The sequence below is a fragment of the Olleya sp. KJ81-1 genome, assembly GCF_055808135.1.
The window spans coordinates 2,257,680-2,373,022 of sequence record NZ_CM147854.1 but is presented as its reverse complement, the minus strand read 5'-3'; the positions used below and the strand labels follow the sequence as shown (position 1 = coordinate 2,373,022).

Sequence of the window (115,343 nt, the reverse complement as noted above, 5' to 3'; positions counted from 1 at the left end):
GTCTGTTGAGCGTACGTTATTTATGAAGCAGCAAGACGATTTACCTGCTCCATTAGGTACCGATATTGCACCTTTATTGGGAATTAATATTATATATTTTGACCTGGATAAATCTTTTATTAGAAAAGACGCTGAAGTTGAATTACGTAAAGTTATTGACTTTATGAATGTGTATTCTAAGGTGAATATAGATGTTAGATCACACACAGATAGTCGTAACACAAATCAATATAATATTGAATTATCAGACCGCAGAGCTAAATCTACAATAGAATACTTAGTAAATGTTGGAGGTATAAGTAGATCCAGATTAACTGGTCAGGGTTATGGTGAGACTCAATTAAGAAACAAGTGTAGTGATGGAGTGCCTTGTAGTGAATCAGAACATCAATTAAATAGAAGAAGCGAGTTTATAATTGTAAAATAATTATAAATCAATTAATAAAAAAAGCCTTCCTGTAAACAGGGAGGCTTTTTTTATACACTAAAACTAATTTAGTTTTTAGGTTGATTCTGCTGTGCTGTTAATGCGTTTTTTGCTATCAATGCCATATTAAATTCAGGCTCAATAGCTAAAGCTTTTTCTAATATTAATAAGGCAGCACTAATATTTGTGTCTTTATTTTTATTTAATAATACTAAAGCATCTAAGTAATATAAACCTGCTTTTAAAGATACAGCATAGGGTTGCTGTGTTTCGTAAAATGTTTTTCCTTGGGTGTCTTTTACAGTCGCTAAACCTAAATCAATATATTTTTTAGCTTCCGTAAGGTTGTTTAAGTTTAAATAAATTTCTGCAATCTCATAAGCTACAGGAGCGTTTGGAGATTTGTCATGCATAGTTTTAAAAAAAGGAATAGCTTTATTTAAATCACCTAAAGATTTTAACGCAACAGCTTTAACTTCTAAAGCGATATCAGAGTCTGTAGACTTTTGCTCAATACCAATAGTGTTTAGAGCTTGAGTGAATTTTCCTTCGTTTAAATACACATAAGCTAACGTGTCTTTTCTTGCTTCTGATGGCTTTAAAAGGTTAAGGTGTGTTAAGGCATTTATAATACCTTGTACATCACCTTGCGTCTTCATTTGTTTGTAATAGGCTTCATAATGTTTTGATAATGCGTCATTGGTTTGTGCATTTGCTGTTAGACCAAAGCATAAAATTACTAGATAAAGTATGTTTTTCATTTTAAATATTTTAATTGTTTCAAAACTATAATTTTTTTTGAAGTATTTTTCTTAAATAACTAATTATTAATAGGTTGATTTTAGTAGTTGTGTAACCCTAGTTTTACGTTAAGCTTATTCAATATTAGCTATTTAGTTTGTTAATGGTTTAGGTTAAAAGATTAAAATTCAGTAACTTTAAGTGAATAACAAATTTAAAATTATGGGAATTAAAAGTTTTGAAGGTCCAAGAAAAGGACAGCAGTTAGATACTAATCAATCGTTAAGAGTTAGTGATTATATGACTAGAGATTTGATAACTTTTAAATCCACGCAAAGTGTGGAAGACGTTATTGATACTTTAATTAAATATAAAATTTCTGGAGGACCAGTAGTAAATGATAAAAATGAATTGATAGGTATAATATCTGAAGGCGATTGTATTAAGCAGATTAGCGATAGTCGTTATTATAATATGCCTACTGAAAATAATAGCGTAGAAAAGCATATGGTTAAAAATGTCGAAACCATTGATGGTAATTTAGATGTTTTTGATGCTGCAGCTAAATTTTTAGAGTCTAAGCGTAGACGTTTTCCAATAGTAGAAGACGGAAAATTAGTTGGACAAATTAGCCAAAAGGATATTTTAAAAGCAGCAATGCAATTAAAAGGTCATAACTGGAAATAGATTTAGTATGCTTATTGACGTTTTACTAAAGCATAAAAATCATTATCCAAAGGTAGGTAACCTTGGTCGTAAACAAAGTAATATATAGTACCAGCTTTGGTTGTGTATGTGCTTGTAAAATAATTAAAATCAAAACCTTTAGCTTCTAATTTAGTTTTTGTGGTTTTGGTTTTTTGTTCTGGATTAAGACTTTCTAAAATGCGCCAATTTTTACGTAATCGATTGTTAATGTTGCGGATTAAGTTTTTACCATCTTTATTAACCTTGTTGTTGTACGCATTCCTACAACCATCGCTACAAAATTTTTTATCTATGCGTCCAACTATTTTGTCTCCACATTCAGGACAGATTTTAGCCATAATTTATTTGTTTTCAATTTTATACCAACGTAAATTTAATTTTTCATGTTCAAAATAAAAATCATTAACGTAGTGTAATCCTATTTTTAAAAGTGCATTATGTGAGGCTTGGTTACCAGCTTCAGTGGTTGCATAAAGTTCGGGTAGATTCATGACTTTAAAGGCATAATCTACAGTGGCTTTACCAGACTCGGTAGCATATCCTTTTCCCCAATAACGTTCAATTAATCTATAGCCAACATCATAGTATTTTGTAAATCCATTCATGTTGTACTCTGTGTTTAATCTAATACCAGACCAACCAATAAAATCACCTGTTGCTTTTTCAATAACAGCAAATCTACCAATGCCACGATCTGCATATTGCTGCTTAACACTGTCTAATATTTTTTTAGCTTCGGCTTTAGTTTTAATAGGTTTGTTTCCTAAATACCTATGAACATTTGGATTAGAGTCTAGCTCAAACATACCCTCTAAATCAGTTGCTCTTAATTCACGCAGTAGTAATCTTTTGGTTTCAATGTTGACAATCATTAGATTTTAGTGTCTTTAAAGTTTTTTACTTGTATTTTTTAATTTGGCAAAACTTTTTTTAATTGCTTGTTTATTAGTTAGCTAAGATACATTTTTTCCGTTTACAAACGACAACAAACGTTTACAACCGACATTAAATGCGTAACTACCGAATAAAATTAGGGTGTTGTTTCATCTTTGCAGTGTCAAATAGAACTAATGAAGTTTGGCTTTTTAAAAACCTTATCTTATGAATACGTTAAGAAACAAAGTACAGTTAATTGGAAACCTTGGTCAAGATCCAGAAATTATTAATTTAGAATCTGGTAAAAAGTTGGCAAGATTTACGTTAGCTACTAATGAAAGTTATAAAAATACAAAGGGCGAAAAAATTACTGATACGCAGTGGCACCAAATAGTCGCTTGGGGAAAAACTGCTGATATAATTGAAAAGTATGTAGTAAAAGGAAAAGAAGTTGCTATTGATGGTAAACTAACGACTAGAACTTGGGAAGATAAAGATGGTATGAAACGTTATACAACAGAGGTGGTTTGTAATGAACTTTTGATGTTAGGTAAGTAATTATAGTACTTATTTGTAAAAAAAAGGAGGCTAATTAGCCTCCTTTTTAAATTTAAATTTATTTTTCTTCTTCACTATTTTTCTTCTCTTTCTCTTTTTGTTGTTCTTGTTTTTTTAATGCTCTTTTTTCTTTTCTAGTTAAATCTTGATCAGTAAATGCGTCTTTAAATTCTATGTCATCATCAATTTCGCCTTTAAAGGCACTAATCCAACCATTTTTAAATATACCTCCTATTGTTGGTAATATTCCAGATTGTATATTACTTAAATCACCTTCCATTGGTATTTTGGTTGCTATAGTATCTGTGCTTTGGTTTTTTAAAACAAATTTGAAAAAGCCTACAAAACCTTCCCAAATAACACCAAGAACACCATCGTCTTTTCCTATTAATTTAGAGTCTTTTAAAAGCGGTTTCATATAACCTTTAAAATAACCGTCTGCTATTGCAATTTCGCTGTAAAGCCCAAATTTTCCTTCCTCAAAATCAATACCACTATAGTGTCTTGTAAATGGGTTTAGACTTGTAACATCTGCATCTTCCAAAGCAAAGGAAATATCCATGTCTGGTATTTCTTTTATAATATTAATATTACCATTTAATTTTACTTTACCTTCTCCAATTGAGGTTGCTGTGGCAGTAATAGGCGAGGGAAGTATGCGATTGTTTTCTTTAACGTTTCTTAAATTGTCTGCTTGAAGATTAATATTGTTAAATTGTAGATCTATGTTAGGCTCTGTGTTAAGCTCTACGTAAGCTAATTTACCGTTATTAACCGTTAGGTGGTTAATATTAATAGGGACTAAGTCTGTTAGTGCTTTTGTCCAATCCTCCACGTCTGCATCATTAGCGGTATTGGTTTGATCTTCTTTTACATATATTATTTCAGGACTATACATTACAATCTCACTCACAATGTGACCAGTGAATAATGATTTCCACTCGATGGAAATATCTGTTTTAGGAAATTTTAAATAAGGGACTTGCGTTTTAGCGCTTACTTTATTTAAATACATGCCATTAATTACATAAGCACCTCTAATTAAAGCGATATCAATATCCTCTACCTGACCATAATAACCAGGTATATCTGCTAATACTTTATTGACGTTATTTTTTACTAGTATTGGTAAGTATAACCTAAATGCAATTAATATGACAAGGATAGTTATTGGTATTATATACCGTTTCTTTTTTATACCTCTTCCTTTATTTTGTGTTGTCATTTGCTATTAGTTTATAAAAAAGGCTCACGATTTGCGAGCCTTATATTTGTATTATTTGAATTTTGAGAATTAGTCTACTGCATCTTCTACATCATCTGCTGCACTCTCAACAGCGTCTTCAACTTTTTCTCCTGTGGTCTCTTCTCTACATCCTGATAGCGTTATGGCTAAACAAAACATGACTAGAAAGGTATATGATAATTTTTTCATGGCTATATGTTTTATGATTTTTCTTTGGTTTTAATTTCGTCATCAGTAATTTTCACCTTTTTATCTTCGGTTTCCATCTTGATTTTATCGTCTTTGACTTTCATCTTTGCGTCGTCGTCTTTCATCTCCTGTATAACTTCTTCTTTTTCTGATTGCTCTCTACAAGCCATAAAAGAAGTGGTTAATACAGCTAAAGTCAATACTGTATAAATTAGTTTTTTCATAATTTTTGGTTTTAATGATGGGTTATATAAAGCTAGATTATCCTATGATATCTTCTAGTCTTTTTACTGTGGTTAAGGCAGATTTTACAGTTGTTAATTGTGATTGCACGATAGTTTTGATTTCTGTATCCGAATCAAAGTTTTCTAACTGATCTTCGTATTCTTTAACACTAGCTTTTTCACCTCTAATACATTCTTCCATTAAGGCTTCATCAGTATCTGTGGTTAGGGTAGATTTTACATTAATCCATCCTCTATGTAAATCTCCTTTGATTGTCCCAGAAGCTTTAGGCTCTGCATTATGCTTTCTAATTTGAAAATCTAATTCTGTTGCAAATGTATTACGTTGCAACGCTTTTTGTTGTAACCAATTTTTTAAAGGTTCGCTTTGCGCTTTGGTCATTACTTGTTTGTAACCAGCTTCTGCATCGTAATTTTTTTGTAATAATTCTTGTAATGAATTTACTAAGTCTTGATTATTTTTTGTCGTTTTCATAATGTTTTGTTTTTGTTGTGTTATTTAATTTTTTTAGAATCTATATCTTACTCCTAATGCGATATCAAAGTCTACATCATCGCTATAGTTGTCATCAAATCCTAGTTCTGGTCTAAAGTCTAATGATAGTTGTAAAGGGATATTAAAATTATACTCGATACCAATATCTCCTGCAACTAAAGCAAAAGTTCCGTCGTTGTTACCAGAGTCGTAAGATCCAACTCCTGCACCAGCACCTACGTACCAATTAAAGCTTTCGTCTAGAGGCATTACCCATTGGTATAAACCTACTAACTTAAAAACATCTAAGTTGTCTGAGTCTCTCCAACCCAAGTCAAATTCCAGTCTATTATTATCGTTTAAGTGTCTTTGGTAAGAGATTTCTGCACCTAAGCCATCATTATCTCCTAATCTTAAACCTAAAGCATTTTTTGAAATGTCTTGAGCATTTACTGTAAAGGCTGTGATGGTTACTACTATTGCTGATAATATTAATTTTTTCATTCTATTATTGTTAATTTATATATTATTTTTTATTGATTAATTAAGCTTTGGTTATACACCTCGTCCACCAATTAGCCTTAGTAATATTGCAATTACTGCGATTACTAGTAATATGTGTATTAATCCACTTGCACTATAGATAAAAAAGCCTAAAGCCCAACCTATTACAAGTATTACTGCTATGATATAAAGTAGTCCTCTCATGATATAAAAATTTAGTTGTTATTATTTAGTTGATTTGAATGATTCGATTATTTTTGATTTAGAAACCTCAGTCTCACCCATAAGTTGTACCATTTGGTGAGCTTGATCTAAAGATGTTGCTACTCCAGTTGCAAACCCACGATCAGTTACAACTCCCCAAGTATAAATACGGTCTGCGTTTTTGGCACTATTTAGATAAATACTAGAAATCTCTTTTTCCAAAATTTTTGAAGCTTGTGTTAACGTGGCTATTTGGCTATTAGCGTCTTCTAGACTATCTGCTGTACCTGTAAATACGTCTGAGGATGTTTTTACTGTCCATTGGTAAATTTTAGTTTTTGCAACCTTTTTCTTTTCTGGATCTTTATTTATAATTGACGTATTGTTGTCAAATAATTGTGTGTCTAATACATCTAACTCTGCTGCGTTTACAGAAAATAGTGTTGATGTTATTATGGCTAGGGTAAGTATTAATTTTTTCATAGTTTTTTAAATTAGCTGTTAGTATTTAAAACATTTAAAATATTTTTTGTCTTATTTAAGCTGTCATTTATTTTAGAATCAGCTTTAACAATTAATGTTTTAAAGTCTTTACTGTTTGATGTTTCTGATAGTTTATTTAATATAAATAATTGATTGTCAATTATAGATTTAAGTTTATTTAGCGCTTTAAACTTGTCTTTTTCTGTTAGGCTTACTGTAGTTTTGTTTAATGGTGACTCAGCGTAATTTGGTATTGATATTAATTTGTCTGTAGCCACTTCTTGTAAATCCTCTGCAAACTCTACATGTGTTTGCTCTATTTTTTTTGCTAAATCTATAATGCTGTCTTTATTTATTACTTCTTGTAAAGCTTTGCTAAGGTTTATTACATCTTGATTGTCCTTAGATAGCATTAGTAATAATTTAGCTTCATTTTTGTTTTTATTAATTGCTTGATTTGTTAATTCTGATTTTTGATTTTCTGAATTTTTATTTTTTATTAATTCATCGCAAGAATTAAAGCTTATCCCGATCATGATTACAACAAACATAAATAGTACTGTAATCTTTCTGTTTTTAAAATATTTCATTTTTCATTTCTTCAATTTGATATTACAAAGATGCAACCGAGTTCAAAATTTTATGTTACATCATTTTTTGTTTTGTTTATAGAATTATCATTTTAAAATAATTTGGTCTATAATTACATTGCAAAGATGAGATATAACAAAGCATTTGGTGTTACATCATTTTAGTGGATGGTTATATGATTTCAATTTTTAGCTAGAAATTTGACATAAAAAAAACCTTACGTTGGTAAGGTTTTAATATTATACAGATTGTTTCTGGCTATTCCATGGGTAAGTATACTGTAAATACAGATCCTTTTTTTGGTTGTCCACTAGCAGTAATATATCCTTTGTGGTTTTCTATTATTTTTTTACAAATAGATAAGCCTATTCCAGTACCAGAATATTGATCCTTATTATGTAGTCTGCTAAATAGTACAAATATTTGCTCTGCATATTGATTGTCAAAACCTATCCCATTATCTGTAAATGTTATTTTATGGTAGTGAGAGTATTTAGGTTTTACAATACTGTCTTCTCCATCTGCTTCTACAATTTGATGCGTAATATTAATTTTTGGTATTTTACCATCTAATTTATATTTGATTGCATTACCTAATAGGTTTACAAATAATTGCTGAATTTGAAAAGGTATTACCTTTATTGAAGGGAATGTGTCTGAGGTTATAACAGCATTTTCAGCTGAAATAACTTCTGCTAAATCTTGTTTTGCAGCTTCTAATAGTAGGTTAATATTGGACTCTTCAAATACCTTATCTGCTTTATTTGATCTTGAAAATTGCAATAAATCATCAATTAACAAGCGCATTCTAGTAGCAGCGTTTTGTATACGATCAATATATTTGTTTCCTTTTTCAGAAAGCTTATCTCTTTCTTCGTCTTCTAATCTAGATAAAAACGTTTGTATTTTTCTAAGTGGTTCTTGTAAATCATGACTAGCTACATAGTTAAAAGACGATAATTCTTTATTATTACGTTCTAACTCAGCATTACGTTCTTCTAATATTCTAAGATTATTAATTTCATCTGTAATATCTGCAGTAGTACCTAGCAATACCGTTTCATCATCTTCATTTACAACAGACTTTCCGTAGGCTTTTAAATGTTTAATATTACCATTTTTGTGGACTACACGATAGTAAATGTAAGGTAGCTCTACATTTTCTTTCATCTCTTTGACTTGCATGTTTAGCTTTTCGATGTCATCGGGATGGACGTAGGTCAAAAAGTTTTCGTTGGTAGGCTCAAAAGATTGCGGTTGCTCACCTAATAATCGGTATAAATTGTCGGAATATGTAAATTCATCTTTTTTAACATTGTAAGTCCAGCTACCATGTTTACTAACAATTTCTGATTGATTAGTAGATTCTTTAAAAATCTCTAATTCTTCGTTAGTTGCTTTTAGGCGTTTTATATTTTTATAAATACTATTATAAGCAAGATACATTAAGATTAATGAACATAGTAATAATGAAAACAATAGTAATGGAGTTGCCATTAAGTCGGTTTCATATTCGCTACGACGTTGTTTAAGCAAATTGTTTTGCAACTTTATAATGCCTTTAATATTGTCTCTAATAGAGTCCATTAAAGCTCTACCATTTCTAAAATTTTCAATAAAATTAGGGTCTTCAATATCTCCTTTTGGCAATGATCTGTAAGACGTTTGAAAGGCTAATAACCGTTTATTAATTAACGTGTTTACTTCAATTAGGCTTTCTTTAAGTATAGTGTCGTCTTTAGTTAAAACCTTTAGCTCTGCAAAGCTGTTATTTATTTTGCTTCTTCCAGAAATATAAGGTTCTAAAAAAACAGAGTCTTTGGTAATAATATAGCCACGCTGTCCAGTTTCTGCATCTTTAAGGTTTGATAAAATCTGTTCAAGCTCCACATTTACCTTGTAGGTGTGCGTGATTAACTCGGAAGATTTTGTTACTTCCGTAATACTTCTGTAGGTTAATGCACCAACAACCAAGATTACAAATGCACTTATGTAAAGCGTTGTTCTTAAAAACGAAATATTATTTGAAAGTGTTTTAATCATATATTAAAAACGAAGTAAAAAGTTGTCTTTATTCATGCTATTAGTATGGTATTGCCAATTAATTGTCACCACTTCTGACAACACTTTTTTTAATGTTTTAAAATCACTTGGCTTTTTTATATAAATATTTGCACCTTGTATAAACGTGTTTTCTATATCCTCTTCGGAAGCTGAGGTGGAATAGATTGCAATTGCAATGTCTTTAAACTTAGTATTTTGTTTGATTTCTTTCAAACATTCTAGTCCAGATTTTCTTGGCATGTTTAAATCTAAAAATAGGACATTAGGTAAAGTAGCATCATCGCTATTTAAGTAATCCATTAAATAGACACCATCGTTAAATGTTTTAACTCTAGTTGTTATTTTAATTTCATCAAAGGCATCTGTAAAAAACAATCTGTCATCTTCATCATCATCTGCTAATGTTATATTTATATAATCCTCTTGCATACTATTCTTGGTTGTTTTGTTGGTTAAATTCTCTTCTTTTAGCAATTATCCTTTGGAATGCAGAAGGTGTAATTCCTGTTGTATTTTTAAACTGAGTACTTAAATGTGCAACGCTAGAATAGTTTAACCTAAAAGCAATTTCGGTTAAACTTAAATCTTGTTTAATTACAAGTTGTTTGGCGTATTCTATTTTTTGAAGAATTATAAAGTTTTCAATAGAAGTATAAGTTACTTCTGAGAATAAGTTAGACAAATAGCCATAACTATGACCTAAGGTATCTGCTAAATAAACTGAGCTTTTAACATTTACTACAGTGTCTTCATTAAAAACCATATCAATAATAGTATCCTTAATTTTTTGTACTAAAATGCTTTTCTGGTTTTCAACAATTTCTATTTGGTACTTATCTAAAGCAGATTGTAATGTGGCTTGTTTGTCAGTGGTTAGTTTTTCTAACACTTCGATTTCTCCAAATCCAACGTGCTTATATTTTATGTCATTGTCCTTTAAAGTTTGTTCTAAAACAATTTGACAAATGGCATTAAAATCGAATTTAAAAAACAAGGTCATATTAAAAATTTAGTTGCAAAATAAAGATAATACTTATTAATAAACTAATCTATGCAATTTACTTTTTAATAATAATGTTAGTAATTTTAGCAACATTAGACACAGTATATTTAGTGGTGTTTTTGGTTGCTTTTTGGTCCAAAACAAAGCTGTGGTTGTTAGTATTAATAACTACATTTTGATTAGCGTTTGAAGCTACTTTAAAATGTGGTACTTTTATTTTTATGTCAAAATATTGGTCACCAATTTCTAAATCTAAAGTGTTGTTTTTAGTTGTTTTTGTATTTTTTACGGGTTCTAAATGACTCACAATTTCTACCTCATTATTAGTAGACATTATTAATAATGGTGTAATACAAATTATTGTAACTATTAAAAGGAGTTTATTAGGTTTCATGTGTATTGGTTTAAAATAAATACTACTCTACTAACTATTTTTATAACCAACCAAGATCAGAATATGAAAATATTCTTAAAGAAGCTTTCAAGTAGTATTAATATTATAATACAAAGGTAAATTAGGACTCTAGTTTAACTGTTACATAATTTTGCCAAGTTGTTATATGATTTCCAAAATGCATGATTTTTATATTCATTAATGGATTACCTTTGTGCGCTAAGTGTTATTTACAGAATACTTTACGTACACATGAAAGACGATATTAATTTTTATAAAAGTATTTTTAAAAACAAATTGCCTTTAACCGAGCTTTTAAAGGATGAAAGTTTGTTTTCAAGTGTGCCTAAAAATTGGACTATTGTAGTAACAGATATAAAAAACTCCACAGAGGCAGTTGCTAATGGTTTGCATAACGATGTTAATTTATGTGCAACAGGAAGTATTATTACTGTTTTAAATACAATAAAAGGTATTGATAATAAAATCCAAATTCCGTACTTTTTTGGAGGTGATGGTTCTACTTTTATTATTCCTGATGTTTTATTAACACCAGTTATGACTGCTTTAAATAATTACAGTCAGCATATAACTAATACCTTAAAATTAAATCTTAGAGTTGGACACCTTCAGGTAGAAGAGGTATATAATAACAAGGTTACATTAAGGATTACTAAATTAAGACATAACAAGTACCTTACAACACCTGTAGTTTTAGGTAACGGAATAAAATTTGCTGAAAATTATATTAAACAAACCTTTGATAATACAGCAAACATTAAAGATAAAAACATTGCGTTAAATTTGGAAGGTATGGAGTGCAGATGGGACGAGATCTATCCAAATGAACAACATAAAAAAGTAATTTGCCTTCTTGTTAATTGCGATGACGAAAAAAAGCAAGCTGAGATTTATGGCACAATAATGAATGAGATTAACTACATTTTTGGTGATTTAGACAATCGAAATCCAATTACTACCTTAAAATTAAAATTAAACACTACGCTAGAAAAGATCCGTAAAGAGATGTATGTTAAAGTTGGTAAAAACCAATCAAAGTATCTAATTAATAATTGGTTAATTACAGTGTTTGGTAAATACTACTTTAAGTTTTTTAAAGCTGGAAAATTATACATTTATCGCGTTAGTCAATTATCAGATACAATAATGTTAGACGGATCAATTAATACAGTAATATCAGGTAATGACAAGCAAATTAAGCGTTTGCAAATACTCTTGGATGATCTGGAGTCTAATAAAAAAATTATTTATGGTTTACATACTACACATGCATCCATAATGTCTTGTTATATTGAAGATAGAGAAGAAAAGCACATCCATTTTGTGGATGGTACAGAAGGTGGTTATACAAGCGCTGCAATAATGTTTAAAAATAAATTAAAGCAACTTAGATTTAGCTAAGTTTTAATTTAGAGATGTAAAACTCTTGTTTAGTTGTTAACAGTTCGTTTTTTAACGTGTTTAATAAAATGTAAGCAGGTTTAGATAAGATTCCTGATTTAATTTCCTTGTTAACTTCACTTAAAAAATAAGCGTTAAGTTTCAAACACTCATTAATAATAAGCTGACTATCGTTTTTATAAAACTTACGTTTTATTTTAAACCATAACATATTAAGCTTTAACAATACACTAGGCTTGTTTGATTGTTGGATATTTACTGTGTTTAATATGGATAAAGACTGCTGTTTAAAAGCTTTTAGATAGCTAAGTTTATTATCTATCCAAGATTTAACCATTTCATTTTTGGTCTCAGATTTTAAATACTGATAGGATAATTCAATTGTAGTACTTACAGTAAGTAAGTGTTGTATTGCATTGCTACCAACCTCATATCTTATTATATTATCCATCTTGTATCGTTTATTTTTCTCAAAGTTAAATACATAGTGCATTTTTAACCTTACAAGATTTTTGCCAAACGTTACATAATTCTATTTTTTATTTAAAATCATGTATACCGGAAAATGATCACTATAACCACCTTTGTAGCGTTTGCCAACGTAAGTCCTATAAGGTGTGCCTTTGTATTTACCATCCATTTGTTTTAAAAAGTCGGCATCATATATATCTGCTTTTACAAATCTTAAGGTATTAGATTGACGCTCTAAAAAGTTATGCGTTATTATAATTTGATCAAATAAATTCCATTCAAAGTTATGGCTTGTAGTCCCTCTGTCAATAGATAGTAACGTTTCCATTGGATTAAATAAACCTTGATTAGCCACTAGTTGTTCAATACTATTACTTGCAGGATCATCATTAAAATCTCCCATAATAATAATTTTGGCATCAGTTATATTTTCCTTTAAAGTACTAACAATGGCTTGAAGATTGGAAGATGCTGTAATACGTTTGTATTCCGTTTCTATATCTCCAGTACGTCTAGAAGGCCAATGGTTAACTAAAAAATGTACAGGCTCATTTAAAAATAGTCCAGATACTAATAAAATATCTCTTGTATAATCTTGCGACCCATCAGTTTCGGTAAAACTAAACGTAAAGCTTTCAGAGTTTGTAACTTTAAATTTAGTCGTATCGTAAATAAAGGCAACGTCAATACCGCGTTCATCTTTACTATTGTAGTGTACAAATTGGTATGGATATTCCTTTAAATGTTTAGAGGTTATTAAATCTTTTAATACAGCTTCGTTTTCAATTTCGGCTAGACCAATAATTGCTGGATGAGAGTTGGTTTCTTTTCTGCCAATATTAGATATAGCATAACCAATTTTTCTTAATTTATTATTGTATCTTTTAATGGTCCAACGCTTTTCGGATGTTGGATTAAAATCAGTATCACGTGTTAAGTCATCTTTATAAATATCAAATAAATTTTCGATATTATAAAAAGCTATGGTCTGTTTATTTGCTTTTGATTTAAAAAAATTAAAATTCAATGTTGTAAATTTAGAGAGCTAAAAATAGCGATTTTATTATGGATACAATTATGTAACTTTGTAGTATAAATTATTATATGTTAGAAAAAAAGATATAGAGCTTGAAAAAGCAGTATTAATTGGTGTCGTTACTAAAGAGCAAAACGAAGAGAAATCGAAAGAGTATCTTGACGAGCTTGAATTTTTGACGTTCACTGCAGGTGGAGAAGTTAAAAAACGCTTCACCCAAAAAATGGAAATGCCTAATCCAAAAACATACATTGGAACAGGTAAAATGGAAGAAGTTAGGTTATATATAGAAGACAATAATATAACCACAGCAATTTTTGATGACGAGTTATCCTCATCTCAAGAGCGTAATATAAGCAAGATTTTAAATGTAAAAGTTTTAGATCGTACCAATTTAATATTAGACATTTTTGCACAACGTGCACAAACAAGTTATGCCAGAACACAAGTCGAGTTGGCACAATGCGAGTACCTATTACCAAGGCTTAGAGGTATGTGGACACACCTTGAGCGCCAAAAAGGTGGTATTGGTATGCGTGGACCTGGAGAAACCGAAATCGAAACAGATAGACGTATCGTACGTGACAGGATATCCTTATTAAAAGACAAAATTAAAACTATAGATAAGCAAATGTCTGTCCAACGTGGTAATCGTGGACAAATGGTACGCGTTGCACTAGTTGGATACACCAACGTTGGTAAATCTACTTTAATGAATACCGTTAGTAAGTCAGAGGTCTTTGCCGAAAATAAACTTTTTGCAACCCTAGACACAACCGTTAGAAAAGTAGTCATCCAAAACCTACCATTTTTATTAACAGATACCGTTGGATTTATCCGCAAGTTACCAACCCAATTAGTAGACAGTTTTAAAAGTACATTGGATGAGGTAAGAGAGGCAGATTTACTATTGCACGTAGTCGATATCTCTCATCCAAATTTTGAAGACCATATCGAATCTGTAAATAAAGTTTTAGGCGAAATTAAAAGTGCAGACAAACCAATAATCATGGTCTTTAATAAGATTGATGCTTACCAAGCAAAACCTTTTGACGAGACCGATTTAATTGCCCAACGCACAGAAGAGCATTACAGTCTTGCCGAGTGGAAAAAGACTTGGATGAATCGTGTAGGAGAGGACAACGCATTATTTATCTCAGCATTAAACAAACGTAATCTAGAAGACTTTAAAAAGCGCGTATATGATGAGGTTAGAGACATACACGTCACACGTTTTCCTTACAATCACTTCCTTTATCCAGATTATGATTACGATAATCTAGGCGAAGAAGAATAAAATATATCACTTAAACCCAAACCTCTCGTTTGGGTTTTTTTCTCAAAATAGTTAACAAAGCTTTGGGCAATTTGCTTTTGGCAAAAAAATCCAAAAGCAACCAGGCTTTACACTAAATCTTTTTTTCGTGCCTCAAAAAAGGATACCGTTTCAATCCTTATCGCAATAATCCGCAAAGTTTAGTCCGCTTTCCAATGTTATTTAACTTTTTAAAATAGCTAGTAAGTAATACCAGTAAAACAATTAAATAATAAAAAAACAGAATTATTTAAATAATTTTGTAAACAAATAAAACCAACACTTTAGCGTTATAACAGCTCATGATACAACAAAAACTACACGTGTTATTTAAAAATAAATGGGTTAAAACAGCTTCAATAGTAATGGTTGCAGCTGTACTTTTTGCTGTCGTTTTTTACATTAGTATCTATTTGGGTGCATTTGGTAAACTACCAAACACCTCTCAATTAACAAATTTAAGACAAGCAGAAGCGACCCAAATATTAGATAAAGACAGGAAGTTAATAGGTAAATATTATATCTACGATAGGCAACCCTTAACCTATAATCAGTTTCCTAAACACCTTTTAGACGCACTAATAGCTACAGAAGATGTTAGATTTTATGATCACAACGGAGTCGATAATATAAGTCTAATGCGTGTGTTTTTTAAAACCATTTTATTTCAGGACCAATCCTCAGGAGGTGGTAGTACCATAACCTTACAACTAGCAAAAAACTTATTTGGAAGAGATAAACATATTGCTTTTAGCACAATAATAAACAAAGTAAAAGAAGCAATAGTCGCAAAACGTATAGAAAAAATATACTCTAAACAAGAAATCCTTACGCTATACCTAAACACAGTACCTTTTCCTGATAATACGTATGGTATAGAAAGCGCAGCACGTAAATTTTTTAATGTATCTGCAACACAATTATCGTTACCACAAGCAGCAACTTTAGTAGGTACACTAAAAGCAAATAATTATTACAACCCAAGACGAAATTTACAAAGCAGTACAACTAGACGCAATGTAGTCTTACAACAAATGCTTAAGTATAATTATATAGATCAAAATCAATTTACACAAGCCAAACAAAAACCAGTCAAATTAGACTACCAATCCTTTAATCACGATTTAGGATTAGCACCTTATTTTAGGGCTCAATTAAAAAAAGAATTAGCTACCACCTTACAAGGCTATAAAAAGCCAAATGGAGAGGCTTACGACTTGTATAAGGACGGTTTAGTGGTTTATACAACCTTAGACTCTCAAATGCAAAAATATGCAGAGCAAGCCATGCAAATGCATTTAACCAAATTGCAGCAAGATTATGAAGTATCTTATGGTAAAAACGCACCTTGGACAACCAACAAGAAGTTAATTGACAAGGCTATAAAAGCATTACCAGCTTACAAAAAATTTAAAGCTTCTGGTTTAGATCATGCACAAATTATGGATTCATTGTCTATAAAGCATGAGGTAGAGTTGTTTGATTGGACAGAAACTAAAAGTCAAAATATATCTACAATAGATAGTTTGCAACACTACTTAAAATTTTTAAATACAGGTATGATTGCTTTAGACCCAAAGTCTGGTGCTATTAGGTCTTATATTGGAGGTATAGATTATCGCTTTTTTAAATATGATCATGTATCACAAAGTCAACGTCAAGTAGGATCTACATTTAAACCTTTTGTGTATACAGCAGCAATAGATAATGGTATGGAGCCTTGTACCTATTTTTCTCCAGAAGCAGTAACTTACACGGATTATAAAAACTGGACACCAACCAATTCTGGTGTTTCAGACGTAGATCCACATATTAATTATAATCTAGAAAAAGCGCTAAGTCAATCGCTAAACACAATTGCTGTTAAGGTTTTAAATCAAGTTGGTATTGATAAGGTTTTAAAACAAGCAGAAAAATTAGGCATAACTAGTACACTTCCAAACCAACCGTCTTTAGCCTTAGGTGTTGCTCAAATTAATATAAAAGAATTAGCAGGAGCATACGCTAGTTATGTTAACAATAGCCAATCTGTAAAACCATATTTTATTACTAAAATTGAAGATAAAAATGGTGTAGAAATTGTATCGTTTAAACCAGAAGTAAATCCCGATAAAGCTTATAACGATTATACTAGACAGGTTATGTTACAAATAATGCAATCCACAGTTAACTCTGGGACTGCAGCTAGATTACGATCTACTTATGGACTTAGCAATAGTATAGCAGGTAAAACAGGGACAACTCAGGATAATAAAGATGGATGGTTTGTTGGTATTACACCAAACTTGGTAACAATAAATTGGGTTGGTAATGATAATTATAATATAGGTTTTAAAACCACAGGAATGGGACAAGGTGCAAACTCGGCATTGCCAATTTTTGCGAAATTTTATCGAAAACTAAACGCAGATTCAAACTATAATTCAATTACAAAAAGTCGTTTTGAAGCACCTTCAAGCGATGTTTTGGAGGCATTGGATTGCGAAGAAGAAAAACGCGATGGGTTTTTTAAACGATTGTTTAGCAAAAAAGATAACGAGCGTCAATTCAACAAAGACAAATAGATTAGTTAGTTCTAGTTAGCTTTTTTGTAATAAAAATCCATAGTTCTAGGTTGATTATCAATTTGACCTTCTATCCAAGCATGAATAGAATCTCTAACAGGATTTGAATACGTTATTTTAGAAGGAAAGTCATGCTTATCATTGCTTACAGTAAACAGGCTGTCATTTAACTTTTGAAGCATGAATGTTACAGGTTTATCATCGTTTTGTTTATAGGCAACAACGGTAAATGCAATTGTAGTATCAATTTGTTGTAAAGTCACACGTTCTGCAAACACTGTGTCATTTTGCTTTAATGTATAGCTATGTGCTTTTAAAGTGCTATCGTTAATTTTGAACCAGTTTTCGTAAGATTGCTCTTGCTCTGTGATATTACTCCAACGTCCAACTAACCACTGTAGTTGTTCTATTTTATCAAAACTATTGCTTAAAGTTGTTTCAGTCTTTGGTGTTTTTTCTTTACAAGCAGTAAATATTAAAACTAGTCCTAATAGATATATAAGTTTCATTGGTAATTGGTTTGTAAACAGAAAGATACAAAAAAACGCGTTTCTATTAGAAACGCGTTTTTTAAATTATAGTGTTTGTAGATTATAAGTTGTAGCTTAAACCTAATAACCAATAAGATTGTAATTTGTTATCAACGTTTCCAAAAGTTGGAACCGCTTGTAATGGTAATGCTAAAGGATCATACTGACCTAACTCATAGTTTAAAGCTTCTTGTTTGTTGCTTCTTAAACCAAAGTCAAAACCAACACCAATCATTTTCCATAAAGTATAGCTAAATGAGTTTGTCCAAGTTACGTTAGATAAATCTCCGCTTTTGTAGCTTTGGAAAGTAGATAAGTTAGATTTAAAACTAACAGCACCAATTTGTCTTGTGTAATCTGCAACTATTTTTGCACCTAATGACGATTGAAAAACTGCATCATTTTCTGCAAATACAAAGTTGTAGTTTAAAGGGTGTACAACAACAATTAGATTTTCTAAAGGAGTCCAAGTTCCACCGACTCCAACGTCTAAATATCCTGGATCGTTAAAATTGTCTAATAACGTAGTTCTGTATTCTGCTAAACCAGAAACAGCAAAGTTTTTAGTTATGTTTCTTCCGTATAATGAAGAGATGTTAAATACATCTGTCGTTGGGTTAAAACTGTCATCATCATTTGGATTGTCTTTATTATCTAATTTTACCCAGTTAAGGTTAGATGTTAAAGAGTTTCTCCAGAAAAATTTATCTTCAATTAAGTTAGCATATGCATTTAATGAGATTCCGATGTTTCCTGAAGCGTTGTTTGGTGTTCCTTGAGAATACCAATTGCTAAAGTTAGAAATACTTCCACCAATAGTTCCAAAAAGACCTTTTCTCCAACCTGGAAGTGCATCAATTTGAGCTTGTAAAGCATCAGCTTCACTTTGTAAAGCATCAGCTGCTGCTTGCTTTTCTGCTTTTTGAGTGTGTAACTCTTCTTTTGTTTGGGCATTCATAGAGACTAATCCTAAAAAGAATGCTCCTACTAATAATATTTTTTTCATAAATCTTAAGTTTTAAATAAAACGGTTGCAAATATACGCTTTAGTTATATTTTTTCTAAAATAGATAAATTATGTAATATATTAATTGTCAGTGTTTTAAATAATAAACAGAGTTATTAACGTTTGTATAAAGGGACAAAAGAACACGCCTCTCCATACATGATAGATTTAGCATATGGTTTAAGCTTGTTAGTTATCATAACATAAGCGTTTATAGGCACTGGCTTGTTACTACAACCTTTAATTATTACAGGTTTATCTTGGTATATTGTACCATCAATAGCACTGATTAAGTCTTGATAAATGGAAGTCTCTAAATCCTCTAGTGTTCCAATATGGCACTTTTCGACAAAAGGTTCTAAATTTACGACCAATAACATAAAAGCCCAATCCGGAATGATAGCATCTGCACTACAAGTGATAGCTACGTATTGATTTTGGTACTGACTCCAATCGTGATTTTTGATATATTCTCTAAAATCTTTTTCTTTTAAAACCAATTCCTGGAACAACCAATCTTTAATATCTAATAAAACACGTTGTCCTTTTGGATAGTAATCTTCAAGGTCTAGTGTAATTAATTTACTATTTGCTACGCGATTAATAATTTCTTCAGCCATAATTTAAAAATGTTCTAATTATTGGTATCCTTCTGCTTGTAGTTTAAATAAGTCAGCATATAATGACTTATTAGCCATTAGATCCTCATGTGTACCCATTTCTAGTACGCGACCTTCATCTAATACTAAAATTTTATTTGCTTGTCTTACAGTACTAAATCTGTGAGATATTATAATACTGGTTTTGTCTTCGGTTAGACCTATAAATCTTTCAAAAACATCGCTTTCAGCTTTAGCATCTAACGCAGATGTTGGTTCGTCCAAAATCATCACTTTAGCATCTTTCATATAAGCTCTGGCTAATGCCACTTTTTGCCACTGTCCACCAGATAATTCTTGTCCTTTTGCAAAACGTTTACCAAGTTGTTGGTCGTATCCTTTTTTAAGTTCTGACACGACTTGATTGGCTAAGCTTAGTTCGGCTGCGTTTTCAATTTTTTCTTGATTTTCAATTTGACTGATGTCTCCTATTGCAATGTTTTCTCTAACTGTAAACTCGTACCTAAAAAATCTTGAAAAATCACCCCAAAAAAGCTTGATACTTTGCTTTATCAAAGCGGTTAATATTAACACCATCTAAAAGTATTTGTCCTGAAGTGGGTTCGTAAAAACGTAATAATAATTTGGTTAATGTGGTTTTTCCTGCTCCATTTTGACCAACAAATGCTAGTTTTTCGCCAGCTTTAATTTTAAAGCTGATGCCTTTTAAAATTTCATTGTCGGATTCTGGGTAAGAAAATTTAACATTAACAAACTCAAAGCCTTCCTTAATTTTTTCAGGAAGAGGCATATCCTCGTTATGTTTTGGTTGAATTGAAATATCTATAAATTCGAAATAATCTTTTAAATATAAAGCGCTTTCTGAAATACGTGTAAATTTAGAAAAGAAGTCCTGTAAATTTCTTGTTAATCTATTAAAAGCACCTGATAAGAAGGTTAATTCTCCTAGAGTTATCACACCAGATATTACACGATATATTATAAAAACGTAAGCACCATAATAACTTAAAGTCCCTAGAACATTAAATACAAACCCTAAAGCGGATCGTTTAATGGCTAGTTTTTTATTTAAATCATAATACTCTTGAGATAGGTTTTTAAAACGGTCTACAACAAAGTCTGTTAACCCAAACAACTTAATTTCTTTAGCTGTTTTGTCATTGGCTCCAATAAACCTTAAGTAGTCTAATTCTCTTCTTTCTGCTGTCCAACCTCTTGCTAAAGAGTATTGTTGTTGACTAAACCAGATTTCATTAATAAATGCTGGTATAATACTTAGGATAAGCAGAATTATTAAATAGGGTTCAAAATAGATTAGACCAGCTACTAAAGTAGCTATGGATATTAAACTTTGTACTTCGCCAAGTGCGTTAGACATTAATCCAACACGACTTGTAGTTTGCGTTCTAGCACGTTCTAGTTTATCATAAAACTCTGAGTCTTCTAATAAGCTAATATCAATCTGATTGGTTTTTTTAATAATTCTTACGGAAGTGTCAATAGAGTAGGCGTCGCCTAATAAGCTATCTGTTAATTGTATCGCACGACTAACTAGGTCTGATAATACAATTAACCCAAACTCAATACCAACATAAGTCCAAAGTTGGGTTAAATCTGTAATTTCTAATTTAGTTTGAAGTATAATTTCATCTATAATTATTTTACCAATCCATAAAATAATTACAGGTAATACTGCACCAATTAGTCTACAAAATGCCGAACTTAAAAATAATGTTTTATTAGTATTCCAGATTTCTTTAAAAAATCGAGGAATATATATTAAAGCACTAAAAGATTTTTTTAAACTGGTTTTGTTTTTTTCTTTTAACGATTTTGGTGCATGTCTAGCCATATTGATTTGGCATTAAAGCATACCAAGCTCTAGTTTAGCTTCTTCGCTCATTAAGTCTTGAGTCCAAGGTGGATCAAAAGTAATTTCTACTTCTGCATCTTTTACATCGTTTAAAGATTTTACTTTTTCTTCAACTTCTAAAGGAAGCGTTTCGGCAACAGGACAGTTAGGTGTTGTTAGTGTCATTAGGATTTTTACATCATAATCTTCGTTAACAAAAACATCATATATTAATCCTAGTTCGTAAATATCAACTGGAATTTCTGGGTCATAAATTGTTTTTAAAACCTTTACTATTTTTTCTCCTAATTCTGCTGTATCTATAGTTGTATCACTCATAATTATTGTAGTTGCGTTTGATATGCTATGGCATATAATTTTATTTGTTTTATCATACTAACTAAACCATTGGCTCTAGTTGGCGATAAATGTTCTTTTAACCCTATTTGATCAATAAAATCTGTATTGGCATCCAATATATCTTTAGGATGTTGATTGGAGAATGTTCTAATCAATATGGCTATAATTCCTTTGGTAATAATAGCATCACTGTCTGCAGTAAATGCTATTTTATTATCATCCATTTCTGCATGTACCCAAACTTTACTTTGACAGCCTTTAATAATATTGTCTTCAGTTTTATATTCAGGTGCAATAAGCGGTAACGTTTTTCCTAAATCAATCATGTATTGATAACGTTCTTCCCAATCTTCAAACATTGAAAATTCGTCTACAATTTCGTCTTGTATTTCTTTTATCGTCTGCATTTATCAAAATAATTTAGAGTACAAAATTAATCAATATTCATTGATTAGTTGCTAAATAACTCTTAAAGATAGATTTGAATTTATTGATCTATTTTTTGGTGTCAGGTTTAGCTATTTCTAATAGTTTAGACACTAAATCTGCAATTTCTTTAGGTGGATTTCCAGCATCAAAAGTAGGTGTGCTATATTGTTCTCCATTTAAAGTTATCGTTAAGTTAGATGAAGCAGCTCCATCGTATTGGTGTGCTGTACTTGGAGGCTCTAACGTGTTTAAAGATTTAATAGCTATAGCATCTGATAAGGATTTAATAGCATTCCAATCTTCTTTACTGCATGGTGTAACGTTTTCTTTTTCAGATCTACTAAATTGCGAGGAAACCGTATTTTGATCTATACTTATCATTGTATAAGTACCTCTTGAAAATGCAGTATACTTAAATGTTAGACTATTATCTTGCTTTTGACTTGTATTGTTTATTACAGGTGAAGCATTTAATAGGACAGTTTCTTTATTGAAAAGGGTAATGATATTGTCTTCTATTTTAAAGTTTGTAGTGTTTTCTAATACTTTTAAATAATTTTGCTCAGTTACATTAGCGTCTTCTTGACAGAATTTTTTTGTGGATGCTAAGTTGCTAAAGGATATATTGTCATTATTGATTTCATAGCTTCCAAAAAAATTATTGCATCCTGAAAAGCCTGAAACGCGTTTAGTTGTACTGTCAAATAATAGGGTTAACTCTTGGGCTACTATTGATTGATTGTCTAGAAGAGTGACTTTGTAATCGCCATTTAATGTTTGAGTTGCTTTTTGCATATCTGGATTTAAATTGCTTGTTGAATCTTGAGTAGCACCACAACTATTAAGAAGTATAGAGAATAAAATTATAGTAAATGTTTTCATAGAAGTAATATTTTGAATTTGATTATAATATTACAAAAAAGAAGCCAAACTATTATGAAAGCATCATTTTTGCTTTTTTAACTCCAGCAACTAACGCATCAATTTCTTGTTTGGTATTATAAAATGCGAATGACGCCCTAATAGTACCAGGTATATTAAAAAAGGTCATTATTGGTTGCGCGCAATGGTGTCCTGTACGAACAGCGATTCCCATTTTATCTAGTAATGTGCCAACGTCATAAGGGTGAATACCTTCCAAGTTAAAAGATATCACAGAAGTTTTATTTTTTGAAGTACCATAAATTTTTAGACCTTCAATTTCTAACAATTTTTCTGTTCCATAATCTAATAGCTCTTTTTCATAAGAAGCTATTTTGTCAAAACCAATAGCATTCATATAATCCAATGCTGCTCCAAAAGCAATACCACCACAAATGTTAGGTGTACCAGCTTCAAATTTATGAGGTAAGCCTGCATAAGTTGTTTTTTCAAAAGTAACTTGGTCAATCATTTCTCCACCACCTTGATAAGGTTCCATTTTATTAAGCCACTCTTCTTTTCCGTATAACATACCAACACCAGTTGGTCCACAAATTTTGTGGGCAGATGTTACATAAAAATCTACATCTAATGCTTGTACATCAGGTTTGATATGTGGACAAGCTTGTGCACCATCTATCAAAACTGCAGCGCCAAATTTATGTGCTTGGTCGATTATGGTTTTTATAGGATTTATGGTTCCTAAAGCGTTTGATATATGATTTACAAAAACAAGTTTTGTTTTTTCAGAAAGCAAAGCTGTATAAGCTTCCATATCCAGCTCACCTTCTAAAGTCATTGGTATTACCTTAAGTTTTGCTCCAGTTTTTTCGCAAAGCATTTGCCAAGGTACGATGTTGCTGTGGTGTTCTAAAGCCGAAACAATAAGCTCATCTCCTTTATCTATTAATTTTGTAAAACCATTAGCTACTAAATTTATAGCATGTGTTGTACCAGAAGTGAAAATAATTTCTTGTGCTTTATTAGCATTAAAGTGTTTTTGTATTGTAAGTCTAGCAGCTTCATATTTATCTGTAGCTTCTTGGCTTAGCGCGTGTACACCACGATGTATATTGGCATTGTAATTAGAATAGTAATCTACAATAACATCAATAACCTGCTGTGGTGTTTGCGATGTTGCTGCATTATCAAAATATACCAATGGTTTGCCATTTACTAGTCTTTTAAGTATTGGAAAATCTTTACGTATTAAATTGATATCTAACATAATTGAAAATAAATTAAAACTCTTTAGCTACAATATTAAAAAGCTGTATAAAAAGATAAATACACATTGCTAATGTTATACCAAGTGATAAAGCCACGTGTATCAGCTTTATATTGCCTTTAGCCATGAAGTTAATTAAATTTTTAAATACAAATACAGATAAAACTAGCAACATGTAAGTACAAGATAGACCTACAAAGGTTAGTAATATACCATCAAAAAAACCACCTTTTGTAAAGTAAAATAGTGTGCCTGTTACAGCTGCTATTACCAAACAAATACTAATTAATTTAATAAAGGTTTTGTTTGAAGTGTTTAAAATATCCATATTTTTTACAAATCAAAACCTATATTAACACCTAATTTATTTGCTATAATTTTAGTTATTCGTTGTTTTAATTCTGGAATTTTTACAGACTTTAAAACGTTGTTACTAAAAGCGTACATTAATAATCCTTTAGCTTCTTTTTCTGGAATACCTCTAGATTTCATATAAAATAAAGCACTTTCGTCTAATTGACCTATTGTACAACCATGAGAACATTTTACATCATCTGCAAAAATTTCTAGTTGAGGTTTAGAGTTTATCGTTGCTTTATCGCTTAATAATATGTTGTTATTTGATTGGAAGGCATTGGTTTTTTGTGCCTCTTTGTTTACTACAACTTTACCATTAAAGACACCAGTTGAGCTGTCGTTAAAAATTCCTTTGTAGTCCTGATGACTTTCGCAATTAGGCTCTATATGATGAACTAAAGTGTTGTGGTCAACATGTTGTTTATCTCCAATAATGGTAACTCCATTTAATGTAGAGTCCATATACTCTCCGTTTTGATAGAAGTTTAGGTTGTTACGTGTTAACTTTCCTCCAAAACTAAACGTATGTACAGATACATGGCTTTCTCGTTTTTGCTCAACAAAAGTGCTGTCTATTAATGATGCATTAATGTTGTCATTTTGCACTTTATAGTAATCAACTATGGCGCGTTTGTTAGCAACAATTTCTGTAACAGAGTTTGTTAAAACAGGATTGTCTGTCAAACTTTGGTGACGCTCTATAATTTGTACGTGAGAATTTTCATCTACAACAATTAAGTTACGTGGTTGTAGCATTAATGCAGCTTCATTTCCTGTAGAAAAATGTACTATTTGGATAGGTTTAGCAACCACTTTGTTTTTAGGAATGTGTATGTAGGCACCTTCTTTAGAAAAAGCGGTATTTAAAGAGGTTAATCCTTCTTTACCTGCTACTTTATTAAAGTAGTTTTCAATAATTAATTGGTATTTAGGTTTGTGTAATGCCGAAGACATTAGGCAAACATCAATACCATCATGAGTAGTTTGAGATAAATTAGAAGAGTATTTACCATCTATAAACACGATTTTGTAAGTGTCAATATCATCTAGAAAATACTTTTTAATATCACTGTACTCTAAGGTGTTATCTTGTTTAGGAAACAAGCTATAATCGTGTTTTAAAACACTATTTAAAGAGGTGTACTTCCAAGCTTCGTCCTTTTTTGAAGGAAAGCCTTTAGCTTCAAACGTTTTTATTGCTTCGCTTCTAACATCATGTATTTTAGACTCTAAATCGACTTGATTTTCGAATGCTAAAAAAGAGGATACTAATTTTTCTTTTAAACTCATATTTTAAGTCTTCGGTATTCAGCTATTAAAAAACAGGGTTTGTTAGTTAATGCTGTAACGTATTATATTTATTTGTGTTTTTAGCGGTAAGTTATCTGTTAGATAACATTACCATTGCAAACTTTTTAAGCGTCTACTTCTTCTTTGATCCAGTCGTAACCTTTTTCTTCTAACTCATGTGCTAGTTCTTTTCCTCCAGACTTAACAATACGACCATTGTATAGTACGTGGACAAAATCAGGTACGATATAGTCTAATAAACGTTGGTAATGGGTAATGACTATTACAGCATTATCTTTACTTTTTAGTTTATTTACGCCATTGGCTACAATACGTAAAGCATCGATATCTAATCCTGAATCAGTTTCATCTAAAATCGCTAATTTAGGTTCTAACATAGCCATTTGAAAAATCTCGTTACGTTTCTTTTCTCCACCAGAGAATCCTTCGTTTAAAGATCTAGATAAAAACTTACGATCAATTTCTAAAAGTTCTGATTTTTCACGAATCATTTTTAGCATTTCGTTAGCTGGCATATCAGGTAAGCCTTTAGCTTTTCGTGTTTCGTTAATTGCAGTTTTCATAAAGTTAGTCACGCTAACTCCAGGAATTTCTACTGGATATTGAAACGATAAAAACACACCTTTGTGTGCACGTTCCTCTGCTGCTAATTCGTCAATATCTTCACCTTCTAAAAGAATAGTTCCATCTGTTACTTCATATTCTTCTTTTCCTGCTATTACTGAAGCTAATGTACTTTTACCAGAACCATTTGGTCCCATTATAGCATGTACTTCTCCTGCTTTAACTTCAAGGTTAATACCTTTTAAAATAGATTTATCTTCAACACTTGCGTGTAAATTTTTTATTTGTAACATACTGTTTATTTTCCTAGTTTGATAACGTCGTTTTTATTCGGGTCTAAAGCGCTAACGCTTACTATTTTATTTATTTTTAATTTAAAAGGCCAGCTATCTTCATTTTCTTTTTTAGGAATTAACTCTCCTAAAACTTCTACAGTCACCATATCTGTTGGCTCTTTTTGGTATTGTTTAGCTTGTTCGGCCAATGTACTTACTTGGTCATTTAAGATCACACCATGTATATCATTACCTACTTGAAATACTGCTGCGTTTGCATAGTATACAAAATCTCCTTTAAAGGCTGTGCCTTGATCTTTTTTACAACTTACAAATGCAATAAAAATTAAAAGAATAGCTATTTTTTTCATGCTTATATTTATTGAATAGGCTCTGGAGCGTGATTTAAACTATTGTAATCTTTTGTTGAATGCTGAATAATCACTCGTGCTCCTTTTTGTTTTGCAAAAGCTTCAAAAGTCTCCATAGATGCTTTTGTGTCCTCTACACTAAAGTTGAAACTTGGTACAATATGATTCGTTCTGTTTTCTTCAAAATGATATAAATCTCCTGCTAAAAATAATGGTCCTTCTTGCTCTAAATCTAAAAATAAAGATTGGTGACCTGGTGTATGACCTGGAGTGGACTTAATAATCACTTTACCATCTCCAAAAACATCCAAATCTCCATTGATTTTTTTAGTTAATTTTAAATCCTTTATAGCGTTGTAATTATCAGGATTGTTTTTTTGTTGCTCTATGCTTGTCACAAAGTCATATTCTACTTCTTGAACAATCCAATTGGCATGAGCAAATTTTGATGCAGATCCTGAGTGATCAAAATGTGTGTGTGATAAGGCTATATAGTCAATATCTTTAGTTTGTAAACCTATTGTTTTTAGTTGTTCTTCAATACCTTGATCTCTAGACACGGTAAATGCACCATCAGGAGTAGTAAACGGTTTTTGTCCAACTAATCCTTCTGCTAATCCTGCATCCCAAAGCAAATTACCTTCTGGATGTTTAATAACAAAAAACATATCGGCAAAAGTTTTGCTTTCACCTTTGTACAAATCGTCTTGAGAAAAAATCTCTAATCTGTTAACCTGAACTGTTCCTCCATCAAACATAAATAGTTTAATTGGTTCTGCTTTTGTTTCGGTAGCAACCTCAGTTTGTTTATTATCTTTTTGCAAGCTACCAGAAAGGTAAAGCTTAATAAAATTAGGGTTAGTTTTTTCATAGTATTTGTATTATCCAACAGATCCTTCTAAAGATATTTCTAATAGTTTTTGAGCTTCAATAGCAAACTCCATTGGTAATTTATTTAGTACTTCTTTACTAAATCCATTCACGATTAGTGCAATAGCTTTTTCTGTATCTATACCACGTTGGTTGCAATAAAATATTTGGTCTTCACCAATTTTACTTGTTGTTGCTTCGTGCTCTATTTGTGCAGTCTTATTTTTAGCTTCTATATATGGGAAGGTGTGTGCACCACACTCGTTACCCATTAACAAACTATCACATTGGGAAAAGTTTCTAGCATTGTCTGCACGACTACTAATTTGAACTAAACCACGATAAGAGTTTTGTGATTTTCCTGCAGATATACCTTTAGAAATAATGGTTGATTTAGTGTTTTTACCTAAATGAATCATTTTTGTTCCAGTATCTGCTTGTTGGTGATTGTTAGTAACAGCAATAGAGTAAAATTCGCCTACAGAATTATCCCCTTTTAGTATACAACTTGGGTATTTCCAAGTTACAGCACTTCCTGTTTCAACTTGAGTCCAAGAGATTTTTGCGTTTTTTTCGCATAAACCACGTTTGGTTACAAAGTTGTAAACACCACCTTTTCCTTCGGCATTACCAGGATACCAGTTTTGTACTGTACTGTATTTTATCTCAGCATCATCTAAAGCAATAAGCTCTACAACTGCTGCGTGTAATTGGTTTTCGTCTCTACTAGGTGCAGTACAACCTTCTAGGTATGATACATAACTACCTTCATCTGCTACTAATAATGTGCGTTCAAATTGTCCTGTACCTCCTTGATTAATCCTGAAGTATGTTGATAATTCCATTGGACATTTAACACCTTTAGGAATATAACAAAAAGAACCATCACTAAATACAGCACTATTTAATGCAGCATAAAAGTTGTCTGTTGTTGGTACGATGGTACCAATGTATTTTCTGACTAATTCTGGATGTTCTTTTATAGCTTCAGATATTGGCATAAAAATAATACCTTTTTCTGCTAAAGTCTTTTTAAATGTTGTGGCAACAGACACAGAGTCAACAACAATATCCATAGCGACATTGTTCATCTTTTTTTGCTCGTCAACAGATATTCCTAGCTTTTTATACATTGCTAGTAAATCTGGATCTACGTCATCTAGTGTCTTGTTTGGGTCCACAGCAACAGGAGCAGAGTAATATGCAATTGCCTGAAAATCTGGTTTGGTGTAATTTACATTAGCCCAATCCGGTTCTTCCATTGCTTGCCACACTTTAAATGCTTCAAGTCTCCATTCTGTCATCCATTCTGGCTCTTCTTTTTTCATAGAAATAGCACGAACGATATCTTCGTTTAGACCAATAGGGAATGTTTCAGATTCTATATCTGTAAAAAAACCATATTCATATTCTTTGGTTTTTAATTCTTCTCTAAGGTCGTCCTCTGTATATTTTGACATAATTTGTCTATCAGTTTTGTTATAATGAAAATGATTCGCCACAACCGCAAGTACGGTTAGCGTTAGGGTTATTAAACACAAACCCAGTTCCGTTTAATCCGCCAGAGTATTCTAAAGTGGTACCTATAAGATAAAGAAAACTTTTTTTGTCTACAATAATTTTAACGTCATTGTCTTCAAACACTTTGTCTTCATCTTCTTTTGCTTTGTCAAATTTTAAATCATAAGACAATCCAGAACAACCACCACTTTTTACACCAACGCGAACGTAGTCTGTACTTGGGTTAAAGCCATCATCATTCATCAATTCGATGACTTTCTTTTTAGCGGTATCAGAAACTTTTATCATACTTGTTAATTAGATTTTATCTAAATAGAGTGCAAAGATACAACATCAGTCGCTTTTTACCATATCAACTAACATTATATTAGTATATGGTTTTATAGGTTTTTTTATTCAGGAATAAATGCTGGATTGTTTAAAAAAGAAGGGTCAGAAAGCGTTAGCAAAAAGGCCTTTAGGTCGGCTTTGTCTTGTGTTGTAAGATTGACACCTCCTTGTGCTACTTTTTTCATTAAAGGATCAATGGTTGAAGACGATTGTAGTCCTGTACTGTAATGCTCTATAACTTGCTCCAATGTTGCGAATCGACCATCATGCATATAAGGAGCAGTGTAGGCTAGATTACGTAAAGATGGTGATTTAAATTTACCATTATCATTAGGATTACCAGTTATTAAACCAAATCCTAAATCTGAAAATGTGGCATCCAAACCGTTGTTGTGAAACTTATTATCTGTCCAAAGTGGATTGTTTGGATTACCATGACAATGAAAACAATCACCTCTAGTTTCGTCCATAAAAACATCCAATCCGTTTTGTTCTTGTGGTGTTAATGCAACTTCTCCGTTTGAGAATTTATCAAATTTTGAGTTACCGGAAATTAAAGTGCGTTCAAATTGAGCTATTGCTTTTGAAACTAATGTTTTAGTAATTGCTGAGGTGCCAAAAGCCTGTTTGAATAGTTGCGGATATTCTGGATGATTATTAAGTTTTGCTTCTACTGGTTCCCAACTATCATTTCCCAGCTCGTTAGCATCTATTACTGGTTCTAGCGCTTGGCTTTCTAATCCTAATGCGTGTCCATCCCAAAAATATCTGTCGTCAAAATTCCAAGCTAAATTAAATAAAGGCATGCTGTTTCTGGTGCCTTCAATGTTTGTTACACCAACACTAAACTGATTTGGATCAGCAAAAGCATGTTGTGGTGAATGGCAACTAGCACATGCTTTGGTGTTGTTAACGGATAATATGTTGTCAAAAAATAACCGTTTGCCTAATGCCACACCTTCCACAGTTAATTTGTTACTCACAGGAATTATTGGATCAATTAATTTGTCTTCAAATAGTGAAGGTATTTCTAATTGAAACGGAATAGGTACATAGGCGTTGTCTTGCGATGCTTCCTCGGAAGAGCAACTAAAAAGAATTATAAAAAATAGGCTGTATGTTAACCAGTGTTTCATTAGTTATTGTGTGATTTCGCCAATAGTAAACACACTTAAAATGTTTTCTTGCATCATTTTTTGAGCGTCATAATTAGGCATTAAAGGTGTATCTAATACGTTTAAGTCCCATGTGTTAGGATTTGTAAATAGCTCAGCGATATTCATTTTAACCTCTATTGTGGTTTCGGTAGTTATTGTTATTGGTGTGTCTAAAGTTATCGTTGCAAAATTTTGTTCAAATAATCCATCTTCAACTCTTGCTGTACCATTATGATAGTTAAAAGGTAAAGGGTCTGGTGTGTCTACATTATACATACCATCAAATTGTAAAAAATGATAACCACCACCTAACATTTCTGGCCAATTCCAACTGGCTGTATTTAATAATGGATAGGCTCCATCAATATTATCTTCTTCATCAAAACCCCAGACAAAGCTTAAAGTGTAAGTTCCGGAAGGAATTTCATTTATGTCTGGCGCAAAATTGTATGTCTCTTCTACTGCTAAGTCTGTAAATTTAAAGCCTTCAAAACCGTAGGTGTCTCCTGCTGTATTTGTTAGTTTGAATTTAGATGTTAAATATCTAAATCTAACCATGTTTATTACTTCACCATTAGCATTTGTAACTGTTTCTGTTTCTAGATTGCTACTATTAATTAGAGTGTCATTCCAATCATGCGTAAATTTAAAGTTAACGCTTGCAGATAATGTTGTGTTGTCATCCATATCCTCGTTACAAGAAAATGTAATTGCTAAAAGCAATATAAGGGCAATTGTTTTTTTCATTTTTATTTTATTTCAATTAAGAGTAAGTCTGTAAATCCTTTATTTTCTATGATATCAAAATCATTACTGCTGGATTCTCCAACAGATATTATTGTGCCATTATTAAGTTGCGTAATTCCGTATAAAAAGTCAATGTTACTACCTCCAATACTTTGTTGCCATTTTAAGCTACCATTAGCGTCGATTTTCAAAACCCAACCATCATTTTGGCCTTTATTATTAGTTAAATTTCCGGTTAAACTTCTTGAGCTTCCGCAGATAACAAATCCATTGTCTTGAGTTGAAGAGATTGCTCTACCAACGTCAAAATCTTCTCCTCCATATGTTTTTTCCCAAAGTAATTCTCCTTGCGGAGAAATTTTTATTAGCCAGACATCTGCAGCTCCAAAATTTGTGTTTACGTCAATATCTTCGCTCCTGGTATCTCCTATAATTAAATAGTTTCCATCTCCTGAAGGTGTTATTGCTCTTGCTTCATCAATTTCATCTCCTCCAAAATTTTTCTCCCATTCTAAGTTACCTAAGTTTGATATTTTAACAACCCAAAAATCATAAGATCCTTTATTATTAGAGATATCTGTGTCTGCGCTATCTGATGATCCGACAATAATAAAACCTTGGTCTGCTGTTTGAATGGCATCATAGGCAGTGTCTGAGAAAAAACCACCAAAGTATTTACTCCATTCTAAGGTTCCGGATTGATCCAATTTTACAGCCCAATAATCTCCGCCAGCATGTAATGTTTGGTTGCTTCTGGTATTTCCTGCTCCATTGGATGCTGTAACATCTAAAACTCCGGTTACAAAGAAACCATTGTCGCTAGTTTGTATAATAGAGTAGCCTGTATCTATCCCTGAAAAGCCATACGTTTTTTGCCAAATCAAGTTGCCTTGAGCGTCTATTTTTATAATCCAAAAGTCTTCCTGTCCATTATTGTTAGTGATGTCTCCATCGTTACTGTAAGTAAATCCAATTATTGCATAACCTCCATCGTTAGTTTGAATAATATCATTACCTCTTTCGTCACCTGATCCTCCATATGTTTGAGACCATTGTAATTGGTTGTCTTGATTGTATTTTACAACCCAAACATCATAACTGTTATCTAGTTTAGTTGTTACGTCACCATCTGTTGATTGAGTAAAACCTAAAACGATATAACCACCATCAGAAGTGTTTTTAACAGCTTGTCCACTTTCGTTTTTAGAACCTCCAATTGTTTTAACGCTTTCTACAATTCCTTGCGTTGTAATCGTTGGATTAGGAGTTGTGTTTTCAGTATCGTCATTACACGATAATGCTATTAAAATAGTAAAAAGGGTTAAAGTTTTATGGATTGTTTTAATTTTCATTTAATTAATTGCTTTTACGTACTATAAGTAATCCGCCTTCAATATCTCCAATAATTATATTACCACTTTCAAAATACGGATAGACACTCCAAACACCATTAAAAGCAGCGCTATTACTTGATGGATAGGTGTCAAAAAATCCAGTTTCTGTCATAGAATTAGTTGTAGATGCTATGTTGGAAATGTCTAACACTCTTAATCCTGCTCTGTAATTAGCTAAATAATATTCGTTACCCTTTACGTAACCATTATGATCAATTGCTGGCGTTGCGCCAAGATAGGTGGCATGCTCAATTGGATTATCTAAGTCTGTGAAATCAAAAACTAGTGTTTTGGTGTTAAATCCAAAATTTTGTTCGTCTTGTTCGTCGCCTAAAATAAAATATTGTTGATCCTCTGTAAACCAACCTTGATGCGCATAAGCAGTCTGTGGATAGGTGAAGCTACTAATTTCAATCACATTGGATTTGTCTGTAACGTCTAATATTACAACCTGATCTGTATTACCATTACTACCTACATATATTTGTTTTCCTGTATAATCTAAATCTGGACCAGAGTAAGTGACTACTTGTGCGTCATGTGTATATCCTACAGCTGTATAGTCTCCTAAATTTACGGGATTAGTTGGGTTGCTAATATCAACAAATATAGGTCCTCCACCATTTGTTGACGAGCAACCTACTAGGTAAGCAACACTTTCAGATTCGTTAATAACGATGTTGTGACAACTACCAACATCATTAAACAATGCATCTGCAGTAAAATTTTGAGGTGCATTAATTACATTTCTTAATCGTGTTAAATCAAAGACTTGCATACCATGTGATCCAACATTATCTGCTACTATAAACGCATGATTGTTATAAGTTTTAACATCTCGCCAGGCGCTTGATCCAGCACTCGAGTTTAATCGACCTAAGAATATTGGGTTAATAGGATCCGATACGTCAACAAAAGCGGTACTGTTTGATAACCCAATAATTGCATATTCTTTACCATCCAAAGGATCTGTCCAACCCCAAATATCACTTCCTTCCTGATTACTGCTACCGCTTAGTATAAAAACATTGATTTGTCCTAATAGGTCGTAACCATTGCAAGGATATGGTCCTGCCATACCATCTATACATGGATAAAGTGGTGCGTTTTCTGTTTCACAAATATCTCCAATTCCGTTGTTGTTTTCGTCTAATTGATCTGGATTTGCAGTTAAAGGACAATTATCAAAATCGTTAGTAATACCATCATTGTCTAAATCGTCATCACAAACATCTCCAATACCATCACTATCAGAATCTTCTTGATTAGGGTTTGCAATATTAATACAGTTATCAATATCATCTGCTATTCCGTCTTGATCAGCATCTGCAATTGTTGCAACAGGTGTACCTGTCCCGTTTTCGTCATCTTTAGAGCAACTTTGATATATAATTAAAAAACAAAGGATGCTTAAGCTAAGCATAAAAGATTTTAAAGTTTTAGAAATGTTTTTCATGGTGTTAATTGTTGACTATTAGTTTTTTGGAAACAGAATTGTTGATTTTCACCAAATAAATTCCGTTGGATAAATTAGGAATAGGTAAAACGTATGAATTTGTGTTAATATTGTTTTTAGAAATTAGCTTTTTACCAATTATATTGTAAACTTCTACTGTGTTTATAGTAGCTGAAGCTTTAATTGTTACATTAGATTGTGTAGCTGGATTTGGAGATATGGAAATAGTGTTATCTAATTCAAAAGGTTTTGTGCTTAAAGGATTATCGCTTGCACGTACTACAAATAATCCTCTTTCAATATCACTGACTATAATATTTCCACTTGAAAAATATGGGTAAATACTCCAAGCTCCATTAAAATTAGCGCTATTACTAGAAGGAAATGTGTCAAAATATCCAATTTCTGAATTAGTGTTGTTGGTAGAAATTAGAGTAGGAATATCCAATACACGTAAACCTGCTCTGTAATTTGCTAAATAAAACTTGTCGCCTTTAACATAACCATTATGGTCGATTGCTGTAAATGAAGCTTCGTAAGTTGAAATTAGTACTGGATTATCTAAATCTAACATGTCAAAAACAAATGTTCTGGTTCCGAAACCAAAATTTTGCTCATCTGTTTCGTCACCAAAAATAAAATATCTGTGATCATCTGTAAACCAACCTTGATGTGCATAACCTGGGTTAGGATAAGAGATTTCTGAAATAAATTGAGGATTGTTTTTTTCTGTTACATCTAATAATACAACTCTGTCATTTGAGCCACCATTACTAGCTAGTAAAATTTCGCGTCCAATATAACTGCTTACTCCACTTACTGTAGGGCTTGTTACGTTATTATCTGTTCCGTTGTAGGTTATAACTTGTGCGTCATGTGTGTACCCTTTTTCAGCATAACTACCAACTACAGTTGGGCTTGATGGATTTGTAATGTCAACAAAAACAGGTCCTCCACTTGCAGCTCCACTACAACCAACTAAATAGGCTATACCTTCAGATTCATTTATAACAATATTATGGCAACTTCCAATGGTTAAATCGCCAGAGCCTCCATTTCCAGTAAATCGTAATACTTGAGGACCATCAAAGGTTAAATCGCTATCCACTCCATTTCTTAAAATGGTTAAGTCAAAGACTTGCATGCCATGAGCGCCAACACCATCTGCCACAATGTAAGCATGGTTATTGTATACTTTAACATCGCGCCAAAACGATGTGTTATTGTTTACGGTTTCTATTCGGCCTAAAAATATCGGGTTTATTGGGTCACTAATATCTACAAAAGCAGTACTGTTAGTGGTTCCTATAATGGCATATTCTTTACTGTCTAATGGGTCTGTCCATCCCCAAATATCACTTCCTTCTTCATTGCCTAAAGTTGTAGCTAATGTAGAGATTGGAACTCTTGATAATAAATCATAACCATCACAAGGATAATTAGTTGTGACACCATCAATGGTATGCGATGCAAATCCGCCTACACATGGACTTTGTGCAAATATTAGAGTGCTAGTAGCTAATGATAAGATAAGGAGTAGTATTTTTGAAATATTCATTAGGTTAAGTTATTCATAATTTTTGGACACAAATTAAGCAGAAATAGCGATAAAACTTACTTTTAACTTGTTAAATTGATGAATTAATTACATTTGACACCTCATGTTTTTAATAATTAAACAATTTAAATGCTTTTTTTGTTAAGATTGAATTAAGCTTAGTATTTTTGCAGTATGATAGAAGATAAAAACCAACAACGTACAGATTTAAGCCAATTAGGAGAATTTGGATTAATCGATCATTTAGCTAAAAGTTTTGAGGTAACTCAAAAATCTACAATTAAGGCAATAGGTGATGATGCTGCTGTTTTAGAATTTGATAAAGATAGAATAGTAGTGTCTACAGATTTTTTAGTTGAAGGTGTCCATTTTGATTTAAGCTACATGCCTTTAAAGCATTTAGGTTACAAAGCGGTAATTGTCAATTTATCAGATATTTATGCCATGAATGCAGAGGCGACTCAAATAACAGTGTCGATTGCTGTATCTAATCGTTTTCCTTTAGAAGCTATAGAGGAGCTTTACGCTGGTGTGCAAACTGCTTGTAAGTTATACGATGTTGATTTAGTTGGAGGTGATACGACCTCTTCGACTTCTGGATTAATTATCTCTGTGACTGCAATTGGTCAAGTAAAAACAGGTAAAGAGGTTTATAGAAGTGGAGCCAAACCAAACGATTTATTAGTAGTGTCTGGAGATTTAGGAGGTGCTTATCTAGGTTTGCAAGTTTTAGAACGCGAAAAAGAAGTTTTTAAAGTGAATCCTAATAATCAACCTGATTTAGATGGGTATACTTATATAATAGAGCGTCAATTAAAACCTGAAGCTAGAAAAGATATAATAAAATTACTTGCAGATTTAGAAGTTAAACCTACTGCTATGATTGATATTAGTGATGGCTTATCTTCAGAAATTTTACACTTGTGTAAAGCCAGTAAAGTAGGTTGTGATCTGTATGAAAACAAAATACCTTTAGATCCTCAAGTTATTTCTACTAGCGAAGAGTTTAATATGGATAGTACTACTATTGCTTTAAGTGGAGGAGAAGACTATGAATTGTTAATGACCATATCTCAAGAAGATTTTCCTAAAATTAAAGCGAATCCACATTTAACTGTAATAGGTTATATTACAGATGAAGCTTCAGGAGCACATTTAGTTACAAGAGGTGATCAAAAAATACAACTAACAGCTCAAGGCTGGAATAGTTTTGAAACTAACTAAGATGTCATTTTTAAAACAGGTGATTGTATAATTTGACTGTTGCTATATCTTGTTAATTTGTTTTGATGAATACGCTCTAACACCGAGTTTATTTCTTTATACTTTGGTGTCAAGTCGGTTAAGTGTCCTTTGCTGTTTATAGTCATTTCTTTTTTGCAATGACAGCACTTATACTCCTCAATATGATAGGTTACTTTTTTGCTTACGCTAAAATTGTGTCCAAAAACAGAACAGTATAAACGTCCCTTTAGTGATGGTTTTTGTTGTGCATTATTCATACTTATAGGCCTTTTTGTAATCAGATAATTATGGTTAGGTCTTAGAAATCTGATAGATAGCGATTCCGAATATATGAACAATATTTTAAAAATCGGTCAAAAAGCTATATTTATTCGTTAAAATACACTATTTCTTGTAGAAATTCTTCTTTATTTTCTACGTGAGACATGTGTCCACCATCTAGAATAGTAATTGTAATACCGTTTAATTGTTCCAGATGAAGTACGTCCGATTTGGATAAAATAGGATCGTTTTTACCAGCTATAATTAACTTTTTACAGTTTAGGTTTTCTAAAATTGCAGTTCTGTCAATTCTAATTTTCATGCCTTCTTGCGTGGCAACGTAACTTTGTAGTGGTGTTTTTAAAGCTTCGGTTTTAATGTGTTCAATTTCTTTTTCAAAACGTAATCTGTTATCTTCAAAAAACAGATTGCTTATAGACATACTCACTAGGTTTTCATAATTGGATTTTGCGACTTTAATGGCTCTGTTTCGAAGTAAGATACGTTCTTGACTGTCTGCAAATGGTGTCGAGTTCATTAAACACAGCCCTTTTATTAGTTCTGGCTTAATTTCGGCGAAAGCCAAAGCAACATAACCACCTAAGGAATGACCAATAAGTGTTGTGCTTGTAATATTTAAATGTGTCAACACGACGTTTATTGCATTTGCAAAGTCTTCCATAGTATGCACATAGCCTAAACATTCCGTTTTGCCATGACCTAATAAATCTATGGTAATAACTTGGTGTGTTTTTTCTAATACTGTCACTGTGTCTTTCCACATTGTGCTGTTTTCTAAAAAACCATGTAATAATGTGACGGTTTTACCTTGTCCCGAAACTGAGTAGGCAATTGATATCCCTTTGTAAGTTAAAATCATAGCCTGCAAAGATAATATTTGTACTGTTTTTAGTCTGTTGTTTTGAGTAAGTATTTACTATATTTGATTGCCAAGACGCTAAATAATATAATTATGAAATTAAATACAATTCTTTACACCTTTGCTTTTTTAACGTGTATGACGCTATCTGCGCAAATTGAGGAAGATAAGCTAGACCAACTTGTTGAAAACACCTTAAAAACGTTTGATGTTCCTGGAATATCTGTTGGTATAATTAAAGACGGTAAAGTAGTATATGCTAAAGGACATGGCGTGCGTGCATTATCTAATAAAAAAGCAATGGATAAAAGTACTTTGGTTGGTGTAGCTTCCAATAGTAAAGGGTTTACTTGTTTTGCGTTAGCTATGATGGTGGATGAGGGTAAGCTTAATTGGGATGATAAAGTTAGACAACATATTCCAGAATTTAAACTACAAGATGCTTGGGTAACAGAACAGTTTACGATTAGAGATTTAGTTACGCATAGAAGTGGTATGGGTCTTGGTGCAGGAGATTTAATGTTTTTTCCGGAAGCTAGTTTTAAAGTGGAAGATGTTATTAAAAATGTACAACATTTGGAGACAGAAAGCTCTTTTAGAAGTCAATTTGCTTACAATAACAACATGTTTATTATTGCTGGAGAAGTTTTAAAACGTGTAAGTGGTTTGTCTTGGGAAGAGTTTATTGAAACCAAAATTATGAAACCTGTAGGGATGATTAATAGTAAAGCGTCCTATAATCGTGTGACTGATAAATCTAATATTATTGAAGCACATACATTAGCAGATGGTAAATTAGTACAAATTCCGCATGATTGGAGTCCGACTGCAAATCCAGCTGGAGGTATTGTTAGTAATGTGGATGATATGTTGACTTGGGCTCAGTTTTTAATGAATGGTGCTGTAACTAAAAATGGGGAACGTTTGCTTAGCGAAAAACAGTTTGATGAACTTTGGCAATTGCAAACACCTTTAAAAGTAAGTGCTAATGATAGTTATGATTCTAATTTTAGAGGTTACGGTTTAGGTTGGTTTGTAACTGACGTAAAAGGTGGATATAAGCAAGTATATCACACTGGAGGATTATTGGGTACAGTGACACAATTTACTATGATTCCGGATTTAGATTTGGCAATTGTAGTATTAACTAATCAGATGAATGGTTCGGCTTTTAATACCATTACTAATACCATTAAAGATAGTTATTTAGGTTATGAAGACCGTAAATGGTTAGAAAAATTAGGTCGAAATAACAAGGAATGGTACCAATATAACGATAGTCTTAAAACTGTAGTTTTTGATCAGGTAGCTAAAATGAAAAATAGTAGTAAAACTTTGGATGTATCTGCTATTACAGGTACTTATACTGATGCTTGGTTTGGAAATGTTAGTATTACACAAAGTGGAAATGATTTACGAATTACTTCAGAGAAATCTAAGACGCTAAACGGAAGCGTTTTGCCATACAATGCAACTACTTATATTGTTAAATGGGATAATAGAAGTTATGATGCAGATTGTTTTATGCAATTTAGTTTTAACGAAAAAGCTAAAGCGGTAAGCGCAACATTAAAACCAATTGCTCCTGTAACAGATTTTAGCTTTGATTTTGAAGATTTAAAATTAATTAAGCAAGACTAATTTTGAATAAAACTAAAGATCTTTTAATAACAAGCTTTGCATTATTTTCGCTTTTTTTGGAGCAGGAAATTTATTGTTACCTCCACTTTTAGGTTATAATGCTGGTCAAAATTGGTTTTGGGTAACCTTAGGTTTTGTTATAACAGCAGTAGTAATACCTATTATTGGTATTTATGCGCATGCTAAATTACAAGGGACTTTATATGACTTTGGTAAAAAAGTGTCTCCAATATTTAGTTTCATTTATTGTGTTTTAATTTATTTTATTGCGGTAGCTATTCCGTCACCACGCACAGCAGCAGCAACGCATGAGATTGCAATACATCCAAATTTTGGTACTTCGCCTTTATTAACTAGCAGTATATACTTTATTTTAGTATTGGTTTTTGCTTTAAATCGTTCTAAAATATTAAACATAATAGGTAAGTATCTAACGCCTTTTATAGTAATTATGTTGCTGTTGGTTATTGGTATTGGGTTGTATTCCGCACAAATGGTTACTAACCCAACGCAAATGGATACTCCAATTGTTGCGGGTATTTTAGAAGGTTATCAAACTTTTGATGCTATTGCAGCAGTGGTCGTTGGAGCAGTTATTATTATCTCAATTAATATTAAAACTGACGCTACTTTTGAAGCTAAAAAGGATCTGATTAAAAAATCTGGGTTAATTGCTGGTTTTGGTTTGTTTATAATTTATGCAGGATTAATTGCAGTTGGTGCTTCATATGGAACCGAAATTGATATTAATAGTAGTTTAAACAATGACATGCAACGTGCTAACCTATTAACAGGTATTAGTGTTAAGGCTTTAGGTGATTTTGGATATGCAGTGCTAAGTGTTTTAATTGCGTTGGCTTGTTTTACAACAGCTGTTGGTATTGTGACAGGTACTGCAGATTATTTTAAAGGTTTGATAAATAACTCTCAGACGGTTTATGTTTTAACAGCAATAATTGCTAGTGTGTTTGGTGTTGTGGTTGGGCAATTAGATTTTAATACCATTATAGTTATTGCTTTGCCAATACTTTTATTTATTTACCCAATAACTATTGTATTAATTATTCTAAATGCAATACCAAATAAATATGCTACAGCTTTAGTTTTTAGAGTTGTTGTATTATTGACGTTTGTGTTTAGTATTCCTGATGTTATAGGTGTTATAAGTCCTTCAAAAAATTTATCAAACGTGGTCAGCTTTATTCCTTTTGCTCAATATAGTTTAGGATGGGTTTTACCAGCACTTTTAGGATTTATTTTTACTAATTTACTAGTTAAAAAGACTTGACTTTTTAAGTAGAAGTTTTTAACTTTGTGTAACAACTAAAATGTAATGTTATGAAAAAAGCAGTATTAACTTTAGTATTTTTAAGTGTATGTTTTATGTCTTTTGCTCAAAGCCAGCCTAAAGTAGGTGATGTTTTAGAGGTAAAAGCTCCTAAGGGAGAGCACTACAATCATATTGATTTTCCAAGATTAAACATTTTAGTCAAACGTGGTAAGCTAGCAAGTTATAGGCCTGTTATAAATACTATCGTTTTGATTGATGATGTAGTTGCTAAAGAAAATAAAACCTACGTTGTTTTAAAAAAGAAAGATGGCACTAAGTTTTTTGGACTTCAAACTACTGTAGAAGCGGATTATCAAAAGGCTTTAGATTCTGGTGAGTTGACTAAAGTTAACCCTTAGTTTTTTAGGTTTTTAATAACTGAAAAGGCTTTATCAACCACATGGTCTTCTACTAATACAGTAAATTCGTTTGTGGTCGAAACGACTTCGTAAATAGGAATGTTTTCCCAAGCTAATCGCTTAAATATTTGGTAATATAATCCAGATATTTTGGAGTTGTCTTTAGGTAAGCGCACGCTTATTGCAGACAGACCTTCTTGTAATCCAATTTGTTTTTCATTAGAAAAACATTTACTAACTTTTTTGTTTTCCGAACTTGATATAATAATATTACTTTCAAAGATACCTCGTGTAAACGCATAAAAAATATCTTTGTTAGCTTCTACTTGATCTAATATTTTTGTGTGACTTTGTATTAATGTTTCTGAGTTTTGAAACGTAAAGTCACTTAAATTGGAGCGTACTGTAATATCTCCTAAATTTTGTAAGGTGCTTTTTAATTTTAAAGAATGTCTAAGTGTATTTGGTGTATTGTAACGTCGCAAAGCCATCATAATTGCTCCAGATTTTACTGGTTTACGTAGCATGGCACTAATGGGAGCGTTTAACTCTTCTGCTAAAGCAGAATAATTAATAATACTTCTTGACAACGCTTCTTCTAAAAATGGTTGAGTAATTAGTATGTCTTCTACGCAAGAGGCTATGGTTTTCATCGTGTTAATTATTTAACAATTTGTGCAAAAATAGTACAATTTTTTCATTTTTATTGCTAGATAAAAGTCCCTAAGTAATTTAGCAGTATAAATGTAAATAATATGTTGGTATTAAAGTTTGGAGGCACATCTGTTGGGTCTATTGAAAATATGGTTAATGTTAAAAACATTATTAACAATGGACAACAAAAAGTTGTGGTTTTATCTGCTATGTCAGGTACCACAAATGCCTTAGTCAAAGTTGCAGATTACATAAAAAATAATAATCCAGAAGATGCTTTAATTGTTATTGATGCACTTAGAAACACCTATAACACGACCGTTAAAAATTTAATTACAACACCAGAAATTTATAAAACGGTTTTTGTGTATGTTAATAATACTTTTAATTCACTTGAGGTTTTGGTTAATAGATTGTATGACGATTTATTATACAATCAAATAGTGTCGCAAGGCGAGTTATTGTCAACATTTATCTTTAGCCATTATTTACAGCAAGAGAATATAAATGCTGTGTTATTGCCTGCTCTGGATTTTATGCGCATTGATAAAACAAATGAGCCTGATAATTATTACATACAACAAAATTTAAATCGTGTAATTAATGAGTCGCCAAAAGCAGAGATTTATATTACGCAAGGTTTTATTTGTCGTGATGTAAAAGGAAATGTTGCTAATTTACAACGCGGAGGAAGTGATTATACTGCTACCATAATTGGAGCTGTGTTAAAAGCAAAAGAAGTGCAGATTTGGACAGATATAGATGGTTTTCATAACAACGATCCACGATTTGTAGAGAATACAACAGCTATTTCTAATTTGTCTTTTGATGAGTCTGCAGAGTTGGCTTATTTTGGAGCCAAAATATTACATCCTCAAACCGTTATGCCTGTGCGTGAATTGGATATACCAGTTAGGTTAAAAAACACCATGTTACCAGAAGCGCATGGTACATTAATAACAAATCAAGTCCATGGAGAAGGGATTAAGGCAATTGCTGCAAAAGATGGTATTACAGCCATAAAGATAAAGTCTGCCAGAATGTTATTGGCACATGGTTTTTTAAAGAAAGTATTTGAGGTTTTTGAGCGTTATGAAACGTCCATAGACATGATTACAACATCAGAAATTGCTGTGTCATTAACCATAGATGATACCACGCATCTGGAGGCTATTGTAGAAGAATTGGAACGATTTTCAGTAGTTGAGGTTGATAACTATATGAGTATTGTATGTTTAGTTGGTAATGCTATTATATTTCATCCAGACACGCCTAATTTGTTTCAAATTTTGCAAGACGTAAGCGTGCGTATGATATCTTATGGAGGAAGTAATAATAATATCTCTTTGCTTATTAATACAAGTGATAAAAAAGAAACTTTGAAAAAGCTACAACGTTATGTTTTTGAGAGTCATTCTGTTTTAGTTTAAAATGAGGAAAAGCAAGCTTTTAGGGCTTGCTTTTTTATTTTAATTACTTTTTTTAAAGTCGGTTTTCAACAATACTTTTTAATTTAAAGTCTTTGCCCCAAGTCGCTTTTATTTTTAAGTGATAAATTTTATCTTTAAATTTTCCCTTTGATTTGATTTTATATAATAAATTGTAAGTACATAGGTAATCTTCACCTAGTTCTGAAAATTTAAAAGTGTCCCATTGCACATTCGTAGTGCTTTTTGGGAAATTTTTTAAATATTTTGAGGTTTCTATTATTATTTCATCTAAAGTTAAATCTGATTTGTCATACCAATTATTGACTTTCGGAGCTATATAGTTTTTTAAAGCATTTATGTTGCCATTTTCTAAATGTTGATAATATTCAGTTGTTTTCTTTCTGATTTTGCTTTCAGTGTTTTCGTAAAAAATAAAAAAACTAGCTGTAGTTATAATCAAAAGAAGCATCCCTATTAAAATGTTTTTAGGCTTAGCTTTAAATTGCTTTTTCTCTAGATCATTGTTGGTATACTCTACATCGTATGACTTTAAAATTTCATTGGTGACTGCTGATTTTTCAATTTTAAATTTGTTGATAAAAGAAGGGTATAGTTTAAGATATGCTAATTCATTTAAAGGAATTAAGCTTACATTTTTCGGGTTTTCGGGTGAGCCTTCTATTCCTAGAACTATAAAGACTGAAGTATTTTCATCTGCTTGTATTTTTCTAAATCGTTCTAATTGGGTAAAGCTAATCACCTCCACCATATCGTCCGAGTTGAAGCTTGAACGATATTTGGCTTCTATATAAAATTCCTTTTTAGTTTTCTTGCATCTAAATTTGAAATCAGGTTTTAGAGTGTTCTCAGAATATCTTTTGCTGTTTTGACTAAAAGCATTAGTTCTATGTATTAAATCATAATCTGATTTTGGGAAAAGATTCTTTTCTACAAAACCTTCGAATTTTTCTCCTTTTTCGAAAGATGAATTATCCATTATTTAATTTCTTTTGAAGTAAAGTTTATTTTGAAAATTTTACTTATTCATTATATCCTCAATCTCTTCTATTTCAATAGGGATGTCTCTCATTAAATTAAAAGGTTCTCCAGATTTTTGGATCACAACATCATCTTCTAATCTAATACCAAAACCTTCTGCAGGAATGTAAATTCCAGGCTCAACAGTAAATACGTTGTTAGCTTGCATTGGTTCTGTTAAAATCCCGTAGTCATGCGTGTCTAATCCCATGTGGTGTGACGTACCATGCATAAAGTATTTTTTATAAGCAGGCCAATCTGGATTTTCGTTTTGTACATCTGCTTTATCAAGTAGGCCTAAACCTAAAAGTTCACTAGTCATTAATTTACCAACTTCCACATGGTAGTCAGCCCAAATTGTACCAGGAACTAGCATTTTTGTAGCCTCATTTTTAACTCTTAAAACAGCATTGTAAACCGCTTTTTGTCTGTCATTATATTTCCCAGAAACAGGTATAGTACGTGTCATGTCACTAGCGTAATTAGCGTATTCTGCTCCAGCATCAATTAATATTAAATCTCCAGCTTTACACTCTTGATTGTTTTCTATATAATGTAATACGTTAGCGTTGTTTCCAGAACCTACAATTGGTGTGTATGAAAAGCCTTTAGAACGATTATTTAAAAACTCATGCATAAACTCGGCTTCAATGTTGTATTCCATAACGCCAGGTTTAACAAAGTTTAAAACACGTCTAAAACCTTTATTTGTAATATCACAAGCGGTTTGGATTAAGTCTAATTCAATTTGATCTTTTACAGATCTTAAGCGTTGTAATATTGGATTGCTTTTAGCAACACTATGTGCAGGATATTTATCTTTTATCCATTTAGTAAAACGGTCTTCTCTTGTTTCGGTTTCTACATTAGCTCTGTAATGCTCATTGGTGTTTATGTAAACGGTTTCGGCTTGTGTCATCATTTCAAACACAACTTTTTCTAAGTCTTGTAACCAATAAACGGTTTTAATTCCGCTTGTAGCCAATGCGGCCTCTTTAGTTAGTTTTTCACCTTCCCAAACAGCAATGTGTGCATTGGTTTCTTTTAAAAATAAAACCTCTCTGTTTTTAGGATTTGGACAATCCGGAAATAAAACTAAAATACTTTCTTCTTGATCAACACCACTTAAGTAAAAAATATCGCGTTGTTGTTGGAATGGTAATGTGCTATCTGCACTAATTGGATAAATATCATTAGAGTTAAAAAAAGCAATACTTTTTGGCTTCATTTGAGAAGCAAAATTTTTACGGTTTTTTATAAATAATGACGAGTCGATTTTGTGATATTTCATAAGAAAAATTTAATTTTTAATTTCCACAGAAGTGAAAAAATGTATTCATAAAATTTAAGTTATAATTTTTTCCGTCAAGCGGAAATTATAACTAGCTGTAAAAATAAGAACTTTAAGATAGATAAGTTATAAATCCATCTTAAAATCTGTTTGGTTTAAGGTTTTTACTTTGTTAATTTTACTTTTATCTGTATCTTCAAAACTTATAATAAACAACCATGATTTATAGACTTTTTTTATTTTTATTTGTCGTTACTTCTGTAAGTGCACAACAAACTACGTTGGCAGATAAAGCCCAATTACAAGCAAACTCAATAGTTAAAAATGTAGCGTTTCAAAACATTGGACCAACCGTTATGAGTGGTCGTGTTGTAGATTTGGATGTAAACCCAGAAAACCCATCAGAATTTTATGTTGGATATGCTTCTGGAGGTGTGTGGCAAACCATAAATAATGGGACAACTTTTGAGCCTATTTTAGATAATTCTCAAACCCAAAATGTAGGTGATATTGCTGTGCATTGGCCAACCAGAACTATTTGGGTTGGAACAGGAGAAAATAACGCGTCTAGATCGTCTTATGCTGGAATTGGTATGTTAAAGTCTACGGATAATGGTCAAACTTGGCAACATGTTGGGTTGCCCAATTCTCAACATATTGGACGTATATTGATTAATCCTAATAATGTTAATGAAGTGACTGTTGGTGTTACAGGTGCTTTATATTCAAAATCTGAAGACAGAGGTGTTTATAAAACCACAGATGGTGGCCTTAATTGGACTAAAACATTATACGTGGATGATGTCAGCGGAATTATTGATATGCAACATGTACCTGGAGATTATAACACTATGTTTGCTACTGCATGGACAAAAGATAGAAAGGCTTGGGATTTTGATGGAAGCGGTAACAACTCGGCAATTTATAAAAGTATAGATGCTGGAGATACTTGGGATAAAATATCTACAAAAAACAGTGGTTTTCCAGTAGGTGATGGCGTTGGACGTATTGGATTGGCTATTTACGATAATGATATTATTTATGCTATACATGATAGTCAATTTAGACGACCGTCAAGCGGAAACAATGCAGTGAGACGAGGTTTGCAAAAAGATGATTTTAAAACAATGAGCACGTCTGAATTTTTAAATTTAGACGATAAAAAACTGAATGGCTTTTTAAAACTGAATGGCTTTCAGGAAAAATACAGAGCAGAAAACGTGAAGCAAATGGTACGCAGCGGAAACGTAAAGCCAATTGATTTAGCTCATTATTTAGAAGATGCAAACTCAATGTTGTTTGATACACCTGTAATTGGAGCTGAAGTTTATAAAAGTACAGATGGTGGACAAACGTGGTCTAAGACACACAGCGATTATTTAGACGATTTATATTATAGCTATGGGTATTATTTTGGACATGTATATGTATCTCCTGCAAATCAAAATGACATTTATGTTTACGGAGTGCCAATCTTAAAATCTAAAGATGGAGGTAAAACGTTTACATCTATAAGTGCAGAAAATGTGCATGCAGACCACCATGCGCTTTGGATTAATCCTAAAAACCCAAATCATTTAATTAATGGTAATGATGGAGGTGTTAATATTACATATGACGATGGTGTTAATTGGATAAAAAATAATTCGCCATCTGTAGGACAGTTTTACGCTATAAATGTGGATAATCAAAAACCATATCGTGTTTATGGTGGTTTACAAGATAATGGTGTTTGGGTTGGTGCAAATAATGCACCTGAAGATAAAAGTTGGCATCAAAATGGAGAATATCCATGGAAAAGTATAATGGGTGGAGATGGTATGCAAATCCAAATTGATAATCGTAATCCAGATATTGTGTATACAGGTTACCAATTTGGTAATTATTACCGACTAAACCGATCGTCTGGCGAGCAGACTTACATCCAACCAAAGCATGAGCTTGGTGAAAAACCGTATCGTTTTAATTGGCAAACACCAATTCATTTGTCGGATCACAATCAAGATATTTTGTACTTAGGTGGTAATAAATTAATGCGATCTTTAGATCAAGGTAATAGCTGGAAAGCTATTAGTGATGACTTAACACAAGGTGGGAAATCAGGGAATGTGGCTTACGGTACCTTAGCTACGATTAGTGAGTCTCCTTTTGAATTTGGTTTATTATACGTTGGAAGTGATGATGGATTAATACATGTGTCAAAAAATCAAGGAGCAACCTGGAGTAATGTTTCAGGCAATTTACCTAATAATTTATGGGTAACACGCGTAGTGGCTTCAATGCATAAAAAGGAACGCGTTTACGCAACATTAAATGGTTATCGATTTGACGATTTTTCTACCTATGTTTACATGAGTGACGATTATGGTCAAACTTGGAAGTCTATAAACGCTAATATTCCAACAGCTCCAGTAAATGTAATTGTAGAAGATCCTGTAAAGGAAAATATTCTGTACTTAGGAACCGATAATGGAGCCTATGTAAGTTTTAATAATGGAGACCAATGGGAAGCGTTTTCTAAAAATTTACCAGCTGTAGCTGTGCATGATATAAAAACGCAAAAAGAAAGTAATGATTTGTTATTAGGTACGCATGGTCGTGGTATCTATAAAACTAATCTTTCTGCGTTACAAAAGTATGATTCTAGCATGGTTTTAAGTAGTAAAATGACCATTTTTGATCTAGAGTCTATTAGATATTATTCACGTTGGGGAAATTCATGGAGCAAATGGATGCAACCCTATGAGCCTAGTACGACTATCCAATTGTATAGTACTATTTCAGGTAAGAAGGAGGTTGAAATCCTTACAGAAAGCGGTAAGCAAATACAAGCGTTTTACGTGAATTTAGATAAAGGATTTAATTTTATTGATTACGATTTAACGATTCATGAAAAAGGTAGAAAAGTAATCTTAAAAGAAAACACTGCTATCGACATCAATAAAGCTAAAAATGACAAATATTATATTGTAAAAGGAAATTATAAAATTAAAATTGATGGTGTCGAAAAAGCTTTTGAAGTCGAATAATACCAAAACTGTAACATTTTTTTAAATGAAGTCTCTTTTATAGTAAATCGTCCATATGAAACAGGCAGCATTAATTATAGTAATCATTTGTTTAAGTTTAAGTAGTTGCAAAAAAAGTATCGCAATAAAAAAAGAGTCCTACACTGTTTTAATTGATAAGGCAATGCAATTGTCAAAGGACGAAGATTCTTTAAAATTAAAGGAAGCACTTGTTACTTATCAAAATGCGTTTAATAATTATCCAGATAGTATAGACGATTATTCTAAGTACAATGCAAGTGTAATTGCTAGTCGTTTAAAAATGAATGATGTTGCTTTTAAGTATTTGCAACCATTGGCAGAATTAATAGAGGATGACGAAGGTTATCCAGGTTGGGATTATGTCTTAGGAGACTATGCAACAGAGGACTATTCAAATTTATTTAATGATAAACGATGGTCTAGTTTAAAGCAAGCTGCGATATTAAATCAAACGCAGTTTTTTGATAATTTGGCATCAGATGAAGCTGAATTTTTTAGCACTAAAAAAGGCGCTTCAATTGATAGTCTAAGTGCGGAGCAACTTTATAATTATATTAAAAGTCAAAACAATTTTTTGCCCAAAAAAAGCAAGATTATTCTATTTCATTTCAAATAAATGATACGTCTAGTACGTCTTATTTTGTGCATCTACCCAAAACGTATAATCCAAACAATCAATATCCAATGTTGGTTTTTTTACATGGAGCTATACGCTACACCACATTATCGGATTATGAGACAAAAAGTAATTTAAAATACGCTAATACAAAATATACCAAGCGTGCAGACGCTAATGATGTTGTTTTAGTGTTTCCAAAAGCTGATAAAAATTTTAATTGGATGATTGGAGATGAAGGCTTTTTTATGGTTCCAGAAATTATTAAGCAAATAAAGTCAGCAATTAACATTGATGATGATAAAGTATTTGTTTCTGGTCACTCTAATGGAGCAACTGGGTCGTTTTCATACTTAATGAAGCAACCAACACAATTTGCTGGTTTTTATGGTTTTAATACACATCCAAAAGTCTATACTGGCGGAACGTTTATAGAGAATGCAAAAGCTAGAAGTTTTATTAATTTTTCTACAGATCAAGATTACTATTATCCACCAAATGCAAATGATAGCTTAAATAGCATTATGTCTAAAATTAAGGCGGATTATAAAGATTATAGGTACAATGGCTTTCCGCATTGGTTTCCAGATTTTGATGAGGCAGAACCTGCTTATGATATATTGTTTGAAGATCTTATTAAGCGAAAAAGAAATCCTTTTTCAAAAACATTGCAATGGGAGTTTGACGACAATGAACATGGTACTATTGATTGGTTAAATACTATTAAATTAGATACTATCAAAACGACTAAAGTGTCGCAAAAACCAACTAATTTTAAAATTACAAAATGGCTAAAATTAGATGATAATGATAATGCTATAGCGTTTGATGTTAATCAAAATGCATTTGATTTTCCTAGGCAATCTGCAAAGATTAATGCTAAATTTACTGATAATGTATTTGATATAAATACAGAAAAGGTTAAGTCGTTTAATATTTATATTTCACCAGAAATGGTAGATTTATCTAAACCAGTAAAAGTAATCGTAAACCATGTTTTAGTTTTTGAAAAAATCATAGGTTATGATGACGCATTTATGATTGACCAGTGGAATGCCAATATGGACAGATCCCAATTATGGGTTAATAATATAAATATTACCTTACATTAAAGATTTATTACTTAAACCCATTCTAAATAGTACAAAAAAGTTTTAAAATTTGTTAGTATATCGCTTGTGGCTTATCTTTGTATAACAAATAATTAACTTCAATTATAATGAGCGGAATTTTAAATTCTTCAATAGGGAGAAAGTTTGCTATGGCACTTTCAGCACTCTTTCTAATGATTTTTATTTTACAACATTTTGCAATTAATATTCTTTCTGTGTTTAGTCCAGATGCTTTTAATGAAGCGTCTCACTTTATGGGAACGTTTTGGGCAGTACAATATTTACTGCAGCCAGTATTAATTCTTGGTGTAATATTTCATTTTGTAATGGGATTTGTTTTAGAAATCAGAAACAACAAAGCAAGAGCAATTAGCTATGCTAAAAACAATGGAGCTGCAAATTCTTCTTGGATGAGCAGAAACATGATTTGGAGTGGAGGTTTTATACTTGTATTCTTAATCATTCATTTCATCGATTTCTGGATTCCAGAAATTAACACCAAATATATTGTTGGTGACATGTCTGGTACGCTACCAAGTGGTGAGTTTAGATACCACGAAGAGCTAGTACACAAGTTTAAAGATTTATGGCGTGTAGCGCTATACTGTGTAGGGTTTGTATTTTTATCATTACACCTTTTACACGGTTTTAATTCTGCTTTCCAATCAATTGGAGCAAATAACAAATACACAAAGGGATTAAAAGGATTTAGTAAAATTTATGCAATTGGTGTGCCAGTAGGTTTCATCTTCATTGCTGTTTACCACTTTTTAAACTACTAAAAAATAAGAGATATTATGGCTTTAGATTCAAAAATACCTCAAGGTCCAATTGCAGACAAATGGACTAACTATAAAAATCATATCGACTTAGTAAATCCAGCTAACAAGCGTAACATAGATGTTATTGTTGTTGGTACAGGATTAGCTGGTGGATCTGCTGCTGCTACTTTAGCAGAACTAGGATATAACGTAAAAGCATTTTGCTTTCAGGATTCTCCAAGACGTGCGCACTCAATTGCAGCACAAGGAGGTATTAATGCAGCAAAAAATTATCAAGGAGATGGTGACTCAACTTACAGATTGTTTTATGATACTGTAAAAGGTGGAGATTACCGTTCTAGAGAAGCTAACGTTTATCGTTTAGCTGAGGTTTCAACTAATATTATTGACCAATGTGTTGCTCAAGGTGTACCTTTTGCACGTGAGTATGGTGGATTATTAGATAACCGTTCGTTTGGTGGTGTATTAGTATCACGTACTTTTTACGCAGCAGGACAAACAGGTCAACAATTATTATTAGGAGCTTACTCTGCTATGAACCGTCAGATTGGTCGTGGTAAAATCAAAATGTACAACCGTCATGAAATGTTAGACGTTGTTAAAGTTGATGGTAAAGCTCGTGGAATTATAACACGTAACTTAATTACTGGAGAAATTGAAAGACATTCAGCACACGCTGTAGTTCTTGGAACTGGTGGTTATGGTAACGTTTTCTTCTTATCTACAAACGCGATGGGAAGTAATGTAACAGCAGCATGGAAAGCACACAAACGTGGAGCCTTTTTTGCAAACCCTTGTTACACACAAATTCACCCAACATGTATTCCGGTTTCTGGAGATCATCAGTCTAAATTAACATTGATGTCTGAGTCTTTACGTAACGATGGACGTATTTGGGTGCCAAAACATATGAAAGATGTTGAGGCTATAAAAGCAGGAACATTAAAACCTGTACAATTAGCTGAAGAAGATAGAGATTACTACCTAGAGCGTCGTTATCCTGCATTCGGAAACTTAGTACCTCGTGATGTTGCCTCTCGTGCAGCAAAAGAGCGTTGTGATGCTGGTTTTGGTGTAAATGCAACTGGTGAAGCTGTATTCTTAGATTTTGCTTCGGCAATTCAACGTTATGGTAAAGAAGCCGCTCACGTTAAAGGTTTAAACGAAAATGATGCTGCGCTTGTTAAACAATTAGGACAAGAAGTAATCAAAAATAAATACGGAAACTTATTCCAAATGTATGAGAAGATCGTAGATCAAGATCCATACAATACACCAATGATGATTTATCCAGCGGTACACTACACAATGGGTGGTGTTTGGGTTGATTATAACTTAATGACAACTGTTCCTGGATTATACGCAATTGGAGAAGCAAACTTCTCTGACCATGGTGCTAACCGTTTAGGTGCATCTGCGTTAATGCAAGGTCTTGCAGATGGATATTTTGTATTACCTTATACTATTGGAGATTATTTATCGGATGATATTAGAACAGGTCCAATATCTACAGATACTAAAGAGTTTGCTGAAGCTGAAGCTGAAGTAAGAAAAAACATTGACCATTTAATAAACAATAATGGTACACATTCTGTTGATTATTTCCATAAGCGTTTAGGTAAAATCATGTGGAATAAATGTGGAATGGCTAGAAATGCAGAAGATTTAAAATCTGCAATTACTGAAATTTCTGAACTTAGAGCAGAATTTTGGAAAGACGTTCGTGTGCCAGGAACACAAAATGAATTTAACGAAGAACTTGCTAAAGCAGGTCGTGTAGCAGATTTCTTAGAATTAGGAGAGCTATTTGCTAAAGATGCTTTACAACGTGAAGAGTCTGCAGGTGGTCACTTTAGAGAAGAGTACCAAACAGCAGAAGGTGAAGCGATGCGTCGTAAAGAGTTTCAATACGTATCAGCTTGGGAATACAAAGGAGAACCAAAAGATGCTATACTTCATAAAGAAGTATTAGCATACGAGAATATTGAAGTAAAAGAAAGAAGTTATAAATAAAGAAAAGCTATGAATTTAACGTTAAAAATTTGGCGTCAAGCAAACGCTAACGATAAGGGGAAAATGGTTGATTACCCAATCAGCAATATATCTCCAGATATGTCTTTTCTAGAAATGTTAGACGTTTTAAATAACGAATTAATAGAAAAAGGAGAGGCTCCTGTATCTTTTGATCACGATTGTCGTGAAGGGATTTGCGGTTCATGCTCATTATATATTAATGGTGAAGCGCATGGTCCTGACCGTTTAATCACAACGTGTCAGTTACATATGCGTACGTTTAAAGATGGTGAGACTATTACTATTGAACCATGGAGAGCTAGTGCTTTTCCTGTAATTAAAGATTTAGTAGTAGACAGAACAGCATTTGACCGTATACAACATGCAGGTGGATTTATTTCGGTAAACACATCTGGAAACACGATCGATGCTAACGCGATACCAGTTAACAAACAAGATGCAGATGATGCTTTTTCAGCAGCAACTTGTATTGGTTGTGGTGCTTGTGTAGCGTCTTGTAAAAACTCTTCTGCAATGTTATTTGTTGGTGCTAAAGTATCACAATTTGCATTATTACCTCAAGGTAAAGTTGAGGCTACAGAGCGTGTTTTAAACATGGTTAAACAAATGGATGAAGAAGGTTTTGGTAACTGTACTAACACTGGAGCATGTGAGGTAGAATGTCCTAAAGGAATTTCTTTAGAGAATATAGCACGTATGAATCGTGAGTACTTATCTGCTGCCTTAAAAGGATAATACATTTCTGCGAAAGCACAAATAATAATACACAAAAACCCAAGCCAAATGCTTGGGTTTTTTTATTAGATTTACCTCTTAGAATTAACTATAGATTTATGAAAAAAATAAATATATTATACATAGCAATTATTGGTATAACAATAGTAGGATGCAAAACACAAAACACGTCTAAACAAAAAGAAGACGCTGTAAACACCTCTGAAACGGTTACAAGTACTACGTCAGATATCGATTATTATTTTGACACTAGCGCCTTAATTGAAAATATTAAAACGTTATCATCAGATGTATATGAAGGTAGACGCACAGGTACAAAAGGTGCAGCTTTAGCCAAGGATTACATCATTCAAAAATTTGAAAAACTAGGTGTAGACCCTTTAGGAAGTAATTTCCAACAGCCTTTTACTTTTGAAGCAGGTAAAACATACAATGCTACAAATATTTTAGGAGTTATTAAAGGTACCACACATACATCAAAGTATATTGTATTATCTGCACATTACGATCATGAAGGTGTAAAAAATGGTCAAATATATAATGGAGCAGATGATGATGCATCAGGAATTAGTGCGTTGTTCGCTTTCGCGGAATATTTTGCCAAATACCCACCAAAACATAATGTTATTTTAGCAGCTTTTGATGCTGAGGAGTTAGGTTTAAAAGGTGCTTACCACTTTGTTAATGACAATGTTATTCAGCAAAAAAATATTGTTTTAAATTTAAATATGGATATGATTAGCAGAAGTGATAACAATCAACTATTTGCTGTTGGATCAAGATATTATCCTCAATTAAAGCCAGTTTTAGAAAACTTTAATGATATTGGTAAAGTAGATCTTTTAATTGGTCACGAAGGTTTAGGTGATGGAGATAATTGGACTTATTCTAGTGATCATGCAGCGTTTCATAAAGCTAAAATCCCGTTTATTTATTTTGGTGTTGCAGATCATAAAGACTACCATAAACCGACTGACGATTTTGAAAATATTGATCAACAATTTTTTAAGGATGCAGTACAAACAATTATAACCGTATTTACCGCAATTGACAGTTTAGAATTTTAAAAAAAATGGCAAACCATTTAGAGTATTATAAAAGCAATATAGATAACTATACTAAGGAAGTATCAAAGCTTTACAAGCAACTTACAACATTAAGTATAGCAAGACTTTTAGTGTTTATAGCTACAGGAGTTAGCGTTTACTTTGCTTTTGGAAACTGGCAAATTTTGATAGGGATTGTTGTTATAGGTGTTATTGGTTTTATTTATTTGTTAAATAAGTACACTAATTTAAAACATACATACGAACTAAAAAAAGTTTTAGTCACTATTAATACTGAAGAATTACAGTTTGCAAAAGGTGATTTTTTTGATAAAAGTGAAGGTTTACAATTTCAGGATGCTAATCATAATTATGCTTTAGATATTGATTTATTTGGTAGAGGAAGCTTTTTTCAATTTATAAATAGAACAACCAATAGTGAAGGGTCTAAAACTTTAGCTAATTGCTTAAAAGCAAATAATACAGACGCTATTGTGTCAAGGCAGGAGGCTATTAAGGACTTAGCTAATAAGTCTGATTGGAGACAAGTATTTCAGGCTAATGCTAGCTTAATTAAAGTTGATACTAAAGCTAGTACTATTTTAACTTTTTTAAAAACGCATAAGTCGTTTATACCTAAATATTTTAAGTTGGTTCCGTTAATTATTAGCGCACTTTCTCTAATAATAATCGGTTTAGCTGTAGCACAAATTATTCCTGCTGCAATAATAGGATATTGGTTATTTGTTGGTTTATTTATTACTGGTCGCTACGTAAAAAAAACAAATACATTATCTGCTAATACAGACAGGATGCGAGACACGTTTAGACAATATGCATCACTATTAAGTGCTATTGAAAACGAATCGTTTACCTCTAATTTATTATTAGCAAAACAAGCTAAAATTAAATTAGAAGACAAAAAAGCATCCCAAATATTACATGAATTGTCTAAAGCAATGGATGCATTGGATAATCGTAATAATTTAATTTCGGCAATTTTTGGTAATGGTTATTTTTTAACAGATTTAAAAAACGCCTATCGTATTGAACAATGGTTGGAAAATTACAAAGACAAAGTTGAAGATTGGTTTGAGGTTGTTGCGTTTTTTGATGCTTATAACAGTTTAGGAAACTATGCTTTTAATCATCAACAGTACATCTATCCTCAAATTGTGGATAAACAAAGTGATACAAAAGTAACGCAACTAGGACATCCTTTATTAAAAACAGAAAAAAGAGTTGATAATGATTTTGAAATAAAAAATCAGCAGTTTTTTATTATTACAGGAGCAAATATGGCAGGTAAAAGTACATTTTTACGTACAGTATCTTTACATATCGTAATGGCTAATGTTGGTTTACCGGTTTGTGCAGCATCATCAGTTTACAGTCCTGTTAAATTAATTACAAGCATGCGTACAAGCGATAGTCTAACAGATGATAGTAGTTACTTTTTTTCAGAGTTAACACGTTTAAAGTATATTGTAGATGCTATTAAGCAGGATAATTACTTTATTATTTTAGACGAAATCCTAAAAGGAACAAATAGCACAGATAAAGCTATTGGGTCACGTAAATTTGTCGAAAAACTAGTCGCTAGTCATGCAACTGGTATTATTGCGACGCATGATTTAAGCTTATGCGAAATAGAAAAGCATTTAGAAGAAGTAAAAAACTACTACTTTGATGCGCAAATTATTAATGACGAATTGTATTTTGATTACACCTTTAAAAAAGGAATTTGTCAAAATATGAATGCTAGTTTTTTACTTAAAAAAATGGAGATTGTTTAAGAGTTTAATTTCAAAAATTTATCTTGTTTATTAGTTGTGAAATTTTTTTATCTTTAAAAATCTATAAAGCCTAAATATTATGACCATAGTAAATCCAATAATTTTAATTATTTGTGCATTACTTGCACTAATCCTAATTTTAACTAGTTTAATATTTATATTTAAGAACGAACAAAAACCGTTATTTAAACTTTTATGGACTCTGTTTGTGATTTTTGTGCCAATATTTGGTTCAATTATATATATTATTAAATACTTTGTTGAAAATAAAGGGATGAATCATACTTATGCAACATAACGCATAAAAGACGTTTTGCATATTATTAATGACCTATGAGAATTAAATACGTACTATTTTTTGTAGTGTTAGTAATGTTAGGATGTGGCACTAGCAATACAGTTACAAAAACATCTAAGCCCACAACTTATTATAAATGTTTAGATACTATTGAAGCTAAAGCTAAAATGAAATTTTACAGTATGACTATTCCTGATAGTTGGTGTACTTATGTAGGGTCTCATGATGTTGTATCTCATGCTCCTAATAACTTAAAAGACTTGAGAGAAAATGAATTTAAAAATGGGATATATGTTATGTCTCCAAATTCAGAGTCATTCAAAAGTAAAAATATAGAAGAGGCATTAGAGCGTCATTTTTTAAGTGTTAAAAATGCTTCGTTTTTAACGCCAAAGGTTAGGTCACAAGTGCATCCAATTTATGGAAAATATTATATTGTTACATCAAAAAGTATTACAGATGGTTTTAAAGTAATTAGATTGTCAACCTTATTTAATCATAACAACAAAGATTATTTAATCAATTATTCTGTTATTGAAAAAGATGTCGATGCTTATATTGAAGACGCTATGTCAATTATTGAGACCTTTAAAATTATAGAGCAATAAGACCATTAAGGATTTTACAAGCATAAAAAAAGCCTGTCAATGTATACGTTACACGACAGGCTTTTTTTGTAATTATTTAGCAGACTATTTTTTCTTAGGATGTACTAATTTCATTTCGTCAATTAAATGTGTTGCTCCAGCATATTTGTCTACAATAAAAAGGACGTAGCGTAAGTCAACCATAATGTTTCGGCAGATTTCAGGATCATAATTCATGTCACTCATTGTGCCTTCCCAAACGCGATCAAAATTAAGACCAACTAGGTTTCCGTAGGCATCAATTGCTGGACTACCAGAGTTTCCTCCTGTAGTGTGGTTAGTTCCTAAAAAGCAAACTGGTACTTTTCCGTTACTATCTGCATATTGACCAAAATCTTTGTTTTTATGTAATTCTAATAATTTTTCTGGGACATCAAACTCGTAATCACCAGGTACATATTTTTCTATTACACCATCCAAATAACTTACAGGGTTATAATACACAGCATCTCTTGGAGAATACCCTCTAACCTGACCATAAGTTACACGAAGTGTACTGTTGGCATCCGGAAAGTAGCGTGCATTAGGTAACGCTTCCATTAAAGCAGTCATGTATTTAGTTTGTAACGTGGTAATAGGTTGGTTTTTTTCTTGGTAGGCTTTGTCAATAGTATTGTAAAACTCAGTAATCATTGGTTTTGCATATTGGTATGCAACGTCCTTATTTAGCTTTTTTAATACCTCTTTAGCGTTACCTTCTAACAGTTTTAAAGCTTGATCTAAATTAGTAAAAGCGGTTTTGTCATAGATAGATGTTTGTACATTTTTATTATAAAAAGGCATCACATTATTAAATACACCTTTGTCTACATCTGCATCATAATTTTTATGAATACCTTGCAATGTTCCAACTAAACGTGCTTTTGCTTTTTCAAAATTTTCTGGGTCAGCTTTTATAGCTTCTTCCATTTGATAGGCTCTAAAGGTCATTTGCATTAACTCGTTGGTAACCAAAAAGACTTCAACAAAATTTCTGCGTTTAATATTAATTGGACCAAAATCTTTGTAAAGGTTATCAAACTCAGGAAGGATGTTTCCATATTTATCTTCTAGATTTTTTTCTTTTAAAGCTTTGGTAAAAGTAGCTTCAAAAGCACGTCTTTTAGCAACAGCATCACTTTTTTTGATTCCTAAATTTTCTCCAATCCATTTTTTCCAAGCGTTTGCAATACGTGCTTGTTTAGATGCGTATTTAATACGTACAGCATCGCTTTCTTTCATTTTAGCGTCAATGACTTTTAAAGCAGCTTCACGAATAGCAATATTTGTAGGGTTAAATTCTTCTGTAATGTGTTGTATTGCTACAGCAGGAAGATATTCGCTAGTTGTACCAGGAAAACCAAATACCATTGTAAAGTCACCTTCTTCAACGCCATCTAAAGAGACTGGTAAAAAATGCTTTGGCTTGTATGGTTTGTTGTCTTTACTGTATTTTGCAGGTCTGTTGTTAGCGTCTGCATAAATCCTGAACATTGAGAAATCTCCTGTATGTCTAGGAAAAACCCAGTTGTCTGTATCGCTTCCAAATTTACCAATGCTTGTTGGAGGAGCACCAACTAATCTGATGTCTTCAAAACGCTCTGTAACAAACAGGAAGTATTGGTTTCCTTCGTAAAATGATTTTACTTTAGTGTCTTGCCAAGCTTCTTTAGCAACCGTTTTTTGGTAAGTATTACTATTTCTATCTATTAATGATTGTTTTTCTTTTTCAGTCATACTGTCTGTAATTCCAGCCAATACTTGTGATGTTACATCTTCAATTCTAACAATAAACTCGATGTATAAACCTTCGTTTGGCAATTCTTCGTTCAAAGACATTGCCCAAAAACCATCTTTTAAATAATCGTTTTCTAAAGACGAATGTGATTGTATTTGACCAAAACCACAGTGATGGTTGGTTAAAATCAAACCTTTATCGCTAATAACTTCGCTGGTACAACCACCATTAAAATGTCCTATGGCATCTTTTAAGCTAGAGTTGTTTACGTCGTAAATATCTTTAGCAGTAAGTTTACTACCAAGATTAGTCATTTCGGTCTCATTCATACCTTCTAATAACGAAGGAATCCACATACCACCTTGTTGTGCGGACACTTGGATGGTAATAAACAGTAAAAGGAATTTTAAAAATTTCATGTTTTTTTGATTTTATATGCCATCAAAGATAAAAAACCAACAAATAATAAATTGTTAAAATAGATTAAATAGTAAGCATTTATTGCTTGTTTGCTTGATTGATTTTTTGAATCATTTCCAAAGCATTTTTATCCTCTGGCTGCAACGCTAATACTTTATTGTAATTAATTAAGGCTTCAGTATAATTATTGGTCATAAAAAAAGCTTCGCCTAAACTATCATACACGTTTGATTTATATGGAAAAATTAAAGTGTTTAATTTAAAAGTATATAACGCTTTATCAAATGCTTTTGCACGCAAATACACGTAGCCTAAAGTATTTAACTCACGACTACCTTTAACAAACTCTGATAGTTGAGCGACTAATTTTGTTTCCTCTGTATTTAGTTGCTCTATTGTTTTAGTGGATAGTAAATATTGGATATAATCTGCAGCAATGTAATTAAAACTATAAGGTTGGTTGGTTACAATTTTTTCAATATCACGTTCTAGGGTTTCTATTGGATGCTCTACAATGCGGTTAATTTCTTTACCATCTTTATAAAAAATAAAAGTAGGCACACGATGGATGTCGTATCCTTTTTCTTCTCCATTTGGTCCTTGTTTGTAGTGCTCTTTTTGATTGTCTAAAGCGACAACTTCTAGATTATAATTTGCTGTTTCTAATACTTTGTAAAAACGCGGGACTTCTTTTTTGCTATCACCACACCACGTACCTAAAAATACTTTGATAGTATAATCTTTTAACGATTCAGAGAAAGTTTCTACCAGTTTATCATTAACAATATAATGGTCATGGTTTGTATCAAACCACGCTTTGTAAGTGTCTTTTTGGAGTCCTTCTTTGTTAATTACACCTAATAATTTGGGTTTTCCGTCAGGATCAATAACCTCTTGGTTTGTGGTTTGTGCAAATGCAGTTGCATAACTAATAATAAAAATAAAAAGGGTGACTAATGATTTCATAATGTATTGGTTTTTTGATTTACTCAAACCTATTTATTATATTTTTTAATAAATAAAAATGTTAACCAACTGCGTACTTAAGATTACAAACAGCAATTATTTATGCAGTTTGCATTGCTTTTATTGGCTTTTGTACTTTGTTTTTTGATGGTTTTAGGTTTTTAGATTACTTTCAGACTTGTTATGACAGATTTAAAAAAACACACGTCACAAATTTTAGTGCACCTCTTGGGATGGATGCTATTTATATTTGTATCGCTATATATATTTTCTAGATATTATTGGGCTGAAAACCCTTTTTTGCAGTATTTATCTATACTTGCAGTAATTGTATATATTAATCATTTTATACTCTTGCCATTTTTTGTAAAACGAAAATGGTATATTTTTTATGGGTTGTTATTTATGACAATTTCATTTTTAGCCACACAAGTCTATTGTAATGTTTTTGCACAGTGTGGTTGCTCTATAATGAAATGCTTAAGTGATTATTTATGGCAAACCTTGGTGCCATTAATATTTTTCTCGTTTATATGGATGTTGTTTCGTTTTTTGGACGAACAAAAGCAAAAAGAAGACCTGATAAAACAACATACTGAAATGGAGTTGAAGTTTTTGAAATCGCAAATTAATCCACACGTATTGTTTAATAATTTAAATACGATTTATTCTTATTCTATTGAAAAACCTACCGAAACTCCAGAACTTATTTTGATGCTGTCAGATAATTTAAAACACGTGTTGTATGATAGTAATGCGCAGTATGTTGATTTAGATAAAGAACTACAGTTTTTAGATAATTATATTAAGTTTCAAAAAATTAGAACCGAAGGTGTAAAGCAAATTAACTATACGACAAGTATCACATCTAATTATTTAAAAATAGGTCCATTATTGTTAATTACCATTATTGAAAACGCTTTTAAACATAGTGTGTTAAATAGTGTTATTTCTATTGAAATTATTGAGGAAAACAACCTTTTAAAATGTACTTGTATCAACGATTTTGAAAATAAAATTACGGATACTACACAATTTAAAATAGGGTTAATAAATTTAGAAAAACGGTTACAATTATTATATCCAGAAAAGCACCAATTAGTAATAGAAAACTCTGATAAGTTTAAAGTTGTTTTAACACTACATTTAGTATGACTTGTATAATTATAGAAGACGAATTGCCTGCACAAAATTTGCTTAAAAATTATTTAAGTAAAATTCCCGAGTTACAATTGCTAGCTACTTTTCAGGTAGCAATGGATGCCAATAATTACTTTAAAACTAACATTGTAGATTTGGTGTTTTTAGATGTTAATTTACCTGATATTTCAGGATTAGATTTTATAAAAACGGTAAAAAATCCACCAGCAATTATTATGACTACTGCTTATCCAGAATATGCAGTTAGCAGTTTTGAGTTGGATACCATTGTAGATTATTTGGTTAAACCCTTTGGTTTTGATCGATTTTTAAAGGCTGTAAATAAGGCTGAAGACCGATTTGTAAAACAAGATGTTGTTAATCCAACTGCTGAAGATTCTATTTTTTTAAATGTGGATAAATCACTTCATAAAATAATTTTAAAAGATATTTTGTTTTTAGAATCTGATAGAAACTATATTACTATTACCACAAAAACACAAAAACTATCCTTTATAGATTCACTTAAAAACTGGATCGAAAAACTACCTAGTACTCAGTTTGTTCAAATCCATAAATCATTTATTATAAACACTAAAAGTGTGACTAAAATTTCAGGGAATGAAATCTTTATAACAACCCACAGATTGCCTATTGGAAGAACTTATAAAGGTGAGTTACTTAAAAAGTTAAGAATACTTTAAACTAGATTATTTTGTAGGAAATTCTCCTTACTTTTACTTTCTAATTTATAATTAAAATGAAGACAATAAAAATGCTTTTAATACTACTAATTATAGTAGTATCTCATACACTAACTGCTCAAGAAGTGACTTTTGATAATCAATCTTATGTGGTAAAAAACAAAGTTATTAGCTTAAATGGTAAAGATGTTTCTGAAACATTAACTGAATCTCAAAAAATAGAAATTTATAATTTGGCAGACACCAAGAAAGCCGAAATTAAAGCTTCAGAAGAAGCAGTTAAAGCAGCAGATAAGGAAAAACGTCAACAAGAAAAGCAAGCTAAAGCTGAAGCAAGAGAAGTTAAGGCACAAGAAAGAGAGCGTAAAGCTGCTGAAAAGGAACGTAAAAGATCTGAGAAAGCTAGAAAAAAATCGGAGAAAGCGCGTCAAAAAATAGAAAAGGCTAATGCTAAAATAGAAAAAGCAGAAAGCAACTTGGAAAAAGCTAATGCTAAATTAGAAAAAGAAACTAAAAAATATCAAAAGCTTGAAGCTAAAGGAAAGCTGTCTCCAAATGACATTGATAAATGGGAAGGTAAACTTGAAAAGTTAAGATCAAATATTACTAAGGCAGAACAAAAACTGAATAAATTAAAGTAGTGGACACTGTATTAAATATTGCAATTATTCAGTCTGATTTGGTTTGGGAAAATCCTGAACAAAACAGACTGAATTTTTCAGAAAAAATAAATGCAATATCTGATACTGTAGATTTAATTGTTTTACCAGAAATGTTTACTTCTGGATTTACTATGTTTCCGCAATTTGTTGCAGAAGCTATGGATGGTAAAACCATACAATGGATGCAGTCCTTAGCAAAAGCAAAAAATGCAGCAATAGTTGGTAGTTTGGTTATAAAAGAGCATGATAATTACTATAACAGACTAGTTTTTGTGCATCCTAATGGTCTCACTGACACATATAATAAGCGACATACGTTTACGTTAGCAGGAGAAGATAAAGTGTATAAAAAAGGCAATCAAAAACTTATTATTAACTATAAAGGTTTTAAAATTAGACCTTTAATTTGTTATGATTTACGCTTTCCTGTTTGGTCCAGAATCTCTGAGGATTACGACGTGCTTTTATACGTGGCTAATTGGCCTAAAAAAAGGATTAAAGCTTGGGATACTTTATTACAAGCAAGAGCTATAGAAAATATGTGTTATTGTATTGGTGTTAATAGGGTAGGATTGGATGCTAATAATTTTGAGTATCCAGGACATTCTGCTGTATATGATGCTTTAGGCGAAAAATTGGTAGATGTCAACCCAAATACCGAAGCTGTTAAGCTAGTGGCTTTAACTAAATTTCATGTAGATGCTACCAGGAAAAAACTACGTTTCTTGGACGATAAAGATGGTTTTATTTTAGAATAAATTCTTCAATTAAATCCCAACCAACTCTAACCTCAATAGGTTTTTCAGAATAGCTTACACGCTCTGGGTTTTTAGAAGTTAAATAGACTCCTGTATCATATATTTTATTTTTGTTGGAGTCAAAAATGGCTCTTATATAATACTTGTTAGGTTTAACTAAAAAGAAATCTAAGGGTTCTGGTTTGGTAATATACTTTTCGTATTTAACCTCGTTTTTGTCATCTACTAATTGCACAATCAAAGGGTAAACACCATTTTTAATATTAACACGTACGTTTCCTAAGCTAGATGCTTTAACGGTAGATAAGTTAAAGTTTAAAGTGTCATTGGTATTGTCAAAAAAGTCGGTTACAGTATTTGGTAACAATCGGACTTTGTATTTGTTGTCTTCTTTTTTATCAAATAAAACCTCTATTGTATTTTGTAATGTGTCTAACTTGGTTGTAAAAGCAACATTAGTAGAGTCTTTATCCATGATACTAATTTGATTTTTGTCAAATTTGGTAATCGGGATATTTGCCGAAATTTTTAAGGTTTCAATAAAATCTATATTGCTATTAGGTGTCGCTTTAAGTAATAACGAATCTTTTTTATTGTCCTTAATTCTAACCGTAAAGGTGTCAATTTTAGTTTTGTAGCTAACTTTAAAAACTAATGAGTCTACTTCTAGTTTAGGTTTGTAAAAGTAGTTTAAACTGTCGGTTTCTTGATCTTTATAGTAGCTTGACGTGTAGTCTGCAGGAACCTCTGACAGTAGATCAATACTCATGTTTTTGTAATCTTTACCTTCAAAGCCAAAAATAATTTTTTCGCCAGAAACTAGTTTGGGTTTTTCAGCTTTATAATTTATTTCTTCTTTAAATAATTTTAATTCATAAAAAGCAGAACTGTCTGTTGATACAGTAATAAATTCTTCTTTAAAACCAATTTTATCTGTTTTTTGGTCAAACTTATTATTGCTGTTATTGTCTTTTAAAGCAATTAGTTTGTAAGTTCCTGCTTTTAAGTTTTCCAACGTAAAATTTGTGGTACTATCTAAAGTGTTGGTCACGTATTTTGGATTTTTTTATAGACAACAGAGTCTGTGTAAGTGGAATCCTTTTCATATAAATTAACAGATATAAAAGGGTCTGTGGTACGGTTTAATGCATCCATTACTTTACCTTTTACTTTTAAAGAATCTATATAATCACCTGTAGAAAACACATATTTATAATACGTGTATGGGTTTTCTTCGTTGTTGTCTACTATACTATTACCAAAATTAAAAGCATAGGTGGTATTTGGTTTTAAAGTATCAAATATTTTAATTTTTATAAAGTCGCTAGAGCTTCCTAATGGTGTTATCTCTGGCGTGATATCCATTGGTGGCGAAATAATAAGCTGTTTAGATAGGTTTTTAATTTTAATATACTCGTCAAAATAGATTCTTATCTCTTTGCTATTAAAGTTTGTAGAGTAATTTTTAGGAAATGTTTTTGTAATTTTTGGAGGCGTAATATCTGGTTCTCCTCCACTAATATTTCCTCTATTAGCACAATTGATAAAAGAAAGCGCTATAGCGCACAAAAAACAAAAATTTAAAAGACGATTTTGCATACTAATTTAAATGAAGATACAAATTAACAACATATTATTCGTTTAACGAAAAATGCCTTAAGCTATTGCCATAGCAGCAATACTTATTTTTATGTTTTTAGCTTTATTTAATTCTATAATACACGCCTCTAAGGTGTTTCCTGTGGTAATAATGTCATCAACTAACAAGATATGCTTGTTTTGTAGTTTTTCTAGTTCTTTTACAGCAAAAGCTTCATTGTTTAATTCCCAACGTTCTAATCTAGTTTTTCGCGCTTGAGATTTTGATGGATTTGTAATCTTAATCAAAAGGTCTTCATTAAAATCCGTATTAAGTAATGTTGCAATATTTTGACCAAACTTGGAGACCTGATTATAGCCTCTTTTTTTATTTTTTTGGATGTAATGGTACAGGAATTACTACATCTATAGCTTGATATTCGTGATTAGTTTTTAGTTCTTCGCCTAGCCAATCACCTAAAAATGATCCTATAGCTTCATTTTTACCATATTTTAATTGGTGTAGTAAATGTTGTACTATTCCTTTTTTTCAAATCGTAGTAACGCGGTTGCAGATTCTATTTTTGCACGACCATAAAAGACGTTTTTAACAAAAGGGTCTTGAGTTAAATGGAAGTTTGTAGTAGGCAGATTGTGTCTACAGTTGGTACACAAAAAAGATTCGTTGTCTGTTAATGTATCCTTACAAGCATTACATACCAAAGGAAAAAACAAATTGGCTAAAGCTTTTAAACTCATGTTTACGATTAAGGATTTTGGATTAAAAAATAATTCTAAATAGATACAAAAAGCTATAATAGTCTAGTTTTTAGTGAAAAACATGTTCAAGTTATCGAAAAATTCTTACAATTCCATTAATTTATATTATTTTAGTGGTAATTATTAAAACTCATGATTATTAAACCCCAAATCTATAATCTTAAGTTAGTTATCATTGCGCTACTAACTATACTATGTGCGCTTGGTTTATATAGTTATTATAATTACAGCTCTTTAAATCAATATAAAAACTTTCTTGTAGATGAAAATGCTTTAATAGAAGCAGAGCTTAATCAATTATCAATCGATTTTAGTGCACTTAAAACGGATAACCAATTATTAAGTGATAGACTAGAGCAATCCAAGATTAAAATCATTCGTATTTTGGATTCTGTTAAGCATATAACACCAGATATTAAACTGTTAAACCATTATAAAAAACAATTGCAAGCTATAAAACTTGAAAATTCTAAAATATTAGAATTAGTTAATCAATTAAATAAAGAAAATAAAGTACTACAAGAAGAGGCACGATTAGCTGATGAAGCAATGGATAAAACGATCTTACAATCTAATTCTTTAAAGCAACAAAATAGAGCTTTGTCAAAACTTAATACTGACTATTTAAATGAAATAGATAAAGCAAAAATGATAAGTATTAGTGATATCTATGTTGAAGGTGTCAAACGTATCACTAACAGTGGCAATATTAAAACAACCACAGCTGCAAAACGTGTTAAGATGCTAAATATTTGCTACACAGTGGCTAAAAATGACATAGCTACACAAGGTAAAAAAGAATTATATTTTCAAGTGTTAGATCCTAAAAATAACGTAATTGCTTATAAAGGAGATGTTACTATTAGTGATACTTCTTTGATGTACAGTCAGCTGGATGTTATTAATTATAATAATAATAGTTTGCAGACATGTGTTTTTATTAACCTTTCTGAAAACGAAATTTTATTAAAAGGCGAGTATTATATAACCATATATCATGATAATCAATTAATTGGAAGTGCTAAGACAACTTTTAATTAGTGTAAATTATAAATATTAATCCATTTATTAAAAAACGCTAAGTGCAGAAGTGCACGAGGCGTTTTTTTGATTTTAAGAGACTTAAACAATTTTTTTACCTCTTTATCGATTTTAAATTGACACCTTAATAAATAACAATATTTTTATTTTTTAAAATAAAATTAAATCATGTTAATTTTTCCTCATACATATAACTATAGGATAATTATAGGCTCATTGATTGTTGTTTTTGTAATATTAGGATCTTACACGTTTTCTAACTATACTCAACTAGTAGATTATAAAACATACGTGTCTCAAGAAAAAAACTATTAGAAAACGAATTGTCAGATATGGTAATACGTTATGATAATATAAAGGTGGATAATGATTCACTTCGTAATAAATTACAACAGTCAAAACTTAATGTAGCGCATATTCTAGATTCTATAAAAACGTTGCAGCCAAGCGCTTCGTTATTATCATTATATCGTTCTAAGATTAATCTTTTACAAAAAGAAAATGCAGCATTTTTAAATGTTGTATCTACGCTTAAGACAGAAAACAACCGTTTAGCATCACAAACCAAAGCTGTTACACAAAACTTAAAAGTAGCAAAAAACAATACCTCAAGTTTATTTACTAAAAATAAAGGATTGGCTACTGCTAACGCTAAAATGTCGACTGCTTTAGACAAAGCTAGTCTTTTAAGCATAGCCTCTTTAGACGCAAAAGCAGTAAAACGAGTTACTAAAAAACGTATAGTAAGCACATCAAATGCTAGTAAAGCTAATAAGCTATATGTGTCATTTACGTTGGATAAAAATAAATTAGCAACAACAGGAGTAAAAGATTTATACATTCAAATTTTAAACCCCAATAATAATGTTGTTTCAGACCAAGGATCAATATCATTTGGAGAGCAGTCATTAATTTTTAGTAAAAAAATTAAAGTTGACTATAAAAACGAAGCTATTGACGTTAATACATTAATAACTACAGATTTGGATGAGCCTTTAACTAAAGGTGTCTATTTTGTAAACGTGTTTTACGATAATACAAGACTAGGAAGCACCTCTATAATGCTTAGGTAATAGTTAAACAATAATTAAATAGCACCATTGTCATTTATAATGGTTTTAATTTAGCATTTTATATCAAATAATAAAAAAGCTTATATTCGTTTATATTATCTCTAAAAACCCCTTTTTTGAACAAAATAAAATTTTTAAAAGAATCCTTAAAAAGCTTAAAAACTTCAGGTACTTTGTTTCCAAGCTCTAGATTCTTAGCGTCAAAACTATTAAAAGGGATAGATTTTAGTAAAGCTAAACTAATAGTGGAGTTTGGTCCAGGTAATGGTGTCATTACTAAAGAGATTTTAAAACGATTGCAACCAGATGCCAAGCTGATTAGCTTTGAAATTAATGAAACCTTTTACAAAGATTTATTAAAAATAGAGGATCCAAGGTTTATTGTTTCAAAACAATCTGCCGACAAAGTACAAGAGGTAATTAAGCAACATGGTTTTACAACTACAGACTATATTGTTTCCAGTTTGCCTCTAACAAACATTCCTAAGCCAATTACTCAAATTATTATGGATAGTGCCTTTAAAAGTTTAAACTCAAAAGGCTACTTTTTTCAGTTTCAGTATAGCTTAACATACTACGCAACATTAAAAGAAAAATTTAATGGCAATATTACATTAGGTTTTGAGCCATTAAACGCACCTCCAGCATTTATTTATACTTGTCAAAAAGACTAATCAATTTTTGGTTGTACACTTTTATTTATCGTTTATCTTTGTACTATTATGGCAAACAACGACGATCAATTTAAAAAAGTAATCTCTCACGCAAAGGAGTATGGTTACGTATTCCAAAGTAGTGAAATCTATGATGGACTTAGCGCAGTTTACGACTACGCTCAAAATGGAGCAGAATTAAAGAAAAACATACGTGACTATTGGTGGAAAGCAATGGTACAGATGAATGATAATATTGTTGGTATCGATGCAGCAATATTTATGCATCCAACAACCTGGAAAGCCTCAGGACACGTAGATGCTTTTAGTGATCCATTAATAGACAATAAAGATTCTAAAAAAAGATATAGAGCAGACGTTTTAGTAGAAGACTATTGTGCTAAAATTGAAGCAAAAATAGATAAAGAAGTCGCTAAAGCGGAAAAACGTTTTGGCGAAGCTTTCAACAAACAAGAATTTATTTCTACTAACCCAAGAGTTGTTGGATATCAAGAAAAAATTGATACCATCTTAAAACGTTTAGGAAAATCTTTAGAAGCTGAAGACTTAGCAGATGTTAAAGCATTAATTGAAGAATTAGACATTGCTTGTCCTTTATCAGGAAGTAGAAACTGGACAGATGTTAAGCAATTTAACCTAATGTTTGGTACCAAACTTGGTGCTACAGCAGAAACTGCAATGGATTTGTATTTACGTCCAGAAACAGCACAAGGTATTTTTGTTAACTTTTTAAATGTGCAAAAAACGGGAAGAATGAAAATTCCTTTCGGAATTGCTCAAACAGGTAAAGCGTTTAGAAATGAGATTGTTGCAAGACAATTTATCTTTAGAATGCGTGAGTTTGAACAAATGGAAATGCAATTTTTTATTAAACCAGGTACACAAAAAGAATGGTTTGATTACTGGAAAGAAACCAGATTAAAATGGCATAAATCTTTAGGTTTAGGCGAAGATAATTACCGTTTTCATGACCACGAAAAATTAGCACATTACGCAGATGCTGCAACAGATATCGAGTTTAAATTTCCGTTTGGTTTTAAAGAATTAGAAGGAATCCACTCGCGTACTGATTTTGATTTAAAACAACACGAAGAATTTTCGGGTAAAAAACTTCAGTATTTTGACCATGAAGACAACGCAAGTTATACACCATATGTTTTAGAAACGTCTATTGGTTTAGATAGAATGTTTTTAGCAGTCTTTTCAAACTCTTTAATGGACGAAACTTTAGAAGATGGCAGTGTTAGAACAGTTTTAAAACTACCAGCAGTCTTAGCTCCAGTAAAAGCAGCAGTTTTTCCTTTAGTTAAAAAAGATGGTTTACCAGAAATAGCAAAACAAATTATTGAAGATCTTAAATGGGACTTTAATGTGTTTTATGACGAAAAGGATGCTGTCGGGAAGCGTTACAGACGCCAAGACGCTAATGGTACACCATTTTGTATTACTGTAGATCATGAAACTATAGAAACTAAAACTGTAACGATAAGACATAGAGATACGATGGAGCAAAAACGTGTTGCCATCTCTGATCTTAAAGATATTATCAAAAAAGAAGTTGATGTGAAAGAGTGGTTAATGAAGATGTAATCACTATTCCCACGGAAACATAATTTTATATTAAAAAAGCCCAAACAATTTGTTTGGGCTTTTGTTTTAATATAGCAGTTTCTTAATTATTATTCTTTATAAGCCAACAAACGTAAAGCATTCAAAACAACAACTATGGTGGAGCCTTCATGAAACAAAACTGCCAATCCAATATTAGTTAATCCTAAAATTGTAACAGGAACAAGTATAGCGACAACGCCCAAACTTATAAAAATGTTTTCTTTTATAATACGTTTAGACGCTCTGCTTAATCCAATAACAAAAGGTAAGTTTTCTATTTTGTCAGACATTAAAGCGACGTCTGCGGTTTCTAAAGCCACATCGCTTCCTGCTGCTCCCATAGCAACACTTACAGTGCTTAAAGCCATTGCTGGAGCATCATTTACACCATCTCCAACCATAGCAATTTTTCCGTCTGTTGCTAATAAATCTTTAATAGCTTTTACTTTATCTTCTGGTAATAAGTTTCCTTTTGCTTCAGTTAATCCTATTTGATTTGCAATGGCATCACCCACATTTTGATGGTCTCCAGTTAGCATAATCATGCGTTTTATGCCAATTGCTTTTAGCCTTTTTAATGTGCTTTCTGCTGTTTGTCTTGGCGTATCCATAACGCTAATTATACCTATTATTTCATTTTTTAAAGCAACTAACATAACGGTATGACCATGTTGTAAAAGACCATCCATTGTTGTGATTACAGTGTCTTCAACAATAATGCCTTCATCTTTCATTAATTTTAGATTACCAATAAACACTTTGGCATGGTTGTAAGAGGCTGTTACTCCTTTTCCTTGTATGGCTTCAATATTTTTAGCAACGCCTTTAAAATGGATATTATGTAGCTTTTCAAGATCCTTCGCTATAGCTTTTGCTAGTGGATGATTACTTAAACTTTCAACCTCTAAAACAATCTGTAGAAATTCATTTTTGTCAAAATTATTTAAAGCAATTACATTGGTTAATTTTGGCTTTCCTTCGGTTAAGGTTCCCGTTTTATCAAATGCAATTGTTGTAATACTTCCTAAATCTTCTAATGCTTTTCCGCCTTTTATTAAAACGCCTTTTTGTGCTGCTCTTGCAATTCCGCTAAGGACTGCACTTGGCGTAGATATTGCCAAAGCACAAGGACTTGCTGCTACCAAAACAGTTATGGTTCTGTACAAACTTTCGCTAAACGTTTCGTCTATAATTAGGTAGGCAAAGCATAATAAAACAACCACAATAATTACTATTGGCACATACCATTTTTCAAACTTTTTGGTTAAACGTTGTGTTGGCGATTTTTGGGTTTCTACCTCACTCACCATTTTAATTAATCGCGCGACTGTAGAGTCGTGACTTAGTTTTAAAACGTGTACTTCAATGGTGCTATCTCCATTTATAGTACCTGTAAACGCAATGTGTTTTTTATCGATGTGCTTAAACTCAGGTAACTTGTCTAAAGATGGGATTGCTGTTTTGTCAACTGGCATACTTTCTCCAGTTATTGGTGCTTGATTAATGCTGCTGTTTCCCGATATAATTACACCATCTGCTGCAATTTTAGTGTTTGGTTTTACTACGATTATATCTCCAATTTTTAAATTTTCAATTGGTGTTTCAATAAGCTGATTTCCATTTTTTACCAACGCTATTTTAGGAGATAAATCACTTAACGCTTCAATGGATTTTTTAGCCTTATTCATCGCGTAATGTTCTAGTGCATGCCCTAAACTAAATAAGAAAAGGAGCAAAGCGCCTTCTGCCCAACTGCCAATGTAAGCAGCTCCAATTGCAGCAGCAATCATTAAAAAATCGATATCAAATTGGCCTTTTGGTAGTTTTGCTCCTGCTTCAAGTGTTATAAAATAACCACCAAAAAAGTAAGCAATTATATAACTTGAGAGCGATGTCCAATTTGGTAAATCCGTTAGTTTTGCTATGGTAAAACCAGTCACTAAAAAAACACCGCAAAGTATTGCAAAATACAGCTCTGTTTTTTTGCCAAAAATCAAATTATGGCTGTGGTTATGTGCGTCGTTAGTATGTTTTTCCATGTAGTGTGCTGTAAGGTTTTTGTTAATGACTGTGTCCTCCTTCGCCATTATTTAGTAGCATATTTGTGCCTTTTGTCACTATTTGTTTATCCTTTAAAACTTCAGAATTCAAAATTTCGACATAGTCTTCCGTTTGTTTTCCAAGTTCTAATTTAAACTTTTTAAAATGAAATTCATCCGTTTGTTCTTCATCTAAAATTAAAACAAAAAAATCGTTATCTACTTCAATTATGGCTTCTTTTGGCAAGCCAAATCCTTTTTTACTGTCAATAATAATATCCGCATCAACAAACATTCCAACAATAAAGTTTTCTTTGTCGTTGTCTACGTGTCCATGCACTTTTACACGTCTAGTTTGCTCGTCAATAGTGGTTCCTACCAAATGTATTTCTGCTTCAAAGGTTTTGTCCGAAGCTTCAGGGATTTTAAATAAGATTTTTTGATCTTTTTTAATTTTCATAATGTCTTTTTCAAAAACTGATAACTCTAAGTGAATATGATCAATATCTACAATTTCCATGATAACATCGCTAGGCGAAACATAGGTTCCGTTACTGATATTAACCTTTGTAACATGACCAGAAATTGGAGCATATAAATTTATAGCTGAAGAAATACGTCCTTGTTCCACGCTACTCGGATTAATATTTAGCATTTGTAATTTTTTACGAAGTCCATTATAATGTGCAAGGTTACTTTTGTAAGCGCTTTCAGCTTTTAAGTAGTTTTTTTCTGAAGTAATTTTTTCTTCAAACAATGTTTTTTGTCTGTTGTATTCAGATTTTAAGTAATTTAATTGCTCTGAAACTTCTAAGTAGTTTTGCTGAATCTCAACAAATTCCGGGTTTTCCAAGGTGACTAAAAGTTGTCCTTTTTTTACGCTATCTCCAATTAGTAAAGGTGTTTTGGTGATATAACCTCCACTAAAAGTAGAAACGCTTGATTTGTTGTGTGGTGGTACATCAATCATTCCGTTTACTTTTACGGTGTTGTTAAAATCGTATTCGTTTAATGTTCCAAAAACCATTTTTTCACCTTCAAACTGTGCTTTTGTAATGGTTATGTCGTCATTGTGTGTTTCCGTTTCAGGAACTAGTTCTGTTGTTTTTTCTGAATTTCCGCAGGCTGCTAAAACCAGTGAAAATAATAGGATATATATCTTGTTCATCTCTTTATAGTGTTAAATGATTGATGGTAATTACGGTTTGATTGTATTGATTTAATTGCTCTAAATAACTAAGCTGAATGTCTTTTGCTGTTTCTAAACTTTGGATATATTGAAAGAAATCAATTTCACCTTCTTTAAAAGTTCTGTTTGCTGTTTTTATAATTTCTTCGGAAAGGGTTTTTCCTTGCGTTTCATAATAATTAATAGCGTCTTCATACTGCTGAAGCTTGGCCAATAACGATTGATATTCTGCATTTAATTTAATTTGATAATCTTGTTTTTGTTCGGCAATAATATCTTGTGCAATTTTAGAAGCTTTAATTTTTGAACGTTGACCACCAAATAAAATTGGGATTTTAAGACCTAATTGATAGCCTTTAATATTGTCGTTTAGAGTGCTATTTGTACCTTGAAAATATTCCGCATTTAAATCAGGAAGTAAGCTTTGTTTTTCTAATTTAGTTTGTGCTTTTTGATAATTAATAGTGGCATCAAAAACGGATAATCCGACATTTTGATTAGCAGATAATTGTTCTATTTCTAGTTTTTTTAGTAATCCGTCTTCAATAGTAAGAGAATCTACTTGCACTATCTTTTTAAGCTGTTGGTTGTATAATGTCACCTCTTGCAGCGATTGTTTATAAAGTGTTTCTAATTGTTTCTGTTTGGATTGTGCGGTAATCATTTCTAGATAATTAGTTTCGCCTAACTCAAATCTACGTTTTGCTTTTTGTGCAAAATCTTTATACAAACTATCTAAATATTTATAATTTTTGGCTTTGTTTTTAGCATAACTTAACTGATAGTAATTGGCGTACACTTGTTTTTTTAATTGCTGTAATTGCAAACTGAAATTAGCTTCTTGCAAACCAACTTTAGATTCGTTTACTTTCTTTTCAGCAAAATAAACCGTTGGGAATTTAAAGTCTTGTGAGATTCCAAAAACTTTAAGAGGTTGATTGTTTATCGCTAAATTACTTTCGTCATAGTTATAATAAACACTCGTTTTATCAAACGTTAAGGCTGAACCAACTAAAGCATTGGATTGGTCAATTTTTAAGTTTTCAGCTTTTAAATTCGCATTGTTTTCAATAGCTAAAGCTAAAGTCTGTTTAATAGTTAAAGGGTTGTTTTGTGCTTGAATACTAAAAGTTAAAAACAAAATAATGATTGTAACTATTGATTTTTTCTTCATTTTTAATGCATTTTTTTCTTCAAACCAAGCGTATAAAACTGGTAAAACAACTAAGGTTAGTAAGGTTGCAGTAAACAAACCACCAATAACAACAGTTGCTAAAGGACGCTGTACTTCTGCACCAGCATTTGTAGAAATAGCCATGGGTAAAAATCCTAAAGCAGCAGCTGCTGCTGTAAGTAAAACTGGTCGTAAACGTTCTGATGTTCCTTTTTTAATACGATCGGTTATATTGCTAAAGCCTTCCGCTTTAAGCGCTTTAAAATGCTCGATTAATACAATTCCGTTTAGTACTGCAATTCCAAATAGGGCAATGAAACCAACACCTGCAGATATACTAAAAGGTAAATCTCTTAACCATAATAAAAGGATACCACCAACCGCAGATAATGGAATTGCAGAATACACAATTAGTGCTTCTTTAACCGAGTTGAATGCAAAATAAAGCAGAATAAATATTAATACTAAAGCTACAGGAACAGCCACTAATAAACGGTCTTTTGCACTTTGAAGGTTCTCAAATTGTCCGCCATACGTAATAGTGTAGCCAACAGGTAGTTTTAGTTTGCTATCAATTATTTGTTGCACGTCGTTTACTACAGATTGTAAATCTCGGTTTCTAACGTTAATACCAACCACAATGCGACGTTTGGTGTCGTCTCTAGATATTTGTGCTGGACCAGTTGTATAGTTGATTTCTGCTAATTCGCTAAGCGGAATTTTGTTTCCGTTTGGTGTGTCTACATATAAGTTTTGAAGACTTTCAATGTTTTTCCTGTTATTTTCTTGAAGTCTAAGGACTAAGTCAAAACGTTTTTCACCTTCAAAAACACTTCCTGCTGTTTTACCAGCAAATCCCATTGAGATCACATCGTTTAAGTCGGAAATATTAAGTCCGTAACGCGCTATTTTGCTTCGGTTAAATTTCACACTCATTTGTGGTAAGCCTTCTACTTTTTCTACTGAAATATCTGCAGCACCTTCTACATTTTCAATTAGTCTTTTAATTTCATCTGCTTTATTAGCCAAAACGGTTAAATTTTCTCCAAAAATTTTAATAGCTACATCAGCACGAACACCTGTAACTAGCTCGTTAAATCGCATTTCTATAGGCTGCGTAAATTCTACTTCCATTCCTGGAATTACGGTTAAGGCTTCTTTAAATTTATCGGCTAATTCATCTTTGCTTTTTGCAGAGGTCCACTCTTTTTTAGGTTTTAGTTTAATAATCACGTCACTTTCTTCCATAGACATTGGGTCAGTTGGGACTTCGGCAGCTCCAATACGTGTGACTACTTGGTCTACTTCTGGGAAGTTTTTTAATAGAATCTGTTCAATTCTTGTTGTAATTTCTATCGTTTTTCCAAGCGAAGTTCCTGTTTTTAAAACAGGTTGAATAACAAAATCACCTTCGTCTAAAGTGGGTACAAATTCGCCACCCATTTTACTAAAAACCCAAACACTTGAGGCTAATAAAAAAGTAGATAATACAACTACTATTCTTTTGTTAGACAAAGCCCAATTAATAATAGGTTGGTAGCCTTTATTTAGAGATTTCATTAGTCTAACTGAAATGTTTTTTGCGGACTGTTTACTAGGTTTTAAAAATAAGGAAGACACGACGGGAACATACGTTAAACACAAAATCATGGCGCCAATTAATGCAAAGCTAAACGTCATTGCCATAGGTTTAAACATTTTGCCTTCAATACCACTTAAAGACAAGATTGGAATAAACACGATTAAGATTATTAATTGCCCAAAAATGGCAGAATTCATCATTTTTGAGGCGCTTTTTAGTGTTATTTGGTCAATTTCGGCTTGTTTTTCGTTTTTATTTATTTCTGAAAGATGCGACGCTTTAGACATAATTTGAAACGCAATAAACTCGACAATAATAACTGCACCATCAATGATAATTCCAAAATCTATTGCACCTAAACTCATTAAGTTGGCATCGACACCAAATTGACGCATTAATATTATTGCGAACAATAAACTTAGCGGTATAACCGAAGCAACTACTAAGCCTGAACGCCAATTACCAAGTAGTAAAACCACCACAAAAATGACAATTAATGATCCTAGAATTAAGTTTTCGGCAACGGTAAATGTTGTTTTTCCAATCAGTTCGCTTCGTTCTAAAAAGCCATTTATATAAACGCCTTCTGGTAATATACTTTGTATAGATGCGACACGCTCCTTAACAGTGTCAATAACTTCTTTAGAGTTACCATCTTTAAGCATCATGATTTGGCCTAATACTTTTTCGCCTTCACCATTTCCTGTGATGGCTCCAAAGCGTGTTGCACTTCCAAAACCAACATTAGCAACATCTTTAATGTAAATTGGTGCGCCATCATTTTTAACGACTATGTTTTTAATGTCTTCTAAAGAGCTTACTAAACCTTCACCACGAATAAAAAAAGCTTGGTCATTTTTTTCGATATAACCACCACCAGACACACTATTGTTTTTTTCTAATGCCTCGTAAATTTCTGCAATAGAAATATTCATTGCTGTTAATTTGTTTGGGTTGATAGCAACTTCGTATTGCTTTAAAAATCCGCCCCAAGTATTTACTTCAACCACTCCAGGAATTCCTGATAATTGACGTTTGACAATCCAATCTTGAATGGTACGTAAATTGGTTGTAGTGTATTTGTTTTCGTACCCAGATTTTACATCTAAAATGTATTGGTAAATTTCGCCCAAACCAGTCGTTATTGGTCCCATTTCTGGAGCGCCAAAACCTTCTGGTATTTTCTCGGAAGCCGATTTTATTTTTTCAGCAATAAGCTGTCTTGGTAAAAAGGTTCCCATGTCATCATTAAAAACGATGGTTACTACGGATAATCCAAATTTTGAAACCGAACGAATCTCTTCAACGCCAGGTAAATTAGCCATTTCTAGCTCCACAGGATAAGTTATAAATTGCTCCACATCTTGCGTAGATAAATTACGTGATGTGGTAATAACTTGTACTTGGTTATTGGTAATGTCTGGCACTGCGCCAATGGGTATTTTGGTTAATGAGAAAATACCAAAACCTATAATAAAGGCTGTAAAAAGGAAAATTATCAGCTTGTTTTTTAAGCTGAATTTTATGATGTTTTCTAACATAATTCATAAAAATTAAGAAATAATAAAATGCCTATTTTAAGTAAATAGGATTAAGATCTAAATTGAATTATGAAGCTCTGGGTGGCTGAAAAATAGAAGTTTTAACAGCGTCTGTTACTGTTTCGTTGTAATGAAAGTTAAAAGGGATTTCAATAAACTCTTGGTAGTTAATCTCGAAGTTGTTTGCAATACCTATAAAAGAGGTATTAATATGTGTACACATATGATGGCTATCCTTAAACGGAAGGTCTTTATGTTCCTTATGCTCGTTATCATGCGTATCTCTAGCGTCTCCATAATGTTCTGCTAAAAACTCAAAAAACGTATCACCATACATTTCTTGATGGAATTCGGCATGCTCTAGCAACGCACTAAACTTGGAAATATCTTCCAAGTTTATGTTGAAACTCTGCACGAGAATCAAAAGTGAATAGGTGATGGCTAGAATTTTGCTCATAATAACAATCAAATTTACAAAATTAGATGTGTCTTATGGTAACAAAAGTTACAAATGGTTTAAAAATAAGCTTTTAGTTGCACATTTCCGGTGTGGATGGTCTTGCTAGTTTCAGTTTTACGTCCAAAATACGTTAGGTTTAAATCTAAAAATTTGGTTAGTTTTTTTTGTGCTAATAAGGTCCAAGTAAAGTTTTTTCCGGGTTGTAAACCCTCAAGCATTTGGAAAGCGACAGGACTGTTAGCGTTACCTTCAAAGGTGTTGTTAAAAACATTAAATTCGCCAGAAATGGCACCAACTTGCGCATTTCCTTTTGGGGAGTATGCAAAAGAAAGACCATATTTTTGTTGTTTTAAGGTCTCTAGATTGTTAATAGTATTGTCTTTGTTTGTAAATTGATAAAACACATCAAACTGCACATTATCGTTTAATAAATAGGATAACTTAGGGTTGAGTTTATTGGTGTCAATATCAAAGTTTTTACTACTGAAATTTTCACTGTTACTAAATTGTTGTTCCAATGCAGAGGTCAAAGTTACTAGCCAACTATTTTTAATTTTGTGTATAAAATTTAACTGATGACTTTTAAGATTGTTCTCTATAAACCCGAAGCTTAATGTGTTTTCGCTACTATTCCATAAATAGGTGTAAGACGTGGTGTAACGTTGTTTTCCGCGATTAAAAAATAAGACATTTCTAAAATTAAGTGTTAGTCCTAGTTGGTTGTCTTCGCCTTGCTTAAATGGATTTAAATCAAAATCAGCATCGTCACGTATAATTTTTCGATCAATTAAATAACTACTTTGATTATAAAACTTAGAGACTATTTTTTTGGTTTTACTCTCTGCGTTTACCCAGTCAATAGGGTTTAATGTAATGGTTTGACTTAACCTATTTTGATGTGTTTTAATAAACACTTGATTAGGTAAAAGGACTCTAATATATTCACCTTGATCTTGGAATTGTGCTATTTCAAACTCTTCAAGTTCTTGGATTCCGTTTTCATTATAATCTATCCATGTATACGCACCTTGACCAGGTTCGACTTGCACATAAGTAAAATCTTGTTGAGGTAAGGTTCCGGAATTAGTTTCAAAAGCAGTGTTCCAAATAATACCATTTTTTAAAAAACGCTGATTAAATAATAGGCGAGAGTTTAATGAGTTTTCGTTTGGTTGCTCTTGGTCTTCATTTTTTAAAGTTCTGTAATTAACATATAAGGACAGATTTGTTTTTTCGTTTTTAAGTAATCTAGTGTCTAAATAAAATGTGTTTGAGCTGTTTACACGATCTAGTTTACCGTTACGTAAACTGTCATTAACACGATATTTATAGCCAACTTCTGCGTAGACATTTGTACTATCACCAATACCTGTAAAAGCTTCATAGGTAGTAAAACGTTGTGTTAAGTTAGTAAATTGTTGTGTTTGGTTAATACGTTCTTTGTTTTCTTCTGCGGAAAAACCTGTTCCAATCCATTGCTTTTTTAAGTTGTAGATGGCTTTGTTGTAGGTTCTAAAAAACTTAGAAGAATTTAGCATTCCGTTTGCCTTTAGTATACTAGAGTTGGATTGTAATCGTGTTTTGCCAAAGTTTAAATTAGCGATTAAATTGTGTTTATTACCATTAAAATTTTCGGAGTAATTTAAATGTTGAAAATTATAATTGATTTGTCCTTTTTTATAGTGATAACTTTGTAATCCTGCAGAAATTAACGCTTGGTTACCAAGGTTGACATTTAGTAGGTTTGAATTGTCTTGGCTTAAATTCCAATCACGATTAAATTCTGGAGCATACAAACGTTGTATGGTTTTAAAATTTTGTTGAATATAATCTGCATCAAAAACCGCATTTACATTCCATAGACTATCATTTTTAATTACGTTTTGCTCTACTGTTAATTTGGTGGCTAAGCCATTATTGTTGGCATCGTCTAGACTAGAAAATAGGTTTAGATCGTTTTTGCTGGCAGCAACTTCAAAACCAACTTTTGTCTTTTTAGTAGGTTGATAAACTCCGTTTACGGTTGCTATTTGCAATAATGTTGGCGCTACTAATTGTATAATTGGTGCGTAATTACCTTGTTTTACGCCTGCAATAGGTGGCGTAAATTGATAAATGTTATTTATAGCATTGCTAGAAGATAAAATATAATCACCTTGATTGTCTCCAACTAATGTAAACGTAACACCAAATAAGGTGTCGTCTGGATTGTTGGAAAACACATAAATAGTGTCACCATTAAAATCTTCTTTTTTATATAAAATCCTATTCTCATTGTAGGTTTCTGGCACTTCAGACAAGGCAACCATTTGTTGTGAGTCGTCTCCTGCGCTACTTAAAATTGCCACTTGTTCTTGCGATAGGTTTTGTTGTAAAGGATTGTTTTTTGAGTCATTTTCAGAATACACTGACACGCCTAATTTTAGTTTTTCGCTTTCATGATTTCCACCACCATAAGCTACAATTCTAGAGTAATTTCTTTCAGAGTATTGAAAATCTATGCTAATTCTCATCTCGGAAGTCATTGGGTAAGTGGCATTAAAAATAATTTCGCCTGCGTTATAATCTATAATATAATCTTCGTTTTCGCCACGCTTTAATGCTACACCATTTACATAAACGGTTTCGCTACCAGAGACAATTAGTACAAATAATTCTCCGTTTGGACCTTGCAGTTTGTAAGGACCTTGGTTACCTTCTTGAGCAGTAAATTGATAATTGGTAAATTGACCACGCACTAAAGCGCCAGATGCAAATACGTTAGTCTGTTGGTCGTCGTCTCCAAATTTAGCTTTGACTTGTAATCCTTGTACGCGCTTTGTAAAGGATGCAAAGTAGGATTGGTCATTAATTAAATCTATATCTCCAGCACGAATAGCCCAATCGTCAGAAAATAATTCTAAAAAGACTTGGTCAAACTCGTCCAAACGTTGCGAGTAACCAGTTTCTTGTAAAGGTATATTGGCGTCTTGTATGCTGGCTCGAAGCGAGACGTTATCGTTTAGTTTTCCTGTAATTTGTAAATCAAGTTCACTGTTTAAAACCGAGTTTTGATTATTACCAATAGTTACACCACGACTAATGCTTCCAGAGGTTGTTAAACCATCAAATGGTTTGTAGCTGTTGTTAGTGTTAGGTTGTGTTAGTTGGACTAGTTTATTTATGTTGTCTGTGTTTTCAACTATAACACTTTTGTCAAACTGTTTGTAGGTTTTGGTTAAAAATTCAGGATAACTTTGGTAATTTATTATTACAGAATCTGTGGTAATAGGTTTTAAAAATGTAAGTGTTGATTTTCCAAAGTCTACTTTATAATAACTTGTGTCTATAACAGTACCTGCTTTGGTTTCAATTTTAAAACCAATGTTATTAATACTTACACTGTCAATTTGGATGGTTTTACTATTAGCAAAAACTTTTCGGTTTGACCCATTAGTATGTTCTTGCGCAAACGCAAAAATTCCGAAGAAAATAAAAAAACAAGTAATGGTTAATTTCATCTATATCTATAACACCAATATAACTAGATTATTTTGTTAATATTTTTTCAGTAAAAATGGCGTAATTCATCTTGTAAAAGTAAAGCATTATTTAATTTAGCAGAAACAAATATTTTTAGTACTATACTGGCTTATTAAAAAGTTAGGTAATAAACAAAAACAACAAACTAATACACATGAAAATTATCTCATATAACGTTAACGGAATTAGAGCAGCAATCAACAAAGGATTTATAGATTGGTTACAAAGCGCCAATCCTGATGTGATTTGTTTGCAAGAGATAAAAGCAATGGAAGAACAGTTGGATTTAGATTTGTTTAAAGACGCTGGTTACCATTATAACTACTGGTTTAGCGCTCAAAAAAAAGGCTATAGTGGTGTTGCTGTGTTGTGTAAAACCAAACCTAATCATATAGAGTATGGTACAGGAATAGAGTCTATGGATTTTGAAGGACGTAACCTTCGTGTCGATTATGACAATGTTTCAATTATGAGCATGTATTTACCTTCTGGTACCAATGCTGCAAGATTAGAGCATAAGTTTGATTACATGGATTTAATCCAAAAATATCTAAATAAATTAACAGATACGTTACCCAATTTAGTCGTTTGCGGAGATTACAATATATGTCATGAAGAAATTGATATCCACAACCCTAAAATGAAAGGTGTTTCTGGTTTTTTACCGGAAGAGCGTGAGTGGTTAGGCGATTTTATAGACTCAGGTTTTATAGACTCGTTTAGATACTTAAACCCTGAGCGTCAAGAGTATTCTTGGTGGAGCTATCGTGCAAATGCAAGAGCCAATAACAAAGGTTGGCGTTTAGATTATGCAATGGTTAGCCAACCATTACAACAAAAAATAAAAAGAGCAGTTATATTACCAGAAGCTAAACATAGTGACCATTGTCCTATTTTAGTCGAAATTGAATCATAATCCCAAATAATAAAAATGAAAAACAGAATTTCAGTAATCCTATTAGTGCTTATAGCAACCAGTTGCGTATCTCCAAAAGTGTATAAGGAGTTAGAAGGTAAATATGCAACCTTAAAAAAAGAAAACAGAAACCTAAAAGATGAAAACAATGACTTATTAAAAGCTAAAAATAAAGCTAGTAATGATTTAGCACAACTACAAGCAAAATATGATGAGGCAGTAAAACGTCGTGACCAACTAGAAACAGATTATGCAGTAGCACAAAATAAATATGATGCCCTAAAGGCTTCTTACGACGCGTTAGATGCTAATAGCAGTTCTGCAATTGCTGCAAACACACAAAAAAACAGAGAGTTATTAGCGCAACTAGAAACTAAAGAGCAGGCATTAGCTGCAGAAAACGCAAGACTAGCACAGCTTAAAAAAGAGTTAGAGGCACGCTCGCAACGTGTAGCAGATCTAGAAAGCATTATCGCATCTAAGGAAGCAGAGATGACAGCACTTAAAAATGCAATATCAAGTGCCTTAACAGACTTTGAAGGTAAAGGACTAACTGTAGAGCAACGCAACGGTAAAGTATACGTCTCAATGGAAAACAAATTACTTTTTGAGTCAGGTAGTTGGGCAGTTGGTACACAAGGTCGTAAGGCAGTACAACAATTAGGAACCGTATTAGGTGACAACCCAGAAATCTCAGTACTGATAGAAGGACATACAGATAACGCACCATATCCACCAAAAGGAAACATAAGTAACAACTGGGACTTGTCAACAAAACGCGCCACAGCAATTGTAACCATTCTACAAGAAAATACAAATATTAAAGCGGATAACTTAACAGCTGCAGGTCGTGGCGAGTTTGCTCCAATTGCACCAAATACAACAGCAGAAGGTAAAGCTAAAAACCGTCGTATCGAGGTTATTTTAACACCAAAATTAGACAAGATTACCAACCTGTTAAATAATTAATTTAAGCGCGTTACCACAAGGGTCAGGCTATCCGTTATATCTTTTTTTGCCATATATGGCAGCAAAAAAAGGATGCCACTTCTATCCTTAACGCAAACCTTAACAAACATTTGACCTTTAATTACTAACAATAATTAAAGGTCTTTTTATATTTGTTTAAAAGCTAAACAATCAAATCGATGAAATACACAACACTTCCAAATACAAACATAAAAGTCAGTAAAATATGTTTAGGCACAATGACTTTTGGAAATCAAAATACCGAAGCCGAAGGTCATGCACAATTAGATTATGCAGTGGAGCAAGGTGTTAATTTTATTGATACAGCAGAGCTGTATCCTGTTCCAGCAACAGCCGAAACATCAGGAAGGACAAGTAAGATTATTGGGACATGGCTTAAAAATAAAAAAAGAGAAGATATAGTTGTTGCCTCAAAAATAGCAGGAACAGGAGATTATACAGCACATATACGTACAACAGGTTTTACAGCAGAATCAATTAAAGAGGCTGTAGATTTAGAGTTAAAAAGATTACAAACAGACTATATAGATCTGTATCAATTACATTGGCCAGAACGTCAAACCAATACCTTTGGAGTTAGAGACTACAAGCATAACCCAAACGATCCTTGGACAGATAATTTTAAAGAAGTTCTTGAAGCTTTAAACCAAGTGAAAAAAGAAGGAAAAATTAGAGAGATTGGATTGTCCAACGAGAAAGCTTGGGGAACCATGCGTTATCTAGAAGAGGCTAAAACTAATAACTTACCAAGACCAGTAACCATCCAAAATGCTTACTCGCTTTTAAACCGTGTTTTCGAAGGAGATATGGCTGAGGTATCTTTAAGAGAAAATATTGGTTTATTAGTGTATTCTCCTATGGCATTTGGAGTGTTGTCAGGAAAATATGTAAAAGGTATTGCTGGAGATAATTCTAGATTAAAATTGTTTCCAAGATTTGCAAGATATAGTAGTGAGCAATCTACACTAGCAACAAAAAAATATTTAGAATTAGCCGAGCAAAACAATCTGTCATTGGCCCAAATGTCGTTAGCATTTGTAAATCGTCGACCATTTGTAACTAGTAATATTATAGGTGCTTCAAGCTTAATTCAGTTAAAAGAAAATATTAATTCTATAAATTTAACATTAAATGAAGAATTAATGGAACAGATAGAAAATATTCATGCCATAATTCCAAACCCTGCACCTTAGTTGTTGTAGGCTTTTACTGCTTATTTTAACACGCTTTATCGATGAAATTAGCAGTTAATCTATAATAGCATTTTTAACAGTTTTTCACGTTGTTTTTTTTAGTTTAGGTGATTAAATTAACTAACGATTTCTCAAACTAATGAAAAAAACTACGTTCATTTTAGCTTTGCTACTATTATTTATAGGATGGCAAGCTAATTCACAAATTACAACTTACCCTTATTCAGAAGATTTTGAAGCAGGTGATGGTGGTTGGGTAGCCGACAATACCAATAATGGTACTTGGGCACTTGGTCTGCCAGCTGCAGTAGTAATAAATAGTGCAGCTTCAGGTGCAAACTCATGGGTTACTAACTTATCAGGCAACTACAACGCTAATGATGATTCATTTGTAACAAGCCCAGTGTTTGACTTGTCTTCTTTAACTGCACCAACAGTATCATTTAATATATGGTACGAGGCTGAATTTAGTTGGGATGGTGCTGTATTCCAAAGTTCAATAGATGGAGGAACATCTTGGCAGAATGTTGGCGCTTTAGGCGACCCAAACTGGTACAATGATGGAACTATTAACGGTGGTCCAGGAGGACAACAAGAAGGTTGGACTGGTCGTAATGGTACAGGGTCTAATGGATGGATTAATGTTAATCATGCATTAGGTGGATTAGTTGGTCAGACAAATGTAATCTTTAGATTTGCTTTTGCTTCTGATGGATCAGGTCAAGATGACGGTTTTGCTTTTGACGATGTTTCAATATTTAACACGGATTGTCCAAATCCTTCTGCTATTACAGCAGCAGGTATAACATCTACATCTGTAGATTTATCTTGGACCTTAGGAGGGACAGAAGCTGCTTGGGAAGTAGTTGTTCAACCAGCAGGAACAGGAGCTCCAACTGGAGCAGGTTCTCCAGCAACAGACAATACATTATATACAGATAATACCTTAACTCCTGCTACAGACTACGAAGTGTATGTTAGAGCTAATTGTGGTGCAGACTTAAGTATTTGGACAGGTCCAATAACTTTTACAACCGACTGTGCAATATTTACACCAACATACTTACAAGACTTTACAACCATTCCAGCAAACTGTTGGGAAGTAGCAGATAGTGGAGATGTAACAACAGGTCCTGGAGATTTAGGAACTTCTTCATGGACTAACGATGGCTATTTAAATAATGGAACAACAGGAGCTTATAAGATTAATTTATGGCTTGCTGCTAAAAGTGATTGGCTACTAAGTCCAGAAATTGACTTAACAGGTGTTCCTTATCAGGTAGAATTTGATTTTGGAGTTATGACTTTTGGTAGTACAACTACCGCAGGAACTTTAGGATCTGATGATACAGTAGAATTAATGATTACTACAGATAATGGTACAACATGGACTGTATTAGAAACTTTTGATGCAACCTCAGTGATTCCTGCAACAGGATTACATGTAGTACAAAATTTAACTGCTTATTCTGGTACTACTGCTCAGTTTGGTATTAGAGCATCAGAGGGTACAGTTGATGACACTAACGATAACGATGTTTTTGTAGATAATTTTCAAGTACGCGCAGTACCATCTTGTCCAGACCCATTAGCTGTAACAGCAACTGCGACAGGAGATACAACAGCAGATATTACTTGGGATGCTGGATCAACAGAAACAGAATGGCAAATTTGGATACAACCAGCAGGAACTGGAGAGCCAACAACAGATGGTGTAGTAACCTCATTAAACGCACCATATCCAGCAACAGGATTGACACCTAGCACACCATATGAAGTTTACGTGAGAGCAAATTGCGGTACTGATGGGTATAGTGTATGGATTGGTCCAGTAAACTTTACAACATTAAACACACCACCACCTGCTCCAGTAGGAGTATCATGTGCTTCTGGCGCATCTTCTACAATAATTTTTACAGAAGATTTTGGTAATGATACTAATTATGTACCATCAGGATGGACAGGAACTGCATTTACAGATACTAATGGAGATTGGGATATTACAACAGTAAATGCAAACTCAACAGGAACTGGTCCAAACATTACATGGGATGGAAATGCAGGAACACACCTTGAATATGAAGGTTCAGGAAACACAACTAACGTAGCCTCTGCAATTACACCAGCAATAGACTTATCTACAGCAGTAGATGGTGCAGAATTATCGTTTTGGATGCATGCATTTGGAGATAATATGGGAACCTTAGATATTGGTGTTAGCACTTCTCAAACAGGACCTTTTACTTCAGAATATACTTGGATAGGTGATTACCAATCAACAGCAGATGAAGCTTGGGTGCCAATTGGTATTAACTTAGACGCTTACTTAGGTCAAATCATTTATATCGAAATTAGCTATGTAGGAACAGGAGACACTTTTGAGAGTGATATGGCAATTGACCAAGTGAGAGTAGAAACGTGTGGTGATTTTTGTGTTGCTCCAACAGGTATAACTGTTGATGCAATTACAGACACAACTGCAGATGTATCATGGACTGCAAACAATGGTGAAACAAATTGGGAAATAGTAGTACAACCAGCAGGTACAGGAGTACCAACGGGATCTGGAACACCTATTACTACCAACCCTTATACATTAACAGGGTTAACTGCAAGTACAGTTAATGAGGTTTATATTCTTTCTGATTGTGGTAATGGATTAAGTGTTTGGGCAGGACCAATTAACTTTACAACATTAAACACACCACCACCTGCTCCAGTAGGTGTAACATGTACTTCTGGCGCATCTACTTTTATCTTTACAGAAGATTTTGGTAACGACACCAACTATGTGCCAGCAGGGTGGACAGGAACTGCATTTACAGATACTAATGGAGATTGGGATATTACAACCGTAAATGCAAACTCAACAGGAACTGGTCCAAACATTACATGGGACGGAAATGCAGGAACACACCTTGAATATGAAGGTTCAGGAAACACAACTAACGTAGCCTCTGCAATTACACCAGCAATAGACTTATCTACAGCAGTAGATGGTGCAGAATTATCATTTTGGATGCATGCATTTGGTTCTAATATGGGAACTTTGAATATTGGTGTTAGCACCTCTCAAACAGGACCTTTTACTACCGAGTATACTTGGATAGGCGATTACCAATCAACAGCAGATGAAGCTTGGGTACCTATTGGTGTTAATTTAGACGCCTACTTAGGACAGATAGTATATATTGAAATTAGCTATGTAGGAACAGGAGATACTTGGGAAAGTGATATGGCAATTGACCAAGTGAGAGTAGAAGCTTGTGGTACGTTTTGTGTAGCACCAAGTAATATTACTGCAACATCAATTACTGAAACTTCAGCAGATATTTCATGGATACCTAACGGATCAGAGACAGAATGGAATTATGTTATACAACCAGCAGGAACAGGAATACCAACTTCTGGTACGTTAGTAACAACAACCACAATTTCAGAGACAGGATTAAATCCAGCAACAAATTACGAGATTTACATACAATCGGTTTGTGGTGCAGATACAAGTACTTGGGCTGGACCGTTTACCTTTTCAACATTATTACAATTTAACTTTACTTTAGATTGTGCTACGGATGGACCACAAACAATAGATTATTGTTATGATAATAATGATACTAATGTATTTACATTTACATCAACAGATGGTACACCTCTTAATTTAACAATTAACGCAGGGCAAGTAGAAAATACTTGGGATGAAGTTGTTGTATTAGATTCTGACGGAGTTACTAACTTAAACGCAGCAACTCCATATGGTGTAGGAGGTCAAATTGGTGGTTTAACATTCCAATCATCAGGAGATACTATTTCTTTTGCTGTAGAATCGGATGGAAGTGGTAGTTGTCAAAGTAATTCAACGTATACTTCAATTAGTTTAACAGTAACTTGTGCAACTTGTGTTAATCCAACAGCAACATTTGTTGTGGTAGATGATTGTGCAAATGGTGATCAGTTTTTAGTTGATGTTGATATTACTTCTTTAGGTGATGCAACAACTTTATCTATTGAAGACAATCAAGGTAATCCACCAGTAACAGTTTCTGGAACAGGAATAGAACAATTTGGACCTTATCCTTTTAATACAGATATTGTCTTTACTGTGTCTAATACAAGTGATGCTAATTGTGTAATTACTAGCAATGCTATTTCTTTAGCAGCATGTCCTCCAGCAAATGATAATCCATGTAACGCTACCGTAGCTTTAGTTAATAATGGTGAGTCTTGTATCGATGTAAATTCTGGAACTTTAATAGAGGCAACAGACTCTGGTTTACCTGCAGGATCTTGTACTACAAGTGCAGATGATGATGTTTGGTACCAATTTACAGCATTAGGTGATCAACAAATAATTCAGATATTAAATGTTACAGGAGGTTTTAACGTAGACCATGCATTGTATGAGCTAGGTACAGACTGTAACGATTTAACTCAGTTATACTGTACAACAGATGATGCTAGTATTACACCAACCTTAACTGTAGGTAATGTGTATTACATCAGAGTATTTTCTGCTGGTACAACAGCAACTACTATTAACTTTGATTTATGTATTCAGACTTTAGGTGTGCCAACGTATTGTACGGAAGCTTTACCAATATGTGCGGATCCAACAATATTTTATCCTAGTATTGTAGGAGATCAAGTAGCACCTCCTTATATCGATTACGATTGTTTAGGAAGTCAGCCTGATCCACAATGGAATACTATTCAATTTGATGACGCAGGTGATTATGTATTCCAATTAGCACAAACTAATGCTGCTGGAACAGGATTAGATATTGACTTTATAGTTTGGGGACCATTTCCAGGTCAAGAGGCAGGATGTTTTGACCTGTTACCAGGTACTATTGCAGATTGTAGTTTCTCTGCTACTGCAACAGAAACTATTACATTAACAGGTGTGCCAGCTAACTCGATTTATATAATCTTAATTACAAATTACTCTCAACAATCAGGTAGTTATGTGTTTACACAACAATCTGGTCCTTTAGATGGTACTAATTGTGATGTAGTATGTGAGGTGGCATTAGATTATGACGGAATACTAATTGAGCAAGGATTATCTGCTCCAGAAGGATCAAGTGATGACATCAATTTATGTGGAGCAACATCTGTTACATTGACTGCAGAAACAGCTTATGCTGTTGATAGTTATGATTGGTACGTTAATGGTATTTATCAAGATGGAGTAAACTCTCCGACTATTGAAGCTACAGTTTCAGGACAATATTTATGTATTGTAGGTGGTGGAATTTGTGATGATTTTACATCTTCATTAACTGCTAATATCAATTTCTTCGATTCAGCTACAGCTGCACCAGCACCAGCTTTAGAAGTTTGTGATGATGGTTCTGGAAACGGTGTGTTTGATTTAGAAAGTCAAACAGCAACAATTTTAGGAACTCAAGATCCAGCGGATTTTGTAGTAACATATTACTCGGCTTTAGCTAATGCTCAGGCAGGAATTGGCGCATTAACTTCGCCACATACAGCAACAGACGGTACAACTATCTATGTAAGAGTGGAAGATGTAGATGCTGTGGGATCTGATTCTGGTTGTGCATCAACTAATACTAACTTTAATTTAATGGTAAGTGCTGCTCCTGAAGCAACGCAACCTATGGACTTAGAAGTTTGTGATGATGGTGCTGGAAATGATGTTTTTGATTTAACACAAAATGAAGCAACTATATTAGGAACTCAAACAGGAGTGGTAGTAACGTACCATAACTTAGAAGCAGACGCAATTAGTGGAGATAACGCAATAGTTAACCCTTCGGCTTATACTATCACAGGAAATCAAGAAACAATATTTGTAAGAGTTGAAAATGTAGCAGCAACAGATTGTTATAAAGTAACAAACTTTAATATTATATTTAATGCTACTCCAGAAACAACTTTTAATTTAGATATACCATATGAGGTTTGTCCAAACGCAACATCACCAATAACTATTACTGCTCAAGCAGAAAATTATGCTGCTGGAGAAGTAAGTATCAAATGGTACAACGAAGGTGCTGAGATTGCTGGTCAAACAGGTTTATCATTAAATACTGTTTTAACTGAAGGAGAGTATGAAATTGAAGTTACATTTAATGATACAGGATGTTCTAAGTCAGAATTTGTAACAGTAGTAGAGTTAGAAAACTGTACAATACCACAAGGTATCTCTCCAGGTGTGTCACCAGGATTAAATGACAATTTTGATTTAAGTAGTTTTGATGTACAAAGCTTAGAGATTTACAACCGTAATGGTACTTTAGTTTACTCTAAAACAAATTATGTAAACGAATGGGAAGGACAATCTAACGCAGGTGACGAGTTACCAGTTGGAACTTACTACTATGTAATGAAGTATCAAGGAAACAAAACAAAAGCCTCTTGGGTATATATAAACAGATAAACTAACTAGAAAACCAACAAGAAACAGATGAAAAAAATAATATATATCGTATTCCTAGTGTTTATAGGTGTACAAGCCCAACAAGATCCACAGTACACACAGTACATGTATAACATGAATGTGGTTAATCCAGCATATGCAGGATCGACAGATGGTGTTGCCATAGGCGCACTATACAGAAGCCAATGGGTTGGATTAGAAGGAGCACCAACTACAGGAACACTAACCCTACATTCACCAGTTGGTAAGAATGTAGGATTGGGACTATCATTAATAAGTGATGAAGTAGGACCAGTAAGCGAGACAAATGCTTATGTTGATTTTTCTTATACCATACCTGTAGGAACAAAAACTAAATTAGCCTTTGGATTAAAAGCAGGAGCTACGTTTCATGACATTGGATTAACGCAATTAGATTTAATAGATGCTAATGATCCCTTTTTCTCAGAAAACATTAATGAAGTTACTCCAAATATTGGAGCAGGATTATATTTTTACAAACCAAGTAAGTTTTATATTTCTGCCTCTATGCCTAATATTTTAAACTCTGTGCATTTAGATGCTAATGGCTTTAAAATAGGATCAGAGACGCAACACTTTTTTGGAGCAGCAGGATACGTATTTGATTTATCAGAAAACTTTAAGCTAAAGCCACACGCTTTAGCTAAAGTTGCTTTTGATGCGCCAGTAAGTTTTGATGTAAACTTAAACTTATTTATGTATGACTTTGTAGAAGTAGGAGCAGGTTACCGCTTAGACGATTCTTTTAGTGGTATGGTCAACTTTTTAGTGGCACCTAATTTAAGAATAGGTTATGCGTATGACAGTATCCAATCACAATTAGATGTTGTAACCAACTCATCACACGAGATTTTTATCAACTTTGATATTAATCTTCCAAGAAAAGTATCACGTTCACCACGTTATTTCTAATCATAAGCTAACCAATACAATGAAAAAAATACAACTATTTATATTCGCGATATTACTAAGCAGCACCAGTCTGTTTGCTCAAAGTGATGCGACAAAAAAAGCCGATAAACATTTTGCTAAATTTCAATTTGTTGATGCTATTGAAGCTTACAATAAGCTAATTGAAAAAGGAGAAGGTAACGCATACATATATTCTAGATTAGCTGAAGCTAATTATAATATTTTTAGCACATTAGAATCTGAAAAATGGTATGCTAAGGCTGTAGAGGCAGGAGCTTCTGATCCAGAAATGCTATTTAAATATTCTGAAATGCTAAAAGCTAACGGTAAATACGAAGCTTCTAACGTACAAATGGATAAGTTTGCATCTATGCGTCCAGCAGATGATCGTGCTGTTATGTATAAAGCTAATCCTGATTATTTATCAAAAATTTTAGATAAAGGTAAAAAGTTTAATGTACAAAGTTTAGACCTTAACAGTAAGATGTCTGATTTTGGAGGAACACTTCAAGATGGCAAACTTTATATTACATCTTCTAGAAATGCAAGCAGAAAAAACTATGGATGGAATGAAGAGCCTTTCTTAGATATCTATGAATATACTGTTGCAGAAGATGGAAGTTACCAAGCAGAAAACTTATTAGATGGTAAAATTAATACTAAATACCATGAGGGTATTGTAAGTTTTACACCAGATGGTAAAACAATGTTTTTCTCTAGAGAAAGTTTCTCTGAAAATATTTACGAAAAAGACAGTCTATCTAACACTAAATATAGTGTCTTACACTTATTTAAAGCTAAAAAAGGTAGTAATGGTTTCTCTGAAGTTGAAGCATTACCTATTAATAGCCAAAATTATTCTATTAAAAACCCAACAATAAGCCAAGATGGTTCTACAATTTATTTTGCTAGTGATATGCCAGGTGGATTTGGAAAGTTTGATATCTACAAAGCTACTTTAGACGCTAACGGAAATGTTGGTACACCGGTAAATATGGGTCAAAAAGTTAATACGGAAGGACAAGAAATGTTCCCTTATGTTAGTGGTAATAACACTCTTTATTTTTCTTCTACAGGTCATTTAGGTCTTGGAGGTATGGATGTATTTTATACCAAAGAGATTGACGGAAGGTTAGCTCCAATACGTAATGTTGGTATACCGATTAACAGTAATGGTGATGATTTTGCTTTTAGAATGAACGAAGAAACTGGAGAAGGTTTTGTGTCTTCAAATCGTGAAGGAGGAAAAGGGAGTGATGATATTTATGCTATCAAAAAATTACAACCATTATGTGATGTACTTATAGTAGGTACAGTTTTAGATGAAAAAACAGGTAAACCGGTTTCAGGTGCATTAACAACATTAGTCGATGCTAATGGTAACGTTTTAGCGTCTAAACCAGCTAATACTGAAGGTAAAGTGGAGTATATTGTTGAGTGTGATACACCTACAGAATTAAAAGTTACAATGGAAGGTTATGAAAGTAATAAAGTAGCTGTTAAAGGAAGTAACGAAGAAGAGGTTGCTGTTACAGTTAACTTAAAACCAATTGAAGAGATTATCACTCCAGAACAAGTGGTGCTTAATCCAATATACTTTGATTTTGATAAATCTAATATTACTGCACGTGCTGCTTTTGAATTAGATAACTTAGTTCAGGTTATGAACAAGTATCCTGATATGGTAATACAAGCTACTTCTCATACAGATTTTAGAGGGTCTAACCAGTACAACCAAGGATTATCTGAAAGACGTGCACAAACAACTATACAGTATGTGATCTCTAAAGGAGTTGATGCTAGCAGAATTAGTGCTTCTGGACGTGGAGAAACAGAACCAGCAGTAGACTGTAAGCCATGCACAGATCAAGAACACGAACTTAATAGAAGAAGTCAATTTTTTATTACAAGTGGAGGTCCTAAAAAGTAATCTATACAATTAACAACCAAATAACAAACCATAAAAAAGCCTTACTTATAGTAAGGCTTTTTTTATTCTTATGTGTGTAATTAAGAACTGATATTTAAATATATTATACACTAAATAATATTTAATGTATTTTATTTTTAATGTTTAATAATCTAAATATTAAGCATAAAAAAAGCCTTACATAGTAAGGCTTTTTTATTATTTAATTTGATTACCATCTTTGTCAACAAAATGATATTCAAGGTATGTGTAAGCATCTCTTGGTTGTATTTTAACCCATTTTTTGTGTTCAAAAAACCATTTTGAACGAATTGATGGAAAACCTTTTGTTAAAAAGGCTGCTATAAAAGGATGTGTGTTTAAAGTCACCTTCTTATAGTCTTTTTTAAATATTTGTTCTATGTCGTGAGTTATTTTAGGCACAATGTTAATTGGTGCTTCGACTTCTTCTCCATTAAAACTGTTAGGATTTTCCTCTCTTGTTTTAATATTCATTTCTGGTCTTACTCTTTGACGTGTAATTTGAATCAATCCAAACTTACTAGGAGGTAATATTTTGTGTTTGGCACGATCATCTTTCATTTCGTCACGAAGATGATTGTAAAGTTTTTTTCTATGTTCAGCAGTATTTAGGTCAATAAAATCTATCACAATAATTCCACCCATATCACGTAATCTTAATTGTCGTGCTACTTCTGAAGCAGATATTAAGTTTACTTCAAGTGCTGTGTCTTCTTGAGAGTTTGATTTATTTGATCTATTACCACTATTTACATCAATGACGTGAAGCGCTTCAGTATGCTCGATGACAAGGTATGCACCTTTAGCCATAGAGACCGTCTTACCAAAAGCAGTTTTTATTTGTCTTTCTATTCCAAATTTTTCAAAAATAGGAATATTAGACTGATGTAATTTGACTATTGATTCTTTTTTTGGTGCGTATTGTTGCACGTAATCTTTAACTTGTGCATGTAATGCTTCATCATCTACATGAATCCCTGTAAAAGTGTCGTTAAATATATCTCTTAAAATAGAAGAGGCTTTATTTAACTCACCTAATACTTTGGTAGGATGATTTGCTTTATGCAATTTTTTACACATTGCTGTCCAACGACTAAGCAAATTTTGTAAATCTTTATCTAGTTCGGCTACTTTTTTGCCTTCTGCTACTGTTCGTACAATAACTCCAAAACCAGGAGGAGTTATACTCCTTACCAAGCGTTTTAAGCGCTCTTTTTCCTCTTTACTCTCTATCTTTTGCGAAATAGAAATTCGATCAGAAAATGGCACTAAAACAATATATCTACCAGCTATGGACAGCTCTGAGCTAATCCTTGGGCCTTTAGTAGATATTGGTTCTTTAACTATTTGTACTAAAATAGACTGATTTGATTTTAAGACGTCAGTAATCTTTCCGTCTTTATCAATATCTTTTTCAAATGGGTAATCCTTTAAAGAAAAATCTTTTAGTTTACCTGTGCTTACACTTTTTGTGAATTTTAAAAGAGATGACATTTTTGGTCCTAAATCATGATAATGCAAAAATGCATCTTTTTCATAACCAACATTGACAAATGCTGCATTTAGTCCTGGAACAGCTTTTCTTATTTTGGCGATAAACACATCACCAACCGCAAAGTTGTTCCCATCTTCCTCTTTATGTAATTCAACTAATTTTCCATCTTTTAATAAGGCAAAATCAACAGCTTCTGGACTAGATCTAATAATTAATTCTTTATCCATTTAAGGTTAATTTTTATCCATACAACTAAGTATAGATGGATTATACAATATATCATACCTTTTTTTAAATAAAAAAAGGTATGATAATCACAGGATTTTTTAAATCCGTTTGAGTTTAAAAACACGCAAGGTTTTACATATTTATAATAAACTCTATTTTCAAAGAACGATAATTTTAATAAACCAAAAAAGTAGTTATATAAACTACTTTTTGGTACTATTTCTTCTTCTTGTGACGATTAGCGCGTCTACGTTTTTTACGCTTATGCGTTGCAACCTTGTGTCTTTTACGTTTCTTACCACTTGGCATAGGGTTAATGTTTTTAAATTAATAATTCGTTTATAATATTTTTTACTTTACGTCTACGTTAGTTTTTACACCCTCTACAAATACTTTTGCAGGTTTAAACGCTGGTATGTTGTGAGCAGGAATCTTGATAGTCGTATTTTTTGAAATATTTCTTCCTGTTTTTTCTGCTCTTGTTTTAATGATAAAGCTACCAAATCCTCTAAGGTAAACATTATCACCTCCTTCTAAAGATGTCTTAACTTCTTCCATAAAAGTCTCTACAGTTGCCTGAACATCTCCTTTTTCTATTCCTAATTTTTCAGAAATCTTTGTTACTAAATCAGCTTTAGTCATTTTCTTTTCTTGTTTGCGTTATTAATTTTTCTAAGGGTTGGCAAATATAGGCATTTAATATTCAATATTTCAAACCTAATTCATTAAAATTTAATGCGATAAACTTTACTTTTGCTTTTCTTACTTTTTTCTAATAAATGAACTTTGCAAAACAATTAATTAATTGGTACACAGATAATAAACGAGATTTGCCTTGGCGTAACACTACAAACCCTTATTATATTTGGCTTTCCGAAATTATTTTACAACAAACACAAGTCGTTCAAGGCTTGCCATATTACACCGCTTTTACTACCAATTTTCCTACTGTTTTTGACTTAGCTAAGGCTGAGGAACAAGAGGTGTTAAAGTTATGGCAAGGATTAGGTTATTACTCTAGAGCACGAAATTTGCACGCTTCAGCTAAATACATAGTAGATGAGCTTGATGGACATTTTCCGGACACTTTTGATGACATTATTAAACTAAAAGGAGTAGGTGATTATACAGCAAGTGCAATTGCTTCTATTAGTTTTAATGAAGTTACTGCAGTTGTTGACGGTAATGTTTATAGAGCGTTGTCTAGGATTTATGGTATTTACACTCCTATTAATACAGGTAAAGGTTTTAAAGAGTTTAAGATGTTAGCACAACAATTAATTGATGTTAAGCAACCCGCTACTTTTAATCAAGCCATAATGGAGTTTGGTGCAAGATTGTGTAAGCCTAAAAATCCAGATTGTAATAATTGTCCTTTTAACAACACATGTGTTGCTTTAGAAAAAGCTGTAATTACTGATTTACCTGTAAATATTAAAAGTGCTAAGGTTACCAAGAAGTATTTTAACTTTATTGTAATGCTTTCTAAGGATGGTAAAACGGTTTTACAACAGCGACTAGGTAGTGGGATTTGGCAGAATTTATATCAATTTCCTTTAATAGAAACTGATAAAGAGGCGTCTTTTGATAATATTGAGGAGCAAATTAAATTGATTGCACCATTAAAAGAACAATTTTTAGAATTGTCTTTATATAACGAAAAAGCAATAGTACATAAATTATCCCATCAGCATTTATACACTAAATTTTGGATTGTATCGTTAGATAGTAACCTTCCAGAAGGTATTGCTTTTGATAAAATAAAAGATTTTCCAGTACCAATATTGATAGGTAATTTTATCGAAAAATTTAATTTTTAAATCATTACTGTTAACGCCTCAATATTTTTTATTAAATTTATTTACATTGAAGCTTAAAGCTGTAATTTTGTATTAGAAAAAAACACTACTTATGTCAGGAACATTAAATAAAGTTATGCTAATTGGGCATTTAGGAGATGAAGTTAAAATGCACTACTTTGAAGGAGGTGGTTGTGTTGGACGTTTTCCTTTAGCAACCAACGAGACTTATGTTAGCAAGCAAACTAACGAGCGTGTTACTAATACGGATTGGCATAATATAGTAGTGCGCAATAAAGCTGCTGAAATTTGTGAAAAATATCTAACAAAAGGTGATAAGGTTTATGTTGAAGGACGCATAAAAACTAGAAAATGGCAAGACGAATCTGGGAATGATCGTTATAGTACAGAGATACAAGTGTCTGACTTTACATTTTTAAGTACAAAGCGTGACCCTGAGGCAGCTCCAGCAACACCAGCAGAACAACAGCAACAAGCACCAAAAACTGATATTCCAAAACAAACGTCTTCAGCCTCTAGCGAAGACGATCTACCGTTTTAATAAGTGATTATGGATCCTGAACCCTCGAGTTTTTTAGCATTAGTAATTTCTGATAATATCAATATTGTACTTGGTTTTGTACTTTTAGTTGTATTGTTAATCTGTTCTGCTATGATTTCAGGAGCAGAAGTGGCATTGTTTTCATTAACAAAATCTGATCTTGAAGACGAAGCATTACAAGGTAAAAAACAAATACAGATAATTTCTAAACTACTAGTTAGACCTAAAAAACTATTAGCAACCATTTTAGTAGCCAATAATTTTATAAATATTGGTATTGTAATATTGTTTGCCTTTTTAGGTAACTATTTGTTTGCAGGTATAAACTCTGCTTTAGTTAAATTTATAGTGGAAGTGGTAGTCATTACTTTTTTAATATTACTTTTTGGTGAAATTTTACCTAAGATTTATGCTAGTCGAAATAATTTAAAATTTGCGACGTTTATGGCGTATCCATTAGGTGTTTTAGATGTATTATTTTCGCCTTTAAGTTTGCCAATGCGCAGTATTACGCTGACAATTCATAATAGATTAGGAAAACAAAAATCTAATATCAGTGTAGATCAATTGTCACAAGCATTAGAGCTAACAAGTGAGCATGACACCACTAAAGAAGAACAAAAAATATTACAAGGGATTGTAAGTTTTGGGAATACAGATACCAAACAGGTTATGCAACCACGTATTGATGTCTTTGCTTTAAATGTAGAGCAACCTTATAGCGAGATTATTCCAGAAATAATAGAAAACGGTTATTCCAGAATACCAGTATATAAAGATAGTATGGATAATATCGTTGGCGTATTGTATGTTAAAGATTTATTGCCATATATTGATAAACAAACATTTGATTGGACAACTTTATTAAGAGCACCATTTTTTGTTCCAGAAAATAAAAAATTGGACGATTTAATGGCAGAATTCCAAGAGAAAAAAGTACATCTTGCTGTAGTTGTTGATGAGTATGGAGGAACATCTGGATTAGTGTCATTAGAAGATATTATTGAAGAGATTGTAGGTGATATTAGTGACGAGTTTGATGACGAAGACTTAGTGTTTTCAAAGCTTGATGATAAAAATTATGCTTTTGAAGGTAAAACAGCGTTAAAAGATTTTTATAAAATTATTAAGTTAGAAAACGATACAATTTTTGAAGACAATAAAGGTGAAGCTGAGACTATTGCTGGTTTTATTTTAGAAAATTCTGGAGGTTTTCCTAAACGAAACAGCAAAATACAGTTTGAAAACTATGTTTTTACAATTGAAGCATTGGATAAAAAACGTATAAAACGTGTCAAGGTTACCTTGCCCTAAATAATAAAATATAAAGGCTAATTATTATTGCCTAAGTAATATTACAACATGAGACATTTAATAATCTTCCTTTTAACCTTTGTAACACTAACAAGTTGTGGAAACGACCCAATACCAAAGCCAAAAGGGTATTTAAGGTTAGAGTATCCTCAGGCAGATTATAAAATGTATAATCAAGACTTGCCTTTTGCTTTTGATCGAAACATGCAAAGTGATACCATAATATATAAGCCTTTACAAGATGATGTAAAAAGTTTTGGACTTAATATTGAGTATAAAAAATTAAAAGGAACCATATATCTAACTTATAAAGCAATAGATGGTAAAGAGCGCTTAGTTAAGTATCTTAAAAATGCTCAAAATTTTACTCAAGAACATACCAAAAAAGCAGATGCTATTGAAGAGGTTGTTTGGGAAAACCCTGTGAATAAAGTGTATGGAATGTTTTATGAAGTTGGTGGTAATGCAGCATCACAATCTCAGTTTTATATAACGGATAGTATAAATCATTTTTTAACTGGGTCATTATATTTTTATGCTAAGCCTAATTATGACTCGATATTACCTGCTGCTAATTATCTTCAAAAAGATATTAAGCGTATAATGGAAAGTGTCCAATGGAAGTAATTTTGATTATTTAAACACATCCTTAAATCACAAAAAAAATAAGAATAAAAAAAGCCTTGAATTTTCAAGGCTTTCATATTTAAATAAGGTAATAATTGTTAAGCTTTTTTAGCGTCTGTACAACATGCTTTTTTGCAATCTTTAGCACAAGCTAATTTTTCGGCTTCAGTTTTGTTAGCACATTTTTTCTTGCATTCTGCAGTTTTTGCAGCACAATCTTTACAGTCTTTTTTAGTGCAATCTTCTTTACACTTCAATGTGCATTCTTTTTTTGCGGTAGAAAAAGCATCTACTGTATGCATGTCTTTTACTTTATAGGTGTCAGCAACACTTGTAACAGTAGTTTCTAATGATGCAGGAGTTACTAATGCTTCATCATATTCTACCATTGCTAATTCGCGATCAAAATCTACAATTGCAGATTTTACACCTTCCATTTTAGCCATTTTTTTCTCAATAGTTTTTGCACAACCCATTGCGCAAGTCATACCTTCGATTTTAAATTCAGCTTTAGCTAACTTAGCATTGGGATTAATTTCTGCTTTTTTTGTTACTTCTGTAGTTTCTGTAGCAGAAGGTGATGTCATAACTTCTGGCTCAGCTTCGTTTTTACAACTAAATGTTAATACTGTTATTGCAACTAGTACTAGTATATGTTTAAATGATTTCATTTTAATAAAATTTTATTATTGTTTAATAGTTACAAAATTACTAAATAATATGCTTTATTGCTTTTTATATTGGATTTTTGTACCGTAAATTTTAGCTATGCAAAATAATAATACTAAAAAATGGGTGTATTTACTTGTTTTGTCTCTTATTTGGGGAACGTCTTTTATTTTAATAAAGAAGGCTTTGTTAGGTTTAAATGCTTATCAATTAGGTGCTTTGCGTACTTTAATAACAGGGTTGTTTTTGTTTATGGCAGGTTATAAAAAGATACGTTTAATTAAAAAAACGGATTGGAAATGGATTGCGATTTCGGGCTTTTTAGGGTCTTTTATTCCTGCGTTTTTCTTTGCAATTGCCGAAACCCAAATAGATAGTGCAGTTGTGTCTGTTTTAAATAGTTTGGTGCCTTTAAATACTGTTTTAATTGGTGCTGCTGTGTTTAAAATTGCTAGCTCTACTAAGCAGGTGTTTGGTGTAATAATAGGGTTTGTAGGTACGTCTATTTTGATCTTAGAAGGTGCAGATTTAAACCCAAATCAAAATTATTGGTATGCAGGATTTGTAATAGCGTCTACGGTTATGTACGCCATAAATGTTAACATTATCAAGCGCTATTTACAAGAGGTAAAACCTTTGGCAATAGCTGTAGGTAATTATGTTGTTATTTTTATACCTGCTTTAGTTGTTTTAATTTTTGCAGACTTTTTTAATGTGGCAAACTTTAGTAATTCAGATTTTACAAATGCAATTGGTTACGTTGTTATTTTGTCCTTTTTTGGGACTGCTTTGGCTAAAGTATTGTTTAACACTTTGGTGCAAATGTCTACTCCTGTATTTGCGTCTTCTGTGACTTATATTATGCCAATTGTTGCTTTAGTTTGGGGCTTGATGGATGGAGAAAGTTTTAGTGTGACACAAATTATTGGGACTTTAATTATTTTAATTGGTGTGTATTTAGCTAATAGAAAAGCAAAAAAATCCGAAACGTTTAAGCTTCGGATTTTTAGTCTAACTGTAATGTATATTAGTTAAAATCTGCATCAGTAACTTCTTCGTTTACTTTTACATTTTTAATATTCATAGACATTGTTTGTGGTCCAGCTATGATAGTCTGTGCGTAAGGAAATTTTACTCCGTTTACTTCAGAGTAGTTATCATACTTTACTGTTGTAGTAACTTCTTGTCCTTGCGCTTTAGTTGTGCTTTCTTCTTGAACTAACAAGTTTGATTCAACATCATAATAACGGTAAGACGCATCGTCACCTTTCATTACTTTTACTTTGTAGCTATCTGTGCCATCAATATTAACAATACTTACTAATGTTACATTAGCCATATCATATGCTGTTTCTGGAAACATTCCAGCTTCAGCTTTTTTGTCTGATACTTCAGTGTCTGATAAAGGCATTTTTTGACCTTGTTGCTCTCTGTAACCAGCTGTACCGTTCCATTTAGACTTCATCATTACCATACCTTGCATAGCAACTTCCATAGACTCTTTATTGTCTTTAGTTTTCTTTATTTCTACTGTCAATGGTGGAGCTCCTTGGATAACAAAATCACCATCCATTTTTACAGAGTTTACCATGTTAATATTGTTGGTTCCTCCAATAGCTGTAATATAGTTGTCTATTACCGTTTTAGCAGTTACGCCATCAGGAATTGGTTTAGAAAATTCTGGTTTCTCAACTGGATTTGCAAACTTGTCAAAGTACTTAATTGGTACTCCTGTTTTTTCTAATCCAGGGATTACATCACTACCTTTTCCAACTATAATTATACGTGCATTTTCTGGCTTAAAGTATTTGTTAGCCACACGTTGTACATCCTCTATAGTCACTGCATTTATTTTAGATAAATACGTTTTATAAAAGTCAGATGGTAATTTATTAAGTTTAATGCTTAATGCGTATCTAGCAATTGTCTGAGGGCTTTCTAAAGCTAAAACAAAATCTCCAACATACTTCGCTTTTGCATTGGCTAATGCTTCAGCAGTAACAGGTTCTGATTTTATTCTTTTAATTTCTTTTAAAGTCTCTACAACTGCACTATCAGTAACAGTGTTTCTTACTTCAGCTCCAGCTGTAAATCTTGACGCGCCAAAACGAGATGCACCAATACTAGAACGTGCTCCATAAGTCCAACCGTTTGCTTCACGTAAATTCATGTTTAAGTAGCTGTTAAAACCACCACCTAAAATTTTATTAGCGATTAATACTGCATGGTAATCAGGATCATTCATTTCTAACGTTACGTTATTAGTTAATGATATGTTTGATTGTACAGCGTTTGGCATGTCTACAAAATTGATTTGCGTGCTTGCTAAGTTTGGATTAGGAGTAACTAGATTTGTTGTAAAATCGATTCCCTTATCCCATTTTTTGAAGTATTTTTTAACTTGCTTTTCAACTGTCTTAAAATCTACATCACCAATAATTACTAAGTATGCATTGTTTGGGTTGAAATATTTTTGGTAAAATGCTCTAACATTATCAATTGTAATATTATTTACAGTTTCTTCAGTAATATATTCTCCGTAAGGGTGGTTATTTCCATAAGATAATGCGCTTCCTACACGACCTGCTACAGCATCTACACTTTTCTCGTTGTTTTTTAAACCTTCTAGAATAAGTGCTTTTTCTTTATCAAATTCTTCTTGAGAAAATAATGGATTCATAGCTGCATCTGCCATTAATTCCATAATACGTTCAGAATATTTAGATAAACCACTAGCATATGCTCCATCAGAACTAAACCCAAGGCTTGCTCCTAAAAAGTCAATCTCTTCATTAAAAACATCTTTCGGGATGTTAGTTGTACCGTTTCCTAACATGGCACCTAACATTGCAGATACACCTGCTTTATCACCTTCTGTAATTGGTTGGTTATCTATAGTTAAAGCGTATGATACTCTTGGAAGCTTATGGTTTTCAACAATTAAAACTTTAAGTCCATTTTTTAGTTCAAACTCTCCAGGGACTTCTAAAGTAATGGTTGGAGCAGGACCTGGTTCTGGTTGTTTAGATCTGTCTATTTGGGCTGTTGCCGAAATTGATATAAACAATACCGCTAATAAGGCTGTTATTTTTGTTTTCATATCTATTGAAATTTCTTTTTTATTTTTCGTCTTTACTTGGTAAATATTCTAAAACAACACGTTGGTTAGGATTTAAATATTTTTTAGCAACATTTTGAATCTCTTCTCTAGTAATAGATCTGTAGATTTTAATTTCGTTGTTAATTAAACTAATATCCTTATAAAGCATATAGTAGCGAGCTAATGAGTTTGCTACACCAGAAATGCTTGAATTTGAACTTACAAAATTGTTTTCAAATTGGTTTTGAAGTTTTTGGTAATCTCTTTCAGACATTAATTCAGTTTGTACCTTAACTAATTCTTCATCAATTTCGGCTAATAAACCATCTAAAGTATTTTCACCTAAAGGTAAACCGTAGATAATGTATGTCCCGTAATCTTCTTGACTTTGGTTAAAAGCACCAACTTGTACAGCCATTTTTTTGTCATCAACAATTTTTTTATACAATTTAGATGTTTTACCAGAACTTAAATAACTAGATAACATATCTAACACATAAGCATCTCTATCTGTCATTGCTGGTGTTCTGTAAGCAGCAATAATTGCAGGGATTTGTATGTTATCGTCGTAAGCTGTTGCTTTAATAGTCTCAGTAATTGGGTCCTCTTTAGGGAAATTTCTAACTATATCTTCTCCTCTTGGTATTGGTCCAAAATAGTCTTTAATCATCTTTTTTGTAGAGGCAATATCTATATCACCAGCAACAACTAATACAGCGTTATTTGGTACGTAGAATTTTTTATTAAACGCTTGAAACTCTTCTAAAGAAGCAGCATCTAAATGCTCCATTTTTCCAATAGTTGTTCCTTTATAAGGGTGTTTTTTGAAGATGTTAAGTTTAACATTTTCGATAAATTTACCATAAGGAGAATTGTCTACACGTAAACGTTTTTCTTCTTTTACAACTTCATTTTGAGTGTCCACACCAATCTGGTTAATAATTGGGTGCATTAAACGCTCAGATTCCATCCATAATCCTAATTCTAGGCTATTAGAAGGGAAAACTTCGTAATAATACGTTCTGTCGTCAGTTGTGTTTGCGTTATTACTTCCTCCTTGAGAAGTTACAATTTTAAACCATTCACCACGATCGATGTTTTCAGTACCTTCAAATAAAAGGTGTTCAAAAAAGTGAGCCATACCTGTACGATCTGGCTGTTCGTCTTTTGCACCAACATGGTACATTACAGAGGTAGTTACTACAGGAGCAGAGTTGTCTTGATGTAAGATAACGTGTAAACCATTGTCTAAATCATACTCTTCGTAGTTAACTTCTTGTGCTGTAGCAGAAAAACCAGCTAAAAGCAAAGCAGCTAATGAGAATAAACTTTTTTTCATGTGTTTGATTATTTAATTTATCAGTTTAAGTATTAGTATACTGTTGTATGTTTTTGTTACAACAGTTTTAACAAAAATAACAATACAACCATGTATTACTGCTTAATTTATTGAAAATTAACATCAAATTATAAAAATTTGATTCAATTTTCACGAAATTTAAAGGGATTATTAACCAAAAACCATAAATTAATATGAAAAATATTTCCCTTCCTATAAGATTTGGGTTAGTTATAAGCGCATGTTTAATTGCCTTTTTTTAATCCTGTCTTTGTTTAATTTACATACTAATCCTTTTTTTAGTTTATTTAATGGTGTAATAACAGGTTTTGGTATTTATGAAACTATAAAGTATTATAAATTACAACAAGCTGATAAGTTTAGTTACACAGGCGGTTTTACCGTAGGTATCATTGCAGGTTTTATAGCAGCGATTTTATTTACAGTATTTTTTACCTTTTATGCTACAGAAGTTGATACTGAATTTTTGAAGAAATTATTAACCGTTTTTAAAAGCGACTATAATGTACAGATTGGCTTGGTTGCTTTTGTTGTTGCGATTATGGGATTTGCAACAACAGTAGTTATTACACTTACTTGTATGCAACTATTTAAAAATAGCAGAAATATGCCTCAAAAACAATAAAAGGTTTGTAGATTAATTAATTAGAAGTATATTTGCATCCGTTTTCTAAGGAAAATGAGATTATTTTATATAAACTAATTAATAAAAACGTTACGCTATGTACGCAATTGTAGAGATAGCAGGGCATCAATTTAAAGTTGAAAAAGACCAAAAAGTTTTTGTTAACCGTTTAGCAACAGAAGAAGGAGAAGCAGTGTCTTTTGACAATGTCCTTTTAATTGCAGATGGTTCTAACATAACTGTAGGCGCCCCAGCTATAGGCGGAGCACAAGTAAGTGCAAAAGTCTTAAAGCACCTTCAAGGTGATAAAGTTATTGTTTTCAAGAAGAAAAGAAGAAAAGGTTACCGTAAGAAAAACGGACACAGACAAGCCTTAACTGAAATCGTAATTGAAAGTATAGTAGCTTCAGGAGCTAAGCCAGCAGCGAAAGCTGAAAAAGCTGCTCCAAAAAAAGAAACTAAAAAAGTAGAAGCTAAAGCTGCACCTAAAAAGGCTGCTAAAGCATCAGGAAAAGCTGACGACTTGAAAAAAGTTGAAGGTATTGGACCAAAAATTGCTGAAACATTAGTTGAAGCAGGAATCGCTACTTTTGCTGAATTAGCTAAAACTGATGCAGCTAAAATTTCTGAAATTATCGCAGGTGTACGTGGTAATCACGTAACTGACACATGGCCAGCACAAGCTCAATTAGCTGCTGATGGTAAGTGGGATGAGTTAAAGAAATGGCAAGACGAATTAGATGGTGGTAAAGCGTAATTGCTAAATCACTTTAAGTATAACAATTTAAACACTTAAGATCATGGCTCACAAAAAAGGGGTTGGTAGTTCGAAGAATGGTAGAGAATCAGAATCAAAACGTTTAGGCGTTAAGATTTTTGGTGGACAAGCTGCTATTGCTGGAAACATTATCATAAGACAACGTGGTAATACACATCACCCAGGTGAAAATGTATACCAAGGAAAAGATCACACTTTACACGCTAAAGTTGATGGTTTAGTAAAATTTACAAAGAAAAGAGACAACAAGTCTTACGTTTCTATTGAGCCTTTCCAAGCTTAATAATTTTATTTCCTAAAAAATTAAAACCCTTTCTATTTATTTAGAAAGGGTTTTTTGTTGTTTTAGTATGTCGTTTATAATTTTTAAATGATGGTTGGTGTGCATTAGTAAAAATCTGGGTACACGTTTGGTATTTATGTGTCCAAATAAAGGATGTTTAAAATAGGCGTTTTTGTCTAAGTTTGTTAGTGTAGCAATATTAGATTTTGCTAATGTAATTTGTTGTAGTAAATCTGCTTTAGTAATAGTTTCTGGTGGTAGTACATGTTTTGGCGCTTTTGCTTTTCCTCTGGGGAAAAAGCCTAATATAAAAAAGACTTTTCCTAAAAGTGTAAAGTTATTTTTAAATTGTTTTGGGTCTGATGTATTGGTAGCAATACTTACGTTGTTTATTACTTTAAGACTGTGGTCTATATGCCAAGCTATATTGCTTTTAGATACTTTAGGGTTTGATTGGTCGTGATTTATTATGTGATGTTCTAAATTATTTATGGCTGTAGTAAGTTTTTGTATGGACATGGTCTAGTTTTTGTCTTGTGAAGATACTTAAAACGAACATGACTTTACAAAAGTTAAACCATTTTACTAGAAGAACTATGTTTTTGCGGATTAGTTTGCAATAAGGATTGTAGTGGCATCCTTTTTTGAGGCACGAGAAAAAGATATAACGGAAAGCGTGGTTGTTTTTGGTTTTTTTCCAAAAACAAATTGCCATAAAACAAAAAAAATCCCAAACATTGCTGCTTGGGATTTAATATGTAATTATAAAGTTTGTGATTGTTAGACCACTAAAAAGTGACTTACAATGACGCTTTGATTAGTATCTGTAATGTTCTGGCTTGTATGGTCCTTCAACTTTAACACCAATATAATCAGCTTGGTAATCTGCTAATTCTGTTAGCTCTACACCAATTTTTTCTAAATGTAATTTAGCTACTTTTTCGTCTAAATGTTTTGGTAACATATATACGTCGTTTTCGTAATTATCGCTATTTTTCCAAAGTTCGATTTGTGCTAAAGTTTGGTTTGTAAATGAGTTAGACATTACAAAACTAGGGTGTCCTGTTGCGCAACCTAAGTTAACTAAACGTCCTTCGGCAAGTAAGATAATGTCTTTACCATCAATGTTGTATTTGTCAACCTGAGGTTTGATTGTGTCTTTAGTATGACCATGGTTTTTGTTTAACCATCCTACTTGGATTTCGTTATCAAAGTGACCAATGTTTGCTACGATTACTTTGTCTTTCATTGCTTCAAAATGCTCTGCACGTACAATGTCTTTGTTACCTGTAGTTGTAATGATTATATCAGAATTACCAACAACTGTTTCTAGTTTTTTAACTTCAAAACCGTCCATTGCTGCTTGTAATGCACAAATTGGGTCAATTTCTGTTACTGTTACAATACTTCCAGCACCTTTAAAAGAGGCAGCTGTACCTTTACCAACGTCTCCATAACCACAAACAGTTACACGTTTACCTGCTAACATAATGTCTGTTGCACGACGTATTGCGTCTACTGCAGACTCTTTACAACCGTATTTGTTGTCAAATTTAGATTTAGTTACAGAGTCGTTTACGTTAATTGCTGGCATTGTTAATGTACCGTTTTTAACACGCTCGTATAATCTATGTACTCCTGTTGTAGTTTCTTCAGATAATCCTTTAATTCCTGCAGATAATTCTGGGTATTTGTCTAAAACCATGTTAGTTAAATCTCCACCATCATCTAAAATCATGTTTAATGGCTTACGGTCTTCTCCAAAAAATAAGGTTTGCTCGATACACCAATCAAATTCTTCTTCAGTCATGTCTTTCCAAGCGTACACAGCAGTACCTGCATCTGCGATTGCAGCAGCAGCTTGGTCTTGTGTAGAGAAAATGTTACAAGAGCTCCAAGTAACTTCTGCTCCTAAAGCTTGTAAAGTTTCAATTAAAACAGCAGTTTGGATAGTCATGTGTAAACATCCAGCAATACGTGCTCCTTTTAAAGGTTGTTCGTTTTTGTATTCTTCACGTAAACTCATTAAACCTGGCATTTCTGCTTCGGCTAAATTAATTTCTTTTCTTCCCCAAGCCGCAAGCGACATGTCTTTTACCTTATTAGGCACGTAAGCAACGTTTTTTGTACTCATATTATTTCTCTCTTTATTTTATAAATGAAACACCTTTGGGAATTAGCACTTAAAATGGTTAAATTCGCTTAACTAAAATGCATAATTAGCCTTAGGCTTTGCAAAGATAACTAATAGAATTTAGAATATTAAATGCCTCTATATAAAACCCTTACTCCAAATTCACAAACTACTGTTAAAATCTGGAAGATTGAAGAGTCTTATGACCAATTAATCAATGGATTAGATTTAAAACCAGAGAGTTTAAATCGTGTCTTAGGTATGAAAAGTGAGCTGCATCAACGTGGTTTTTTAAGTGTTAGACACTTGCTTAATGCTTTTGGTTATAACGATCATGATTTATTTTATGACGCGAATGGTAAACCACATTTAAAGGATGGAAAGTATATATCTATAACCCATAGTTTTACGTTTTCTGGCGTTATTATTAGCGATACCGAAGTTGGTATAGATATAGAAAGACAGCGCCAAAAAATAGCAGTTATTGCTAAAAAGTTTGTGGCGTATGAGTTTGAATATTTGGATAAAGAAGCTTCTGATTATATTAATAAACTAACTGTTATTTGGGGAATTAAGGAATCTTTATACAAATTGTTTGCTACTCCAGGTATGTTGTTTAGGGAACATTTTTTGGTAATTCCGTTTTCTATAATTGATGAGCAAACGGTTTGTTGGATAGATTATAAGGGTTTAAAAAAACGTTATACTGCCAATTATTTAGAGTTTGAAGGTTTTACTTGTGCTTATGTTATAGAATAATGAGTGTTTACAACGACATACTTTCCGCGAAAGCGAAACAAGAAAAATTATTAGCTATACTAATTGATCCTGATAAATTTGATATTAAATCATTATCGCAATTTGCCAATAAAATTAATCACTCTGTAATAACACATGTTTTTGTTGGTGGTAGTACAGTTGAGTTGGAGGTGACGCAAAAATTAGTAGCTGCTTTAAAACCACTAACTAAATTACCTATTGTGCTATTTCCTGGTGATGTAACGCAAATATCAAAGGATGCCGACGCTATCTTGTTTTTGTCCTTAATTTCTGGTCGAAACCCTAAATATTTAATCGAAAAACAAATTGAAGCGGTTTCTATTTTAAAAAACACCGACTTGGAGGTTATTCCAACTGGTTATATTTTGATTGAAAATGGAAAAGAAACTGCGGTTCAAAAAGTAACAGAAACTAAACCGATCCCAACTGCTCTGCATACTTTAGTTGCTGATACAGCAAAAGCTGGTGAATTAATGGGTAAAAAAATTATTTACTTAGAAGCTGGAAGTGGAGCATTACATCCTGTGCCATTACAAATGATTACGTTTGTGAAGCAAGATTTAATTATCCCTTTAATAGTTGGAGGTGGTATTAGAAGCAAACAACAATTGGATAACGCTTATAGTGCAGGAGCAGATTTAGTAGTAATTGGTACTGCTTTTGAAGAAAACCATGACTTTTTTGAAGAATTAAAACTATAAACCATGAAAATATCGGTAGATTTAACTTTGTCACCATTAAGTAATAATTATGAGCAGCATGTTATTGATTTTATTAAAGCTTTACGTGACTCTGATTTTACGGTTTTAGAAAACCCATTAAGTACTCAGGTTTTTGGCGAATTTGACCAGTTGATGCCTTTTTTAAACGAAAAGATTAAAGCTTCGTTTGAAAATCAAGACATATGTGTACTAACTATGAAAGTTGTAAAAACAGACAGAAGCGATTATGAGCCACATTTTTGATTTCCTTTTTGGACAATATTTTGAATACGAAACAACAGATGTGGTTTTAGAGATTATTGCTGTAATTTTTGGTTTTTTATCTGTATTGTTTTCTAAACAAAATAAAATTTGGGTGTTTCCTACAGGTATGATAAGTACCTTAATTTTTGTGTATTTATTATTAAAATGGGGTTTGTTAGGCGATATGATGATTAACGCTTATTATTTTGTAATGAGTGTTTATGGTTGGTATATATGGACAAGAAAAGTGGACGATCAACACGTTACACCTATATCTGTTACCACAAAAAAGGAAAAAAATTAAGTGTAATTATTTTTCTAGCAACTATGTTATTTGTGTTTGCAGTTTATAAAACATTTGATAAGTGGACTAGTTGGGTAGCATATGTTGATACCATTACTACTGCAATATTTTTTGTTGGTATGTGGTTGATGGCTAGACGTAAAATTGAAAACTGGATTTACTGGATTATTGGAGACATTATCTCTGTTCCTTTATATTTTTATAAAGGATTTACGTTTACTTCTTTTCAGTATTTAGGATTTACAGTAATTGCAATATTTGGTTATTTACAATGGAAAAAACACTTGAACAGCAACCTGCAAACTGTGTAAAAATAGTTTTGTTTGGACCAGAATCTACTGGAAAAACGACGTTATCTCAACAATTAGCTAGGCATTATCATTCCGTTTGGGTACCCGAATACGCTAGAGATTATTTACAAAATAAATGGAATAACGAGCGTAAAACCTGCGAAACTCACGATTTACTTCCAATAGCTATTGGTCAAATGAGTATGGAAAACCATTTGGCAAAAAAAACAGATTCTGTACTGATTTGTGATACTGATTTATTAGAGACTAAAGTATACTCTGAAACCTATTACTCTGGGACTTGCGATCCAATTTTAGAAAAATATGCTGTAAAAAACACTTATGATTTATACTTTTTAACGTATATTGATACACCTTGGGAAGCAGATGATTTAAGGGACAAGCCTGAAGAAAGAGAAGCAATGTTTGAAACGTTTAAATCTACATTAATAAAATATAATAGACCTTATGTATTATTAAAAGGAGATAAGAAAACAAGATTACAATTAGCCATAAAACATATAGATTTATTATTAGCAAAACATAATGATGCAGTTTAATAGTTCAGATAAAATTTTCATAGAAAAAAAGGATTAACACTTAAAAAGGTAGAGCAACAATTACAGTTGCTTAAAACAGGATTACCCTTTATTAATTTAGAAAGAGCAGCAACTATTGAAGACGGAATACTTAAGTTTTCTGAGCAAGAGAAATCGGGTTTAATAAAGGTTTATGATGCTCAAAAAGAAGCACTCAAAATTGTCAAATTTGTTCCTGCTTCTGGAGCAGCGACCAGGATGTTTAAATTTTTATTTGATTTTATCAAGGATTTTAAGCCTAAAAAGCAAAGTATAAATGCTTATGTAAATAAATTTAAGGCTTCAGAATTATCTTTATTTTTTATTGGGTTAGAAAAACTACCTTTTTATAATTTAGTAATAACCTATTTAAAGTCACAAAACAAAAACTATAATAAATTATCAAACGATGAAAAATTGGTTGCGTTTATCAAAGCTATTTTAAACGATGATCAATTAGCGTTTAGTGCTTTTCCAAAAGGATTATTACCGTTTCATAAATATAAAGACCATTTAGCCAGCGCTTTTGAGGAGCATTTATTTGAGGCTGCATTGTACGCGACCTCAAAAGGTAAAGCTTCTCTTCATTTTACTATTTCAGAAAAACATAAAGAAAAGTTTGATGCTGAGTTTACTAGAATTCAGCAAATAGTTGAAAGTAAAACCAATACTAAATTTGATATTTCTTTTTCTTATCAAAAAGAATCTACAGATACAATAGCAGTTTCAGCAAAAAATGAAATTGTTAGAGAGGACAATCACGAGCTATATTTTAGACCATCTGGTCATGGTGCTTTACTTGAAAACTTAAACGACTTTGATGCCGACATTATTTTTATTAAAAACATTGATAATGTTGTAGTTTATAAATATGAAGAAGAAGTCGCTAAGTCTAAAAAAATGCTAGCAGGTTTATTGATTAATATAAAAAAGCAAGCGTTTAAGTATGCTAAAGATTTAGATACAAAACAATTGTCGCATGATGATATAGTTGAAATCGCAGAGTTTTTGATTTGTAAAATGAATGTTGTAATTTCTCCTGAATTTGAAAAATATTCTACAGCCTATCAAATAGATTATTTAAAAAATAAACTAGACAGACCAATCCGTATTTGTGGTATGGTTGAAAACGAAGGAGAGCCAGGAGGAGGTCCATTTTGGGTTAAAGATGAAGGCGCAAATCTGTCTTTGCAAATAGTGGAATCTGCTCAAATTAACAAAAAGGATAAAGAGCAAAAAAACATCTTAAAAAAAGCGACGCATTTTAACCCTGTAGACATCGTTTGTAGTATAAAAAATTATAAAGGCGAAACGTATGATCTTCAAAAATTTGTTGACCACCAAACAGCTTTTATTACTATGAAAACAAAAGTGGGTAAAGATATTAAAGCGTTAGAGTTGCCAGGACTTTGGAACGGAAGTATGTCTAATTGGAACACTATTTTTGTTGAAGTACCTTTAGTTACCTTCAATCCAGTAAAAACGGTTAATGACTTATTAAAACCAACACATCAAGTCTCATAACGTGTTAGACAAACAAGCTTTAGAAAAAGAATTTAACCTTAAAGCTATCAGAAGTTCTGGTAGTGGTGGTCAGCATGTCAATAAAGTTGCTACTAAAGTAGAGTTAAGTTTTTCTATAAATGATTCCGTAGTACTTACAAGCGACCAAAAAGAGCGTATTATATCAAAATTAGCAACTAGGCTAACTAAAGATCAGGTATTATTATTGCAATGTGGAGACACTAGAAGTCAATTAAAAAATAAAGGGATTATTATAAAACGTGCAATTGCTATTTTACAACAAGCTTTAC

General features: G+C 32.3%; 106 protein-coding genes and 3 pseudogenes (2 of these 109 cut by a window edge). 50 read left to right on the top strand and 59 right to left on the bottom strand.

The genetic code is table 11. From position 1 onward, the window contains the following. On the top strand, window positions 1-427 hold the final stretch of the coding sequence (locus tag AC0L3M_RS11290) for an OmpA family protein (RefSeq protein ID WP_473430805.1). Its footprint begins 1,523 nt before the window's first position; the window shows 427 of its 1,950 coding nt (coding positions 1,524-1,950); its start codon lies beyond the left edge, outside the window; it ends in the stop codon at window positions 425-427. A gap of 68 nt (window positions 428-495) precedes the next feature. On the opposite strand, the gene AC0L3M_RS11285 is transcribed toward AC0L3M_RS11290, so the two are convergent. Beyond that, window positions 496-1,188: a tetratricopeptide repeat protein gene (locus tag AC0L3M_RS11285; protein ID WP_145004491.1), complete on the bottom strand. Its 693-nt coding sequence runs from the start codon at window positions 1,186-1,188 to the stop codon at window positions 496-498. Between the two features lie 202 nt (window positions 1,189-1,390). Here AC0L3M_RS11285 and AC0L3M_RS11280 point away from each other — a divergent pair, with 202 nt between their 5' ends. After that, complete coding sequence (locus AC0L3M_RS11280) at window positions 1,391-1,855, top strand: CBS domain-containing protein (protein ID WP_145004488.1); 465 nt, start codon at window positions 1,391-1,393, stop codon at window positions 1,853-1,855. 11 nt (window positions 1,856-1,866) lie between these two features. On the opposite strand, the gene AC0L3M_RS11275 is transcribed toward AC0L3M_RS11280, so the two are convergent. Beyond that, window positions 1,867-2,214: a hypothetical protein gene (locus tag AC0L3M_RS11275; RefSeq protein WP_292947414.1), complete on the bottom strand. Its 348-nt coding sequence runs from the start codon at window positions 2,212-2,214 to the stop codon at window positions 1,867-1,869. Between the two features lie 3 nt (window positions 2,215-2,217). After that, entirely contained in the window at window positions 2,218-2,748 is a 531-nt protein-coding gene (locus AC0L3M_RS11270) for a GNAT family N-acetyltransferase (protein WP_473430804.1), read from the bottom strand. A gap of 229 nt (window positions 2,749-2,977) precedes the next feature. On the opposite strand from AC0L3M_RS11270, the gene AC0L3M_RS11265 reads away from it, so the two are divergent. Further along, window positions 2,978-3,310, top strand: a complete 333-nt coding sequence (locus tag AC0L3M_RS11265; RefSeq protein WP_145004476.1) for a single-stranded DNA-binding protein — start codon at window positions 2,978-2,980, stop codon at window positions 3,308-3,310. Between the two features lie 58 nt (window positions 3,311-3,368). Here the strand turns inward: AC0L3M_RS11265 and AC0L3M_RS11260 are convergent, their stop codons facing one another. From AC0L3M_RS11260 to AC0L3M_RS11205, 12 genes are all read right to left on the bottom strand, one after another. Beyond that, on the bottom strand, window positions 3,369-4,535 hold the full coding sequence (locus AC0L3M_RS11260; RefSeq protein ID WP_292947422.1) for a DUF748 domain-containing protein: 1,167 nt from the start codon (window positions 4,533-4,535) through the stop codon (window positions 3,369-3,371). Between the two features lie 69 nt (window positions 4,536-4,604). Continuing rightward, a complete protein-coding gene (locus AC0L3M_RS11255; protein WP_186439219.1) occupies window positions 4,605-4,745 on the bottom strand; it encodes a hypothetical protein in 141 nt (46 codons plus the stop codon). A gap of 11 nt (window positions 4,746-4,756) precedes the next feature. Next, window positions 4,757-4,969: a hypothetical protein gene (locus AC0L3M_RS11250; RefSeq protein WP_145004470.1), complete on the bottom strand. Its 213-nt coding sequence runs from the start codon at window positions 4,967-4,969 to the stop codon at window positions 4,757-4,759. A gap of 37 nt (window positions 4,970-5,006) precedes the next feature. Next, window positions 5,007-5,465 carry a ferritin-like domain-containing protein gene (locus AC0L3M_RS11245; RefSeq protein ID WP_145004467.1) on the bottom strand — a complete coding sequence of 153 codons (459 nt, stop codon included), beginning with the start codon at window positions 5,463-5,465 and terminating at the stop codon, window positions 5,007-5,009. A 33-nt stretch (window positions 5,466-5,498) separates the two neighbouring features. Then, a complete protein-coding gene (locus tag AC0L3M_RS11240; RefSeq protein ID WP_473430803.1) occupies window positions 5,499-5,969 on the bottom strand; it encodes an outer membrane protein in 471 nt (156 codons plus the stop codon). A gap of 51 nt (window positions 5,970-6,020) precedes the next feature. Further along, a complete protein-coding gene (locus AC0L3M_RS11235) occupies window positions 6,021-6,173 on the bottom strand; it encodes a lmo0937 family membrane protein (RefSeq protein ID WP_292947434.1) in 153 nt (50 codons plus the stop codon). A 21-nt stretch (window positions 6,174-6,194) separates the two neighbouring features. Further along, window positions 6,195-6,656, bottom strand: a complete 462-nt coding sequence (locus AC0L3M_RS11230; protein WP_473430802.1) for a hypothetical protein — start codon at window positions 6,654-6,656, stop codon at window positions 6,195-6,197. Between the two features lie 11 nt (window positions 6,657-6,667). Beyond that, window positions 6,668-7,246 (bottom strand): hypothetical protein, encoded by a 579-nt coding sequence (locus AC0L3M_RS11225; protein ID WP_473430801.1) that lies wholly within the window; start codon window positions 7,244-7,246, stop codon window positions 6,668-6,670. A gap of 259 nt (window positions 7,247-7,505) precedes the next feature. Next, window positions 7,506-9,290 (bottom strand): CHASE3 domain-containing protein, encoded by a 1,785-nt coding sequence (locus AC0L3M_RS11220; protein WP_473430800.1) that lies wholly within the window; start codon window positions 9,288-9,290, stop codon window positions 7,506-7,508. Between the two features lie 3 nt (window positions 9,291-9,293). Continuing rightward, window positions 9,294-9,740, bottom strand: a complete 447-nt coding sequence (locus AC0L3M_RS11215) for a response regulator (protein WP_473430799.1) — start codon at window positions 9,738-9,740, stop codon at window positions 9,294-9,296. A 1-nt stretch (window position 9,741) separates the two neighbouring features. After that, window positions 9,742-10,311: a helix-turn-helix domain-containing protein gene (locus AC0L3M_RS11210; RefSeq protein WP_145004450.1), complete on the bottom strand. Its 570-nt coding sequence runs from the start codon at window positions 10,309-10,311 to the stop codon at window positions 9,742-9,744. A 58-nt stretch (window positions 10,312-10,369) separates the two neighbouring features. Continuing rightward, the gene (locus AC0L3M_RS11205) at window positions 10,370-10,708 is read right to left on the bottom strand and encodes a hypothetical protein (protein WP_473430798.1); all 339 of its coding nucleotides are present in this window, start codon (window positions 10,706-10,708) and stop codon (window positions 10,370-10,372) included. Window positions 10,709-10,960: 252 nt separating this feature from the next. Here AC0L3M_RS11205 and AC0L3M_RS11200 point away from each other — a divergent pair, with 252 nt between their 5' ends. Next, window positions 10,961-12,130 (top strand): DUF3095 domain-containing protein, encoded by a 1,170-nt coding sequence (locus AC0L3M_RS11200; RefSeq protein ID WP_473430797.1) that lies wholly within the window; start codon window positions 10,961-10,963, stop codon window positions 12,128-12,130. Here AC0L3M_RS11200 and AC0L3M_RS11195 read toward each other — a convergent pair. Beyond that, window positions 12,123-12,581: a hypothetical protein gene (locus AC0L3M_RS11195; RefSeq protein ID WP_473430796.1), complete on the bottom strand. Its 459-nt coding sequence runs from the start codon at window positions 12,579-12,581 to the stop codon at window positions 12,123-12,125. The genes AC0L3M_RS11200 and AC0L3M_RS11195 overlap by 8 nt on opposite strands. Window positions 12,582-12,662: 81 nt before the next feature. Beyond that, window positions 12,663-13,628 (bottom strand): endonuclease/exonuclease/phosphatase family protein, encoded by a 966-nt coding sequence (locus AC0L3M_RS11190; RefSeq protein WP_473430795.1) that lies wholly within the window; start codon window positions 13,626-13,628, stop codon window positions 12,663-12,665. 94 nt (window positions 13,629-13,722) lie between these two features. On the opposite strand from AC0L3M_RS11190, the gene hflX reads away from it, so the two are divergent. Both hflX and AC0L3M_RS11180 read left to right on the top strand, forming a co-directional pair. Then, entirely contained in the window at window positions 13,723-14,934 is a 1,212-nt protein-coding gene (hflX, locus tag AC0L3M_RS11185; RefSeq protein WP_473432502.1) for a GTPase HflX, read from the top strand. Window positions 14,935-15,254: 320 nt separating this feature from the next. Continuing rightward, window positions 15,255-17,516, top strand: coding sequence for a penicillin-binding protein 1A (locus AC0L3M_RS11180; RefSeq protein ID WP_473430794.1), 2,262 nt, complete (start codon window positions 15,255-15,257; stop codon window positions 17,514-17,516). A gap of 11 nt (window positions 17,517-17,527) precedes the next feature. On the opposite strand, the gene AC0L3M_RS11175 is transcribed toward AC0L3M_RS11180, so the two are convergent. The 20 genes and pseudogenes from AC0L3M_RS11175 to AC0L3M_RS11080 form a co-directional block, all read right to left on the bottom strand. After that, window positions 17,528-18,025: a DUF6265 family protein gene (locus tag AC0L3M_RS11175; protein ID WP_473430793.1), complete on the bottom strand. Its 498-nt coding sequence runs from the start codon at window positions 18,023-18,025 to the stop codon at window positions 17,528-17,530. An 82-nt stretch (window positions 18,026-18,107) separates the two neighbouring features. Continuing rightward, a complete protein-coding gene (locus AC0L3M_RS11170; RefSeq protein ID WP_145004429.1) occupies window positions 18,108-19,052 on the bottom strand; it encodes a DUF3078 domain-containing protein in 945 nt (314 codons plus the stop codon). Between the two features lie 116 nt (window positions 19,053-19,168). Beyond that, on the bottom strand, window positions 19,169-19,672 hold the full coding sequence (locus AC0L3M_RS11165) for a DUF2480 family protein (protein WP_473430792.1): 504 nt from the start codon (window positions 19,670-19,672) through the stop codon (window positions 19,169-19,171). 18 nt (window positions 19,673-19,690) lie between these two features. Continuing rightward, a pseudogene (locus tag AC0L3M_RS11160) lies at window positions 19,691-21,524 on the bottom strand (ABC transporter ATP-binding protein). Between the two features lie 12 nt (window positions 21,525-21,536). After that, window positions 21,537-21,863, bottom strand: coding sequence for an SUF system Fe-S cluster assembly protein (locus tag AC0L3M_RS11155; protein ID WP_145004420.1), 327 nt, complete (start codon window positions 21,861-21,863; stop codon window positions 21,537-21,539). 2 nt (window positions 21,864-21,865) lie between these two features. Continuing rightward, window positions 21,866-22,291 carry a SufE family protein gene (locus AC0L3M_RS11150; protein WP_145004417.1) on the bottom strand — a complete coding sequence of 142 codons (426 nt, stop codon included), beginning with the start codon at window positions 22,289-22,291 and terminating at the stop codon, window positions 21,866-21,868. A gap of 88 nt (window positions 22,292-22,379) precedes the next feature. Next, window positions 22,380-23,195 carry an META domain-containing protein gene (locus AC0L3M_RS11145; protein WP_473430791.1) on the bottom strand — a complete coding sequence of 272 codons (816 nt, stop codon included), beginning with the start codon at window positions 23,193-23,195 and terminating at the stop codon, window positions 22,380-22,382. 52 nt (window positions 23,196-23,247) lie between these two features. After that, a complete protein-coding gene (locus tag AC0L3M_RS11140) occupies window positions 23,248-24,462 on the bottom strand; it encodes an aminotransferase class V-fold PLP-dependent enzyme (protein WP_473430790.1) in 1,215 nt (404 codons plus the stop codon). 13 nt (window positions 24,463-24,475) lie between these two features. After that, a complete protein-coding gene (locus AC0L3M_RS11135) occupies window positions 24,476-24,790 on the bottom strand; it encodes a hypothetical protein (protein WP_145004406.1) in 315 nt (104 codons plus the stop codon). 5 nt (window positions 24,791-24,795) lie between these two features. Then, window positions 24,796-26,109, bottom strand: a complete 1,314-nt coding sequence (sufD, locus tag AC0L3M_RS11130; RefSeq protein ID WP_348661400.1) for a Fe-S cluster assembly protein SufD — start codon at window positions 26,107-26,109, stop codon at window positions 24,796-24,798. Between the two features lie 125 nt (window positions 26,110-26,234). Then, window positions 26,235-26,987, bottom strand: a complete 753-nt coding sequence (gene sufC, locus AC0L3M_RS11125; protein WP_145004400.1) for a Fe-S cluster assembly ATPase SufC — start codon at window positions 26,985-26,987, stop codon at window positions 26,235-26,237. A gap of 5 nt (window positions 26,988-26,992) precedes the next feature. Next, window positions 26,993-27,340 carry a hypothetical protein gene (locus AC0L3M_RS11120; RefSeq protein ID WP_473430789.1) on the bottom strand — a complete coding sequence of 116 codons (348 nt, stop codon included), beginning with the start codon at window positions 27,338-27,340 and terminating at the stop codon, window positions 26,993-26,995. Window positions 27,341-27,348: 8 nt separating this feature from the next. Further along, window positions 27,349-28,211 (bottom strand): annotated as a pseudogene (gene mzmL / locus AC0L3M_RS11115) (quorum-quenching N-acyl-homoserine lactonase MzmL). Window positions 28,212-28,221: 10 nt separating this feature from the next. Then, a complete protein-coding gene (sufB, locus tag AC0L3M_RS11110; RefSeq protein ID WP_145004391.1) occupies window positions 28,222-29,670 on the bottom strand; it encodes a Fe-S cluster assembly protein SufB in 1,449 nt (482 codons plus the stop codon). 19 nt (window positions 29,671-29,689) lie between these two features. Next, window positions 29,690-30,019 carry a HesB/IscA family protein gene (locus tag AC0L3M_RS11105; protein WP_028282341.1) on the bottom strand — a complete coding sequence of 110 codons (330 nt, stop codon included), beginning with the start codon at window positions 30,017-30,019 and terminating at the stop codon, window positions 29,690-29,692. Window positions 30,020-30,123: 104 nt separating this feature from the next. Further along, window positions 30,124-31,197, bottom strand: coding sequence for a cytochrome-c peroxidase (locus AC0L3M_RS11100; RefSeq protein WP_473430788.1), 1,074 nt, complete (start codon window positions 31,195-31,197; stop codon window positions 30,124-30,126). Window positions 31,198-31,200: 3 nt separating this feature from the next. Next, window positions 31,201-31,965 carry an MbnP family protein gene (locus tag AC0L3M_RS11095; RefSeq protein WP_473430787.1) on the bottom strand — a complete coding sequence of 255 codons (765 nt, stop codon included), beginning with the start codon at window positions 31,963-31,965 and terminating at the stop codon, window positions 31,201-31,203. 2 nt (window positions 31,966-31,967) lie between these two features. Beyond that, the gene (locus AC0L3M_RS11090) at window positions 31,968-33,317 is read right to left on the bottom strand and encodes a hypothetical protein (protein WP_473430786.1); all 1,350 of its coding nucleotides are present in this window, start codon (window positions 33,315-33,317) and stop codon (window positions 31,968-31,970) included. A gap of 4 nt (window positions 33,318-33,321) precedes the next feature. Next, window positions 33,322-34,815: a choice-of-anchor B family protein gene (locus AC0L3M_RS11085; RefSeq protein WP_473430785.1), complete on the bottom strand. Its 1,494-nt coding sequence runs from the start codon at window positions 34,813-34,815 to the stop codon at window positions 33,322-33,324. A 4-nt stretch (window positions 34,816-34,819) separates the two neighbouring features. Continuing rightward, window positions 34,820-36,373, bottom strand: a complete 1,554-nt coding sequence (locus tag AC0L3M_RS11080) for a choice-of-anchor B family protein (protein ID WP_473430784.1) — start codon at window positions 36,371-36,373, stop codon at window positions 34,820-34,822. Between the two features lie 174 nt (window positions 36,374-36,547). Here AC0L3M_RS11080 and thiL point away from each other — a divergent pair, with 174 nt between their 5' ends. Further along, window positions 36,548-37,597: a thiamine-phosphate kinase gene (gene thiL, locus AC0L3M_RS11075; protein WP_473430783.1), complete on the top strand. Its 1,050-nt coding sequence runs from the start codon at window positions 36,548-36,550 to the stop codon at window positions 37,595-37,597. Here thiL and AC0L3M_RS11070 read toward each other — a convergent pair. Beyond that, window positions 37,594-37,875: a hypothetical protein gene (locus tag AC0L3M_RS11070; protein ID WP_473430782.1), complete on the bottom strand. Its 282-nt coding sequence runs from the start codon at window positions 37,873-37,875 to the stop codon at window positions 37,594-37,596. The two genes, thiL and AC0L3M_RS11070, sit on opposite strands and share 4 nt — an antisense overlap. 110 nt (window positions 37,876-37,985) lie before the next feature. Beyond that, window positions 37,986-38,759, bottom strand: coding sequence for an alpha/beta fold hydrolase (locus AC0L3M_RS11065; RefSeq protein ID WP_473430781.1), 774 nt, complete (start codon window positions 38,757-38,759; stop codon window positions 37,986-37,988). Window positions 38,760-38,852: 93 nt separating this feature from the next. Between AC0L3M_RS11065 and AC0L3M_RS11060 the strand changes: the two genes are divergently transcribed. The 3 genes from AC0L3M_RS11060 to AC0L3M_RS11050 all read left to right on the top strand — a co-directional run bounded on the left by AC0L3M_RS11060 (window position 38,853) and on the right by AC0L3M_RS11050 (window position 42,089). Next, window positions 38,853-40,400, top strand: coding sequence for a serine hydrolase (locus AC0L3M_RS11060; protein WP_473430780.1), 1,548 nt, complete (start codon window positions 38,853-38,855; stop codon window positions 40,398-40,400). Window positions 40,401-40,473: 73 nt separating this feature from the next. Beyond that, the gene (locus AC0L3M_RS11055; RefSeq protein WP_473430779.1) at window positions 40,474-41,688 is read left to right on the top strand and encodes a branched-chain amino acid transport system II carrier protein; all 1,215 of its coding nucleotides are present in this window, start codon (window positions 40,474-40,476) and stop codon (window positions 41,686-41,688) included. Between the two features lie 50 nt (window positions 41,689-41,738). Further along, window positions 41,739-42,089, top strand: a complete 351-nt coding sequence (locus tag AC0L3M_RS11050) for a hypothetical protein (protein WP_473430778.1) — start codon at window positions 41,739-41,741, stop codon at window positions 42,087-42,089. Here AC0L3M_RS11050 and AC0L3M_RS11045 read toward each other — a convergent pair. Then, window positions 42,086-42,742: a hypothetical protein gene (locus AC0L3M_RS11045; protein ID WP_028282329.1), complete on the bottom strand. Its 657-nt coding sequence runs from the start codon at window positions 42,740-42,742 to the stop codon at window positions 42,086-42,088. The two genes, AC0L3M_RS11050 and AC0L3M_RS11045, sit on opposite strands and share 4 nt — an antisense overlap. Window positions 42,743-42,844: 102 nt before the next feature. Between AC0L3M_RS11045 and AC0L3M_RS11040 the strand changes: the two genes are divergently transcribed. After that, window positions 42,845-44,173 (top strand): aspartate kinase, encoded by a 1,329-nt coding sequence (locus AC0L3M_RS11040; protein ID WP_473430777.1) that lies wholly within the window; start codon window positions 42,845-42,847, stop codon window positions 44,171-44,173. Window positions 44,174-44,225: 52 nt separating this feature from the next. On the opposite strand, the gene AC0L3M_RS11035 is transcribed toward AC0L3M_RS11040, so the two are convergent. Together AC0L3M_RS11035 and AC0L3M_RS11030 are read right to left on the bottom strand one after the other, a co-directional pair. Then, a complete protein-coding gene (locus AC0L3M_RS11035; protein ID WP_051437441.1) occupies window positions 44,226-45,170 on the bottom strand; it encodes a hypothetical protein in 945 nt (314 codons plus the stop codon). A 39-nt stretch (window positions 45,171-45,209) separates the two neighbouring features. Beyond that, entirely contained in the window at window positions 45,210-46,502 is a 1,293-nt protein-coding gene (locus tag AC0L3M_RS11030; protein WP_028282327.1) for an aminopeptidase P family protein, read from the bottom strand. A 218-nt stretch (window positions 46,503-46,720) separates the two neighbouring features. On the opposite strand from AC0L3M_RS11030, the gene AC0L3M_RS11025 reads away from it, so the two are divergent. The 10 genes from AC0L3M_RS11025 (at window position 46,721) to AC0L3M_RS10980 (ending at window position 58,579) form a co-directional block, all read left to right on the top strand. Then, window positions 46,721-49,531, top strand: a complete 2,811-nt coding sequence (locus tag AC0L3M_RS11025; RefSeq protein WP_473430776.1) for a WD40/YVTN/BNR-like repeat-containing protein — start codon at window positions 46,721-46,723, stop codon at window positions 49,529-49,531. Between the two features lie 55 nt (window positions 49,532-49,586). Further along, window positions 49,587-50,168, top strand: a complete 582-nt coding sequence (locus tag AC0L3M_RS11020) for a hypothetical protein (RefSeq protein WP_473430775.1) — start codon at window positions 49,587-49,589, stop codon at window positions 50,166-50,168. Window positions 50,169-50,236: 68 nt separating this feature from the next. Next, window positions 50,237-51,280 (top strand): hypothetical protein, encoded by a 1,044-nt coding sequence (locus AC0L3M_RS11015; protein ID WP_473430774.1) that lies wholly within the window; start codon window positions 50,237-50,239, stop codon window positions 51,278-51,280. Window positions 51,281-51,387: 107 nt separating this feature from the next. Continuing rightward, the gene (locus AC0L3M_RS11010; protein WP_473430773.1) at window positions 51,388-52,062 is read left to right on the top strand and encodes a succinate dehydrogenase cytochrome b subunit; all 675 of its coding nucleotides are present in this window, start codon (window positions 51,388-51,390) and stop codon (window positions 52,060-52,062) included. 15 nt (window positions 52,063-52,077) lie between these two features. Further along, window positions 52,078-54,075 carry a fumarate reductase/succinate dehydrogenase flavoprotein subunit gene (locus AC0L3M_RS11005; protein ID WP_473430772.1) on the top strand — a complete coding sequence of 666 codons (1,998 nt, stop codon included), beginning with the start codon at window positions 52,078-52,080 and terminating at the stop codon, window positions 54,073-54,075. Between the two features lie 9 nt (window positions 54,076-54,084). Beyond that, window positions 54,085-54,831, top strand: coding sequence for a succinate dehydrogenase/fumarate reductase iron-sulfur subunit (locus tag AC0L3M_RS11000; protein WP_028282322.1), 747 nt, complete (start codon window positions 54,085-54,087; stop codon window positions 54,829-54,831). 98 nt (window positions 54,832-54,929) lie between these two features. Further along, window positions 54,930-55,898, top strand: a complete 969-nt coding sequence (locus tag AC0L3M_RS10995) for a M28 family peptidase (protein WP_473430771.1) — start codon at window positions 54,930-54,932, stop codon at window positions 55,896-55,898. Between the two features lie 5 nt (window positions 55,899-55,903). Then, entirely contained in the window at window positions 55,904-57,673 is a 1,770-nt protein-coding gene (locus tag AC0L3M_RS10990) for a MutS-related protein (RefSeq protein WP_473430770.1), read from the top strand. 79 nt (window positions 57,674-57,752) lie between these two features. Further along, window positions 57,753-57,971, top strand: a complete 219-nt coding sequence (locus AC0L3M_RS10985; protein WP_099568598.1) for a PLD nuclease N-terminal domain-containing protein — start codon at window positions 57,753-57,755, stop codon at window positions 57,969-57,971. A gap of 35 nt (window positions 57,972-58,006) precedes the next feature. Beyond that, entirely contained in the window at window positions 58,007-58,579 is a 573-nt protein-coding gene (locus AC0L3M_RS10980; protein WP_099568599.1) for a hypothetical protein, read from the top strand. Between the two features lie 84 nt (window positions 58,580-58,663). On the opposite strand, the gene AC0L3M_RS10975 is transcribed toward AC0L3M_RS10980, so the two are convergent. Together AC0L3M_RS10975 and AC0L3M_RS10970 are read right to left on the bottom strand one after the other, a co-directional pair. Then, window positions 58,664-60,754, bottom strand: coding sequence for a S46 family peptidase (locus AC0L3M_RS10975; protein WP_473430769.1), 2,091 nt, complete (start codon window positions 60,752-60,754; stop codon window positions 58,664-58,666). 79 nt (window positions 60,755-60,833) lie between these two features. Next, on the bottom strand, window positions 60,834-61,721 hold the full coding sequence (locus AC0L3M_RS10970; protein WP_473430768.1) for a thioredoxin family protein: 888 nt from the start codon (window positions 61,719-61,721) through the stop codon (window positions 60,834-60,836). 183 nt (window positions 61,722-61,904) lie between these two features. On the opposite strand from AC0L3M_RS10970, the gene AC0L3M_RS10965 reads away from it, so the two are divergent. From AC0L3M_RS10965 to AC0L3M_RS10950, 4 genes are read left to right on the top strand one after another with little or no spacing between them, the layout of a single operon-like run. Continuing rightward, window positions 61,905-62,876 (top strand): sensor histidine kinase, encoded by a 972-nt coding sequence (locus tag AC0L3M_RS10965; RefSeq protein WP_028282317.1) that lies wholly within the window; start codon window positions 61,905-61,907, stop codon window positions 62,874-62,876. Then, window positions 62,873-63,565 carry a LytR/AlgR family response regulator transcription factor gene (locus AC0L3M_RS10960; protein WP_473430767.1) on the top strand — a complete coding sequence of 231 codons (693 nt, stop codon included), beginning with the start codon at window positions 62,873-62,875 and terminating at the stop codon, window positions 63,563-63,565. The genes AC0L3M_RS10965 and AC0L3M_RS10960 overlap by 4 nt, the downstream gene beginning before the upstream one ends. Window positions 63,566-63,621: 56 nt before the next feature. Further along, window positions 63,622-64,206, top strand: coding sequence for a hypothetical protein (locus AC0L3M_RS10955; protein ID WP_473430766.1), 585 nt, complete (start codon window positions 63,622-63,624; stop codon window positions 64,204-64,206). After that, window positions 64,206-64,985: a nitrilase family protein gene (locus tag AC0L3M_RS10950; RefSeq protein WP_473430765.1), complete on the top strand. Its 780-nt coding sequence runs from the start codon at window positions 64,206-64,208 to the stop codon at window positions 64,983-64,985. The genes AC0L3M_RS10955 and AC0L3M_RS10950 overlap by 1 nt, the downstream gene beginning before the upstream one ends. On the opposite strand, the gene AC0L3M_RS10945 is transcribed toward AC0L3M_RS10950, so the two are convergent. From AC0L3M_RS10945 to AC0L3M_RS10935, 3 genes are all read right to left on the bottom strand, one after another. Further along, a complete protein-coding gene (locus tag AC0L3M_RS10945) occupies window positions 64,972-66,036 on the bottom strand; it encodes a hypothetical protein (RefSeq protein WP_473430764.1) in 1,065 nt (354 codons plus the stop codon). The genes AC0L3M_RS10950 and AC0L3M_RS10945 overlap by 14 nt on opposite strands. Next, window positions 66,033-66,554, bottom strand: coding sequence for an Ig-like domain-containing domain (locus AC0L3M_RS10940; RefSeq protein WP_473430763.1), 522 nt, complete (start codon window positions 66,552-66,554; stop codon window positions 66,033-66,035). Before AC0L3M_RS10940 ends, AC0L3M_RS10945 begins: the two co-directional genes overlap by 4 nt. Window positions 66,555-66,641: 87 nt before the next feature. Then, window positions 66,642-66,872, bottom strand: a complete 231-nt coding sequence (locus AC0L3M_RS10935) for a ComF family protein (protein WP_473430762.1) — start codon at window positions 66,870-66,872, stop codon at window positions 66,642-66,644. A 603-nt stretch (window positions 66,873-67,475) separates the two neighbouring features. Here AC0L3M_RS10935 and AC0L3M_RS10930 point away from each other — a divergent pair. The 4 genes from AC0L3M_RS10930 (at window position 67,476) to AC0L3M_RS10915 (ending at window position 71,721) form a co-directional block, all read left to right on the top strand. Further along, window positions 67,476-68,384 (top strand): hypothetical protein, encoded by a 909-nt coding sequence (locus tag AC0L3M_RS10930; RefSeq protein ID WP_473430761.1) that lies wholly within the window; start codon window positions 67,476-67,478, stop codon window positions 68,382-68,384. Window positions 68,385-68,716: 332 nt separating this feature from the next. After that, window positions 68,717-69,457 carry a hypothetical protein gene (locus AC0L3M_RS10925; protein WP_473430760.1) on the top strand — a complete coding sequence of 247 codons (741 nt, stop codon included), beginning with the start codon at window positions 68,717-68,719 and terminating at the stop codon, window positions 69,455-69,457. A gap of 116 nt (window positions 69,458-69,573) precedes the next feature. Next, window positions 69,574-70,131 carry a class I SAM-dependent methyltransferase gene (locus AC0L3M_RS10920; protein ID WP_473430759.1) on the top strand — a complete coding sequence of 186 codons (558 nt, stop codon included), beginning with the start codon at window positions 69,574-69,576 and terminating at the stop codon, window positions 70,129-70,131. Between the two features lie 48 nt (window positions 70,132-70,179). Next, entirely contained in the window at window positions 70,180-71,721 is a 1,542-nt protein-coding gene (locus AC0L3M_RS10915) for a glycine--tRNA ligase (protein WP_473430758.1), read from the top strand. 89 nt (window positions 71,722-71,810) lie between these two features. Here AC0L3M_RS10915 and AC0L3M_RS10910 read toward each other — a convergent pair whose 3' ends face one another. From AC0L3M_RS10910 to AC0L3M_RS10890, 5 genes are all read right to left on the bottom strand, one after another. Beyond that, entirely contained in the window at window positions 71,811-73,781 is a 1,971-nt protein-coding gene (locus AC0L3M_RS10910; protein WP_473432501.1) for a heavy metal translocating P-type ATPase, read from the bottom strand. A gap of 22 nt (window positions 73,782-73,803) precedes the next feature. Beyond that, window positions 73,804-74,949: an efflux RND transporter periplasmic adaptor subunit gene (locus tag AC0L3M_RS10905; RefSeq protein ID WP_473430757.1), complete on the bottom strand. Its 1,146-nt coding sequence runs from the start codon at window positions 74,947-74,949 to the stop codon at window positions 73,804-73,806. Between the two features lie 4 nt (window positions 74,950-74,953). Beyond that, entirely contained in the window at window positions 74,954-79,267 is a 4,314-nt protein-coding gene (locus tag AC0L3M_RS10900) for a CusA/CzcA family heavy metal efflux RND transporter (RefSeq protein WP_473430756.1), read from the bottom strand. A gap of 67 nt (window positions 79,268-79,334) precedes the next feature. Next, window positions 79,335-79,661 (bottom strand): hypothetical protein, encoded by a 327-nt coding sequence (locus tag AC0L3M_RS10895; RefSeq protein WP_473430755.1) that lies wholly within the window; start codon window positions 79,659-79,661, stop codon window positions 79,335-79,337. Window positions 79,662-79,783: 122 nt separating this feature from the next. Beyond that, complete coding sequence (locus AC0L3M_RS10890) at window positions 79,784-83,227, bottom strand: hypothetical protein (protein ID WP_473430754.1); 3,444 nt, start codon at window positions 83,225-83,227, stop codon at window positions 79,784-79,786. Between the two features lie 176 nt (window positions 83,228-83,403). Between AC0L3M_RS10890 and AC0L3M_RS10885 the strand changes: the two genes are divergently transcribed. The 6 genes from AC0L3M_RS10885 (at window position 83,404) to AC0L3M_RS10860 (ending at window position 95,617) form a co-directional block, all read left to right on the top strand. Beyond that, the gene (locus AC0L3M_RS10885; protein ID WP_473430753.1) at window positions 83,404-84,165 is read left to right on the top strand and encodes an exodeoxyribonuclease III; all 762 of its coding nucleotides are present in this window, start codon (window positions 83,404-83,406) and stop codon (window positions 84,163-84,165) included. Between the two features lie 15 nt (window positions 84,166-84,180). Further along, window positions 84,181-85,134 (top strand): OmpA/MotB family protein, encoded by a 954-nt coding sequence (locus tag AC0L3M_RS10880; protein ID WP_292942968.1) that lies wholly within the window; start codon window positions 84,181-84,183, stop codon window positions 85,132-85,134. Window positions 85,135-85,313: 179 nt separating this feature from the next. After that, window positions 85,314-86,348 (top strand): aldo/keto reductase, encoded by a 1,035-nt coding sequence (locus AC0L3M_RS10875; protein WP_473430752.1) that lies wholly within the window; start codon window positions 85,314-85,316, stop codon window positions 86,346-86,348. Between the two features lie 139 nt (window positions 86,349-86,487). Next, a complete protein-coding gene (locus AC0L3M_RS10870; RefSeq protein WP_473430751.1) occupies window positions 86,488-92,754 on the top strand; it encodes a fibronectin type III domain-containing protein in 6,267 nt (2,088 codons plus the stop codon). Window positions 92,755-92,781: 27 nt separating this feature from the next. Continuing rightward, a complete protein-coding gene (locus tag AC0L3M_RS10865) occupies window positions 92,782-93,687 on the top strand; it encodes a PorP/SprF family type IX secretion system membrane protein (RefSeq protein WP_473430750.1) in 906 nt (301 codons plus the stop codon). A gap of 19 nt (window positions 93,688-93,706) precedes the next feature. Further along, a complete protein-coding gene (locus AC0L3M_RS10860) occupies window positions 93,707-95,617 on the top strand; it encodes an OmpA family protein (RefSeq protein WP_473430749.1) in 1,911 nt (636 codons plus the stop codon). 198 nt (window positions 95,618-95,815) lie between these two features. On the opposite strand, the gene AC0L3M_RS10855 is transcribed toward AC0L3M_RS10860, so the two are convergent. Beyond that, window positions 95,816-97,360, bottom strand: coding sequence for an Rne/Rng family ribonuclease (locus tag AC0L3M_RS10855; RefSeq protein ID WP_145004263.1), 1,545 nt, complete (start codon window positions 97,358-97,360; stop codon window positions 95,816-95,818). A 352-nt stretch (window positions 97,361-97,712) separates the two neighbouring features. After that, window positions 97,713-98,003, bottom strand: a complete 291-nt coding sequence (locus AC0L3M_RS10850; RefSeq protein WP_028283181.1) for an HU family DNA-binding protein — start codon at window positions 98,001-98,003, stop codon at window positions 97,713-97,715. Window positions 98,004-98,140: 137 nt separating this feature from the next. Here AC0L3M_RS10850 and mutY point away from each other — a divergent pair, with 137 nt between their 5' ends. The 4 genes from mutY (at window position 98,141) to gldD (ending at window position 101,663) form a co-directional block, all read left to right on the top strand. After that, on the top strand, window positions 98,141-99,181 hold the full coding sequence (gene mutY, locus AC0L3M_RS10845; protein ID WP_473430748.1) for an A/G-specific adenine glycosylase: 1,041 nt from the start codon (window positions 98,141-98,143) through the stop codon (window positions 99,179-99,181). A 91-nt stretch (window positions 99,182-99,272) separates the two neighbouring features. After that, window positions 99,273-99,722 carry a single-stranded DNA-binding protein gene (locus tag AC0L3M_RS10840; protein ID WP_473430747.1) on the top strand — a complete coding sequence of 150 codons (450 nt, stop codon included), beginning with the start codon at window positions 99,273-99,275 and terminating at the stop codon, window positions 99,720-99,722. A 9-nt stretch (window positions 99,723-99,731) separates the two neighbouring features. Further along, window positions 99,732-101,036: a gliding motility-associated protein GldE gene (locus tag AC0L3M_RS10835; protein ID WP_145004254.1), complete on the top strand. Its 1,305-nt coding sequence runs from the start codon at window positions 99,732-99,734 to the stop codon at window positions 101,034-101,036. Between the two features lie 48 nt (window positions 101,037-101,084). After that, window positions 101,085-101,663, top strand: a complete 579-nt coding sequence (gene gldD, locus AC0L3M_RS10830) for a gliding motility lipoprotein GldD (RefSeq protein ID WP_292948093.1) — start codon at window positions 101,085-101,087, stop codon at window positions 101,661-101,663. Window positions 101,664-101,761: 98 nt separating this feature from the next. Here the strand turns inward: gldD and AC0L3M_RS10825 are convergent, their stop codons facing one another. Then, on the bottom strand, window positions 101,762-102,334 hold the full coding sequence (locus tag AC0L3M_RS10825) for a cation transporter (RefSeq protein ID WP_473430746.1): 573 nt from the start codon (window positions 102,332-102,334) through the stop codon (window positions 101,762-101,764). 97 nt (window positions 102,335-102,431) lie between these two features. Here AC0L3M_RS10825 and AC0L3M_RS10820 point away from each other — a divergent pair, with 97 nt between their 5' ends. Beyond that, window positions 102,432-103,367, top strand: coding sequence for a DMT family transporter (locus AC0L3M_RS10820; RefSeq protein ID WP_473430745.1), 936 nt, complete (start codon window positions 102,432-102,434; stop codon window positions 103,365-103,367). Here AC0L3M_RS10820 and AC0L3M_RS10815 read toward each other — a convergent pair. Together AC0L3M_RS10815 and AC0L3M_RS10810 are read right to left on the bottom strand one after the other, a co-directional pair. Continuing rightward, window positions 103,360-105,432, bottom strand: coding sequence for a M16 family metallopeptidase (locus AC0L3M_RS10815; protein WP_473430744.1), 2,073 nt, complete (start codon window positions 105,430-105,432; stop codon window positions 103,360-103,362). The genes AC0L3M_RS10820 and AC0L3M_RS10815 overlap by 8 nt on opposite strands. Before the next feature lie 19 nt (window positions 105,433-105,451). Next, the gene (locus tag AC0L3M_RS10810; RefSeq protein ID WP_292948089.1) at window positions 105,452-106,771 is read right to left on the bottom strand and encodes a M16 family metallopeptidase; all 1,320 of its coding nucleotides are present in this window, start codon (window positions 106,769-106,771) and stop codon (window positions 105,452-105,454) included. 271 nt (window positions 106,772-107,042) lie between these two features. On the opposite strand from AC0L3M_RS10810, the gene AC0L3M_RS10805 reads away from it, so the two are divergent. The 3 genes from AC0L3M_RS10805 to rpmA all read left to right on the top strand — a co-directional run bounded on the left by AC0L3M_RS10805 (window position 107,043) and on the right by rpmA (window position 108,478). Continuing rightward, a complete protein-coding gene (locus AC0L3M_RS10805) occupies window positions 107,043-107,417 on the top strand; it encodes a DUF4199 family protein (RefSeq protein ID WP_473430743.1) in 375 nt (124 codons plus the stop codon). A gap of 97 nt (window positions 107,418-107,514) precedes the next feature. After that, window positions 107,515-108,174, top strand: coding sequence for a 50S ribosomal protein L21 (gene rplU, locus AC0L3M_RS10800; RefSeq protein WP_145004235.1), 660 nt, complete (start codon window positions 107,515-107,517; stop codon window positions 108,172-108,174). A gap of 43 nt (window positions 108,175-108,217) precedes the next feature. Next, window positions 108,218-108,478 carry a 50S ribosomal protein L27 gene (gene rpmA, locus AC0L3M_RS10795; protein WP_028283192.1) on the top strand — a complete coding sequence of 87 codons (261 nt, stop codon included), beginning with the start codon at window positions 108,218-108,220 and terminating at the stop codon, window positions 108,476-108,478. Between the two features lie 36 nt (window positions 108,479-108,514). Here the strand turns inward: rpmA and AC0L3M_RS10790 are convergent, their stop codons facing one another. Both AC0L3M_RS10790 and ahcY read right to left on the bottom strand, forming a co-directional pair. After that, complete coding sequence (locus tag AC0L3M_RS10790) at window positions 108,515-108,997, bottom strand: DUF1569 domain-containing protein (protein WP_473430742.1); 483 nt, start codon at window positions 108,995-108,997, stop codon at window positions 108,515-108,517. Window positions 108,998-109,295: 298 nt separating this feature from the next. Next, window positions 109,296-110,612: an adenosylhomocysteinase gene (gene ahcY, locus AC0L3M_RS10785; protein WP_145004230.1), complete on the bottom strand. Its 1,317-nt coding sequence runs from the start codon at window positions 110,610-110,612 to the stop codon at window positions 109,296-109,298. A 132-nt stretch (window positions 110,613-110,744) separates the two neighbouring features. On the opposite strand from ahcY, the gene AC0L3M_RS10780 reads away from it, so the two are divergent. From AC0L3M_RS10780 to arfB, 7 genes and pseudogenes are all read left to right on the top strand, one after another. Next, window positions 110,745-111,371, top strand: coding sequence for a 4'-phosphopantetheinyl transferase family protein (locus AC0L3M_RS10780; protein ID WP_473430741.1), 627 nt, complete (start codon window positions 110,745-110,747; stop codon window positions 111,369-111,371). Next, entirely contained in the window at window positions 111,371-112,093 is a 723-nt protein-coding gene (locus AC0L3M_RS10775) for a phosphoglycerol geranylgeranyltransferase (protein WP_473430740.1), read from the top strand. Before AC0L3M_RS10780 ends, AC0L3M_RS10775 begins: the two co-directional genes overlap by 1 nt. Before the next feature lie 3 nt (window positions 112,094-112,096). Continuing rightward, window positions 112,097-112,357: a hypothetical protein gene (locus AC0L3M_RS10770; RefSeq protein ID WP_473430739.1), complete on the top strand. Its 261-nt coding sequence runs from the start codon at window positions 112,097-112,099 to the stop codon at window positions 112,355-112,357. Beyond that, a pseudogene (gene pnuC / locus AC0L3M_RS10765) lies at window positions 112,341-112,972 on the top strand (nicotinamide riboside transporter PnuC). The gene AC0L3M_RS10770 and the pseudogene pnuC overlap by 17 nt, the downstream one beginning before the upstream one ends. Further along, window positions 112,933-113,511, top strand: coding sequence for an AAA family ATPase (locus AC0L3M_RS10760; protein ID WP_473430738.1), 579 nt, complete (start codon window positions 112,933-112,935; stop codon window positions 113,509-113,511). The pseudogene pnuC and the gene AC0L3M_RS10760 overlap by 40 nt, the downstream one beginning before the upstream one ends. A 66-nt stretch (window positions 113,512-113,577) precedes the next feature. Next, window positions 113,578-115,053, top strand: coding sequence for a DUF4301 family protein (locus AC0L3M_RS10755; protein WP_473430737.1), 1,476 nt, complete (start codon window positions 113,578-113,580; stop codon window positions 115,051-115,053). Window position 115,054: 1 nt separating this feature from the next. Continuing rightward, on the top strand, window positions 115,055-115,343 hold the 5' portion of the coding sequence (gene arfB / locus AC0L3M_RS10750) for an alternative ribosome rescue aminoacyl-tRNA hydrolase ArfB (RefSeq protein WP_473430736.1). 119 nt of this gene lie beyond the right edge of the window; the window shows 289 of its 408 coding nt (coding positions 1-289); its start codon is at window positions 115,055-115,057; its stop codon lies beyond the right edge, outside the window.

What these genes read in the sequence shown, in the direction of transcription:
- AC0L3M_RS11285 (WP_145004491.1), bottom strand. Translation starts at nt 1,188, where the DNA reads ATGAAAAACATACTTTATCTAGTAATTTTATGCTTTGGTCTAACAGCA.
- AC0L3M_RS11280 (WP_145004488.1), top strand. Translation starts at nt 1,391, where the DNA reads ATGGGAATTAAAAGTTTTGAAGGTCCAAGAAAAGGACAGCAGTTAGAT.
- AC0L3M_RS11275 (WP_292947414.1), bottom strand. Translation starts at nt 2,214, where the DNA reads ATGGCTAAAATCTGTCCTGAATGTGGAGACAAAATAGTTGGACGCATA.
- AC0L3M_RS11270 (WP_473430804.1), bottom strand. Translation starts at nt 2,748, where the DNA reads ATGATTGTCAACATTGAAACCAAAAGATTACTACTGCGTGAATTAAGA.
- AC0L3M_RS11265 (WP_145004476.1), top strand. Translation starts at nt 2,978, where the DNA reads ATGAATACGTTAAGAAACAAAGTACAGTTAATTGGAAACCTTGGTCAA.
- AC0L3M_RS11260 (WP_292947422.1), bottom strand. Translation starts at nt 4,535, where the DNA reads ATGACAACACAAAATAAAGGAAGAGGTATAAAAAAGAAACGGTATATA.
- AC0L3M_RS11255 (WP_186439219.1), bottom strand. Translation starts at nt 4,745, where the DNA reads ATGAAAAAATTATCATATACCTTTCTAGTCATGTTTTGTTTAGCCATA.
- AC0L3M_RS11250 (WP_145004470.1), bottom strand. Translation starts at nt 4,969, where the DNA reads ATGAAAAAACTAATTTATACAGTATTGACTTTAGCTGTATTAACCACT.
- AC0L3M_RS11245 (WP_145004467.1), bottom strand. Translation starts at nt 5,465, where the DNA reads ATGAAAACGACAAAAAATAATCAAGACTTAGTAAATTCATTACAAGAA.
- AC0L3M_RS11240 (WP_473430803.1), bottom strand. Translation starts at nt 5,969, where the DNA reads ATGAAAAAATTAATATTATCAGCAATAGTAGTAACCATCACAGCCTTT.
- AC0L3M_RS11235 (WP_292947434.1), bottom strand. Translation starts at nt 6,173, where the DNA reads ATGAGAGGACTACTTTATATCATAGCAGTAATACTTGTAATAGGTTGG.
- AC0L3M_RS11230 (WP_473430802.1), bottom strand. Translation starts at nt 6,656, where the DNA reads ATGAAAAAATTAATACTTACCCTAGCCATAATAACATCAACACTATTT.
- AC0L3M_RS11225 (WP_473430801.1), bottom strand. Translation starts at nt 7,246, where the DNA reads ATGAAATATTTTAAAAACAGAAAGATTACAGTACTATTTATGTTTGTT.
- AC0L3M_RS11220 (WP_473430800.1), bottom strand. Translation starts at nt 9,290, where the DNA reads ATGATTAAAACACTTTCAAATAATATTTCGTTTTTAAGAACAACGCTT.
- AC0L3M_RS11215 (WP_473430799.1), bottom strand. Translation starts at nt 9,740, where the DNA reads ATGCAAGAGGATTATATAAATATAACATTAGCAGATGATGATGAAGAT.
- AC0L3M_RS11210 (WP_145004450.1), bottom strand. Translation starts at nt 10,311, where the DNA reads ATGACCTTGTTTTTTAAATTCGATTTTAATGCCATTTGTCAAATTGTT.
- AC0L3M_RS11205 (WP_473430798.1), bottom strand. Translation starts at nt 10,708, where the DNA reads ATGAAACCTAATAAACTCCTTTTAATAGTTACAATAATTTGTATTACA.
- AC0L3M_RS11200 (WP_473430797.1), top strand. Translation starts at nt 10,961, where the DNA reads ATGAAAGACGATATTAATTTTTATAAAAGTATTTTTAAAAACAAATTG.
- AC0L3M_RS11195 (WP_473430796.1), bottom strand. Translation starts at nt 12,581, where the DNA reads ATGGATAATATAATAAGATATGAGGTTGGTAGCAATGCAATACAACAC.
- AC0L3M_RS11180 (WP_473430794.1), top strand. Translation starts at nt 15,255, where the DNA reads ATGATACAACAAAAACTACACGTGTTATTTAAAAATAAATGGGTTAAA.
- AC0L3M_RS11175 (WP_473430793.1), bottom strand. Translation starts at nt 18,025, where the DNA reads ATGAAACTTATATATCTATTAGGACTAGTTTTAATATTTACTGCTTGT.
- AC0L3M_RS11170 (WP_145004429.1), bottom strand. Translation starts at nt 19,052, where the DNA reads ATGAAAAAAATATTATTAGTAGGAGCATTCTTTTTAGGATTAGTCTCT.
- AC0L3M_RS11165 (WP_473430792.1), bottom strand. Translation starts at nt 19,672, where the DNA reads ATGGCTGAAGAAATTATTAATCGCGTAGCAAATAGTAAATTAATTACA.
- AC0L3M_RS11155 (WP_145004420.1), bottom strand. Translation starts at nt 21,863, where the DNA reads ATGAGTGATACAACTATAGATACAGCAGAATTAGGAGAAAAAATAGTA.
- AC0L3M_RS11150 (WP_145004417.1), bottom strand. Translation starts at nt 22,291, where the DNA reads ATGCAGACGATAAAAGAAATACAAGACGAAATTGTAGACGAATTTTCA.
- AC0L3M_RS11145 (WP_473430791.1), bottom strand. Translation starts at nt 23,195, where the DNA reads ATGAAAACATTTACTATAATTTTATTCTCTATACTTCTTAATAGTTGT.
- AC0L3M_RS11140 (WP_473430790.1), bottom strand. Translation starts at nt 24,462, where the DNA reads ATGTTAGATATCAATTTAATACGTAAAGATTTTCCAATACTTAAAAGA.
- AC0L3M_RS11135 (WP_145004406.1), bottom strand. Translation starts at nt 24,790, where the DNA reads ATGGATATTTTAAACACTTCAAACAAAACCTTTATTAAATTAATTAGT.
- sufD (WP_348661400.1), bottom strand. Translation starts at nt 26,109, where the DNA reads ATGAGTTTAAAAGAAAAATTAGTATCCTCTTTTTTAGCATTCGAAAAT.
- sufC (WP_145004400.1), bottom strand. Translation starts at nt 26,987, where the DNA reads ATGTTACAAATAAAAAATTTACACGCAAGTGTTGAAGATAAATCTATT.
- AC0L3M_RS11120 (WP_473430789.1), bottom strand. Translation starts at nt 27,340, where the DNA reads ATGAAAAAAATAGCTATTCTTTTAATTTTTATTGCATTTGTAAGTTGT.
- sufB (WP_145004391.1), bottom strand. Translation starts at nt 29,670, where the DNA reads ATGTCAAAATATACAGAGGACGACCTTAGAGAAGAATTAAAAACCAAA.
- AC0L3M_RS11105 (WP_028282341.1), bottom strand. Translation starts at nt 30,019, where the DNA reads ATGATAAAAGTTTCTGATACCGCTAAAAAGAAAGTCATCGAATTGATG.
- AC0L3M_RS11100 (WP_473430788.1), bottom strand. Translation starts at nt 31,197, where the DNA reads ATGAAACACTGGTTAACATACAGCCTATTTTTTATAATTCTTTTTAGT.
- AC0L3M_RS11095 (WP_473430787.1), bottom strand. Translation starts at nt 31,965, where the DNA reads ATGAAAAAAACAATTGCCCTTATATTGCTTTTAGCAATTACATTTTCT.
- AC0L3M_RS11090 (WP_473430786.1), bottom strand. Translation starts at nt 33,317, where the DNA reads ATGAAAATTAAAACAATCCATAAAACTTTAACCCTTTTTACTATTTTA.
- AC0L3M_RS11085 (WP_473430785.1), bottom strand. Translation starts at nt 34,815, where the DNA reads ATGAAAAACATTTCTAAAACTTTAAAATCTTTTATGCTTAGCTTAAGC.
- AC0L3M_RS11080 (WP_473430784.1), bottom strand. Translation starts at nt 36,373, where the DNA reads ATGAATATTTCAAAAATACTACTCCTTATCTTATCATTAGCTACTAGC.
- thiL (WP_473430783.1), top strand. Translation starts at nt 36,548, where the DNA reads ATGATAGAAGATAAAAACCAACAACGTACAGATTTAAGCCAATTAGGA.
- AC0L3M_RS11070 (WP_473430782.1), bottom strand. Translation starts at nt 37,875, where the DNA reads ATGAATAATGCACAACAAAAACCATCACTAAAGGGACGTTTATACTGT.
- AC0L3M_RS11065 (WP_473430781.1), bottom strand. Translation starts at nt 38,759, where the DNA reads ATGATTTTAACTTACAAAGGGATATCAATTGCCTACTCAGTTTCGGGA.
- AC0L3M_RS11060 (WP_473430780.1), top strand. Translation starts at nt 38,853, where the DNA reads ATGAAATTAAATACAATTCTTTACACCTTTGCTTTTTTAACGTGTATG.
- AC0L3M_RS11050 (WP_473430778.1), top strand. Translation starts at nt 41,739, where the DNA reads ATGAAAAAAGCAGTATTAACTTTAGTATTTTTAAGTGTATGTTTTATG.
- AC0L3M_RS11045 (WP_028282329.1), bottom strand. Translation starts at nt 42,742, where the DNA reads ATGAAAACCATAGCCTCTTGCGTAGAAGACATACTAATTACTCAACCA.
- AC0L3M_RS11040 (WP_473430777.1), top strand. Translation starts at nt 42,845, where the DNA reads ATGTTGGTATTAAAGTTTGGAGGCACATCTGTTGGGTCTATTGAAAAT.
- AC0L3M_RS11035 (WP_051437441.1), bottom strand. Translation starts at nt 45,170, where the DNA reads ATGGATAATTCATCTTTCGAAAAAGGAGAAAAATTCGAAGGTTTTGTA.
- AC0L3M_RS11030 (WP_028282327.1), bottom strand. Translation starts at nt 46,502, where the DNA reads ATGAAATATCACAAAATCGACTCGTCATTATTTATAAAAAACCGTAAA.
- AC0L3M_RS11025 (WP_473430776.1), top strand. Translation starts at nt 46,721, where the DNA reads ATGATTTATAGACTTTTTTTATTTTTATTTGTCGTTACTTCTGTAAGT.
- AC0L3M_RS11020 (WP_473430775.1), top strand. Translation starts at nt 49,587, where the DNA reads ATGAAACAGGCAGCATTAATTATAGTAATCATTTGTTTAAGTTTAAGT.
- AC0L3M_RS11015 (WP_473430774.1), top strand. Translation starts at nt 50,237, where the DNA reads ATGTTGGTTTTTTTACATGGAGCTATACGCTACACCACATTATCGGAT.
- AC0L3M_RS11010 (WP_473430773.1), top strand. Translation starts at nt 51,388, where the DNA reads ATGAGCGGAATTTTAAATTCTTCAATAGGGAGAAAGTTTGCTATGGCA.
- AC0L3M_RS11005 (WP_473430772.1), top strand. Translation starts at nt 52,078, where the DNA reads ATGGCTTTAGATTCAAAAATACCTCAAGGTCCAATTGCAGACAAATGG.
- AC0L3M_RS11000 (WP_028282322.1), top strand. Translation starts at nt 54,085, where the DNA reads ATGAATTTAACGTTAAAAATTTGGCGTCAAGCAAACGCTAACGATAAG.
- AC0L3M_RS10995 (WP_473430771.1), top strand. Translation starts at nt 54,930, where the DNA reads ATGAAAAAAATAAATATATTATACATAGCAATTATTGGTATAACAATA.
- AC0L3M_RS10990 (WP_473430770.1), top strand. Translation starts at nt 55,904, where the DNA reads ATGGCAAACCATTTAGAGTATTATAAAAGCAATATAGATAACTATACT.
- AC0L3M_RS10985 (WP_099568598.1), top strand. Translation starts at nt 57,753, where the DNA reads ATGACCATAGTAAATCCAATAATTTTAATTATTTGTGCATTACTTGCA.
- AC0L3M_RS10980 (WP_099568599.1), top strand. Translation starts at nt 58,007, where the DNA reads ATGAGAATTAAATACGTACTATTTTTTGTAGTGTTAGTAATGTTAGGA.
- AC0L3M_RS10975 (WP_473430769.1), bottom strand. Translation starts at nt 60,754, where the DNA reads ATGAAATTTTTAAAATTCCTTTTACTGTTTATTACCATCCAAGTGTCC.
- AC0L3M_RS10970 (WP_473430768.1), bottom strand. Translation starts at nt 61,721, where the DNA reads ATGAAATCATTAGTCACCCTTTTTATTTTTATTATTAGTTATGCAACT.
- AC0L3M_RS10965 (WP_028282317.1), top strand. Translation starts at nt 61,905, where the DNA reads ATGACAGATTTAAAAAAACACACGTCACAAATTTTAGTGCACCTCTTG.
- AC0L3M_RS10960 (WP_473430767.1), top strand. Translation starts at nt 62,873, where the DNA reads ATGACTTGTATAATTATAGAAGACGAATTGCCTGCACAAAATTTGCTT.
- AC0L3M_RS10955 (WP_473430766.1), top strand. Translation starts at nt 63,622, where the DNA reads ATGAAGACAATAAAAATGCTTTTAATACTACTAATTATAGTAGTATCT.
- AC0L3M_RS10930 (WP_473430761.1), top strand. Translation starts at nt 67,476, where the DNA reads ATGATTATTAAACCCCAAATCTATAATCTTAAGTTAGTTATCATTGCG.
- AC0L3M_RS10925 (WP_473430760.1), top strand. Translation starts at nt 68,717, where the DNA reads ATGGTAATACGTTATGATAATATAAAGGTGGATAATGATTCACTTCGT.
- AC0L3M_RS10915 (WP_473430758.1), top strand. Translation starts at nt 70,180, where the DNA reads ATGGCAAACAACGACGATCAATTTAAAAAAGTAATCTCTCACGCAAAG.
- AC0L3M_RS10910 (WP_473432501.1), bottom strand. Translation starts at nt 73,781, where the DNA reads ATGGAAAAACATACTAACGACGCACATAACCACAGCCATAATTTGATT.
- AC0L3M_RS10905 (WP_473430757.1), bottom strand. Translation starts at nt 74,949, where the DNA reads ATGAACAAGATATATATCCTATTATTTTCACTGGTTTTAGCAGCCTGC.
- AC0L3M_RS10900 (WP_473430756.1), bottom strand. Translation starts at nt 79,267, where the DNA reads ATGTTAGAAAACATCATAAAATTCAGCTTAAAAAACAAGCTGATAATT.
- AC0L3M_RS10890 (WP_473430754.1), bottom strand. Translation starts at nt 83,227, where the DNA reads ATGAAATTAACCATTACTTGTTTTTTTATTTTCTTCGGAATTTTTGCG.
- AC0L3M_RS10885 (WP_473430753.1), top strand. Translation starts at nt 83,404, where the DNA reads ATGAAAATTATCTCATATAACGTTAACGGAATTAGAGCAGCAATCAAC.
- AC0L3M_RS10880 (WP_292942968.1), top strand. Translation starts at nt 84,181, where the DNA reads ATGAAAAACAGAATTTCAGTAATCCTATTAGTGCTTATAGCAACCAGT.
- AC0L3M_RS10875 (WP_473430752.1), top strand. Translation starts at nt 85,314, where the DNA reads ATGAAATACACAACACTTCCAAATACAAACATAAAAGTCAGTAAAATA.
- AC0L3M_RS10870 (WP_473430751.1), top strand. Translation starts at nt 86,488, where the DNA reads ATGAAAAAAACTACGTTCATTTTAGCTTTGCTACTATTATTTATAGGA.
- AC0L3M_RS10865 (WP_473430750.1), top strand. Translation starts at nt 92,782, where the DNA reads ATGAAAAAAATAATATATATCGTATTCCTAGTGTTTATAGGTGTACAA.
- AC0L3M_RS10860 (WP_473430749.1), top strand. Translation starts at nt 93,707, where the DNA reads ATGAAAAAAATACAACTATTTATATTCGCGATATTACTAAGCAGCACC.
- AC0L3M_RS10855 (WP_145004263.1), bottom strand. Translation starts at nt 97,360, where the DNA reads ATGGATAAAGAATTAATTATTAGATCTAGTCCAGAAGCTGTTGATTTT.
- AC0L3M_RS10850 (WP_028283181.1), bottom strand. Translation starts at nt 98,003, where the DNA reads ATGACTAAAGCTGATTTAGTAACAAAGATTTCTGAAAAATTAGGAATA.
- mutY (WP_473430748.1), top strand. Translation starts at nt 98,141, where the DNA reads ATGAACTTTGCAAAACAATTAATTAATTGGTACACAGATAATAAACGA.
- AC0L3M_RS10840 (WP_473430747.1), top strand. Translation starts at nt 99,273, where the DNA reads ATGTCAGGAACATTAAATAAAGTTATGCTAATTGGGCATTTAGGAGAT.
- AC0L3M_RS10835 (WP_145004254.1), top strand. Translation starts at nt 99,732, where the DNA reads ATGGATCCTGAACCCTCGAGTTTTTTAGCATTAGTAATTTCTGATAAT.
- gldD (WP_292948093.1), top strand. Translation starts at nt 101,085, where the DNA reads ATGAGACATTTAATAATCTTCCTTTTAACCTTTGTAACACTAACAAGT.
- AC0L3M_RS10825 (WP_473430746.1), bottom strand. Translation starts at nt 102,334, where the DNA reads ATGAAATCATTTAAACATATACTAGTACTAGTTGCAATAACAGTATTA.
- AC0L3M_RS10820 (WP_473430745.1), top strand. Translation starts at nt 102,432, where the DNA reads ATGCAAAATAATAATACTAAAAAATGGGTGTATTTACTTGTTTTGTCT.
- AC0L3M_RS10815 (WP_473430744.1), bottom strand. Translation starts at nt 105,432, where the DNA reads ATGAAAACAAAAATAACAGCCTTATTAGCGGTATTGTTTATATCAATT.
- AC0L3M_RS10810 (WP_292948089.1), bottom strand. Translation starts at nt 106,771, where the DNA reads ATGAAAAAAAGTTTATTCTCATTAGCTGCTTTGCTTTTAGCTGGTTTT.
- rplU (WP_145004235.1), top strand. Translation starts at nt 107,515, where the DNA reads ATGTACGCAATTGTAGAGATAGCAGGGCATCAATTTAAAGTTGAAAAA.
- rpmA (WP_028283192.1), top strand. Translation starts at nt 108,218, where the DNA reads ATGGCTCACAAAAAAGGGGTTGGTAGTTCGAAGAATGGTAGAGAATCA.
- AC0L3M_RS10790 (WP_473430742.1), bottom strand. Translation starts at nt 108,997, where the DNA reads ATGTCCATACAAAAACTTACTACAGCCATAAATAATTTAGAACATCAC.
- ahcY (WP_145004230.1), bottom strand. Translation starts at nt 110,612, where the DNA reads ATGAGTACAAAAAACGTTGCTTACGTGCCTAATAAGGTAAAAGACATG.
- AC0L3M_RS10780 (WP_473430741.1), top strand. Translation starts at nt 110,745, where the DNA reads ATGCCTCTATATAAAACCCTTACTCCAAATTCACAAACTACTGTTAAA.
- AC0L3M_RS10775 (WP_473430740.1), top strand. Translation starts at nt 111,371, where the DNA reads ATGAGTGTTTACAACGACATACTTTCCGCGAAAGCGAAACAAGAAAAA.
- AC0L3M_RS10770 (WP_473430739.1), top strand. Translation starts at nt 112,097, where the DNA reads ATGAAAATATCGGTAGATTTAACTTTGTCACCATTAAGTAATAATTAT.
- AC0L3M_RS10760 (WP_473430738.1), top strand. Translation starts at nt 112,933, where the DNA reads ATGGAAAAAACACTTGAACAGCAACCTGCAAACTGTGTAAAAATAGTT.